We start from the raw sequence: 115,343 nt of genomic DNA, 5'->3' as shown, positions 1-115,343 counted from the left end.
GTGGTCGCGAAAAGATGCGGATGCGCACTTATGCTGAGCAACCGAATGATGATAGTCAAGTTTTCTTGGAAATCAAGAAGAAACGCGATGAAGTAGGCTTCAAATACCGTTTGGTTTCCAATCCTCTCTCTGTGACCAACTATATTGTGAATGGTGTGGCAGACTATACTATTTCTGATGACCGGGTCAAGGCAGAAGTAGAACAGTTACAGGAGCGCTATCTAGACTTGAAGCCAAAAATGGTGATTAGCTATGACCGCTACTCTATGAGAGGCTTGGAAGATATAAAGGTACGTGTGACAGTTGATTCCAACATCCGATACCGAGATTATGATGTAGATTTGGCTTCAGGTCGCTATGGACTGCCCTTGCTGGAAGACGACAAGGTGATTATGGAAATCAAGGTTCCTGGTCAGTATCCTCAGTGGCTGGCTGATATTCTCAATAAATATGGACTAGAAGACCAGTCCTTCTCAAAATACGGCAAAGCCTACCTGCAAACTAAAGAAAGGCTGACTCAAACAGTCAAGGCCTAAGGAGGTAGTCTATGCTCGATCAGTTATTTAACAGTATCTATTCCTCCACAGAGGTCAAGATTAATCCTTTGGCATTGATTTTTTCACTAGTTACTAGTGTGGTTTTAGGAATTATCTTGGCCAAGGTCTATAAGCGACAAACCATTTATACCAAGGAATTTGTCGTCACACTCTCCCTTTTGCCAGCCATTATTTCCATTATCATCTTCTTGGTTAATGGAAATTTGGGTACCAGTGTCGCCGTAGCAGGAACTTTCAGTTTGATTCGCTTCCGGTCGGCCGCAGGTGGCTCCAAGGAGCTCTTAGCTATCTTTATGGCGACGGCTATCGGGATTACAACAGGGATGGGATTTGTAGCCCTGGGAATTGTCTTTACTCTAGCTATTTCAGGCATCTGGATGCTCTTTGAAAAGATGAGCTTTACTTCAGTCAGTCCGACCAGACGTTATGTCCAGGTTCAGGTTCCAGCTGATTTTGACTACGAAGTACTCTTTGATGCTATCTTTGCAACGACTTGTAAATCAGCAGAACTGACCTCTCTCAAGTCGGCTGAAAAAAAGTCTATCAAGCTGGACTATGTTGTTGACTTGAATCCTGATATAAGCGACAGAGAGCTCATTCAGCAGTTCCTGTTCTACGATAAGGTTCAGGACATTTCCCTTTCCAAAGCCGCTAAGAAGCGTAAAACTCTCTAAGCAAAAGAAGACCAGCTGCAGCATAGCAGTTGGTTTTCTTATTTGTATAATAAAAAGGGGATACATCACACTTACAGAAAATACTTGACACTCTTTTCTATATGTGGTATGATTATATAGATTTTGGACTTGAAGGGAGTGAAAAAAATGTCAAAAACAGTAGTACGCAAGAATGAATCACTTGATGATGCACTTCGTCGTTTCAAACGTGCGGTTACTAAAGCTGGTACTCTTCAAGAAACACGCAAACGTGAATTCTATGAAAAACCTTCTGTAAAGCGCAAACGCAAATCAGAAGCAGCTCGTAAACGTAAAAAATTCTAATTGAACAAAGAAGCAGGCTCCGGTCTGTTTTTTGTTTTGGATCTTTGGAGAGAAGAGGGTGATTATGAGCAATAAGGCAAGAAAAAAACACTGATTTTCATCAGTGAATTCTCTTTATTTTTTCTCAGCCAGCAAAGCTTTGATTTCTTGCAGGACTTCCAACTCAGTTGGTCCAGCTGGCGCTTCTTCAGCTTCTTCCTTCTTCTTAGCAAGGCTTTGTGCTTTTTCAGCAGACTTAACGATGAAGAAGAGAACAGTACCGATTACCAAGAAGTTAATTACAGCGCTCAAGAAGTTACCATAAGCGATCCCGTTCCATTTCAGATCAGCAATTTGCTCCAATTTTGCAGCTTTCAAAATTGGGTTGAGGAAGAGGGGAGTGATTACGTCAGTAATCAATGAAGTGACGATTGCTCCAAAGGCGTTAGCGATGATCACACCGACTGCCAAATCAATCACGTTCCCACGCAGCAAGAATTCTTTAAGATCCTTTAACATTCTTTCATTCCTTTCAAGAATTTATTAATGAGATTATATTATAGCTTATTTATATGACATCTACAAGATATTTGCTTGTCAAATATTTTACATTTGCTTCATTTTAGTATAAAATATAGAATGATATTCTATGATAAATTGGAGGTATTGTCTCTTGGTTGATAAAGAAATCATTTCTGAAATTAAAAACAGCGTCAATATCGTCGATGTCATAGGAGAAACAGTGGCCTTGACTAAGGCTGGGCGGAATTTTCTGGGACTCTGTCCCTTTCATGGCGAAAAGACGCCCTCTTTTAACGTTGTAGAGGACAAGCAGTTTTATCACTGTTTTGGCTGCGGCAAGTCGGGCGATGTCTTCAAATTCATTGAAGATTATCGAGGCGTTTCCTTTATGGATGCTGTGCAGATTGTAGCAGAGCGGGCAGGGATTCCCTTGGCTGTGGAGACAGCGGGCAATGACCGACCGAGACAAAGCCATCCGCATCAGGCGCTCTACGATATCCATACTGAGGCAGCAAAATTTTATCATGCGGTCCTGATGACGACCAAGATGGGAGAGGAAGCGCGGGCTTATCTCTACCAGCGGGGGCTGACAGATGAAGTTCTTAAGCATTTTCAAATCGGGCTGGCTCCTAATGAGGGGAATTATCTTCATAAGAGTATGGCTGGCAAGTTTGATGAGAATACCATCATGAACTCGGGCCTCTTCAATCTGGCGGAGAATAATCTGGTCTATGATGCCTTTCAGAATCGGATTATGTTTCCCCTGACCAATGACAGTGGGCAGGTTGTGGCTTTTTCCGGACGGATTTGGCAAGCAGCGGCTTCAGACGGGCATCAGGCCAAGTATAAAAACAGTCGCAGCACCGCTATTTTCAACAAAAGCTACGAGCTCTATCATCTGGATAAGGCTAAGCCGGTTATCAAGAAGAGCCATGAGGTTTATCTAATGGAAGGCTTCATGGATGTGATTGCGGCTTATCGGGCTGGGATTGAAAATGCGGTTGCCTCTATGGGAACAGCTCTGACACCTGAGCATGTCCAGCATCTAAGTAAGTATTGCAAGAAAATTATCCTGTCTTACGATGGAGATAGGGCAGGTCAGGCAGCGACTGCTAAGGCTTTAGATGAGCTGAGAGATATGATGGTGGAAATTGTTCGGATTCCGGATAATTTAGATCCCGATGAATTTCTAGCTAAAAATTCTGAGGAAGACTTGCAGCATTTGCTGAGCAAAACGCGAATAAGTAATGTGGAGTTTCTGCTGCATCATCTGAAACCAGATAATATTGAAAATCTGCAGGCTCAGATTGAGTTTGTAGAGAAGATGGCACCGATTATTGCGAAGACCAAGTCCATCACAGCGCAGAACTCCTATATATACATGCTGGCTGAGTTGCTGCCGGACTTTGACTATCAGCAGGTGGAGCAGACGGTAAATAATAGACGGCTGGCTGAGCGCTCTAGTCGCAGTCAGGAGGCGCCCACTCAGCAGTCTCAACCAGTCGTCATGCAGTTTTCGCCCTCAAATCGGCTGAGTCGGCTCATGAGGGCGGAAAATCATATCTTCCACCGCATGATGCATCATCCTTTGATTTTGAACCAATACCGGCTAAGAGAAGACTTTGTCTTTGACTCGGAGGAATTGCAGACCTTATATGAGATTTTGCTGGCGAATGGCGAGGTGACACCACAGGATTTGTCCCAGCTGCCGGATCATGTCCAGCAGGCTTGGTACCGCGTCTTGGAAGAAGACTTGCCTGATGAGGTTTTGGAAGATGAGTTGAAAGAAGTGGAAGAAACCAGAGAGCGGGAGATTTTGCGCAAGCATAATCAGTATATTAGTAAGAAGATTCGAGAAGCCTCTCACAGCGGAGATACGGATACAGCCCTGTCCGAGCTGGAGCGCTTGATTGAGCAAAAAAGAAGAATGGAGTAGGAATGGCTACAAAACAAAAAGAAGTAACAACATTAGACGTTCAAATTGCAGAATTTATCCGCAAACACAAGCAGACAGGGGTTGCGACAGATGATGAAATCAATGACCAGCTGGTCATTCCTTTCACTTTGGATGCCGATGGGATTGAGGATTTGCTGCAGCGCATCCAGGATGCGGGCATCTCAATTACGGATAAAGAAGGAAATCCCAGCGCGCGTGTCTTAAATAACGAAGAGGAAGAAGCGGAGCTGACGGATGAAGAGCTCCTAGGCAGCAATTCAGCCAAGGTTAATGACCCAGTCCGCATGTATCTGAAAGAAATCGGGGTTGTGCCCCTTCTCAGCAATGAAGAAGAGCAGGAGCTGGCTATCTTGGTAGAACAGGGAGACTTGGAAGCCAAGCAGCGTCTGGCTGAGGCCAATCTTCGTCTGGTTGTTTCCATTGCTAAGCGCTATGTCGGCCGTGGTATGCAGTTCCTTGATTTGATTCAAGAAGGAAATATGGGGCTGATGAAGGCTGTTGATAAGTTTGACTACACCAAAGGATTTAAGTTTTCAACTTATGCGACTTGGTGGATTCGTCAGGCCATTACCCGTGCGATTGCTGACCAAGCTCGGACTATTCGGATTCCAGTCCACATGGTGGAAACCATTAACAAGCTGGTCCGCGAGCAACGCAATCTCTTGCAGGAATTGGGTCAAGACCCAACACCAGAGCAAATCGCTGAGCGCATGGATATGACGCCTGACAAAGTTCGTGAGATTCTCAAGATTGCTCAAGAGCCAGTTTCCTTGGAGACACCTATCGGTGAGGAAGATGACAGTCATCTGGGAGACTTTATCGAAGATGAAGTGATTGAAAATCCAGTCGACTACACAACACGTGTCGTTCTTCGTGAGCAGCTGGATGAGGTCTTGGATACGCTGACAGACCGCGAGGAAAACGTCTTGCGTCTGCGCTTTGGTCTAGACGATGGAAAAATGCGGACACTGGAAGATGTCGGCAAGGTCTTCAATGTCACCCGCGAGCGGATCCGCCAGATTGAAGCCAAGGCCCTGCGTAAACTCCGCCATCCAAGCCGCAGCAAACCACTCAGAGACTTTATCGAAGATTAAGGAATGAAGAGCAAGGAGGGGCAGAGCAGGAAAGCGTCAAGCCGGCAATCCTAACTGAAAGCAAAAGCCCCTCGAGCTAACTTGAAATTTCTGCTATATCTATAAGGAGGATATTGCATGTCAGAAAAAAAATACAGCCCTGAAGAAGTTGAAAAGATTAAAACACGTATTTTAGAGAGCTTGGAGCAAGTCATTGACCCAGAGCTGGGGATTGATATTGTCAATCTGGGTCTAATCTATGAAATCCGTTTTGACGAGACTAATGGGGAAACGGAAATCGATATGACACTAACAACCATGGGATGCCCTCTGGCGGATCTTCTGACTGACCAAATCTATGATGCTATGTCAGATGTTCCAGAGGTTACCAAGACGGATGTTAAGTTGGTTTGGTACCCAGCTTGGACGGTGGAAAAGATGAGCCGTTATGCTCGAATTGCTTTGGGGATTCGCTAAGAACTGATAGTAAGTACTAGCCTGCTGCGTGCAGGCTTTTGCTTTTTTTAGCAGATTCTGTTATAATGTTCCTATTGTCTTGGGGTCGTTACGGATTCGACAGGCATTATGAGGCACATTTTGCAACCCATCTAGCGGATGTAAAACGCCAGTTAAATATAACTGCAAAAAATAACAATTCTTACGCTTTAGCTGCCTAAAAACCAGCCAGCGTGACCCGATTCGGATTGCTTGTGTCTGATGACAGGTCTTATTATGAGCAAGCTACGGCAAAGTCTAGTCTAGGGATTTTGCAAGAGATTGATAGACTCGCTTGACTTGGGCTTGAGCTATGTGTCAAAGTGAAGTTAAACCAATACATAGCCTATGGTTGTAGACAAATGTGTTAGCAGGTGTTTGGACGTGGGTTCAACTCCCACCGGCTCCATTATTTTAAAGCTTTTCTAAAACGTTGAGAAATCAGCGTTTTTTGCTTTTGCTATGTTCAGGGAATCTTGATTTCTGTTTGAAAAAGTAATACAATGATGTTAGTGATGACAAAGGAAATATTGGTATTTCTAGTTGGTCAATTTCATAAGTATTAAGGGAAGTTTGATATGATTTTTTTTAAGAATCTGTTTGGTAAGAAGCAAGAACAAGAGGAAGAGAAATTAGAAAAGGTGGAAGAATCAACAGTGCTCGATGTGCCTTCTGAGGATCCTTTTCCGAGTGAATGGGGATCTTTCTCGACCTATATTGACGACAAGTTGGCTAGTATCCGTCTGAATCTAGCTCTTGCTGATGAGGCACCCTATCCTCTCTATACCCATGCTATGAGGCTTAAGATTTCGCTCCTCCAGTACGATGGAGAGACGGGTTTTCCATCAAGTGAAGAGTTTAAGGAGCTGAATGTGATTGAGGATCGGCTTTCTGAGGCTTTGGGGCAGGTCGGTGGCATTCATGTTGGTGTGATTACAACAGATGGAAATATTGAGTTTTACTACTATCTGCAAGATAAGAAAAGCCATCTGGAGCCGATTGCAAACGTGATGCGCGACTTTCCAGACCGCCGCTATGACTCGGCTACCTTGGAAGATGAGGAATGGGATCAGTACTTTGACTTTCTCTATCCTAATGAATACGAGTATCAGACCATTCTCAACCAGCGGGTCTGGTACCAGCTGGAGCAGGACGGCGATGACCATAGTCAGGAGCGCGAGATTGACCATTGGGCATATTTTGCTTCGGAGGAAGACCGAGATGGTTTCCTAAAGGAAGTTGAAGAGTTGGGCTATAGCCTCGTATCTGCTGAAAAGATAGAAGATGCGGACAAACCATATCAGCTGCAAGTGATTCGTATGGATACGACGGAAATCTTTGATTTGAACCAGAATGTTTGGACTTTGGTTGAATTTGTGAAAAAATTTAATGGAAACTATGGCGGTTGGGGCTGTAATGTGGTATAATGGTTAAAGTTTTGAGAAAGCTGGACTTTCTCTTTTGTGGAAGATTACTCAAGAGGCTTAAGAGGCTGTGTTGGAAACGCAGTAGGCGTGTAAAAGCGTGCGTGGGTTCGAATCCCATGTCTTCCGTCATAAGATGCAAGAAACGCTGTTTAGCGTTTTTTTATTTGTTAAAAAAGATGAAAGCTACCTAATTATTTTGAATATGAATATTTTTGGAAATGCTTGAAAACAATTTCAGCAAAAAAAATAAGTATTTTATTGTTCATTTTATATAATAGTGTGGTAAAATGGGATTAATGGATTTTTAAAAAGGATATAAATTAAAGGGAGAATTATGTTTTTTAAACGTCAAAAAGGTAAGTACCACGAAGTAGAGCGTGTGACTCGTTTTAAGCTGATTAAATCGGGCAAGCATTGGCTGCGTGCTGCGACATCACAGTTCGGCCTTTTTAGATCAATGAGAGGGGGAGGCCTTTCATCGATCGAGCTCAAGGTAACGGAAGAACAAGTTACCGATAAGAAGAGCGGCATAGACTTTTTGAGGGGCATTGTCGCCACGGGAGCCGTGCTGGGCGGAGCTGTTGTGACAAACACAATCGTCCATGCGGAAGAAGAGCAGGCTCTGGAAAAAGTCATTGACACGACAGACGTTTTAGCGACACGTGGTGAAACAGTTTTAGGAGAAGAAAGCAGTGCTGCTGAAGCAGCGACCGCAACAGCAAGCTCACATACTGAGTCAGAGTCTGTATCAGATACATCCTCAGCCAGTGCCAGTGCTTCTGTCAGTGCGTCTATCTCTGCCAGCATTTCAGCTTCAGAGTCAATGTCACAGTCTAGCTCTGCTTCTATCAGTGCCAGCACATCTCAATCAGTCTCAGATTCTTTAAGTGTATCTGAGTCTCTTTCAGTGTCTTCAAGTACATCTGATTCAGTCAGAGCTAGTACTAGTCAGCCAACCAGTTCTTCTCAGTCAGTTTCTGCCAGTCAGACCTCTGCATCGTCTGCATCAGAAACCGGCAACTCTACAAGCAGCCAGCAGTCTACAGAATCCTCTAGTCAGACTGGGCGTAGAAGAACGCGTCGTGACGTAGCAAATGCTGTTGATACAGAGAGACCTGTTGTTAATGTTCCAAGTGAAATTACAGTTTATAGAGGAGAGTCATTCGAATATTATGCGACTGTTACAGATAATTCGAATGCTTTTGATATATCCAGAACACGATATCGTTGGCTATATAATAATGGCGATGATAGAGCTACTAATTGGGTGCAACATTCAGTTCAACAAGAGGGTAATCAGCTAAGGATACGAATTTATGGAAATGTTCCTGTTGATACAGCTATTGGTGACTATACGCGTTATATTGTTGCTACCGATGCTGCAGGTAACGTGAATGTGACGCAACAAGAAATGAACGCTGCGGTTAGAAAAAGAGAAGTTAATGGTCAGTTTATGTTAATTATTCGATACAGACCAAATCTTCCTGAGAATACTGTATTAGTCAACAATCCTAATCAATTATCTGAAACTGAAAAAAATCAGGTCAGAGAAGCGATTAAGCAGAGTAATCCAAACTTAAGAGCGATAGATGTAGAAAATAAAAACTTAAATACAGCTATTTCGGTTTCTAATAATGGTAATACTACTATCACATTCAGAGATGGCAGAACGGCCACAGTTGATGGTGGCAAGTTAGTAGATACAAGAGAAGGAAGTACTTCTAAATCTGCAAGCACCTCCGCATCCGTCAGCGCCTCTACCTCAACAATCGCATCTATTGCAGAAAGTAAGTCAGCCTCTGCTAGTGCCTCAACTTCAGCAAGTAGTTCCGCATCTATAAGTACTTCTGTGTCAATTAAGACCTCTGCGTCCACTAGCGCATCGGTAAGTGCAAGTACGTCCGCGTCGACAAGTGCATCAGTTTCAGCAAGTACGTCTGCATCGACAAGTGCTTCAGTTTCAGCTAGCACGTCCGCTTCAACAAGTGCATCAGTAAGTGCAAGTACCTCAGCCTCAACAAGTGCTTCAGTTTCAGCTAGCACGTCCGCGTCAACAAGTGCGTCAGTGAGTGCAAGTACATCTGCATCGACGAGTGCGTCGGTAAGTGCAAGTACGTCTGCATCGACAAGTGCGTCAGTCTCAGCAAGTACGTCAGCTTCCACAAGTGCCTCTGTATCTGCAAGCACGTCAGCTTCAACGAGCGCGTCGGTAAGTGCAAGTACGTCAGCTTCAACGAGTGCGTCCGTAAGTGCAAGTACGTCAGCTTCCACAAGTGCCTCTGTCTCAGCAAGCACGTCAGCTTCAACGAGTGCCTCTGTAAGTGCAAGCACGTCCGCATCGACTAGTGCGTCCGTAAGTGCAAGTACGTCCGCGTCGACAAGTGCATCAGTTTCAGCAAGTACGTCTGCATCGACAAGTGCTTCAGTTTCAGCTAGCACGTCCGCTTCAACAAGTGCATCAGTAAGTGCAAGTACCTCAGCCTCAACAAGTGCTTCAGTTTCAGCTAGCACGTCCGCGTCAACAAGTGCGTCAGTGAGTGCAAGTACCTCGGCTTCCACGAGCGCGTCAGTGAGCGCAAGTATGTCTGCGTCCACTAGTGCATCCGTATCAGCAAGTACCTCAGCTTCCACTAGCGCGTCCGTTTCTGCAAGTACGTCCGCTTCAACGAGTGCATCAGTAAGTGCAAGTACGTCCGCTTCAACGAGTGCGTCAGTAAGTGCAAGTACTTCAGCATCGACGAGTGCGTCAGTAAGTGCAAGTACCTCAGCGTCGACCAGTGCGTCCGTTTCAGCAAGCACCTCCGCATCGACTAGTGCGTCTGTAAGCGCAAGTACGTCCGCCTCCACTAGCGCGTCTGTAAGTGCAAGTACGTCCGCTTCAACGAGTGCGTCAGTAAGTGCAAGTACGTCCGCATCGACAAGCGCATCGGTAAGTGCAAGTACCTCAGCTTCAACCAGCGCGTCTGTAAGTGCAAGTACGTCCGCATCCACAAGTGCGTCTACAAGTGCAAGTATGTCTGCCTCCACTAGCGCGTCTGTAAGTGCAAGTACGTCCGCTTCAACGAGCGCGTCAGTAAGTGCAAGTGAATCAGCGTCAACGAGTGCGTCTGTGTCAGCAAGCACGTCCGCCTCCACGAGCGCATCAGTATCTGCCAGCACATCGGCGTCCACAAGCGCGTCAGTGTCTGCCAGCACGTCTGCGTCGACAAGCGCTTCAGTATCAGCAAGCACGTCAGCGTCGACAAGCGCATCAGTATCAGCAAGTACGTCAGCGTCAACGAGTGCGTCAGTGTCTGCCAGCACGTCCGCGTCGACAAGCGCGTCCGTATCAGCAAGTACGTCAGCGTCGACAAGCGCGTCAGTGTCTGCCAGCACATCAGCGTCAACGAGTGCGTCAGTGAGCGCAAGTATGTCTGCGTCCACTAGTGCATCAGTATCAGCAAGTACGTCCGCATCGACAAGTGCGTCAGTTTCAGCAAGCACGTCCGCGTCCACTAGCGCATCTGTAAGTGCAAGTGAGTCCGCTTCAACGAGCGCATCCGTATCTGCGAGCACGTCCGCATCTACCAGCGCGTCCGTATCTGCAAGTGAATCCGCATCGACGAGTGCGTCCGTAAGTGCAAGTACGTCCGCTTCAACGAGTGCATCAGTAAGTGCAAGTGAGTCCGCTTCAATGAGCGCGTCCGTAAGTGCCAGCACGTCCGCTTCAACGAGCGCATCTGTAAGTGCAAGCACATCAGCATCGACGAGTGCATCCGTATCAGCAAGTACGTCCGCGTCCACTAGCGCCTCTGTATCCGCAAGCACATCAGCATCGACGAGTGCGTCAGTATCTGCAAGTACGTCCGCGTCCACTAGCGCATCTGTAAGTGCAAGTGAGTCCGCTTCAATGAGCGCGTCCGTATCTGCAAGTACGTCCGCTTCAACGAGTGCATCGGTAAGTGCGAGCGAATCAGCTTCAACGAGCGCGTCAGTAAGTGCAAGTACGTCAGCATCGACGAGTGCATCCGTATCAGCAAGTACATCTGCCTCAACGAGCGCTTCCGTAAGTGCAAGCACGTCAGCTTCAACGAGTGCATCCGTTTCAGCAAGTACGTCAGCTTCAACGAGCGCTTCCGTAAGTGCAAGCACGTCTGCGTCGACTAGCGCGTCAGTATCTGCAAGTACGTCCGCATCGACAAGTGCATCTGTTTCTGCAAGCACATCGGCATCAACGAGCGCGTCGGTAAGTGCAAGTACGTCCGCCTCAACGAGTGCGTCCGTATCTGCCAGCACGTCCGCCTCAACGAGTGCGTCCGTATCTGCAAGTACGTCCGCCTCAACGAGTGCTTCAGTGAGTGCAAGCACCTCAGCCTCAACAAGTGCATCAGTAAGTGCCAGCACGTCCGCGTCGACGAGTGCATCAACATCTGCAAGTACGTCCGCTTCAACGAGTGCATCAGTAAGTGCAAGTGAGTCCGCTTCAATGAGCGCGTCCGTAAGTGCCAGCACGTCCGCTTCAACGAGCGCATCTGTAAGTGCAAGCACATCAGCATCGACGAGTGCATCCGTATCAGCAAGTACGTCCGCGTCCACTAGCGCCTCTGTATCCGCAAGCACATCAGCATCGACGAGTGCGTCAGTATCTGCAAGTACGTCCGCGTCCACTAGCGCATCTGTAAGTGCAAGTGAGTCCGCTTCAATGAGCGCGTCCGTATCTGCAAGTACGTCCGCTTCAACGAGTGCATCGGTAAGTGCGAGCGAATCAGCTTCAACGAGCGCGTCAGTAAGTGCAAGTACGTCAGCATCGACGAGTGCATCCGTATCAGCAAGTACATCTGCCTCAACGAGCGCTTCCGTAAGTGCAAGCACGTCAGCTTCAACGAGTGCATCCGTTTCAGCAAGTACGTCAGCTTCAACGAGCGCTTCCGTAAGTGCAAGCACGTCTGCGTCGACTAGCGCGTCAGTATCTGCAAGTACGTCCGCATCGACAAGTGCATCTGTTTCTGCAAGCACATCGGCATCAACGAGCGCGTCGGTAAGTGCAAGTACGTCCGCCTCAACGAGTGCGTCCGTATCTGCCAGCACGTCCGCCTCAACGAGTGCGTCCGTATCTGCAAGTACGTCCGCCTCAACGAGTGCTTCAGTGAGTGCAAGCACCTCAGCCTCAACAAGTGCATCAGTAAGTGCCAGCACGTCCGCGTCGACGAGTGCATCAACATCTGCAAGTACGTCCGCTTCAACGAGTGCGTCAGTAAGCGCAAGTACGTCCGCCTCAACAAGTGCGTCAGTAAGTGCAAGTACGTCCGCCTCAACGAGTGCGTCAGTATCTGCAAGTATGTCTGCATCGACGAGTGCGTCAGTCAGCGCAAGCACCTCAGCCTCAACAAGTGCATCTGTATCTGCAAGCACCTCAGCATCGGCGAGTGCATCAGTAAGTGCAAGCACCTCAGCTTCAACGAGCGCATCCGTAAGTGCAAGCACGTCTGCGTCTACTAGTGCATCCGTAAGTGCAAGCACGTCCGCATCAACGAGCGCGTCAGTGAGCGCAAGTGCCTCAGCGTCGACAAGTGCGTCAGTATCAGCCAGTACCTCGGCGTCCACGAGCGCGTCAGTGAGTGCAAGTACTTCAGCGTCGACAAGTGCGTCCGTTTCAGCAAGTACCTCAGCATCTACAAGTGCGTCGGTAAGTGCAAGTACGTCTGCTTCAACCAGTGCGTCAGTAAGTGCAAGTACGTCTGCTTCAACCAGTGCGTCAGTAAGTGCAAGTACGTCCGCATCAACGAGTGCGTCCGTTTCAGCAAGTACGTCAGCCTCAACGAGCGCGTCGGTAAGTGCAAGCACGTCTGCTTCAACGAGTGCGTCAGTAAGCGCAAGCACATCGGCTTCAACAAGTGCCTCTGTTTCTGCAAGTACGTCAGCATCGACCAGCGCGTCAGTAAGTGCAAGTACGTCCGCTTCAACGAGCGCATCCGTAAGTGCAAGCACGTCTGCGTCTACTAGTGCATCCGTAAGTGCAAGCACGTCCGCATCAACGAGCGCGTCAGTGAGCGCAAGTGCCTCAGCGTCGACAAGTGCGTCAGTATCAGCCAGTACCTCGGCGTCCACGAGCGCGTCAGTGAGTGCAAGTACTTCAGCGTCGACAAGTGCGTCCGTTTCAGCAAGCACGTCCGCTTCCACTAGTGCATCCGTGAGCGCAAGCACCTCCGCGTCAACTAGCGCGTCAGTGAGCGCAAGTACGTCAGCATCCACAAGTGCGTCAGTCAGCGCTAGCACGTCTGCGTCAACCAGCGCCTCTGTATCAGCAAGTACCTCAGCGTCCACGAGTGCGTCAGTGAGCGCAAGTACCTCCGCATCGACCAGCGCGTCCGTAAGTGCAAGTACCTCGGCTTCAACGAGCGCGTCAGTAAGTGCAAGTACCTCAGCGTCGACGAGTGCCTCAGTGTCCGCAAGCACGTCCGCATCGACGAGCGCGTCAGTGAGCGCAAGTACCTCAGCATCGACAAGTGCGTCAGTAAGTGCAAGTACGTCCGCGTCCACAAGTGCATCAGTTTCAGCAAGTACGTCGGCTTCAACGAGTGCGTCAGTAAGTGCAAGCACATCTGCGTCCACAAGTGCGTCAGTTTCAGCAAGTACGTCCGCGTCGACGAGTGCATCCGTAAGCGCAAGTACCTCGGCATCGACGAGTGCCTCAGTAAGTGCCAGCACGTCCGCGTCGACGAGTGCATCAGTGAGTGCAAGTACTTCAGCGTCGACGAGTGCGTCAGTATCTGCAAGTACCTCAGCGTCAACGAGCGCATCTGTGTCAGCAAGCACGTCCGCTTCCACTAGTGCATCCGTGAGCGCAAGCACCTCCGCGTCAACTAGCGCGTCAGTGAGCGCAAGTACGTCAGCATCCACAAGTGCGTCAGTCAGCGCTAGCACGTCTGCGTCAACCAGCGCCTCTGTATCAGCAAGTACGTCAGCATCAACCAGTGCCTCAGTAAGTGCCAGCACGTCCGCGTCGACGAGTGCATCTGTATCTGCAAGCACGTCAGCGTCTACCAGCGCATCTGTATCTGCAAGTACATCTGCCTCAACGAGCGCGTCTACAAGTGCAAGCACGTCTGCGTCGACTAGCGCGTCAGTATCTGCAAGTGAATCTGCGTCAACCAGTGCGTCAGTATCTGCAAGTACGTCCGCATCAACGAGTGCATCTGTAAGCGCAAGTACATCTGCCTCAACGAGTGCATCAGTAAGTGCAAGTACGTCCGCATCGACGAGTGCTTCAGTATCAGCAAGTACGTCCACTTCAACGAGCGCGTCAGTTTCAGTAAGTACATCCGCTTCAACGAGCGCATCAGTAAGTGCAAGTACGTCCGCCTCAACCAGCGCGTCTGTATCTGCCAGCACGTCGGCATCAACAAGTGCGTCTGTATCTGCAAGTACCTCAGCGTCAACCAGTGCGTCCGTAAGTGCAAGCACCTCAGCATCAACCAGCGCATCAGTATCCGCAAGCACGTCCGCGTCAACCAGTGCAAGCACGTCTGCCTCAACGAGTGCATCTGTGTCCGCAAGTACATCCGCATCGACGAGTGCGTCAGTGAGTGCAAGTACGTCAGCATCAACAAGTGCGTCCGTAAGTGCAAGTACGTCCGCGTCAACCAGCGCTTCTGTATCCGCAAGTACATCCGCCTCCACGAGCGCGTCTGTATCTGCCAGCACGTCGGCATCAACAAGTGCGTCTGTATCTGCAAGCATGTCTGCGTCAACGAGCGCGTCCGTAAGCGCAAGCACGTCCGCGTCGACTAGTGCGTCAGTATCCGCAAGCACCTCAGCGTCAACGAGCGCGTCCGTAAGCGCAAGCGAATCAGCGTCGACTAGTGCATCTGTATCTGCGAGCGAATCAGCGTCGACGAGTGCGTCAACAAGTGCAAGTACGTCAGCGTCAACGAGCGCGTCCGTAAGCGCAAGTACGTCCGCGTCCACAAGTGCGTCAGTGAGTGCAAGTGAATCAGCATCGACGAGTGCATCAGTTTCAGCCAGCACGTCCGCTTCAACGAGTGCATCCGTATCAGCAAGTACCTCAGCGTCTACCAGTGCGTCTGTATCCGCAAGTACGTCCGCATCGACGAGTGCATCAGTTTCAGCCAGCACGTCCGCTTCAACGAGCGCGTCAGTGTCAGCAAGCATATCTGCGTCTATGAGTGCCTCAGTATCAGCAAGTACGTCAGCGTCGACAAGCGCGTCCGTAAGTGCAAGTACGTCAGCGTCGACAAGCGCATCTGTATCCGCAAGTGAATCTGCGTCGACAAGCGCCTCAGTAAGTGCAAGTACGTCCGCGTCAACTAGCGCGTCAGTATCCGCAAGTACCTCTGCGTCTACAAGTGCGTCCGTAAGTGCGAGCGAATCTGCATCAACCAGTGCTTCAGTAAGCGCAAGTGAGTCCGCTTCAACCAGTGCATCTGTCTCAGCAAGTATCTCAGCTTCAACGAGTGCGTCTGTAAGCGCCAGTACGTCCGCTTCGACGAGCGCATCCGTCTCAGCAAGTACGTCAGCGTCCACAAGTGCATCGGTAAATGCCAGCACGTCAGCTTCAACGAGCGCATCAGTAAGTGCAAGCACGTCTGCATCAACCAGTGCATCCGTAAGTGCAAGTGAGTCCGCTTCGACGAGTGCGTCTGTCTCCGCAAGTGAATCAGCGTCAACGAGTGCATCTGTATCCGCAAGTACGTCTGCCTCAACCAGCGCATCTGTCTCTGCAAGTGAGTCCGCTTCGACGAGTGCGTCTGTGTCAGCAAGTGAATCCGCCTCAATCAGCGAATCCACTTCAGTAAGTGCATCTGCCTTGGCGATGGCAAGTATATCTGCCTCAGTAAGTGCTTCAGAATCTGCAAGTACATCGGCTAGTCTATCTGGTTCAGAAAGTGCTTCGATTAGCGATTCTCAGTCAATCAGCGAGTCTACCTCACTGAGCACCAGCACCTCAGTCTTGCATAGTCAGCTGGATCTGGTTCATGAGAAGGAATTCTACTCATTAAGCCTTTCTACAAGTGAGTCACTGTCAGCAGCAGTCAGTCTCAGCGAGCTTGCCCGTGTCAGTCAGTCTGTATCAGAAAGCCTGTCTACGAGCCTGTCAGCTAGTCAGAGCACATCTGAAAGTCTGTCCGCTTCAGCAAGACAGTCTGAGCTGGATCTGATTTCTAGAGGTCGTCTGCCTCAGACAGGGGAGACGGAGAGCAAGGCTTCCATCCTAGCTCTGGGTATAGGAGCCTTGGGCTTGGCCTTCAAGAGACGTAAAAAGAAAAGTGACTCTGAGGAGTAGCAGTAAATAGTGCCGATCAGTTTATCTTTTAGTCCGTCGAAAGTTCACTCAGTTAGTGAGTTGAGGAAGTGATGGGCAGAGTAAGCCTTAAGGAAATAACTTGATAATTTCTGGTGCTTGCTTACTAAAATACTAGACCAGGAACTAGTAAAAAGAAACCGAGAGGCAATAGAAACAGGAAGTTTTGACAACTTCCTGTTTTTTTGACAATTTAGTAGAAAAAAGTATCCTTTATTGTGCAGGAAAATCCTTGAGAATATAGATTTTTTGGACAATATTTTATATAATATCAAGTATAGAAATGATGTTTAAGAGTTTATGAAATGAAAGAGTAAGGGTGAAAATGAAAACGATAGTTTTGGTTGGGGATCAGGCCTATCAGGAGCAAGTCTCTACAACGATTAAGTCGATTTTATATTATAACAAAAATGTAAAAATCTATGTTTTCAATCAGGGATTGAGTGACGAGTGGTTCCGTGATTTTAATGAGCTGGCTGAGCAGCTGGATAGTGAATTGGTCAATATCAGCTTGGACCAAGTGACTATCAGTCCAGAGTGGCTGACGCAGGACCATATCAGCTCAGCTACCTATGCTCGCTATTTCATTCCGCAGTTTGTTGTCGAGGAACGTGTCCTTTATCTGGATAGTGATCTAGTAGTTAATAGAGATTTGCAGCCTTTATTTGATATTTCTCTAGAGGGCAAGCTTGTGGCTGCGGTTGGAGATGCTGGAGGTTACGGCTTTAATGCTGGCGTTCTGCTAATTGATAATCAATCCTGGAAAGAAAAGCAGCTGCAGGAGACCTTTATCAAGGAAACGGACCGCATCATGGGCTTGGTCCAGTCTGGCCAGATGGAGGATTTCAACGGCGATCAGACGGTTTTAAATCATGTGTTAGCTCAGGATTGGCTTGCCTTGGATAAGATTTACAATCTGCAGGTCGGCCATGATTTGGTGGCCTTTTACAGCGGCTGGAATGGCCATTTTGAGCTGGACCAGGAACCTCTGATTATCCACTATACGACCTTCCGCAAGCCATGGAACTCGGAAGTTAGCTATCGGTACCGCCAGCTTTGGTGGGACTTTCAGGCTTTGAGTCTGGAGGATGTTTTAGCCCATCATCAGGAGGAGTTTGAGCTGCCGGATCATTGGGAGCAGTCCGCTCTCAACTGTATGCTCCTGACAGATGTGCAAGAGCTAGAGCAGATTGAGTTTTTAGCCCAGTCCCTGCCTAGCGTTCATTTTTATATAGCCTGTTACACAGATATGGGAGATTATCTGCGTTCTTTGGATCGCTATGAAAATATCCATCTTTATCCGCAGGTTATTCATGCAGTTCTGGATGAGCTCATTGATAAGTGCCAGATCTATTTGGATATTCACCATGGAAGCGAGCACTATCAGTTGAGCAGTCGTTTCAAGACGCTGGACAAGCCAGTTTTGGCTTTTGACAATACTAAGAAAAATGAAAACGAAGAGCTGGTCTATCCGCATGAAAATCCACAGGAGATGGTGGAAAAGCTGCGCAGTCTGATGAAAAAAGAGAAGCCGCAAGCCTTTCGCGCTGTGGTGCTGGCGGCTAATGCTGCCTATAGTGAGCAGGTCTTAACCACCATTAAGTCCATCGTCTGCCACAATCGCTTTATCAAGTTTTATGTCATCAACAGTGACTTTCCGACAGAGTGGTTTGTCAGCATGCAAAAGAGACTGGCCAAGCTGGACTGCCAGATTGTCAATGCTCGGGTGTCTGCTTCGCTGGTATCAAATTTTAAAACGGATATTAGTTATACTGTTTTCCTGCGCTATTTTGTAGCGGATTTTATTGAGGAAGACAAGGCTTTGTATTTGGATTGCGATATCGTTGTCACGCGGGATTTAAGCTCCTTATTTGAAACAGAACTTGGAGATGCACCCCTTGCTGCGGTCAAGGATCTGGGTGGGCAAGTGTATTTTCATCAGCACATCTTTAATGCTGGGTTCTTATTAATCAATAATGCCCTTTGGAAGCAGGAAAATATTCGCCAACGTTTGATTGAACTGACCAATGAATGGCATGACAAGGTACCGTCTGGTGATCAAAGCATTCTCAATATGCTCTTTGAGAATCGCTGGCTGGAGCTACCCTTTGCTTATAACTGCATTACGCTGCACACGACCTTTTCGGACTATGCGCCAGAAAAAGGTCTCTATCCGCCTGTCATCCACTATCTGACCGAGCGCAAGCCTTGGAAAGAGTATACTCAGTCCATCTATCGTGAGGTATGGTGGTTTTATCAGGGACTGGATTGGTCGGATATGGAGGAGCCAGTCGGAGCCCTGACTCAAAAAATGGTGGAAGAGGAAGATGGTTCAAGTCTGTCCTGCCTAGTCTACACCTACTCTTGTGACCTGCTGCATATCGACTATCTGATTCAAGCCCTGCCTGCTTGTCATTTCTACATCGCGGCACCGGTCGTGGTAGCAGAGCCAATCACGCGTCTGCTCCAGTATCCTAATGTCAGCGTCAGCTCAGATATTGCTGGAATTCCGGCACTTTTGGAGTCGCTGGAAGCCAAGTCTCAGCTGCTGCTGGATATCAATGCCGGTGATGAGGTCGGAGATATCATCTCTCGCTTTAAGTCTGCTGGCAAGTCAGTCTTTGCCTTTGACAGTACAGCTCATGGTCAGCAAGGGCAGGAAGTCTTTCCTGCTAGTAATCCTCAAGTCATGGTAGAGGCTATTGAAAAGTTGTGTATTGGCGATCTTGACGAGCGTCAGATTTCTGTCCTCTCTATCGACCAATCACTGGATTATCTCTTGGAAAAAGGGGCTTCAGTGATTCGCTTTGGAGATGGGGAGATGGATTTGATTGCTGGCCGCAGTATCCCTTATCAAGAGTACGACCCCGAACTGTCAGCGCGCTTGAGAGAGATCATGTCTATGGAGAGCGATGAGCGTTTGATGGTCTGTCTGTCTGATGTCTTTACAGGGCTGGAACGCTATTCCATTGATGCACAGAACTTTTGGAAAGATCATTTGCATCAACATTTGGTAGACTATCAAGAGATTTGTCGAGCGCCTTGGTATGGCTCAACCTTTATTTCCCGACCTTATATCGACTTGGAAGATAAGACGCCATCTGCGGGCTATTTTGCAAAGCTCAAGCAGCTATGGCAGGACAAGGACCTCTTGATCGTGGAAGGAGAGACTTCTCGCTCTGGTGTGGGCAATGACCTCTTTGACGGGGCTAGGTCTATCAAGCGGATTATCTGTCCTTCGCGCAACGCCTACAGTAAGCTAGAGGCTATCAAGCAGGCTGTTCGAGAACATGCGGACAATCGTCTGATTTTGACTATGCTAGGTCCGACGGCCAAGGTCTTGGTCTATGATCTGGTTCAGGAAGGTTATCGGGCGCTGGATATTGGGCATATTGACTCAGAGTATGAGTGGTTCCAGATGGGGGCTACGCACAAGGTCAAGCTGTCGCACAAGCATACGGCTGAGCACAACTTTGATCAGGATATTGAGTTTAGAGATGACCAAGCTTATGACAGTCAGATTGTTGCCAATCTGGCTCAGGAATGAAGATTAGAAAAAGAATATGAAAGTTAATATTACCAATCTATACGGTATGTCTGGCCAGAGTACGGCCTTGATCGCCCAGAATGATGTGACCAAGCTAGCCAAGCAGCTGGGTTTTAATGAACTGAGTTTTTATTTTTACGATATTTACAGCGACAGTCAGTCGGAGCTCAGTCGGCGTCTGGACGGTATCATGGCTAGTGTGGGCTATGGCGATGTGGTTATCTATCAGTCGCCGACTTGGAACGGTCGGGAGTTTGACCAGGCCTTTATCAGCAAGCTGAAGATTTTGCAGGTCAAGCTGATTACCTTTATCCATGATGTACCGCCACTGATGTTCCCGTCAAACTACTATCTGATGCCGGAGTATATCGACATGTACAATCAGTCAGATGCGGTCATCGTGCCTTCTGAGCAGATGCGAGACAAGCTTCTGGCAGAGGGGCTGACTGTGGAAAAGATTTTGGTCCAGCGCATGTGGGATCATCCCTATGATTTACCCCTGCACCAGCCTCAGTTTGCACCTAAGCTGTATTTCGCAGGAAGTGTGGAGCGTTTTCCACATCTGATCAATTGGTCTTATACAACGCCGCTGGAGATTTTTTCGCCTGAAGAAGAGTCAAATCCAGAGGCCAATGTCAGCTATCGCGGCTGGGTCAGTCGGCCAGAGTTGCTCTTGGAGCTGTCCAAGGGTGGTCTGGGTCTGGTCTGGGGTGTTGAGGAAAATCCAGCAGACGAGCCGGAATACTATGGTCTCAATATCTCTCATAAGTCTGCCACTTATCTGGCAGCTGGGATTCCGGTCATCGTCCCTTCCTACCTGTCCAATGCAGAGCTGATTCGCGAGCGCGGTCTGGGCTTTGTGGTAGACAGTCTGGAAGAGGCCAGTCGGATCGTTGAAAATCTGACTGCAGAGGAATATCAGGCTCTGGTCGAGCGGGTTAGAAAGTTCTCTTTCCTGCTCAAGGAAGGTTATTTTAGCAAGAAAGTCTTAGTAGATGCGGTCATGGAAGTTCTATCATAGAGGCTTTCTAAGCATCGTCATGAGGAGTCAGTGTGAAGTCATTTTTTAAACCGGTCATTATCAAGAAATTTTTGTGGACCCTGTTTTTCTTATTTATCTATGTCTTGGGAACCAAGCTGACCCTGCCCTTTATCGATATGAGTAAGGCAGCTGCCATGGACGGAACCTCTACGACCTTGAACTATGCGACAGCCCTGATGGGGGGAAATCTACGCAGTATGTCGCTCTTTTCTGTCGGCCTGTCTCCTTGGATGTCCTCTATGCTGATTTGGCAGATGTTTGCCGTGTCTAAGCGCCTGAATCTGAGCAAGCTGCCTATGGAAGTACAGGAAAGGCGGCGGATGCTGCTGACTTTGGTCATTGCCTTGATTCAGTCCGTGGCACTGGTCCTAAACCTGCCACTGCAAGAAGCAGGTGGGGTGGATATGACGACCATCATCATCCTGGACACGATTGTCTTGATGGCTGGGACCTATTTTCTCATCTGGCTGACGGATTTGAATGCTGCCATGGGATTAGGTGGCTCTATCATGATCGTCATGGCCAGTATGATTGCCTACATTCCGCAGGATATCTGGCATTCCATTCAGGAGTTGAAGATTTCTTCTCTGTGGCTGGCCTTGATGCTGGTTTTCAGCCTAGTCTTTCTCTATCTGGCTGTGACCGTCGAGCGCTCCAAGTACCGGATTCCGGTCAATAAGATTAATATCCATAACCGTTTCAAGAAATACTCTTATCTGGATATTCGTCTTAATCCTGCTGGTGGGATGCCGATTATGTACGCTATGACCTTGGTCAGCATTCCCCAGTACTTCCTTTTGATTATCCACTTTCTCCAGCCGGAAAACCAGCTGATTGAGCAGTGGATAGAGGCGCTGTCTATGGGAAGTCCAGCTTGGTTTATCCTTTATCTGTTGACTATTTTCATCCTGGCACTGGCCTTCGCCTTTATCAATATCAGCGGCGACCAGATTGCTGAACGGATGCAAAAGAGTGGAGAGTATATTGAAAATGTTTATCCGGGAGGAGCAACCCGCCGGTATATCAATGGTTTGGTGACCTATTTTGCACTAGTGGGGGCTTTCTATCTTATCCTGATTTCTGGTCTGCCTATGATGGTGGTGCTTCTGGACATTCGCTATCTGCGGCTCAGTATGATTCCGGGGATTTTTATGATTTTTATCGGGATGGTCTTTTCTATTAAGGACGAGGTGGATGCCTTGACGCTTAATGACCGTTATCGTTCATTGTTGTAGGAGAAACTATGTATTACTTTATTCCTTCATGGAGTGGCAGCGAGGAGCGAGTTTGGCACCGGGATATTGTCCCTTGGTACCGCTCTATGCAGCGACTGGAGTTTGATGACTCGATTCATCAGATTCGGATTTTTCAAAGTGAAAATCTGCCCGTCCAGCTGCTTTTGCCAGCCTATATGCCGCATGCCCGCTATCTCTTGCATCGGCAGGATATTTTTGAGACGGATTATTACTCAGTCTTTGACGAGATTCAGGGAATCCAGTCTAAAGAAATGCAGGTACTGCAAATCAAGGATCTGGACTGGGAGCCTGACTGCGAATTTGTCTATACGCCCTTTCTAATCATGGTTCGCAGGCAGGGACAGCTCTATGCCCATGTCGAGTTTGGAGTAGAAGGCTTTATCAGCTTCATCAAGTTTTTCAAATATGACCAGCTGGACAAGTTTTATATCTTTGATGATCGGGGCTTTGTCTCCAGTATCACCTACTATGAAGAGGGTCAGGCTCTGTATCAGGACTACCTGCAGCCAGATGGTGACTGGCGGATTCGTGAGCATCTGAAGCCTGACGACAGTCGGATAGAGGTCAATCCTGCTTACTTACTGGACTTTGATAAGCTGGAGTATGAACGGATGCCAGACTTAATCTTGGAGAAATTGGGCCACTATATCGAGCGCAATGCAGGAGCAGACAGCCGATTCGTGCTAGCAACGCATCCCTTATACACTCAAGCCATTTTGCGCTTATTGCCCAAGAATGTTCAAATCATTCTCAGCTTTTTCCATGAGCGCAATCATACAGTGGATTGGCCAGCTTTAGAAGCAGATTTGCAGCAGGCAGATTTAGTCTTGACTGATCGCATGGATTTCAAGAAGGCTATTCAGCGCTACCTGCCTGGACAGGCTCAGAAGGTGCACTACCTGTCGCCTTTTGATACTCGTCTGCAGCTGGGCAAGAGCCAGCGTCGTCGTGAATCCAAGATTTTTTATCAAATTAATCTGGAAGAAGGGATTAATGACTATGCCATCTTCAAGGTTCTCCACTATGTGGCCAAGCATCCGGATACAGAGCTGACTATCGGTGTTTACAATGCTTGGCAGGAAGGAATCCAAAAGGTGGAGACCAAGGTGCAGGAGGTTATTGATGAGTATCTGAATCGCTATGAATTTGTAAAGAACTACCGCCGCAGTGAGCAGGCTGAGAATGCCCTGCTGGAAAATCAGGAGCAGGACCTCCGTTTCGCCATTAAGAATATCACGGACGAGCTAAGCTTGATTCAGGAGCTGGACGATACGCGGTTAATCATTGACCTGAGTGAGCAGCCAAATCTCTATACGCAGATTGCTGGGATTTCTGCTGGGATTCCGCAGATTAATCTGGTGGATTCGGACTATGTGACCCATCTGCAAAATGGCTATATCTTGGACTCTATCTCTGATGTTCCGACTGCTGCAGACTATTACTTGGAAGGTTTGAAAAATTGGAATCAGGCCCTGATTTATTCCATTGAAAAAATCCATCATAATACTGGTCTGGAGCTGATTGGCCGGTGGGAGCAGTGGCTCAAGGAGGCTGAGAATGCAAAATAAGCTGAAAATCTTACAGATTGGCTCAAGCGACTGGAGCAAGGAGCTTGCCATTCCAGACAATATGAACTGGTATTATTTCTTTCCTAACTCCAATCTAGCTATCAAAAAGGTCATGGAGATGGATAAGATTAGCAAGTTTGATGCGATTCTGGTGGACGATTTGCGTCGGATCCCAGATTTGTTTATGATTGAGGCCAAGATTATCCCTTATACGGTTTTCTATGATCAGGAACAGGAAACCCAGGAAGCGGATATTGAGTACTTCCTCAAGCGTCACTGCGCTCAGCCAACGGATATGAGCGATCGAGCTGAACTGGTTCGCAAGCTGTCCATGGCTCTCTTTTCCGGACAATATGGGGATAAGATGACACCGCTTGATATGGTGGTTAGCCCCGGATTTCGCGGGAAGATTTGCTACAATGGCTATGAAAATCTAGAGCTGGAAGGTGACTTTGGTCAGGACTTTCAGCCAATCCTGTCATGGAAATACAATATTATTGCCAACAAGTTCAATCCAGTTGAACTCTGGCTTGAATATGAAAAGTCAGGCAGCTGTGAGCTGCGGCTGCGCCTCTATAATATCCAAGAAGGATCGACTGCGGACATTGCTCGCGAGACTATTTTCGCAGAAGAGGACATGCGTGAATCCATGGTTCTGGACAATGACTTTACTTCCTATCTGGGCGTCAGTCTGGAGGCTAGAGGCGAGGGACGGATTCAGGTAGGTGCTCTGCATCAGCGCCTGACCCGCTTTGAGTTTGGCAAGTATGTTCTGGGTGGGAAGATTTTTCGCGATAGCCACCGTCAGGAGATTAATTACTTCTTTTATCCGGGAGATTTGAAGCCGCCTTTGGCTGTTTATTTTTCTGGTTACCGTCGGGCGGAAGGCTTCGAGGGCTTCGGAATGATGCGGAGTCTGGGCTGTCCTTTTCTCTTGTTTTCAGATCCGCGCGTGGATGGCGGTATGTTTTATCTAGGCAGTCAGGAGCTAGAGAGCGGTATTCATAAGATTATCCAAGAGCATTTGGACTTTCTGGGCTTTACCGAGCGGGATCTAATCCTGTCGGGCATGTCGATGGGGACCTATGGTGCGGTTTATTACGGTTCGGAGTTTCGTCCGCGGGCTATCGTTTTGTCCAAGCCCTTGGGAAATCTAGGAACTATTGCCCAACGTGGCCGTTTACGCCTGCCCGAGGTCTTTCCGACGGCTCTAGATGTCCTTCACCGTCACACGGGTGGCAAAGATAAGGAGCATGTAGAGGAGCTGAATCAACGCTACTGGCGTAAGTTTGAGAAGGCTGATTTCAGCCGGACGACCTTTGGTATCGCCTATATGAAAGAAGAGGACTATGATCCGACGGCCTATGAGGACCTGGTGGCAGCTCTTCATCTGACTGAGGCCAAGCTGATTAGCAGAGGTGTCCCTGGACGCCATAATGACGACTTAGCTGTGTCTGTGTCTTGGTTCATGAATTACTATCGAATGATATTGGAAAAGGAATTTGGGAGAAAGAAATGAACATTCAAAAAAGAAAGGGCATTTACTGGGGAGAGCTGAGAGGGGTTTCGGCAGCTGGTAAAATGACTGACTTTACCTATCTCTATGGCACTACCCTTATTATTCATTCCCCTTCACATATATTTTTTGAAAATAAACTAATGGCCTCCGGCCAGACCATCCATGAATGGTCTTCCAAATGGAATTATCAGCGAGACCGGCAGGTGCCTGCTCTCCCCTTGCTCAAAAAGGGAGCTCGCTATTGCCTGTCTAGAGATATGACCACCTATCCTGAATCCAGCGTCTTTCTGAAAATCATCTTCTTTGACCGCTATGAGAAAGAAATCAGCAATCAAGTGGAGCGTTCGGAGAGTATGATTTTTACCTATCCAAACGAAGCCTATAGCTATAAGGTTCAGCTGCTGAGTGCAGGAGTTGAGTCCTTAGAGTTTCATTGCCTAAATATTGACCAAATCATAGAGGAGTCTGATGATTAAAAATCATTTTCAAATTCAGCGCTTAAAGAAAATCTTAGCCAAAGTCAAGAGCTTTGAGTCAGAAATGGCTGGCTTGCCAGACGCTGATTTGCGGAAGAAAACTCAGGAATTTAAGGAGAGACTGACCGCAGGTGAGACTTTAGACGACTTGCTGCCGGAGGCTTATGCTGTGGTGCGGGAAGCGGACAAGCGGGTGCTGGGCATGTTTCCCTACGATGTGCAGGTCATGGGGGCGATTGTTCTCCATGAGGGCAATGTCGCTGAGATGGCTACGGGAGAGGGCAAGACTCTGACGGCTACCATGCCGCTCTATCTTAATGCCCTGTCTGGTCAAGGAGCTATGCTGGTGACCACCAATACCTATCTGGCTCTGCGGGACGCTCAGGAAATGGGGCAGGTCTATCGTTTTCTGGGGTTGACTATTGAGGCAGCGGTGCTAGCTGATGAGACTGAAAATTTGACGCCTAAGCAGAAGCGGCTGATTTACCAGGCGGATATTGTCTATACGACCAATAGTGCCTTGGGCTTTGACTATTTGATTGAGAATCTCGCAGAGAATAAGGATAGCCAATATCTTAGTCCTTTCAACTATGTCATCATAGACGAGATTGACTCCATTCTCTTGGATAGCGCTCAGGTACCTTTGGTTATCTCTGGAGCGCCTCGAGTTCAGTCAAACTTCTATAGTATCATGGATACCTTCATTACGACTTTGAAAGAAGAAGAGGATTATCACTACGATGACGAGAAGAATGAAGTCTGGCTGACATCCAAAGGTATTCTGGCGGCGGAGTCTTTTCTTGACTTGGAGCATCTTTTCTCCAAGGAAAATCAAGAGTTGGTCCGCCACCTCAATCTAGCCTTGCGAGCCCACAAGCTCTACAAGAAGGACAAGGACTATGTTGTCCGCCAGGGTGACAAAGAGGCAGAAGTTGTGCTTCTGGATCGTTCAACCGGCCGTCTGCTGGAAATGACCCGGCTTCAGGGAGGTCAGCACCAGGCCATTGAGGCCAAGGAGCATGTCAAGCTGACGGAGGAAACGCGAGCCATGGCTTCCATTACCTATCAGAATCTCTTCCGGCTCTTCCGGAAAATCTCTGGTATGACCGGGACCGGCAAGGTGGTGGAGAGCGAGTTTATGGAAACTTACTCCATGTCTGTCATCAAGATCCCGACCAACCAGCCAGTGATTCGGCAGGATTTACCAGACCAGCTTTACCAGACCCTGCCAGAAAAAGTCTTTGCTTCATTGGATGAGGTCAAGCACTACCATGCTCAAGGCAATCCCCTCTTGATTTTTACCGGTTCAGTAGAGATGTCAGAGATTTACTCTTCCCTACTGCTGAGAGAAGGCATCGCCCACAATTTGCTCAATGCCAACAATGCGGCGCGTGAGGCACAAATCATCGCTGAGTCTGGGCAGAAAGGTGCGGTGACGGTGGCTACATCCATGGCCGGCCGCGGTACAGATATAAAGTTGGGATCGGGTGTCGCAGATTTGGGTGGTCTCGTGGTGATTGGTACTGAACGGATGGAGAACCAGCGGATTGACCTACAGATTCGTGGGCGTTCAGGTCGCCAAGGTGATCCGGGAATTAGTAAGTTCTTCATCTCGCTAGAGGATGATCTGCTCAGGAAGTGGGGGCCAGACTGGCTCAAGAAGTTCTACAAGGACTACTCTACTGAAGAAGTTCAGCAGCATCCAGTCCAGTTGGGACAGCGCCGCTTTAGACGCTTAGTGGCTAAGGCTCAGAGGGCTAGCGAAAGCAGTGCCAAGATGTCCCGTCGAATGACGCTGGAATATGCCCAGTGTATGAAGATTCAACGGGAGATTACCTATGCTGAGCGCAATCGCCTGATTCAAGCTGAAGAGCGGATTGATGAAGAAATCAGCCGTGTCCTCCGTCAGGTCATTCATCAGGCGGCCTATGAGCAGTCCTATGAGACGCGGGCTGACCTCTATCGCTTTATCTTAGACCATTTCAGCTATCATGCTGAGCGTATTCCTTATGATTTCGATATTTATTCGCCGGAGAAAATTGCAGAGCTCTTGCAGGATATTGCTGAGCAGGAATTACAGGCAAAGAAAGACTATCTCAAGTCTGACAAGCTCTTTACCCATTTTCAGCGGGTGTCCGTTCTCAAGGCTATTGATGAGAACTGGGTCGAGCAGGTGGACTATCTGCAGCAACTCAAGACAGCCTTGAGCGGTCAGCATTTCTCTATGAAAAATCCTCTGGTAGAATACTACCAAGAGGCTTACGATGGCTTTGAATATATGAAGGAGCGCATGAAGCAGCAGATTGTCAAGAATCTTTTGATGAGTGAATTGGCACTCAACCCTAAAGGAGAAGTCATCATGTACTTCCCGTAAGACGAGGAGAATATGACAGTATATAACATCAACTTAGGCATCGGCTGGGCCAGCAGCGGTGTAGAATATGCCCAAGCTTATCGGGCCCAGCTTCTGCGCAGGATTCAGCAGCCGGCTAAGTTTATCTTTATGGATATGATTTTAGCAGATAATATCCAGCATCTAACGGAAAATATCGGTTTTCTGGATGAGGAAGTTATCTGGCTTTATAATTACTTTACTGATATCAAGATTGCACCGACGACGGTGACGCTGGATCAGGTGCTGGCTCAAGTCGCAGGTCAGCCGGAGCGCTCGGAGAGAGAGGGCAAGATTGTCCGCTATTTCTATCCGCAGGATGATCAGTTTATCACTTGCTATCTGCGGCAGGAAGACCAGGACTTTGTGGAGCATGTGGAGTATGTCTCGCGGGGGAGATTGATTCGCAAGGATTATTTCTCCTATGTCCGCTATGCCAGTGAGTACTTCGCACCCCACAATGAAGCCGCAACTCTCTACCAGCGCCGTTTTTACCATGAAGACGGCAGTGTGGCTTATGACATGCTGATAGAGGATGGTCAGGAAGAGCTCTATCGCTTTCCAGATCGGATTTTCTATTCCAAGGCTGAGCTGGTTCGTTATTTCCTTCAGTGTCTAAAGCTACAGTCTGATGATGTTGTCATCTTGGATAGGGAGACAGGGATTGGTCAGGTTGTCTTTGAGGAGAGTCAGAAGGCTAAGCTGGGAGTAGTGGTCCATGCGGAGCATTTTAGTGAAAATGCCAGCAGCGACGACTACATTCTCTGGAACAATTTTTATGACTACCAGTTTACCAATGCTGACAAGGTGGACTTCTTCATCGTGGCAACAGAGGCTCAGAAAACGATTCTAGAGCAGCAGTTCCAGCATTACACAGACAAGCAGCCCAAGATTGTCACCATACCGGTAGGGAGTCTCGACCAACTGACTTATCCCAAAGAGCCTCGCAAGCCTTTTTCTATGATTACGGCTTCGCGTCTTGCTACAGAAAAGCATATTGATTGGCTAGTGGCAGCGACCGTCCAAGCCCATGCCCAGCTGCCTGAGCTGACTCTGGATATTTACGGTAAGGGGGGCGAAGAGGAGAAGCTGCGCCGTAGGATTGAGGAAGCAGGAGCTCAAGACTACATTCGGCTTAAAGGGCATGCAGATTTGAGTCAGATTTATGCAGTCTATGAGCTTTATCTGACAGCTTCAACCAGTGAAGGCTTTGGTTTGACTCTGATGGAATCGGTCGGATCGGGTCTGCCTCTCATCGGCTTTGATGTCCGCTATGGCAATCAGACTTTTATCGATGATGGTAAAAATGGCTATCTGCTGCCGGTCAGTTCCAATCAGGTGGAGGACCAGATTATTGCTGCTTTTGTGGAGAAAATAGTAGCTCTATTTAGCCAAGGACGCCAGCAAGAGATGAGCCAACACTCTTATCAAGTGGCCGAGAATTATTTGACCAGCCGGGTTGAAGCGGCTTGGTCCCAGCTTTTAAAGGAGGTCAGAGATGATTCAGCTCTTTGATTATTACAATCAGGAAACCCAGGATCTGCATGATTCCCTCCTTGCAGCTGGCTATGACTGTCCGACCATTGTCATTGAGGCCAATGGCTTTCTGCCGGACGACATGATATCTCCCTATACATATTTTCTAGGGGATGAAGAGGGAGTAGACCACCCGCTCTTTTTCAATCAAGTGCCAGTGCCGCCTTTCTGGGAAATTACAGGCGACCATCAGGCGGCGCGTGTCAGTGACATGGGGGAAGAAAGAGCACGGATTCACTATGCCAGTCAGGCCAAGGGTCGCTTGGTCAAGCAGGTGGACTGGCTGGATAAAAAAGGCCAGCTGCGACTGAGTGAGCGCTATAATAAGCAAGGCCGCTGCTTTGCAAAAACAGCTTATAAATCTGCTCAGGAAGCCTTCAACACGACCTACTACAGCACAGACGGTCAGGAACGTATCGTGGAAAATCATGCCACTGGTGACATCATCCTGACACTGGACCAAGAGCCCTTGAGGATTTTTAAAAGCCGAGTGGATTTTATCCGTTTCTTCTTGGAGCGGCTAGAATTTGACTTGGATCACATTCTCTTTAATTCGCTGGCTTATTCTTTCCTGGTTTCCCACAGCTTGACAGGCCTAAAAGGGCAGGACATTCTCTTCTGGCAGGAGCCTCTTTATGACGAGCTTCCGGGCAATATGCAGCTGATTCTGGAAAATAGTCAGCTGCGGGCGCAGACCATTGTCATTCCAGATTTGGCGACCTATGAAAAGGCTAAGAGTTTGGCTGCAGCTGACCAGCAGCAGAAGTTCCTGCATCTAGGCTATCATTATGATTTCAAGCGGGACAACTACCTACGAAAAGATGCTTTAATCCTGACCCATTCGGATCAGATTGAAGGCTTAGAGACCTTGATTCAGGCCTTGCCGCAGCTAGTCTTTCGCATTGCAGCTCTCACGGAAATGTCGCCCAAACTCTTGTCTATGCTGTCCTACAAGAATGTCGTTCTTTATCAAAATGCCAGTCTCAAGCAAATTGAGCAGCTCTACTTGGAATCAGACATCTATCTGGATATTAATCACGGCGGACAGGTTCTACAGGCAGTGCGCAAGGCTTTTGAGAACAATCTCTTGATCCTAGGCTTTGAGCAGACCCTGCATGATAGGCACTACATTGCCCAGCAGCATATTTTCGACAGCAGCCAGCCTGCTCAGTTGGCATCAACTTTGGAAGAAGCCTTATCTGGTGTTGAGCAGATGCGGTCAGCCTTGCAAGCACAAGGCCAACATGCTAACGATGTGCCCGTCAGTCTTTATCAGGAGACTCTCCAAAGCGTACTAGGAGGTCAGCATGGCTAAAAAAGATTTATTTCATAAGGATATTGAGGGGCGGTTAGATGAGCTCAAGCATGGCAAGCCCAAGAAAGAAAAGGCCAGCTTGGGTGAAAATCTCAACAAGGCTTTTGTCATCGCCTTGGGCTTGATGATCTTGATTGGCTTGATTTTTACATTGATTGGAGTCTTGAGGAAATAAAATGCAAACAATATTGATTACACTTACCATTGTAGCAGCCCTTGTCTTGATTTTGCTGGTTAGTCTTCTTCCCAGAGAGAGCCAGCAATTTTACAGAGACACCAATACATCGATTGGCAAGTCAGGCTACTGGGAAACCCACCTCGCAAAGAAAATCCTAGTTCTTTTGGCAAGCCTTGCCCTGATTGTGCTCATGATTTTCTTTATGATTCAATCCCTCTAGCATCTGTCTAGGTAGCGAAGCTGTTCAGACGACTGCTAAATAAGAAAGACCCTCTATTGCAGACAATAGAGGGAATTTTTATAAGCAAATTTTGGATGTAAAGGCTTTAATTTCTGAAAGCACCTTGATATTTTTCTGAAAAGGAGTAAACTGGATATACAAGTGATGGAGGTTTGGTATGAAATTATACGTTCAGTTGATGATTATTTTTATGATTTCCCTCGTTGGAGAAGGGATTTCAAGTGTTTTCCATCTGCCTGTTCCGGGCAGTATCATTGGTTTAGTCTTGCTGTTTTTGGCGCTGCAGTTCAAGCTTCTGCGCCTGCGTCATATCAGCATGGTTGGCAATTTTCTTTTGGCAAATATGACCATTCTTTTTCTGCCTCCAGCAGTTGGTATCATGGATAAATTTCAGGTCATCGCGCCTTATCTACTGCCGATTATTTTGATTGTTTTAGGAGCAATTGTGCTTAATGTCTGCGTGATTGCAGTTGTGGTGCAGCTGATTAAGACTCGTTTCGAAGGAGATTATGAGGAAGGAGACGCCAGCAATGTCTGATTTATGGAGCAACCCTCTCTTTGGCCTTGCCTTGTCAATCTTGGCCTATCTGTTCGGCCTATTGATTTTTAGGAGATTTCCTCATCCCTTGACAACTCCTTTGCTGATTGCAGCAGTTTTGGTTATTGCTTTTTTAAAATTAACCGGTATTTCCTACAAGGATTACTATGTCGGCGGCTCCTATTTAAACAACCTAATTGTGCCATCTACGGTTGCTTTGGGAATTCCGCTTTACAAGACTTTTCATTTGATGAAGCACCATGCGCGCAGTATTTTGATTGGGACCTTTGCGGCGGTTGTAGTCAATACTAGCTTTACTGCTCTGTTGGCTAAGTTTTTCGGCATGGATTTCTTTCTGGCTGTTTCTCTTTTTCCGAAGTCTGTCACAACGGCCATGGCTGTCGGTATCACAGACAAGCTGCAAGGTCTTGCTACAGTGACATTAGTGGTGGTGGTTGCGACGGGCATTCTGACCAGTGTCTTAGGACCAACGCTTCTTAAGCTCTTAAAAATCACAGACCCGGTAGCTATCGGTCTAGCTTTAGGGGGAACAGGCCATGCGGTAGGAACGGGGACCGCCTTTAAATACGGTCAGGTCGCAGGAGCTATGGCAGGACTTGCGATTGGCGTGACCGGCCTCATGTACGTTCTGGTCAGCCCCATCGTGGCAGCCATTATTCTGAAGTAAAAATAAACAAGGTTGAAACAAAATGTTTCAACCTTGTTTTGCTTATTGAAGATTTAGTTTGTTTTTTACAATGGTATGGATTGTAAAATAGAAACCGAAAATTTTGACCAGTTCAACGACGATTCGGATAAGAAGAAAGACATCTAGCATCATTTTAAAATCCGTATCGGAGTAACTATATTGGTATGGAGAAAATAGGCCATATGGATTGAAGAAACTAGGTAAGAAGATTGACATGACCGCCAGAACACTACAAATCAAAAATCCTAAAAGCACAGCCATCATAATCCGATTCTTCTTAAATAGCTGTCCGACTGAGATTGCTAGATAAAAGAAGAGGATACCAGAAAGGATTTGGAGGAGATTAAGGAAGCCGTATTTGACAATCCAAAGCCATAAATCTGGGATTTCGCCAATATATTTAAAAATCTCATTAAAAGAATAGCCGGTAATAGGGAGGGCAATGCCAAAAATGACAAGGCCGCTAATAAACATGGTCAGCATACACAAGAGGGTCCAAACAAATGCGGAAAGAAGCTTAGACAGAAGAATCTGATGCGGCGTAACCGGCAAGGTCCAAGTCAGGTAGCCTTCTCGCCCAAAAACATTTTTATAAAACCGACGGATAATAATGATGGTATTGGACAGAAAGACAGCGCAGGATGCAGAAAACAGCAAGAGGAAGAGTAGGTATAAAGTGACAATAACACCACTAGTAGCCATTGGGTAGTCACTATAGCGTTCCATGACCTCAGGTCTCAAGCTGCTGCCAGTTATAAATCCCATCAAGATAGATAGAGTGAGAAGAATGGCAAAGGTGATACAGTACCATTTGTAATTAGACTTAAAGTCGTATTTAAAGAGTTTTCCGAACATATAATGAAGACCTCCTAATAAAAGCGAAACTGGCTGCGGAAGAGATTATCAATGGATTGATTGTATTGTTGGCGCAACTGATTAGCATTTTCATGCAAAAGAATCTGACCTTGGTTAATCAGGATGACTTCATCCAAGATAGGCTCAATATCTGCAATCAAGTGGGTTGAAATGATGACAGAAGACTGAGGCGTGCGATTTTGGATAATGGTCTGCAGGATATAGTCACGAGCAGCTGGATCAACACCACCGATAGGCTCGTCTAGGATATACAGTTCCGCATGGCGGCTCATGACCAAAATGAGCTGCATTTTTTCCTTGTTTCCTTTTGATAGACTTCCGATGCGCGCTTGAGGATCAATATGAAGATCCTTTAGAAGCTGCATGGCTTTCGCGCTGTCAAAATTATCATAAAAATCTTGGAAATATTTTACAGCTTCGATTACTTTAGAGCTGTCGCTCAGATAAGTCGTATCTGGCAGATAGGAAACGCTTCTTTTGGTCTCAGGTGAAGGTTCCACGCCTTTAAGATAGATATGGCCAGAGGTGGGCTGCAAGAGACCATTGATAAGCTTGATAATAGTTGTCTTGCCGCTGCCATTAGGACCTAGAAGTCCGATGATTCTGCCAGGCTGAATGTTTAAGCTCACATCATAGAGGGCGGGTGCGTCGCCATAATTTTTATGGACATGGTCAAGATAGACCAGAGGATACTGATTCATACATGTCTCCTTTATTTTCTTCAATTTACAATTATTATACCTTTTCCTTAGGAAAATGGCAAAGAAAGCCGGAAAGGGTGAATGGAATCTTTATTTTCGGTCAAACTCCTATTTCCCTCATTCAGTGAATTGCGGTATAATAGTTATAAGAAGAAGCAAAGCATGTTCAAGGAGAAAAATGTGGTGATACAACTTGATACCAAGACTGTTTACAGTTTTATGGATAGCTTGATCCCGATAAAGAAATATGTGCAAAAAGCCAAGGACTTAGGATACAGTCATCTGGGCATGATGGATGTGGACAATCTCTATGGGGCTTATCATTTCTTAGAGGAAGCCGAATCTGCGGGACTGCAACCGCTTTTAGGCTTGGAGCTGAGTCTGATCAAGGCAGAGCAGGAGCTTCATTTCCGTCTGCTGGCCTTAGACAGTCAGGGCTATCGCAATCTGATGAAAGTCTCAACTCTCAAGATGATGGGACAAAAGAATTGGGAGGATTTCCAGCATCTCTTTAAGGGATTGGCTGTGATTGTTCCTGCTTTTGACGGAGTAGCAGACCTGAATTTGGGTTTGGATTTTTATGTTGGAGTTTTTCCAGCAACGCCCCAGCAGGAGTTTGGTCGGCCGACTCTGCCCCTGCATACCGTCCGATATTTTGACACAGGGGATTTGGAAACCTTGCAGATGCTCCGGGCGATTCGAGAAAATGCTAGCCTGCGGGAAATTGGCAGCCTGCCCAATCATGAGTTTTTGCTGGCACCAGATGCTCTGGCAGGAGCTTTTAAGGAAACTTTCCCAGAGAGTCTGGCTAACCTTGAGCAGCTAGTCCGTGATGTTCATTACGATATCAATAGGGAGCTGAAACTGCCCCGCTTTAATCGGGAGCGGCCAGCCGTGGAAGAGCTAAGGGAGCGCTCCGAAGCTGGCTTGCAAAAACGCGGTTTAACAGGTGAACTCTATCAGGAACGACTGGATCAGGAGCTGGATGTCATTCATCAGATGGGTTTTGATGATTACTTTCTCATCGTCTGGGATTTGCTGCGCTTTGGTCGCAGTCAGGGCTATTATATGGGCATGGGCCGAGGATCTGCTGTCGGCAGTCTGGTAGCCTATGCTTTGGAGATTACTGGGATAGACCCAGTCAAGAATAACCTGCTCTTTGAGCGCTTTCTAAATCTAGAGCGCTATACCATGCCCGATATTGATATCGATATTCCTGATGTTTACCGGCCGGAGTTTATCCGCTATGTCCGCGACCGCTATGGCAGTATGCACGCGGCTCAGATTGTGACCTACTCGACCTTTGGAGCCAAGCAGGCCATTCGCGATGTCTTCAAGCGCTTTGGTCTGCCAGAGTACGAACTGACCAATATCACCAAGAAAATCCGCTTCGGGGATAGTCTGACCTCTGCTTATGAGAAAAATATGGCCTTTCGTCAGATTATCAATAGTAAGCTGGAATATCAAAAGGCCTTTGATATTGCTAAAAAGATCGAAGGTCATCCCCGTCAGACTTCTATCCACGCAGCTGGCGTTGTGATGAGTGACAATGACCTGACAGACCAGATACCGCTCAAATATGGTGAGGACATGTATATCACCCAATATGATGCCCACGGTGTGGAGAGCAACGGTCTGCTCAAGATGGACTTTCTGGGCTTGCGCAATCTGACCTTTGTCCAGCGGATGAAGGAAGCAACCCTGAAAAAATATGAGGTAGATATTGAGATTGCCGAGATTGACTTGGAGGATGCAGACACTCTGAAACTCTTTGCGGCTGGCCAGACCAAGGGGATTTTCCAGTTTGAGCAGCCGGGTGCAATCAGCCTGCTTAAGCGGGTTCAGCCGGTTCGCTTTGAGGAAGTAGTGGCCACAACCTCTCTCAATCGTCCTGGAGCCAGTGATTTCATCGACAATTTTGTCAAGAGAAAGCATGGACTGGAGCAGGTGGAGTTGATTGATGATAGTTTGGCTGATATTCTAGTCCCGACTTACGGTATCATGCTCTACCAAGAGCAGGTCATGCAGGTAGCCCAGCGCTTTGGTGGCTTTAGTCTGGGGAAAGCTGACATTTTGCGGCGGGCCATGGGAAAGAAGAGTGCTGCTGAAATGCACCGCATGCAGGAAGACTTTGTTGCAGGTGCTCTCAAGCTAGGTCACTCGGAAACTAAAGCCAAGGAAGTCTTTGCTATTATGGAGAAGTTTGCTGGCTATGGCTTTAACCGCAGCCATGCCTATGCCTACTCAGCTCTGGCCTTTCAGTTGGCTTACTTCAAGGCTCACTATCCAGATGTTTTCTTTGATGTCATGCTCAATTATTCAAGTAGTGACTATATCACCGATGCCCTGAGTTTTGACTTTGAAACAGCCCCCCTCAGTATCAACAATATTCCCTACCATGATAAGTTTCAGGATAAGAAAATTTTTTTGGGCCTGAAAAATATCAAAGGCCTGCCTAGGGATTTGGCTTACTGGATTATCGAAGAGCGACAAAATGCTGCCTTTACTGGGGTGGAAGACTTTATTCTGCGCCTGCCTCAGAATTACCATAAGATTCCGCTGCTGACTCCTCTGATCCAGCTGGGGCTCTTTGACAGTTTTGAGAAAAATCGCCAAAAAATTCTAGCCAATCTGCCTAATCTATTTGTATTTGCAGATGAGCTGGGCAGTCTCTTTGCGGATACGACCTATTCTTGGACAGAGGCTCAGGATTTTAGCGATGCTGAAAAGTTTGAGCTGGAACAGAGCATTATCGGTGTGGGGCTTAGCGATCACCCCTTGGTTAAACTGGCCAAAGAAGCGGACCAGCCCTTTAGCTGGATTAGTGATTTGACAGAAAATAGCAGAGCTAGGATTTTAGCTGAAGTCCAGACTATCAAGACTATCCGGACTAAAAAGGGCGAGAATATGGCCTTCTTGCAGGTTTCAGATACCAAGAAAAAACTGGATGTTACCCTCTTTCCTGATACCTATCGCCAGCTAGGTGAACGCATTAAGGAGAAGGGTATTTACTACTTGACCGGCAAGGTGCAGGAACGGGATGGACGCTTACAGTTGGTCTTGGCAGACATGGAGGAGGCCACGACTGAACGCTTCTGGATAAAACTTGCGGGCCATGAACATGATCAGGAAATATCTCAGATTTTGCAGAAATACCCCGGCAATATTCCGGTTGTCCTGCGCTATGAAGATGAGAAGCGAACCATATCTGCACCGCATTTTCGAGTGGAGAAATCGGAGCAGCTGCAAGAGGAATTGAAGAATTATACTATGAAAACGATTTTTCGTTAAAAAATATGGAAAATAAGAGAATTTTCATGATGATTGTGGTATAATCTATAAGAATGTTAAAAAGAAAAAGGAGCAAAAAGCGAAATGAAACGTATTGCTGTTTTGACTAGTGGTGGTGATGCCCCTGGAATGAATGCTGCCATCCGTGCAGTTGTTCGTAAAGCAATTTCCGAAGGAATGGAAGTCTACGGGATTTATGATGGTTACGCTGGAATGGTAGCTGGCGAGATTTACCCACTTGATGCGACATCAGTTGGTGACATTATTTCTCGCGGTGGGACTTTCCTTCACTCTGCACGTTACCCTGAGTTTGCCCAAGTTGAAGGGCAACTGAAAGGGATTGAGCAGCTTAAAAAACATGGCATTGAAGGTGTCGTTGTTATCGGTGGAGATGGATCTTACCACGGTGCTATGCGCTTGACAGAGCACGGCTTCCCAGCTGTCGGTGTTCCAGGAACCATTGACAATGATATCGTCGGAACAGACTTCACTATCGGTTTTGATACAGCTGTTACTACAGCTATGGATGCGATTGACAAGATTCGAGATACCTCATCCAGTCACCGCCGTACTTTCGTTATTGAAGTAATGGGACGTAATGCTGGTGATATTGCTCTCTGGGCAGGTATCGCATCTGGTGCGGATGAAATCATCGTTCCTGAAGAAGGTTTCAAGATCGAAGAAGTTGTTGAAAGCATTAAGAGTGGCTATGCCAAGGGTAAGAAGCACAATATCATCGTCTTGGCTGAGGGTGTCATGTCAGCGGATGAATTTGCTGAAAAGCTGAAAGAAGCTGGAGATATGAGCGATTTGCGTGTCACAGAGCTCGGACATATCCAGCGTGGAGGCTCACCGACTGCGCGTGACCGTGTTCTTGCATCTCGTATGGGAGCACATGCTGTTAAACTGCTTAAAGAAGGTATCGGCGGAGTTGCTGTTGGAATCCGCAATGAGCAGATGGTTGAAAGCCCAATTTTGGGAACTGCTGAAGAAGGAGCACTCTTTAGCTTGACTGCTGAAGGCAAAATTGTCGTTAACAATCCGCACAAGGCTGATCTGGACTTGGCTGATTTGAACCGCAGCATCAATATTTAATTATTATTTGTTATTCAGGCCAAGAGGCCAAATAGAAGAAGGAGTTTCATACAATCATGAATAAACGTGTAAAAATCGTTGCAACATTAGGTCCTGCGGTAGAAATCCGCGGTGGTAAAAAATTCGGTGATGACGGATATTGGGGAGAAAAGCTGGATGTTGAAGCATCAGCTCAAAACATTGCTAAGTTGATTGAAGCTGGCGCAAACACATTCCGTTTCAACTTCTCACACGGTGACCATGCTGAGCAAGGAGAGCGCATGGCAACTGTTAAGCGTGCAGAAGAAATTGCCGGCCAAAAAGTTGGTTTCCTTCTTGATACAAAAGGACCAGAAATTCGTACAGAATTGTTCGAAGGCGATGCAAAAGAGTATTCATACAAGACTGGTGAAAAAATCCGTGTTGCTACTAAGCAAGGTATCAAATCTACTCGTGAAGTAATTGCTTTGAACGTTGCTGGTGGATTGGACATCTACGATGATGTTGAAGTTGGCCGTCAAGTATTGGTTGACGATGGTAAACTTGGTCTTCGTGTTGTCGAAAAAGACGATGATACTCGTGAATTTGAAGTAGAAGTTGAAAATGACGGCATCATTGCTAAGCAAAAAGGTGTGAACATTCCTAACACTAAGATTCCTTTCCCAGCACTTGCTGAGCGTGACAATGACGATATCCGCTTTGGTCTTGAGCAAGGAATCAACTTCATCGCGATTTCATTTGTACGTACTGCAAAAGACGTCAACGAAGTTCGTGCAATCTGTGAAGAAACGGGTAATGGCCATGTTCAATTGTTCGCGAAAATCGAAAACCAACAAGGTATCGATAACTTGGATGAAATCATTGAAGCTGCTGATGGTATCATGATCGCTCGTGGTGACATGGGTATCGAAGTACCATTCGAAATGGTTCCAGTTTACCAAAAAATGATCATCAATAAAGTCAATGCTGCAGGTAAAGTTGTTATCACTGCAACAAACATGCTTGAAACAATGACTGAAAAACCACGTGCAACTCGTTCAGAAGTATCAGACGTATTTAACGCTGTTATCGACGGAACTGATGCAACCATGCTTTCAGGAGAGTCTGCAAACGGTAAATACCCACTTGAGTCAGTTACAACAATGGCTACTATCGATAAGAATGCTCAAACCCTTCTTAACGAATATGGCCGTTTGACAACTGATAACTTTGAGCGTAACTCTAAGACTGAAGTTATGGCTTCAGCAGTTAAAGATGCTACAAACTCAATGGATATTAAGTTGGTAGTTACCCTTACTAAGACAGGTCATACAGCCCGCTTGATTTCTAAATACCGTCCAAATGCTGATATCTTGGCTATCACTTTTGACGAATTGACTCAACGCGGTCTTATGCTGAACTGGGGTGTAATTCCAGTGACTACAAACACTCCATCTAACACAGATGATATGTTTGACATCGCTGAAAAGATTGCGGTTGAGCAAGGCTTGGTTGAATCTGGTGATGATATCGTTATCGTTGCTGGTGTGCCGCTTGGTGAAGCAGTTCGTACCAACACAATGCGTATCCGTACAGTACGTTAATCTAAGACAATAAAAAGAACCGTTGATTGAAAAATCATCGGTTTTTTCTTGTCAAAGTGATGACCATTATCTTGCTTGAGAAGGAGGACACGTCAGCGTTTTGATTTTTGAAATAAGATTGTCTCTTTGTCTATTTTATCTAAAAATGATATAATGGTATAAAAGAGATGGGAGAGACGAATGTTAAAGAGAGATTTATTAAGAAATATCATTATTTTTTCAGTACTGGCAGCTATTATTATAGGGCTGAGAGTTTTTATTTATACGCCTTATCGGGTGACTGAGCAAGACAGCAATGCTTATTTGGCAAAGAATGACTTGGTCTTGGCGACGAGAAAGCAAGACATCAAGCGTGGAGACTTTGTCCTCTATGAAGTGGACGGCAAAGACTATGTCGGCCGGATCATTGCCCAGGAAAAAGATCAGGTAACCTATATGGATGATCTTCTTTACCTGAACGGCCAGGTCATGTCGGAAGAATACATTGAGAAAATGCGCGAGAAATATTTGGCTTCAGCAGGAAGTTCGGGTTACTACACTCATGATTTCTCTATTATGGATTTAAAAGACTCAAAGTCTGATAAAATTACTAAAGATTCTTATCTGATTCTTAATGACCGACGTGAAAATACCAAGGACAGCCGAGAATTTGGACTCATCAAAGCCAGTCAAATCAAGGGAGTGGTGGAGTTCCGACTCTCACCTCTTAATGAATTTGGTTTTATTAAAAATAAGTAAATTGAAGTCTATTTTCAACCAAGGCAGGGCAAGCCTTGGTTTTTTTCTTTGCAAATCAACTTTCAAGTTACAAGTAAACATAAAGATACTTGTCTTGATGTGGTATACTAATATCAAAAGACTGTTAAAGGAGACTGCTCTTGAAGTCAAGAAAGAAGAAATTATTATTTTTTGCTATACTGGCTCTAAGTTTTTTGACAGCATGTAGCAGTATAGTAAATAGAGATGGTGAAAAAATATGGATGTCAGATACAGAAATGACTGAGCTTCATAAGAAAGAGCAAAAGCTTGCACTTTATATCATTAATCATTATGAAGATGTTCAAAAAATTGAATTTGATGAATTTTCCAAGGGAAATTTATGGAAAGGGGATTCCGTTAGTCTCATAGTAAATGACACCAGTTATATCCCACATGTTTCTTTGGACTCAAAAGATGAAAACTATAATATAAATGATAGTTCTCACACTGATTCGACAGAATTGACTTTTCGTCTGAAAAAGAAAGAGAAGGTCACAAATTTTAAAGATACGGGTGAGACGGATGTTATTTACTCTGGAGAAAATGCTTGGCTGACGACAGAGGAAAAAGTAAAGGTACGCAATCAGGAAGAGGGGCTGGCTTTATTTTTACTGAATCACTATGAAAATGTTGAAAAAATTGAATTTACAAAGATTTCAAGAAAGCCTTTTGGACAGGCAAGATATGCTGCTTTACTTGTTAATGATAAGATAAAGATTTATACCGATCTAGATGATAGCTATGACAACTATTATTTGTCTGACAATCCTGAAAAAGACGGCCTAAAAGTTAAAGAGAATCCAACAAATTTGCAAAGTCTAGATAGCATTACTGTTATTTATTATACGGGGAAATGAAGGATGTGTTGCAAAGAAAAAGCCAGACTGATTTAATCATCAGACTGGTTTTTTCGTGTCTCTTGGTGAAAGATATTTTGCCATACTTCGTGGCGGCGCCAGAGGCTGGTATGGATAACACCGTCCATTTCATAGCGGATGAGCTTGGTTTTCTGGCTGACAGAGAGCAGTTCAAAGTTTTTGATAGGTGTTTTTGAGGCTCTTTCTGTCTGAAACTCAGCCTTGTTCAGCTGTCGGCCATCTTGGGAAATATAGAGAAATTCTGCTGACAGAAGTGTATCCAGTTGGCTGCCTTGCTCAACGAGCTGTTCACGCATGAGCAGGTTTGGATAAAGATTGGCCAACATCTCATCTTCGGGAATGGGAGCGGGCTCGATATGAATGTCAATGTCAAAGACTCCGAAGCGCTCCATCAACATATCCTCAACTTGGTCCGCAATCTCATGGCTTTCAAAAACAGATAAATCTGGGTTCATTTCCAAGATAATATCTAGATAGATATTACTGCCATAGGTCCGGCCGCGCTGTGACTTGACTTGAGTGATTTTAGGAATTTCCAAGATAGCTTGCTTATAGTCTTGGAGCAGGCTTTCATCAAATCCGTCGGACAGGCTGAAGGAAGATTCCATAAAGATATCATAGGCCGTCTTGAGAATGAAGAAGGTAATGATAATGGCTGCCAGCTTATCAACGATTGGAAAGTTAAAGGCGCTGGCAATGATAGCAACTGAAGTTCCGATAGAAGTGACAGCGTCTGACAAGTTGTCCTTGGCTGCAGCATCCAGAGCCTTGGAGTGAGCTTTTTTAGCCAGTGTTTTATTGTAAAAATAAACACTCAACATGATGATAGCTGAGATGATTCCCACCGCGGCACCAACTGGGTCAATCTTGGTCTCTTGGTTGGAGATGATCTTTTGAATAGTCTCTATCAAGACATCAAATCCAACGAAAAACATGATGAAAGATGTGATGAGACTGGCCAGATCTTCTATTTTCCAGTGGCCGAAGCGATGGTCACGGTCGGCTGGTTTTCTGGCCATACGCAGGCCGATTAAGACGGCGATATTAGCCACGATATCAGAGACGTTGTTAAAGCCGTCGGCCGTCAGACTGGAGGACTGGAGGGTCGAGCCTGCGATAATCTTGACCGCGGAGAGAATCAGATAGGTAGCGATGGAAAGGATGGCTCCTCTCTCCGCTAGCTTCAGATTGTTACTAGGATTTTTCATGACAGCCTTTCTTTCTAAGTGGGGCAGCAGAATGGAAAAGAGACTTGAGAAGAAATGTCATCTCTGGACAGATGTTCTAAGTCTCATATGGGCATATTATAGCAAAAATAGGGGTGATTTTCAATTTCCGTCGGGCGTAGGGTTGCTTAAATGACTTACTAAAAATCTAATCTAAAATCAGAAATTCCTCTTCTTTCTGGTTTAGCTTCATCAGGATTTTTGTTATAATAGTAGCATTGACTTTGAAAGAGGAAGAAAAATGCATCCTTTATTAAACGGTATGAATGACCGTCAGGCTGAGGCGGTTCAAACAACAGAAGGGCCTTTGCTCATAATGGCGGGAGCTGGTTCGGGTAAGACCCGTGTCCTGACCCACCGCATTGCCTATTTGATTGATGAGAAGATGGTTAATCCTTGGAATATACTTGCCATTACCTTTACCAATAAGGCGGCACGGGAGATGAGAGAACGGGCTGAAAAACTTAAAACGGAAGCTCAAGATTGCTTAATCGCTACCTTCCACTCTATGTGTGTGCGCATCCTGCGGCGAGAAGCAGATCATATTGGCTACAACCGTAACTTTACGATCGTTGATCCAGGTGAACAGCGGACTCTGATGAAGCGAATTCTCAAAAATCTCAATCTGGATCCTAAAAAGTGGAATGAGCGCGCCATTCTGGGTACTATTTCCAATGCTAAGAACGACCTGATTGACGAGGTGGCCTATGCAAATCTAGCTGGTGATATGTATACGGAGATTGTGGCCAAGTGTTACACAGCCTATCAAAAGGAATTACGCCAGTCCGAAGCTATGGACTTTGATGACTTGATTATGCTGACGCTGCGCCTTTTTGACCAGAATCCAGATGTCCTGACCTACTACCAGCAGCGTTATCAATATATCCATGTGGACGAGTATCAGGATACCAACCATGCCCAGTACCAGCTGGTCAAGCTCTTGGCTTCTCGCTTTAAGAATATCTGCGTGGTCGGAGACGCCGACCAGTCTATCTATGGCTGGCGGGGAGCCGATATGCAGAATATCCTGGACTTTGAAAAGGATTATCCTGAAGCTAAGGTAGTTCTATTAGAGGAAAACTATCGCTCGACTAAGACCATTCTTCAGGCGGCTAATGAGGTCATCCGAAACAACCGCAACCGTCGTCCTAAAAATCTCTGGACTCAAAACGAAGACGGTGAGGAAATTGTCTACTATCGGTCTAATGACGAGCAGGACGAGGCTCTCTTTGTCGCTCGAACCATTGACCAGCTGAGCCGAGAAGGATATAGTCATAAGGATTTTGCAGTTCTTTACCGGACCAATGCCCAGTCACGGACGGTGGAAGAAGCCCTGCTCAAGTCCAATATTCCCTATACCATGGTCGGTGGAACCAAGTTCTACAGCCGCAAGGAAATCCGCGATGTCATTTCTTATCTCAATCTCATCGCCAATCCTAGCGACAATATCAGTTATGAGCGCGTGGTCAATGAGCCCAAACGTGGTGTCGGTCCAGGAACGGTGGAGAAGATTCGAAATTTTGCGTCCAGCCAGGAAATCTCTCTACTGGATGCATCAGCCAATATCCTGCTGTCACCGGTCAAGGGCAAGGCGGCTCAGGCAGTCTATGATTTTGCCAATATGCTTCTCGATTTGAGGGAGCGTTTGGATGATTATACAGTGACGGAGCTGGTAGAAGCTGTATTGGAAAAGACAGGTTATGCTGCTTCCTTGGCAGCCCAGGCGACCTTGGAGAGCCAAGCACGGATTGAAAATATCGAAGAATTCCTGTCTGTAACCAAGAACTTTGATGAAAGTCCAGACAATCCTGCTGATGAGTCTGGTCTTGACAAGCTCAGCCGTTTTCTCAATGACTTAGCCTTGATAGCGGACACAGATGACGGAGATGAGGAGAGTTCTGAAGTGACTTTGATGACCCTTCACGCGGCTAAGGGATTGGAATTTCCAGTCGTCTTTCTGGTTGGTATGGAGGAAAATGTCTTCCCTCTAAGTCGGGCATCTGAAGATGAGGATGAGCTGGAAGAGGAGCGACGTTTGGCCTATGTCGGCATTACCCGAGCAGAGAAGATTCTCTATCTGACTAATGCCAATTCCCGTATGCTTTATGGTAAAACCAACTATAATCAGCCGACCCGCTTTTTGAGAGAAATCAGCTCAGACTTGCTAGACTATCAGGGACTGGCTCGACCAGCAAACAGCTCCTTTAAGGTCAGTTATACCAATAGCGATACTAGCAAATTCGGTCAGGGCATGAGTCTAGCACAGGCTCTACAGGAGCGGAAGCGTCAGGCGGCACCAAGTTCCATTTCTACAGGCAGTCTGCCTTTTGGCAAGAGCAGTCAGAGCCAGCCATCTAAGCCGGAAGTTGCTTGGGCTATCGGAGATATTGCCCACCATAAGAAATGGGGCGATGGGACAGTTCTGGCAGTCTCTGGCAGTGGCAACAGTCAAGAACTCAAGATTAATTTCCCAGAAGTCGGTCTGAAGAAAGTACTGGCCAGCATAGCACCGATTGAGAAAAAATCATGATGAGGCAGTCAATTGAAGCCTGGATCTATCATCCAGAGGATAGGGAAATCCTGCTCTTGAAAGTTGAGAATGAGAAAGTTTCCTTTTGGCAGCCCATTACTGGTGGGATTGAGAGTGGTGAGAGTCCAGAAGAAGCCTGCCTTCGTGAAATAAAAGAAGAGACCGGCTTGCTCTTAGCTTGTTCAAATCTGACTAGTCTTGGAGATTTTATGGTAAAGATTGATGAAAATTTAACCATTCACAAAAATCTTTTTCTAGTTATGACTGAACAGAAGGAAATCCAGCTTTCAGATGAGCATGTGGGAGCTCAGTGGATAGCTTTAGACAAAGTTTCGTCGCAGTTGTACTGGCCCAGCAATCAGGCGACTTTTGAGATTATATCTGAGAAGCTATAAGATATAGCTTCTCTTTATTTCTTTTGATAAGGAAATTCTATTAGTCAAGCGGGGCGTTTAGTGGTAGACTTATCACATAACTATAGTGAGGTGACCTTATGACACGTGAATTTAAATTTGAAACCCTGCAGCTTCATGCCGGACAGACAGTAGACCCGACAACCAAGTCGCGGGCTCTGCCTATTTACCAGACAACTTCCTATGTGTTTGACGATACTCAGGAGGGAGAAGATCTCTTTGCCCTACGCAAGCCGGGCAATATCTACACTCGGATTACCAATCCGACCTTGTCTGCTTTTGAAGAGCGGATTGCGGCTTTGGAGGGTGGAGTCGGAGCACTAGCGACAGCTTCTGGTATGGCGGCCCTTACCTATACAGTTCTAGCTTTGGCGCATGCTGGCGACCATGTAGTAGCAGCCTCTACCATCTACGGCGGTACCTTTAATCTGCTCAAGGAAACCCTGCCTCGCTATGGCATTACCACGACTTTTGTCGATATTGAAAATCTGGCTGAAGTAGAGGCAGCCATTCAGGACAATACCAAGCTGGTTCTGATTGAAAGCTTGGGCAATCCTCTGATTAATATCCCTGACTTTGATGCTTTGGCAGAGCTGGTTCATGCTCATAAGATTCCGTTGATTTCCGACAATACCTTTGCTACACCTTATCTGATCAATGTCTTTTCTCATGGAGTGGACATCGCGGTACATTCTGCGACCAAGTTTATCGGTGGTCACGGAACTAGCATCGGTGGCGTGATTGTGGACAGCGGTCGTTTCGACTGGGAAGCTTCTGGCAAGTTTCCGCAGTTTGTGGACCCAGATCCTAGCTACCACGATATCAGTTATACGCGCGATGTCGGAGCAGCAGCCTTTGTTACTGCTGTCCGGACCCAGCTCTTGCGCGATACGGGTGCAGCCATGTCTCCCTTCAATGCCTTTCTCTTCTTGCAGGGGTTAGAAACTCTCTCTTTGCGCGTAGAGCGCCATGTGTCTAATGCGGAGAAGATAGTAGATTTCCTAGCAGGGCATCCTAAGGTCGAGCAGGTCAATTATCCCAAGCTTGCTGACAGTCCTTATCATGCTTTGGCAGAAAAATATTTCCCTAAAGGCGTGGGCTCAATTTTCACTTTTAATGTCAAAGGTGGGGAGAAAGAAGCTCGTAAGGTTATTGACAGCCTGGAGATTTTCTCTGACTTGGCCAATGTAGCAGATGCTAAGTCCTTGGTTGTCCATCCAGCTACAACGACTCACGGTCAGATGTCACCAGAGGCCCAGCTGGCAGCAGGCATTACACCAAATCAAATTCGTCTCTCTATCGGCTTGGAAAATGTGGATGACTTGATAGAAGATCTCAAGCTAGCCTTGGAATCTATCTAATTTTCAAGGCCTCTAGACTGAGCAAATAAGAATAAAACTAGGTTTTCGCCTAGTTTTTTGTTATAATAGGATGAAATATATAAAATAGTAGGAGATTAAAATGACAATTTCAGTGATTGTTCCGTGCTTCAATGAAGAAGAGTCTATTCCTCTGTTTCATGAAGCCATGGAAGCGGTCAAATATCAAATCCGTGACCAGTTTGAATATATTTTTGTCAATGACGGATCGACGGATCGGACCTTGGCTGTTTTGCGTGAGCTCAGCAGTCGCTGTTCAGATGTGCACTATCTGTCTTTTTCTCGTAATTTCGGAAAAGAAGCCGCCCTCTATGCTGGTTTGCAAGAGGCGAGCGGGGAATTTGTGACAGTCATGGATGTGGACTTGCAGGATCCGCCCGAGCTCCTGATTGAGATGAAGGCCATGCTGGACTCGAATCCTGAGCTGGATTGTGTGGGTACCCGTCGCACTACTCGCGAGGGAGAGCCGCCTATTCGGAGTTTTTTTGCCAATTTGTTCTATAAGCTGATTAACAAGATTAGTCAGGTGGAGATGGTAGATGGTGCGCGTGACTTTCGACTGATGCGCCGCCAGATGGTAGAAGCAATTCTGGAAGTTTCAGAGTACAATCGCTTCTCCAAGGGAATTTTTGCCTGGGTTGGCTTCAATACCGAGTACTTGGAATACAAAAATGTCGAACGAGTGGCTGGCAAGACCTCTTGGAATTTCTGGTCTCTATTTAACTATTCTTTAGAAGGTATTGTCAATTTCTCTGATGCGCCGCTCAACATCGCCTTTTTAGGAGGTATCCTGTCTTGGATTTTAGCCTTCATCCTGATGGCAGTGATTATTATTCGCACCTTGGTTTTTGGTGACCCGACATCGGGTTGGCCGTCTCTTATGACTGTCATTCTCCTTATCGGCGGCTTCCAGCTGCTGACCATCGGCATACTGGGTAAATACATTGGCAAAATCTTTATGGAAACCAAGCATCGCCCAATCTATGTGATTAAAGAGAAGAGTAAGTGAGTCTTTGAGAGAGTTTTTGAGCTTAAGTGACTCTTATTTAGCTGAGGAGAGATTGTGAAAAATAAAAAAATTAATATTGTCTTATGCTTATCTTCGTTTATTTATACGATACAGTTTTACATCAATAATAAAATCACCCCAGTAGGAGACCAAACAGCATTTTTAGAATATGCTAAGGAATTTCATTACAATTATTTATTCTTTGGGATTGATCGTTATTTTACTTGGAGTAGTAGACTACTCATTGAGTCAGCCACCTTATTATTTTCTGTTCACGAAAAGCTGTTTATAGCAGCAGCCTTTCTGGCAACTTTGCTTTTGGTTTATGCTTTAAGGAAGCTGACTCCTTCCTTGCCTTGGCTGCCAGCTTTACTAATTTTTATATTCCTTCCAGCAACTGAATTTTTAAGCGCGGGTTCTATTCCGACCTATGTCAATTACATTTTCCCTGCTTCCTTGTTGCTTTTTGCACTTTTTTGCAGAGAATCTAAAAATATTTGGATTAATATGGCTAGCCTTTTGTGCTTTTTAGTTGCTATCATGCAAGAACAATTAGCTGTCTACGCTTTTTTATGGCTTCTGTTTGAAACTGTCCTTGCGAAAAAAGAGAAAAAACCTTTACTGGGTAATCTATGCTATTTGGCACTGAGCGCTTTAGGAATCATATCAGCCAAGCTGTCTCCGGGGAATGCTCTGCGTTTGGAAAAGAATATTGTCAGTTGGTTCCCCAACTTTCCTAACTTGAATATCTTGCAAAAGCTTGGGCTTGGCTTTCTGGAGACAGGCGATAATCTGCTTTCCACGTCCTTTGCCTTTGTGATGGTCTTCTTGCTTGTGCTCTTTGTCTATGCTCTTCATAAGAAAAGTGTAACAGCCTTAGCTCTGAGCGGTTTTGTCATATTCAATATTTTTTCACAAAAAATGGGCTGGAATACTATTTTTGGTACATTAACAGGTATCAGTAAAGCAGCCAGAGAATCAGGGACATTTTCTTTTAATATCACGTATATGAGCGCAGTCGCTTTTTATGGCTTGCTGCTATTAATGATTCTTTACGCTTTGTGGCTTGTAGTTTCTGACTTTAAAGAAAAATTATGGCTGACCTATTTATTTGTAATTGGCTTTATTGGCCGCATGGTCATTTCATTATCCCCCACTCTCTACGCTTCAAGCACTCGAACCTTTTTGCCTCTAATGATAAGTCTATTCATTATTACTTGCAGATTGTTGTATCACTTGTATACAGAATATCAAAAGCGGCAAGAGAATGTTCTCTAAATCATACTATATAAGTATATTTTCCGATAGGGATTCGACCAAGCAGATTTTTTCTGCTTTTTTTGTTATAATAAACTCATTAAATGTTTATGATGTGAAAGGAAAGACAAATGATTTTAATTACAGGTGCGAATGGACAGCTGGGTACAGAGCTTCGCTATCTTTTGGATGAGCGCAATGAGGAGTATGTGGCTGTTGATGTGGCAGAAATGGATATTACCAATGCCCAAATGGTGGACAAGGTCTTTGCGGAGGTCAAGCCAAGCTTGGTCTATCACTGTGCAGCCTATACCGCAGTTGATGCTGCTGAGGACGAAGGAAAAGAGCTGGACTATGCCATCAATGTGACTGGTACAGAAAATGTAGCAAAAGCTGCAGAAGCTCACGGAGCAACCTTGGTCTACATCTCAACAGACTATGTCTTTGACGGACAAAAGCCTGTCGGTGAGGAGTGGGAAGTAGATGATCGGCCGGATCCGCAGACTGAGTATGGCCGTACCAAGCGCATGGGTGAGGAGCTGGTTGAGAAATATTCCAGCCGTTTCTACATTATCCGTACTGCCTGGGTCTTTGGTAACTACGGTAAAAACTTTGTCTTTACCATGCAAAATCTTGCCAAGACGCACAAAACTCTGACCGTAGTCAATGACCAACATGGCCGTCCGACTTGGACTCGTACGTTGGCTGAATTTATGACTCATCTGGCGGAAAATCAAAAGGAATTTGGTTATTACCATCTGTCTAATGATGCGGCAGAGGACACGACATGGTATGACTTTGCAGTGGAAATTCTCAAAGATACAGATGTGGAAGTCCAACCGGTTGATTCCAGCAAGTTCCCGGCCAAGGCTAAGCGGCCTTTCAACTCAACTATGAGCCTGGCCAAGGCCAAGGCTACAGGCTTTGTCATTCCGACTTGGCAGGATGCCTTAAAAGAGTTTTACAAACAAGAGAAGAAACAGTGATTTTCTTTGAAGTTGATAAAAGCGACAGAACTTAGTCTCAGACTAGGTTCTGTTTTTTCTTCTAGCGGACTGAAGAGGTGATTTTGAGGTGCGTGCTCTGGTGGAGAAAGAGCTGTCTTGAAGATACGAGGGGAAAATGATAATGAGAAGAATTTTCCACAGATCTTATCCCCTTAAAATAAAGATGTTTCAATTTGATGAAATTCTGTGGATAACCTTTATTATTTCATTCAACTGTGTTACAATGTTACTATAAATAAAATAGAAGAGGTGTGTGAATATGTCACGTAAACCATTTATTGCTGGTAACTGGAAAATGAACAAAAATCCTGAAGAAGCAAAGGCTTTTGTAGAAGCGGTTGCTGCTAAGCTGCCTTCTTCAGATTTAGTAGAAGCTGGTATCGCTGCTCCAGCACTTGATTTGACAACTGTTTTGGCAGCAGCTAAAGGAAGCAATCTTAAAGTTGCGGCCCAAAACGCTTACTTTGAAGATGCAGGTGCCTTCACTGGTGAAAACAGCCCTAAAGTTCTTGCAGAAGTTGGAGTTGACTACATCGTTATCGGTCACTCAGAACGCCGCGATTATTTCCATGAAACAGACCAAGACATCAACAAAAAAGCGCATGCTATCTTCCGCAATGGTCTGGTGCCAATCATCTGCTGTGGTGAGTCGCTAGAAACTTACGAAGCTGGTAAAGCAGTAGATTTCGTTGGTGCTCAAGTATCAGCTGCTTTGAAAGACTTGACAGCTGAGCAAGTTGCATCATTGGTTATCGCGTATGAGCCAATCTGGGCTATCGGTACTGGTAAGTCAGCAACTCAAGACGACGCTCAAAAGATGTGTAAAGCAGTTCGTGACGTTGTAGCAGCTGACTTTGGTCAAGAAGTAGCGGGCAAGGTTCGTGTTCAGTACGGTGGTTCTGTAAAACCTGAAAATGTTGCGTCTTACATGGCTTGTCCAGATGTTGACGGTGCTCTTGTTGGTGGTGCATCACTTGAAGCTGAAAGCTTCTTGGCATTGCTTGATTTTGTAAAATAAAAAAATGTTGAAAAAAGACTTGTCCTCCCAAAGGTGACAAGTTTTTTAAAAGTTGGAGAGAAAAGTTGAAATCGAAAGAATTAGTTTATTTAGCGAGTACGGCTATTTTGCTGGCAGCGACTGCCAATGTTGCAAAAGCTGAGGAACATACGATCGCTGAGTCAGAAGTTTTAAAAACAGAAAGGTCTGTTAGTTCCCAGAATCAAGCAGTCAATGCGGCTTCATCACAAGTGTCTAATCAGCCGACTGTAGCAGTATCATCTGCAGAACAGTCAGTTCAAGCGGTTAAGCAAGAGGAGCAAGCAACGAATGCTGTAGGAATAGCTGTTGAGTCTGGAGGAGCAGCTCAATCAGCCACTGTGGAAACTCAGGTGGCCCCTGCTAAGCCAGAAGGGCAAAGTCAGTCGGATGCAAGTGCTTCTAATCAGAATGAAACTGTAGCTGATCAGTCAGCAAAAGCAAGCTCTTCTGTTGCAGATTCTGCTACTGCCTCAGAGCCAAAGACCAGTCCTGCAGTAGCATCAGCACCAAAAGCTAGTAATGCTGGAAAAACTGTATTTTATAATGCTGGGTCAAAGGCTCAGGCAGCCCGCGGGAATTCCCAAGCGGAGATTAAAGGTACTTCCTTTGTAGATGTCAGCAGCCACAATGGCCATATCAGCGTAGACGACTACCGTAAATTAGCCCAGCAAGGGGTTGGCGGGGTCGTTGTCAAACTGACAGAAGGAACCCATTACACTAATCCATTTGCTGAGTCTCAGGTGAGAAATGCGCAGGGAGCTGGTTTACAAGTATCGACCTATGCCTTCTCGCACTATACTAACGATGAAGAAGCGAGAGCAGAAGCTCGTTATTATGCTGCCTTTGCTAATAGACTAGGTTTGCCTAAAAACACAGTCATGGTCAACGATATGGAAGATCCTAAAATGCAAAATGGGATTAACCAGCATACCCAGGCTTGGGCGGATGAGATGCGCAGGCTGGGTTATTCTAACCTGATGTACTATACCAGTGCCAGCTGGCTGGATCAAAATAATCTTCGCAGCAAGGGACCGGTTAATACATCTCAGTTTGGCTATAGCAACTTCTGGGTGGCCCAGTATCCGTCCTCTAATTTAAATCTTGATGGAGCTAAATCTCTCAAATACAACAGTGGTGCGGGAGCATGGCAGTTTACAGCTCAGGCCCAGCTGTTAGCTGGTAAGCATGTATTTGACCATAGCGTTGATTACACTGGGAGATTTACCCAGCAGTCTGCTCTTGCTAAGCAGCCTTTAAAGGGTAACATTAGTATTCAGAATAAGAATAATGTCAACGGCAGCTTTGATGTTGTGATTTCAAACGTTTCTGCTCCTTATGGAGTGTCTGTTGTTAGTGTTCCAGTGTGGTCTGAAGCTAATGGTCAAGACGATATTATCTGGTACACAGCCACTCAGCAGGCCAATGGTACTTATAAAGTTTCTGTTGATTCTAGCAGACATAAGGATTCAGTTGGCAAGTACAATGTCCATCTCTACTATGTCCGCAACGACGGCCAATTAGTCGGTGTTGGCGGTACTACAACCAATGTATCTGTCATCAAGCCACAGGGAAAAATCAGCATCCAGAATCGTAACAGCGAAACTGGTGATTTCGATATTGTTGTTTCAGGTATTTCATCTCCAGGAGGTCTTAAGACTGTTTCTCTACCAACTTGGTCAGAGGCCAATGGTCAAGATGATATCAAGTGGTACAATGCAGAACGTCAGGCTGACGGCACTTATCGTAAGCGGGTACGCATAAGCGACCACAATCATGTGCAGGGCGAGTACAATGTACATCTCTACTATGTTCAAAATGACGGCCGCTTGGTTGGTGTAAGCGGTACTAAAACGACCGTTTCTCTTGGGAAACCTAAGGGCACCATCAGTATTCAAAATCGAAACAAAGAAACTGGTGATTTCGATATTGTAGTTTCAGGTATCTCATCTCCGGGCGGCCTCAAGACTGTTTCTCTACCAACTTGGTCAGAGGCCAACGGTCAAGATGATATCAAGTGGTACAACGCAGAACGTCAGGCTGACGGTACTTATCGGAAACGAGTTCGACTGAGCGATCATAACAATGTCCAAGGCGAATATAATGTGCATCTCTACTATGTGCAAAATGATGGCAGCTTGGTAGGTGTAAGTGGCACTAAAACGACTATTTCTATAGAAAAACCAAAAGTTCAAGGCAAAATCAGTATTCAGAATCGCAACAGCGAAACCGGTGATTTTGATATTGTGGTTTCAGGTATTGTCTCTCCAGGCGGTCTCAAAAGCGTATCATTGCCAACTTGGTCAGAGGCCAATGGCCAAGATGACATCAAATGGTATGACGCAGAACGTCAGGCTGATGGCACTTATCGTAAACGAGTTCGCCTGAGCGACCACAACAATGTCCAAGGCGAATATAATGTGCATCTCTACTATGTGCAAAATGATGGCAAACTAGTAGGAGCAGGCGGCATCAAGACCAACGTTTCTATCAGCAAGCCGCAGGGTAAAATCAGCATCCAGAATCGCAACAGCGAAACTGGCGATTTTGATATTGTAGTTTCAGGGATCTCATCCTCAGGTGGTTTGAAGAGTGTTTCTCTTCCAACCTGGTCTACAGCCAACGGCCAAGATGACATCAAGTGGTACGATGCTGAGCGTCAAGCTGATGGCACCTATCGTAAGCGTGTCCGTCTAAGTGATCACAATAATGTTGAGGGCGAATATAATGTGCACCTTTACTATGTGCAGAATGATGGCAGCTTGGTTGGTGTGAGCGGCACTAAAACGACTATTTCCATTGAGAAACCAAAAGCGCAAGGCAAAATCAGCATCCAGAATCGCAACAGCGAAACCGGCGATTTTGATATTGTAGTTTCAGATATCGTATCACCGGGCGGTCTTAAGACAGTTTACCTGCCAACTTGGTCAGAGGCTAATGGGCAAGATGATGTCCAATGGTACACAGCGGATCGCCAGGCTGATGGTACTTATCGTAAGCATGTATATGCGCGTGAACATAACAACGTTCAGGGCGAGTATAATGTACATCTCTACTATGTCCAAAATGATGGTAAGCTGGTAGGAGCAGGTGGCATCAAGACCAACGTTTCTATCAGTAAGCCGCAGGGTAAAATCAGTATTCAAAATAAGAATAATGACACTGGAGAGTTTGATATTGTAGTATCAGGTATTGTGGCACCAGAAGGTCTCAAGACAGTTTACCTGCCGACTTGGTCAGAAGCGAATGGCCAAGATGATGTCCAATGGTACACAGCTGATCGTCAGGCTGATGGTACTTATCGTAAGCATGTATATGCGCGTGATCATAAGAATAATGCAGGCGAGTACAATGTTCACTTGTATTACTTAAATAATCAAAATCAGCTGCAAGGAGCTGGTGGAGAAAAGACCTCTATCTCTGTGAACCGTCCTCAGGCAACTAATCAGCGCGACCGTGTTCTTGCGGCGGCAGCTGCTATGGTAGGTGTCAGGGGAGGCAGTGCTGAGCATCAGCGCTTGGTCAACGATTATAACAGTGTCAGACCGCTGCCAGTTGGTTATGCTGTGAAAAACACAGATGACTGGTGCGACATTTTTACTACAGTTATTTTCCAAAGAGAGGGCTTGAGTGATCTTATTGGCCGTGAGTGCGGTGTAGAGCGCCATATTCATATTTTCCAAAGACTAGGTATCTGGAATGAAGATGGCAATTCGACTCCTAGCGCAGGCGATATCATCACCTTTAACTGGGATAAAGATACCCAGCAAAATGATGGCTGGGCTGATCATATCGGTATTGTCGAAAAAGTCGAAAATGGCATCATTCACACGATTGAAGGCAACAGCAATAACGTAGTTAAACGCAATACTTACCGCATCGGTCATGGAAATATCCGTGGTTTTGCGACACCTCGTTATAGATAAACACACAAAAAACCAAGGGAGACCTTGGTTCTTTTAACGTCTTAGAATTTTCTTTATGAGCTGAAGCAGCTTAAATTTGAGAGGGTTAGGATAATAACGGAAAGTCCCCATTTTTCGGACGATGAAGCCGTTGAAGTTCTGTTTGAAGCGCAGAACACCGTCAGAACCATCGAAAATTCCCATAATACCGAGGAAATTATAAAATGGAATGCCTCTCTTGATGCTTTCGGTCATAACATATTCCTGCAGCAGGGCTGGAGCGTAGAATTTATTAAACTCAGGATAGGAGCCGCTGAAGAGATAGGTTGCTTCCTGAGGGGTGTAGATAAAGAGGCTGGCAGCCAGGATTTGGTCTTGGTCGCCGTACTTGTCAATCAGCTCTTTGGCCTCTGCTTTGCGGGTTTCAAAGCTATCAAACTGGCTGGAAAGCTCTCGTAGCTGATTTTGCTTCTTTTCAGATTGAGGATTGTTTTCCAAGTCCGCCTGCAGTTTCTGAATTTTCTGGCCCAGTTTCTCTTGGTCTTTTTGTAAGTTCTGAAGATAGTCCTTGAAGTTGAGACTGGCTGTCATAAATTCCGCCTGTTGACCAAAGCTATCATAAAAATCTTGATAGTAGTCTAATGGCTTATCATCATATTCCCGCCGGTCAGAAGTAGCAGCTGTGATGTCTTTGAAAACGCTGAGTTGGTCACGTTCCAGCCTTTTTAGCTTGATACCAAAGGTATTAGCCTTTTTGACAGTCGCCTTGCCATTTTTACTGAAGGATTTGAGCAGGTCTTTCTCCGTCAGACCAGCTAAGTCTTTGACATAATGCCAATCAGGCTCGCCGCCTGGATAGCCTGTCTGTAGTCCGTCAAAGTCAAAGCCTAAGTCAGTCAGCTGCTGGATAAGCTGGCCTTTTTCATCAGATGTGGGCTGGCCATTGCTGTCAAAGGTCTGATACGTCTCGTAAGGCTTGATGATGAGTTCCAAGGCGCCTTCTTTTTTAGCATAGGCCTGCAAAGCTTGATAGAAGGGGCTCAGGTATTGAGCATCAGTAGAGACAGGACCGCAGTTGATTTCCATATGGAGGCCGCCAGTCATAGGCATACTGTAGAGGACAGCAGACACCACTACCTGTCCCTGCGGGTCGGTGTAGCCGACATACTGGGTACTGAAGCCCCGCTTGCTCAGCAGCTCTGCCATTTCTACGGTCTGCATAAAAGAGCGTTGGGAGCTAGCTGAGGTATGCTGGATGAATTCTTCTTGGCTGAGAAGTTTAAAGGTCATAGGCTTCCTTTCTGTTAATGCTTGCTGCGCAGTTTCTTTCTAATAGTGTAGGCCAGATTAGAGAGGTGGTAGAGGGGATTAGTTGGCAGGTTGAACTCACCAGCAAATTCCTCAATGGTTGGATTGAACTTGGATTTAAAGCTGTAGAGACCGCCCTTGAGGTCGTTTTCGATTCCGCCCATATTTTGCCAATCTGCTCCGCGCTCAAAAGCGTGTTTGGCCGTTTCGTACCAAGTGATGATAGCAGGCTGGTAACGACGGTATTCCTCGTCCATTCCGGCATAGATATTTTCAGAGGTTTTGCCGTATTCCAAGACCAGTGTGCCAGACAGGGGAACGACTGCAGCACCTTGGCTGATTTTGGCCTTTAAAAAGTCAATTTCTTCTTGGAGGCGTTTCTGTTCTTGCTGGTTATTCTCAATCTTGCCAGGCTTGGTTTTCTCGGTAAATTTCTCTGTTTCCTTGAGTGTCTTGGTCAGCTGAGCCTGCAAGTCTTCCAATCGTGCCTTTAGATCAATGCTGGACAAGGTGATGTAGGAGTGCTCAGGATAAGTATCCAAGAGTTTTTGATAATAGTCTTTACCGCGTAGGTGGATGTTTTTTCTATTTTCCGTTTTCTTCATCAGGGCTGAAAAGTCATCCAGCAGTTCTGCTCCGCCAAATTGGATTTTAATCCCTTTGTTACGAGCTGTGCGAATAGCCTGTCGAGTGCTCTTAGAAAGCAGATCCTCGCTGAAATCTTCTTTATGAATATTGGCCTGCAAGCGAGGCTGGATGGTTTCATCTAGAGACTCAGTCCGTCCGACCCAGACAGCTCCTGCTTGCTGTAACTGTTGAATCAGCTCAAGCGTCTCTGCCTTATCTTGCAATTCACCACCCATCTTGCTTTCTGCCAGAAAGAGACTAGGGTCAAACTTGACAAAGAGCGCTTTTTTCTCCTTGGCAAATTTCTTGAGCGACGCCAAAACAAAGGTCAGCAGCTCCTTGTCACCATAGTCCATGATAGGGCCGCGTGGGATATAAAGCATGGTCATTCCCAAGGACAGTGACTTAATCAGGATACTGGCTGCAGCAACCAAGTGGTCGTCTTTATAGAAGCCCAAGCGCTCATTGGCCCAGTTATCCTTAATCTGAGCCCAGGCTGAGCTCTGCAGAAGATTGGCCTGCGGATGAGCCGTGACAAAATCGTCGTGTTCCTGAGTTGAAATTCCAATTTTGTAACTAAACATTATTTTAAAACCCACTCTCTAATAGCGTGTGCTACGCCGGATTCGTCGTTCGATTTGGTGATATATTTGGCGATTTTCTTGAGTTCTTCCTTACCATTTTCCATGACAACAGGAGAGCCGACAGCTTCCAGCATGGCGCGGTCGTTTTCTTCATCACCGATAGCCATGGTCTGCTCCTTACTCAAGCCCAGTTTTTCGGCCAGATGAAGGATAGCAGCCCCTTTATTGACAGTCTTTTTGACAATTTCCAGATAGAAAGGAGCTGACTTAACCAGTGTATATTTTTCGGCTAATTCTGGTGGCAGCTTAGCAATGGCCGCATCCAGAATTTCTGGCTCATCAATATACATGCACTTGACGATTTCTTTATTGGCCATTTCTTCAGGAGTACGGTAGAAGATAGGCATGCTGACCAGATTGGACTCGTAAACAGTGTACTTGCCGATGTTGCGATTGGCAGTATAAATGCCGTCCTTGGTGATGGCATGCATGTGAACGCCTAATTTTCGCCCGAGCAGTTCGATATCCAGATAGTCGTCATAGGTCAGTGTTTCTTTGATTAATTCTTGACCTGTAACAGTATCCTGCACCAGTCCGCCGTTGAAAGTAACGACATAGTTGTCTGGCTGATTAAGCTCTAGCTCCTCGAGAAGATTTTGAACACCCGCAATAGGACGGCCGGTTGCAATGACGATTTTAACGCCAGCAGCCTTGGCATCCTGAACAGCGCTGAAGACTTCAGGAGTGATTTCTTTTTGGTTATTTAAAAGGGTGCCGTCAATATCAACGGCAACTAATTTGATAGACATATTATTCTCCGTAGGTAAATTGGTCGTTTTTGATATAGTGCATAAAGGTCTGGTTTTTTTCGCTGAAAAGTCCGGTCTCTGCCAGCATTTCCTTGGGGAAGTAGAAGCGATTATCGCCCTGTCTGGTCCCCGCTAGCGAATGGACGATAGGAGACAGGCTGGACAATTCTGCTAAGCAGCCATCTTTTTGCAGGATCTCAATCTGGGTCCGGGGTTTTTCAACGTCAGGCCGGTAGAAATCATAAGGCAAATCAAAATTACGATGAATAGCAGTATAGTAATCAGGGTCAAAACCAACCTGCCCAACTAGGTCTCGCATGATATCCAAATGCGCTTCGTTTTCCTGAGAGAAGACGATGGACTTAAAGACCTTGCGGTTGATAAAACGCTGAGCCAAGTCAGATAAAATCTTGTCTGGACTAGTCATCCAGACTTGGAAATAGGTATTCATAACACCATCATCCAAGGCCAGATAATCCTGCAGGGTCACTCTGTTTTCAAAGAATGGAATGAGATTGGGCGATGACAGCGCAAAATAATCTTTCTGGGCCGGATAGAGGAACTTAGCTCGCTTGAGCAGATTTTGCAGCAGAACTTCCATCGCTCGGCTGGCCGGGTGGAAATAGACCTGCATGTACATCTGGTAGCGGCTGACTACGTAGTCTTCCACCGCATGCATGCCATTGCGCTTGAAGGCGATGCCGTTTTCTACTGGACAAATCACTCGTAAAATTCTGGTTAAGTCAAATTGCCCATAGGAAGCGCCAGTAAAGAAGGAATCGCGCAAGAGATAATCCATCCGGTCCACATCAATCTGGCTGGAAATCAGCTGGACCACCTGCTTATTGGGATAGGTATGGTTAATAACGCTAGCTACCTTTTCTGGAAAATCTGGTGAAACCTGCACCAGTACCTGATGAATCTCTGTTTCAGGACTGGTGATGATTTGCCGCGTAATGTCCTCGTGATTAGTATCAAAAAGGCGCTCGAAAGTGTGTGAATAAGCTCCGTGTCCCAAGTCATGCAGGAGAGCGGCTGTCATGGTCAGTAGGCTTTCATGGCTGTCCCAGTTGGCTTGGTATTTTTCGTTGAAAATCTTGGTGATGCGCCGAGCAATCTCATAAGCTCCCAGACAATGCGAAAAACGGCTGTGCTCCCCGCCGTGGAAAGTATAGCCGGAAGTACCCAGCTGTTTGATGCGGCGCAGCCGTTGAAATTCTTTAGTATTGATTAAATCATAGATAACCTGATGGTCCACATGAACATAATTATGAACTGGGTCCCGAAATACTTTTTCAATCATGTTATCATTATACCACAAATCATAGTAGGAAAAAAATCAAAGCTGCAACTGAAAGAAGAGCAATTTTGTCCTTTTTTTGATAAAATAGGGAAAGAAAAAGAGAAACGAGATAAAGATGCAAATCAGAATAAAAAATCACATCCAACTGGACGGGCATACCGAGCTAATCGATCAGGTCTACGATACGGACTGGACGCAAAAAGGAGACTTTCATTATCTGCTATACAAAAATGAAGAAGGAGAGAAAGTAGTTCTGAAGTTTCATGATAAAGAGTTGCTTATGACCCGCTTTTCTGAGCCTAAGTCCATCATGCGCTTCATCAGTCAAGGGCAGGCGCTGGTTGGCATCCATACACCTGTGGGCTTGCAGCAGTTTGTGACCGATACTTCTTTTTACAAGGTTGATTTTACCAAGCAAATTCTGCAACTTCATTATCAGCTGAAAACTGTTGATGGAGAGCAGATTTTTGCCAGCTATGAAATGGAGATTAGCTGGGGTTAATTGCTATTCTCCAAGAAAACTCTTGAAAATCATAATGTTTCCCCTTGCAAAAGCTTGAAAATTTGGTATAATAGTTTCTAACTCAAGGGAGTAGCTAACGGAATAACCGTTACAAGGTCGTCAATACGAAAGAAATTTCCGGCCTTGTATGAAATAGCGAGACTTGTTAATAAACAGGTCTCTTTTTTGTTTCTGACTTTTTGGATATGACTGATGCGGCTCGAGATGATAAGTCGTAGTGGTCAGAAAAGTTCAGAAATAAAAGAGGCCAAGAGGAGGAATACATTGTCAAAAGAACAAAAGCGCCAAGCTTTTTACACTCAGAGTCCTGAGGAAATTTTCAAAACTTTGGACGCTTCAGAGCAAGGTTTGTCCAGTCAAGAAGCAGCCAAGCGTTTAGCTGATTATGGCCGCAATGAACTGGATGAAGGGGAGAAAAAATCTCTCTTAATGAAGTTTTTGGAGCAGTTTAAGGATTTGATGATTATCATCTTGTTGGTAGCAGCTGTCTTGTCTGTTGTCACATCAGGTGGTGAAGATATTGCAGATGCTTTAATCATCTTAGCTGTCGTAATCATCAATGCCATCTTCGGTGTCTATCAGGAAGGCAAGGCTGAAGAAGCCATTGCAGCTCTCAAATCCATGTCCAGCCCGGCTGCGCGTGTCCTTCGTGATGGCCATGTCACAGAAGTAGATTCTAAGGACTTGGTACCTGGTGATATCGTTAGATTGGAAGCCGGTGATGTTGTCCCAGCTGATATGCGACTTTTAGAAGCTAATTCACTGAAAATCGAAGAAGCGGCTCTGACAGGTGAGTCTGTGCCGGTTGAGAAAGATTTGACTGTTGAGGTAGCTGCAGATGCTGGTATTGGCGACCGTGTGAATATGGCCTTCCAAAACTCAAATGTGACCTATGGTCGTGGGGTTGGGTTGGTTGTCAATACAGGGATGTATACAGAAGTCGGCCATATCGCAGGTATGTTGCAGGATGCGGATGAAACGGACACACCTCTTAAGCAAAATCTTAATAGTCTGTCTAAGGTTCTGACCTATGCTATCTTGGTGATCGCTGCGGTGACCTTTGTAGTCGGTGTCTTCATTCAAGGGAAAAATCCACTGGATGAGCTGATGACCTCTGTAGCCTTGGCAGTTGCCGCTATTCCAGAAGGTCTGCCTGCTATCGTTACCATCGTGCTGGCTTTGGGAACTCAGGTTCTGGCTAAGCGGAATTCGATTGTCCGTAAGCTTCCGGCTGTTGAGACTTTGGGTTCAACTGAGATTATCGCTTCTGATAAGACTGGTACCCTGACTATGAATAAGATGACGGTCGAAAAAGTCTTTTATGACGGGGTCCTGAATGAAGCTGGACAAGATATTGAACTTGGCTTGGAGTTGCCTCTTTTACGTTCGGTTGTCTTAGCCAATGATACCAAGATTGACCAAGAAGGGAAGCTGATTGGTGACCCAACGGAAACAGCCTTTATCCAGTATGCTTTAGACAAGGGATATGATGTGAAGGCCTTTTTAGAGAAATATCCTCGTGTAGCTGAGCTACCCTTTGATTCAGACCGTAAGCTCATGTCTACTGTCCATCCATTGCCAGATGGGAAATTCCTTGTGGCAGTAAAGGGAGCACCAGATCAACTCTTGAAACGCTGTGTTGCCCGTGATAAGGCTGGAGATGTTGCAGCGATTGATGATGCTACTTCACAGCTGATTAAGTCTAACAACTCAGAGATGGCTCACCAAGCTCTGCGCGTTTTGGCTGGTGCCTACAAGATTATTGATGCAGTTCCGACTGACTTGACATCTGAAAATCTAGAAAATAATTTAATCTTTACTGGTTTAATCGGTATGATTGACCCAGAACGTGCAGAAGCAGCAGAAGCTGTTCGCGTAGCCAAGGAAGCTGGTATTCGTCCCATTATGATTACCGGTGACCATCAGGATACAGCAGAAGCTATCGCCAAGCGCTTGGGTATTATTGAAGAAGGAGATACTGAAGACCATGTCCTGACTGGTGCAGAGCTCAATGAGCTTTCTGATGCAGAATTTGAAAAGGTTGTTGGCCAATACTCTGTCTATGCCCGAGTTTCACCTGAGCACAAGGTTCGGATTGTCAAAGCGTGGCAAAACCAAGGTAAGGTCGTAGCCATGACAGGAGATGGTGTCAATGACGCACCAGCTCTGAAGACAGCTGATATCGGTATCGGTATGGGAATTACAGGTACAGAAGTATCTAAGGGTGCCTCTGACATGATTTTGGCAGATGATAATTTTGCGACCATCATTGTAGCCGTGGAAGAAGGACGTAAGGTCTTCTCTAATATTCAAAAGACTATCCAGTATCTCCTTTCAGCTAATACAGCTGAGGTACTGACTATTTTCTTGGCAACCCTCTTTGGCTGGGATGTGCTGCAGCCAGTTCATTTGCTTTGGATTAACCTAGTAACGGATACCTTCCCAGCTATTGCTCTGGGGGTTGAGCCTGCTGAGCCAGGTGTCATGAGTCATAAGCCTCGTGGCCGTAAGTCTAGCTTCTTCTCAGGTGGAGTGATGAGCTCTATCATTTATCAGGGTGTCCTGCAAGGAGCTTTGGTTCTGGCGGTTTATGGTTATGCTATCTCTAATCCCGTCCATGTCGGTGATATCAAGGCTATCCATGCGGACGCTTTGACAATGGCCTTTGCAACGCTTGGTCTCATCCAGCTCTTACATGCTTATAATGTGAAATCTGTTTACCAATCTATCTTTACAGTTGGACCATTTAAGTCTAAGACCTTTAACTGGTCTATCCTGGTTTCTTTCATCCTATTGATTTCAACTATTGTAATTGATCCACTGGAAAAGATTTTCCATGTGACCAAACTGGACTTGTCACAATGGACAGTTGTTCTGATTGGTAGCTTTGCCATGATTGTCATTGTTGAAATTGTTAAGTTCATCCAACGTAAATTAGGTATGGACAAAAATGCTATTTAACAGCAAAAAGTCATCTGCGGATGGCTTTTTTTATAGCAAACAGAACTTCATAACTTTTTCCAATTTTCGTTCCTGTTTATTAGAAGTCTATGTGCAGTTGGACAGCAAAAAACAGCTCTCAGATGAGCTGAGAACTGCTATTCAACATTTCCATTACTGAACTTCAATCACTGTTAAAGCATCTCGCAGTTCAGCTGCCAGGTGTTTTTTCTTATAGTCTCGAAATTCGACTAAATCTTTAACAGCATTATAACGCTTGTGCAGGCGGTACATCTGGGGGATATTATACTGAGGAAAGTCATTAAAAAAGTTCCGAGTCAGTTCCCATTCACGGATGTAGCCCAGAGGACGCATATGGTAGCGGACACCTTCGATAACACGGCTTTGGTGGCGGTGATGAAGATGGCCGAAAACAACCTCTTTCACCTTGTATTTGACAAAGAGCCGATGAAAAGCTTGGCTTCCTAGGAAGGCGTTGAAGCGCTGGAAATAGGGATGGTCGTATAGAAAGTCTTGATGAGGGACAAAATGCAGAGCAACAATAATGGGACCATCTAAAGTCATCAGCAGTTTTTCTAACTCTCGCAGCGTCTGAGCTGTAATGCTAGGATCGTCGAGTTGACGCTCCAATCTGCGGTCAAACCAGAAATTAGTCTTGGTTCTCAGATGCTCTTCCTTGCTTTTTTCTGGAACAAAGCTGTAGTCGTACCAGCCAGAAAAGCTGACGAGCTTGGTCTGGCCGAACTGCTGAACCTGGAAATCATAGTTTGAAATTTCTTGCTCAGAAAGTCCCAGCATATCGTGATTTCCCAGATTAAAAGAAAGGGGAATCTCTTGCTTCAAAGTTTCAAGAAAGGGCAAACTAATCTTGGTCAGGTCGTTGGATAAATCTCCAGCGATGTGTAGGTGGTCAATCCCTTCCTCTTTTAAAAGCTGGCGAAGAGCTTGGCGCTCAAAATCTCCAAACTGGTTGGAGTCCAGATGGAGGTCGCTCATAAATCCGATTCTTGTCATAGTTTTAGTCTAGCATATTTTTCAAAACTTGAAAATGCTTAAGCACCTATGGAGAGTCTCCCTTTTTATCAGAACACCTCATAAATTTTTGTAATTTTGTATTTCGTTTATCCATGAATGAAGTCCAGGAAGGCTTGAAATAATTCTTCCAACCCCATGTCATTATATTACTTTTCTAACAATTGGGTGACAAGGAGTCGCTTGTCTTGCCTAGCTAAGGAAAATCCGATAAAATGTAAGCTGCTGAATGTGAGATTAGGCAAACTGTTTAATTTATGTTATAATTAAACGATATGTGAAAAGAGGTATTTATGGACATTTCAGAAATTCGTCAAAAGATTGACGCAAATCGTGAAAAATTAGCTTCTTTCAGGGGGTCTCTTTGACTTAGAAGGTCTGGAAGAAGAAATTGCCATCTTAGAAAATAAGATGACAGAACCCGATTTTTGGGATGACAACATTGTAGCCCAGAAGACATCTCAAGAGCTGAATGAACTCAAGCAAACCTATGAAAATTTCCATCAGATGACCGAGCTTTTTGATGAATCGGAAATCTTGCTTGATTTTCTGGCTGAAGATGAGTCGGTTCAGGGAGAGTTGGAAGAAAAGCTGGACGAACTCGAGAAAATGATGACCAGCTATGAAATGACCCTGCTCCTATCTGAGCCTTATGACAATAACAATGCCATCCTTGAAATTCACCCAGGCTCTGGTGGTACAGAGGCCCAGGATTGGGGAGATATGCTGCTGCGTATGTATACGCGCTTTGGCAATGCCAAGGGCTTCAAAGTTGAGGTCTTGGACTATCAAGCGGGAGATGAAGCGGGAATTAAGTCAGTGACTCTTTCATTTGAAGGGCCGCACGCTTATGGTCTGCTCAAGTCAGAAATGGGAGTCCACCGTTTGGTTCGGATTTCACCATTTGACTCAGCTAAACGTCGCCATACTTCTTTTACCTCAGTAGAGGTCATGCCAGAGCTGGATGACACCATTGAGGTGGAAATTCGCGATGACGATATTAAAATGGACACTTTCCGCTCGGGAGGAGCCGGCGGACAGAATGTCAATAAAGTTTCTACTGGTGTGCGACTGACCCATGTTCCTACAGGAATTGTGGTGCAGTCTACCGTTGACCGAACCCAGTATGGAAACCGTGATCGGGCGATGAAGATGCTGCAGGCCAAGCTTTATCAGCTAGAGCAAGAGAAACAAGCAGCCGAAGTCGATTCACTCAAGGGAGATAAGAAGGAAATTTCCTGGGGCAGCCAAATCCGCTCCTATGTCTTTACACCTTATACCATGGTCAAAGATCATCGGACCAGTTACGAAGTAGCACAGGTGGACAAGGTTATGGACGGAGATTTGGATGGTTTCATCGACGCTTATTTGAAATGGCGTTTGAACTAGGAAATGCAAGAGATTAGAATTAGATTGAAAGGAAATTTCAATAGATGTCAATAATTGAAATGAAAGATGTTGTCAAGAAGTATGGCAACGGGACCACTGCCTTACGTAGTGTGTCTATTAACGTAGAACCTGGGGAGTTTGCCTATATTGTTGGCCCTTCAGGAGCAGGAAAGTCAACCTTTATTCGTTTGCTTTACAGGGAGATAAAGCTGGATAAGGGAAGTCTGAAAGTAGCTGATTTTGACTTAGCTAGGATTAAAAAGCGCGATGTTCCAATGCTGCGCCGTCAGGTTGGAGTCGTATTCCAAGACTACAAACTTCTTCCTAAAAAGACAGTGTATGAGAATATTGCCTACGCCATGGAAGTTATCGGTGAGCGCCGCCGCAATATTAAAAAGCGGGTTATGGAAGTGCTGGACCTGGTTGGCCTTAAGCATAAGGTCCGCTCATTCCCTAATGAGCTTTCCGGTGGTGAGCAACAGCGGATTGCCATTGCGCGTGCTATTGCTAACAACCCTAAAGTCCTGATTGCGGATGAGCCGACAGGAAACTTGGACCCAGATAATTCTTGGGAGATTATGAACCTGCTGGAGCGGATTAACCTTCAGGGAACAACTGTCCTGATGGCAACCCACAACAGCCAGATTGTAAATACTCTGCGTCACCGCGTTATTGCTATTGAAAATGGCCGTGTGGTACGTGATGAAGCGGAAGGAGAATACGGATACGATGATTAGAAGATTTTTTCGTCATTTGATTGAGTCGCTTAAGAGTCTTACGCGGAATGGTTGGATGACTGTAGCGGCTGTCAGTTCGGTTATGATTACCTTGAGCTTAGTGGCTGTCTTTGCTTCAGTAATTTTAAATACAGCCAAGCTGGCAAATGATATTTCCAATAATGTCCGCGTCATGGTATACATGCGTAAGGATGTTGCCGATAATAGCGAAACGATTGTAAAAGAAGGCCAAACAGTTCAGAATGAGGACTACCACAAGGTCTATGATGCTCTAACTTCTATGAAAAATGTAGAGAAGGTTACTTTTTCCAGCAAGCAAGAGCAGTATAATAAGCTAACAGAGACCATGGGTAGTGAGTGGGATGTTTTTGATGAAGAAAATAATCCTCTTTACGATGCTTATATTGTTGAGACCAAGGCACCTAAGTATGTAGAATCTGTTACAAAAGATGCTCGTAAGATTGATGGTGTTTCAGAGGTTCAAAATGGTGGTACCAATACCAAAAATCTCTTTGCGTTTTCTAATTTCATCCAAACATGGGGATTGATTGGGACAGCGCTTCTGATTTTCATTGCTATCCTTCTCATTTCCAATACTATTCGGATTACCATTATTTCCCGAAGTCGCGAGATTCAAATCATGCGCTTGGTTGGTGCCAAGAATAGCTATATCCGCGGACCATTCCTGTTTGAAGGAGCATGGATTGGCTTGCTAGGAGCAACAGTTCCGTCAATTGTAGTGTATTTGACATATGGTATAGCCTTCCAGACTATGAATAAGAGCTTGGTAGGTCAAGGACTTTCTATGATTGATCCAAAACTCTTTAGTCCGATTATGATAGCAGCACTCTTTGTGTTGGGAATTCTTATCGGATCATTGGGATCTATCATCTCTATGAGACGCTTCTTGAAGATTTAACAAATCATAAAAAACAGAGTTTGAAGAATTTCAAACTCTGTTTTTGTTATAGGTAATTGCTTAAATGGTTACTGAGCTAAAAATGGGTTAAAGAATTTTTCATGTGAAATAGTGGTATCATGACCATGACCAGGATAAACAGCATAGTCTTTGGGCAATACCAGAAGTTTCTCACGAATTGCTGTCAGTAATTGCTCCATGTTTCCAGTCGGCAGATCCGTTCGTCCGATGCTTTCCCGAAAGAGGGCATCACCCGTCAAAACAAGACGGTCATCAGGAAAGACTAGAGAGACACCACCGATGGAGTGGCCAGGTGTTTGCAATACATAGAAGTGGAAGCCACCAAGGTCATAGTCTGTCTCGTAGGAGAAAAACTCCTCTGCTGGTCGGCAAATAATATCTTCCATGTCATCATGGCGAGCTAGGCCAGATAGATTGTCTGTCGGTGTGTAGAGCCAGCTACTTTCGCTATCGGCCACATAGACAGGCGGGGCAGCATAGTGCTCTCGAACCTTTTCTAAACTCATAATGTGATCATAATGGGTGTGGGTTAGGAGAATAGCAATCACAGGCTTGGCGAGTTCCTCTAGCTTGCGTTCAATCTTTTTCCAGTCACTGCCAGGATCGACGACTAGGAGACCCTGATTATTTTCTAAGATATAGGTGTTTTCAAAAGCAACAAGGTTGATAATTTTATGAATTTTCATCTGATTTCCTCGGAAAATGTATTCTGGTATTGAGTGTAACAAAAAAGCGGATTTTTTGCACAGAATTGCTTCATAGACTATGGCTGAAAATTTTCAGATGTCTCAGAAAGGCTTTTATGATATAATCATAGCAGTATGACAGAAAATAATTATAAGTATGCTGTTGTGGACTTGGAGGCTACAGGAACGGGCAGCAGTGCAAAGATTATCCAGATTGGCATTGTTCTGATTGAGAATGGAATCATTACCAAGACTTATGAAACAGATGTCAATCCTCATGAGGAACTGGATGAGCATATCAAAGAGCTGACAGGTTTGGATGATGAGCGGCTTGGACGAGCTCCGGAGTTTTCTCAGGTAGCAGCTGAGGTATATGAGCTGATTCAGGATGCAATTTTTGTCGCTCATAATGTCAAGTTTGATGCCAATCTACTAGCAGAGGCCCTTTTCTGGGAAGGGTTTGACTTGCTGACACCGCGTGTGGACACGGTAGAGTTGGCTCAGGTCTTCTATCCGACCTTTGATAAATATTCCTTGGGCAATCTCTGCGATTTGCTGGATATTTCTTTAGAAAACGCCCACACTGCTCTGGCAGATGCTCAAGCAACGGCTCAGCTATTTTTAAAAATACAAGAAAAAATCAAGAGCCTGCCCAAGGCCTTGGTTGAGAAGATGCTAACTTTGGCGGACAGCATTATCTATGAGTCGCGTTTGGCTATCGAGGAAGTTTATCAGACAATGCCGGATCAGCAAGAGAAGGAACTGCAATCCTGCCATGGTATTTTCTTGCGACGTCCCCAAAAGCTGACTTCGGAAAAGAAACTGTCGCAGGATTTCCTCACCAATCTATACCTGCTGGGCTTAGAAGATCGGCCTGAACAGCTCAAGTTTGCTCGTTTTATGGAGGAAGCTCTGAACCAGCAGGAGGCTAGTTTTTTAGAGGCGCAGACAGGCTTGGGCAAGACCTTTGGCTACTTGCTGCCTATTCTGTCTAGAGGTCAAGAAAAAGTACTAGTGACGGTTCCGACTAAGATCCTGCAGGATCAGCTGCTGCAAAAAGAAGGACGATTGTTGGAGGAAGTATTTGGTATTTCCTTTCACAGTCTTAAGAGTCCGGAGAATTATCTCAAGCTGGACCATTTCTATCAGACATTGGATAGGGAATATGATAACCGTCTGGTTAATCGCTGCAAGTTGCAACTCTTTGTCTGGCTGACAGAAACCAAAACAGGTGATTTGAATGAAATCGGGCAGGCTCATCGCTTCTCAAGCTACTTCAATGAAATCCGTCATGATGGCAAGCTAAGCAAACATTCTCTTTTTTATGAGGAAGATTTTTGGCGGTTGGGACAGGTCAAGTCAGCTACCAGTCGAGTCGTGATTACCAATCATGCTTACCTACTGACGCGTTTAGAGGATGACCAGTCTTTGCTGGACAATCGTATTCTGGTAGTTGATGAAGCTCAGAAGATGTTTTTCGCCTTGGAAAGCTTCTCTCAGGCCAGTATAAATCTAACTAAAACCCTGCAGCAGATAAATCATCTCCTTCAGGAAGAAGGGGAACTTCTGCAGCAACGGCTTTTGCAAAGCATTCAGTTTGAGCTGGCTGATGCCGCAGAGAAGCATCGCAAGAAAACATCTGAGCTAAGTCAGGAAAAGATTGCCCGGCTGCTTCAGGATGTGTCCGAGTTAAAGACAAGTGCACTTCCGGAGCTACAGCACTTGTTCAGTGGCAAATACCAGTATTATTGGTTGGTTGATGAAGCTTTGGCAGATCATCGCTTGATGACTCTGCATGCTGGCCGTTCAGAATTGCTGCATTTTACTGACTTCCTGCCTGGAAATGCTAAGGTTATCTTGGTTTCGTCTACTCTGGAAATCAGCTCTAAGGTCAATCTGACGCAGTTGCTAGGCTTTGAAAGTTATCACTTTTACAAGCTGAAAAGCAAGAAGAAGCCACTGCAGAAGCTCTTTTTAGATGAGAGTTTTCCAGCAGTAGTGGATTTGTCAACTGAGGATTTTGCCCAAGAGATTGTTGCTTGCCTGCAAGAAGTGGCAGAACTCGGTCTGCCTATCGTCGTCCTCTTTACCTCTAAAGACTTGCTTTTAACTGTTTCGGACTTGCTGGCTCTTCCGCATTTGGCTCAATATAAAAATGGTGATGCTGGAAATATCAAGCGGCGTTTTGATAGAGGTGAGGCAGGTATTCTTTTAGGATCTGGTAGCTTCTGGGAGGGGGCGGATTTTGCTGAGCAAGATCAGATTATTCAGCTGATCACTCGGATTCCATTTGATAATCCCAAGGATTTCTTCGTGCAGAAGATCAACAGCCGCCTGAAAGCGGAAGGTAAGAATGCCTTTTATGATTATCAACTGCCTCTTGCCATCTTACGGCTTAAGCAGGCTATTGGCCGGACTCGGCGCAATGAGCATCAGAAATCAGCTGTCATTCTTTTGGACAATCGCATTTCTAGTAAACGCTATGGCAAGCAGATTCAGCATCATCTGTCACAATTGGCTTCTTTGGATATTCTGCCAGAGGCAGCCATTATGCAGGAATTACAAGAATTTTTTGACTAAAACTATCAGAAATCAGCTGAGTTTTATTGGCTGATTTTTTAGGTTCATTCAGATTTTTGGGACAAAATTTGTTATAATGAGAGGCATAGGAAAGAAGGGGTGTTCGTGAAAAAATATTTACCAGGAATTCTGTTATCCTTTGGCATAGCAGCTGTTTCTATCTTTTTAGGCGGTTTGCTTCCCTTGATAGGCTCTAGTGTTTTGGCTATTGTCTTTGGGATTGTTTTGAACAACAGTATGAAGCTGCCAGCTGCTTTTCAGGAAGGACTCAGCTATTCGGGGAAGAAATTGCTGCAGTATTCCATTATCTTTTTAGGATTTTCCATGTCCATAGGTCAGGTTTCTGAGACGGGGATTTCTTCTCTTCGTATCAGTCTTATCACTATTCTGATAGCCTTTCTGGCGTCTTATCTGGCTGGCCGTTTCTTTAAAATGAACCGCGTCTTGACTATTTTAATCGGTTTTGGAACAGCCATCTGCGGCGGATCTGCCATTGCGGCTGCATCACCAATCTTGGACGCTGATGAAGAGGATATTGCCTTGTCCATCTCCACTATTTTCTTTTTCAATATTTTACCAGTATTCATTTTCCCTTTTTTAGGGCATTTGTTACAGATGTCGGATGCCTTTTTCGGGACTTGGGCTGGAACGGCCATCAATGATACTTCGTCAGTAGTGGCGGCAGGCTATACTTACAGCCCCTCAGCTGGTGATTTGGCGACCATTGTCAAGCTCAGCAGAGCTTTAATGATTGTACCAGCCTGCTTGATTTTCGTATCTTATCGCTATGTCAAATCCAAGCAATCCGCTCAAAAGACAAACTTGAAACAGATTTTTCCTTGGTTTATAGCTTGGTTTGTCCTAGCTTCACTTATCAGCAGTCTTGGGTTTCTGCCGGCTGCTGTCATCCCCTATACAAAATTCATTTCTCAGTGGCTGATGGCTATGGCCTTGGCAGCTATTGGCGCAAAGGTTTCCTTTAAGCAGTTTAAGCAAGCAGGAGCAGCGCCTTTGCTGACTGGTGCCTTTGCTTGGTTCTGCGTCGCTGTTTCTAGCTTGATTATCCAGTATTTTTTCTAAAAAGGAGGGACTATGCCCTATCAAAGACGGACGTTTGAGTCTCGGATTGATTATAGTTTAATTTTGCCCGTTTTGATGTTGCTCTCAATCGGTGTTGTGGCTATTTACATTGCTGTTAGTCATGATTATCCTGATAATGCCTGGCCCATGGTTGGTCAGCAGATTGCCTGGATTGCGGTGGGCTTCCTGCTCAGCTTTATCCTCATGTTTTTTAACACCAAGTTTCTCTGGAAAATTACGCCTTATCTCTATGTTTTTGGTCTTGGCCTCATGGTCTTGCCTCTGATTTTTTACAGCCAATCTCTGGTAGCCTCCACTGGTGCAAAAAACTGGATTGCTATTCGTGGTGTGACCCTTTTTCAGCCCTCGGAGTTCATGAAGATTTCATATATTCTCATGCTGTCGCGGCTGGTGGTTCATTTTCTCCAGCAGCACAAGCAGGATGAGCGAACCTTGGCTTTAGACTTTTTTCTGATTCTGAAGCTTGGGCTCTACACAGTGCCTGTTCTGGTTCTGTTAACCCTTCAGAGTGATTTGGGGACGGCTCTGGTTTTTGTTGCTATATACGGCGGCATCGTTCTACTGTCAGGTGTTTCTTGGAAGATTATCCTGCCAGTTTTTCTGACAGGAGTCTTGCTGTTGGGAGGATTTCTCTTTATCTTTATTTCCGATGGCGGTCGTGCTTTTCTGCATAATCTAGGCATGCCAACCTACCAAATCAATCGAATTTTGGCTTGGCTTCATCCTTTTGACTACGCTCAGACGACCACCTTTCAGCAAGCACAGGGACAAATCTCTGTCGGAAGCGGCGGTCTGACTGGTCAAGGCTTTAATGTTTCTAATCTCTTGGTTCCTGTTCGGGAAAGCGATATGATTTTTACCGTCATTGCAGAAGATTTTGGCTTTTTGGGCTCGACCATGGTTATCATGCTCTATTTACTGCTGATTTACCGCATGCTCAAGATTACGATTAAATCTAACAATCAGTTTTATACTTATATCTCAACTGGCTTTATCATGATGCTGCTCTTCCATATCTTTGAAAATATCGGAGCGGTGACAGGAATTCTGCCTCTGACAGGGATTCCGCTGCCCTTTATCTCACAGGGTGGCTCTTCTATCATCAGTAATCTTATCGGTGTTGGTCTCCTACTGTCCGTCTCCTATCAGAACAGCCTGACGGATGAAAAGAAGGAGCGAATTCCTGCTGTTCGAAAAAAAGTCGTACTGAAGAAATTAAAATAAACATAAAGTAAGTTTTTGACTCACAAATCAGATGCGATTTTGTGATTGGCTCATCTCAGAAAGGATATTTTCATGAAAAAAGCAGCTTTACTCTTAGCTCCCGGTTTTGAAGAAATAGAGGCCCTGACAGTTGTGGATGTCTTGCGCCGTGCAGGTCTTGTCTGCCATATGATTGGTTTTGATGAATCAGTGACTGGCTCTCACGCCATCACTGTTCAGGCGGATCAGGTCTGGAAGGGCAGACTGGATGACTACGATATGGTCATCTTGCCAGGGGGAATGCCAGGATCGGCCAATCTTTGTGATGATGACAGTCTGATGCAGCTTTTGCAGGATTTTCAGCAGGAGGATAAATTCATCGCTGCCATTTGTGCCGCTCCCATTGCTCTTGACCGCGCAGGTATCTTGACTAGTAAGTATTTCACTTGCTATGATGGTGCTCGAGACAATATTAAAAATGGAACTTACCGGAAAGAAACAGTTCTTGTTGATGGGAAGTTGATTACTAGTCGTGGTCCATCAACTGCCTTGGCTTTTGCCTATGAGCTGGTTCGTCAGCTGGGCGGAGACGCTGACCAGTTGGCTGATGCTATGCTTTATACAGATGTATTTGGAAATTAAAAATATGCTGGGATTCATAATGTTTCCCAGCTTTTTTGAAGTATAATTTACATTTGCGCTCCTCTATATGGAACGGGTTCAGAGATGTTGGAATGGACGAAATTAGCAGCCATTTTTAAATTTTAGATTCTTTGAGATATTTTGTTTAGAAAAAGGGTTGAAAAAGTCGGAAAAGTGCAGGATTCGGGCAAATATTAGCCCCTTTTTCATGAAAATTATGGTATAATGAAAGGTATGAATTATCAAGATTACATCTGGGATTTAGGTGGAACACTCTTGGATAATTATGAAACTTCGACGGCAGCTTTTGTTCAGACTTTGAAAGAATACGGTCTGCAAGCTGGTCACGACGAAGTTTATAAGGCCCTCAAGGTGTCTACAGACTATGCTGTCCAGCAGTTTGCTTCCCAAGAAAAAGACTTTTTAAAGTTTTATAAGGCCAATGAAGCAGAAGAATTGACTCATCCTGTCTTATTTGATGGCGCGGCAGACTTGCTTAGGCGGATTGTGGCCAAGGGCGGTCGGAACTTTCTGGTCTCCCACCGGGACAACCAAGTGCTGGAAATCTTGGAGAAAACTGCCATTGCATCAGCATTTACAGAAGTGGTGACATCGGCGAATGGCTTTCCAAGGAAACCTTCACCAGACTCCATGCTCTATCTAAAAGACAAGTATCAGATTTCCTCTGGCTTGGTTATTGGTGACCGTCCTCTGGATATTGAAGCAGGTCAGGCAGCTGGCTTTGATACCTATCTCTTTGATAATATGCAGCATCTTGAAGAATTTATAGATATTGATTAGAAAAGGAACACTATGACAGAAGAAAAGCAACAAGATATACAGGCCCAAGAATATGATGCCAGTCAGATTCAGGTCTTAGAAGGCCTAGAAGCCGTTCGTATGCGTCCGGGGATGTATATCGGTTCGACCTCCAAGGAAGGTCTTCACCATTTAGTATGGGAAATTGTTGACAACTCAATTGATGAGGCGTTGGCTGGTTTTGCCAGTCACATTCAGGTCTTTATCGAAAAAGACAATTCCATTACAGTAGTAGATAACGGTCGGGGAATTCCCGTTGATATTCAAGAGAAAACAGGCCGTCCGGCCGTGGAAACCGTCTTTACTGTGCTCCATGCCGGAGGAAAATTCGGCGGTGGCGGATACAAGGTATCGGGAGGTCTGCACGGTGTGGGTTCTTCCGTTGTAAATGCCCTATCCACTCAGCTGGATGTCCGTGTTTATAAGAACGGTCAGATTCATTACCAAGAATATCGTCGTGGTCATGTAGTCGCTGATTTAGAAATCATTGGCGAGACAGACCGTACAGGTACGACAGTTCATTTCACACCGGATCCAGAGATTTTCACTGAAACAGTAGAATTTGACTTTGAAAAGCTCAATAAGCGGGTACAAGAACTGGCCTTCCTCAATCGTGGTCTCAGAATTTCTATCACTGATAAGCGAGATGGAATGGAGCAGGTCAAGGATTACCACTATGAGGGTGGGATTGCCAGCTATGTCCAATACATCAATGAAAACAAGGATGTAATCTTTGAAACGCCGATTTATACTGACGGCGAAATGGACGACATTACGGTTGAAGTAGCTATGCAGTATACGACTGGCTACCATGAGACAGTCATGAGCTTTGCCAATAACATCCACACCCACGAGGGTGGAACGCATGAGCAAGGTTTCCGGACAGCTCTGACACGGGTTATCAATGACTATGCCAAGAAAAATAAACTTCTCAAAGAAAATGAAGATAATCTGACTGGGGAAGATGTACGTGAGGGACTGACAGCGGTCATCTCTGTCAAGCACCCTAACCCTCAGTTTGAAGGTCAGACCAAGACCAAGCTGGGCAATAGTGAAGTGGTCAAGATTACTAATCGACTTTTTAGCGAAGCTTTCTCTGATTTCCTTTTGGAAAATCCTGCGGTGGCTCGAAAAATCGTTGAAAAAGGAATTTTGGCTTCTAAGGCCCGAATTGCTGCCAAGCGAGCTCGGGAAGTAACTCGCAAGAAGTCTGGTTTGGAAATTTCTAATCTGCCAGGTAAATTGGCCGACTGCTCATCTAACGACCCACAGGAAACTGAACTCTTCATCGTTGAGGGGGATTCAGCGGGTGGTTCAGCTAAGTCCGGTCGTAACCGTGAATTTCAGGCTATTCTGCCAATTCGTGGTAAGATTCTCAACGTTGAAAAAGCCAGCATGGACAAGATATTGGCCAATGAAGAAATCCGCAGTCTCTTTACTGCTATGGGGACTGGCTTTGGAGCTGACTTTGATGTCAGCAAGGCTCGCTACCAAAAATTAGTCATCATGACCGATGCCGACGTAGATGGAGCCCACATTCGGACCCTGCTCTTGACTTTGATTTACCGCTATATGAAGCCAGTTCTGGAAGCTGGATTTGTCTACATCGCTCAGCCTCCAATTTATGGTGTTAAGGTCGGAAGTGAAGTCAAAGAATATATCCAGCCAGGTGCTAATCAGGAAGAAGAGCTTCAGGCTGCTTTGGCTCGCTACAGTGAAGGTCGCTCCAAGCCAACCATTCAACGCTATAAAGGTCTCGGAGAGATGGATGACCATCAGCTGTGGGAGACAACTATGAATCCTGAACATCGCTTGATGGCGCAGGTTTCAGTGGATGATGCAGCGGAAGCTGACAAGATTTTTGACATGCTGATGGGGGATCGAGTTGAACCTCGTCGTGAATTTATCGAAGAAAATGCTGTATACAGTACGCTCGACGTCTAAAAAAATCAGAAAAATCAACCATTATGGGCAAAAATATGATATAATCATTATGTTTGCTTTATAGTAACAATGTGAAGGAGTTCTATATGTCTATTGGACTAGTTATTCTCGTTGCTGTGGTAGCTCTGCTTTTGGTTGTCGGCTATGGTACTGCAGTTCTGATGAGAAAGAGAAATGAAGCTTTACTTCAAAATTTGGAGGAGAGAAAAGAAGCACTCTATAATCTCCCTGTAAATGATGAAGTTGAAGAAGTAAAAAATATGCATTTGATTGGGCAGAGTCAGGTAGCCTTCCGTGAGTGGAATCAAAAATGGGTAGACTTGTCCTTAAATTCATTTGCTGATATCGAAAATAATCTATTTGAAGCAGAAGGTTACAATAATTCTTTCCGTTTCATAAAAGCCAAGCATGCCATCGGCAATATTGAGAGTCAGATTGATTTGATTGACGAAGATATCAAGATGATTCGTGCTGCCTTGGAAGATCTTAAAGAGCAAGAGTCTAAAAACAGCGGTCGTGTGCTCCATGCCTTGGATTTGTTTGAAAAACTGCAAACCCAGGTGGCGGAGAATGCAGACTCGTATGGGCAAGCCCTAGCTGAGATTGAAAAACAGCTGGAAAATATTCAGTCAGAGTTTTCTCAGTTTGTGACCCTTAATTCTTCAGGTGACCCGGTTGAGGCGGCTGAAATCTTGGATAAGGCAGAGGATCATATTCTTGCTCTGACACATATCGTTGAGAAAGTTCCTGCCATTGTCGAAGAGTTGACTGTGAAATTGCCAGATCAGTTGGAAGACTTAGAATCTGGTCACCGTAAGCTCTTGGAATCTGGTTATCACTTTATCGAAACAGATATAGAGTCACGCTTCCAGCAGCTACATGCAAGCCTCAAACGCAACGAAACCAACATTTCAGCCTTAGAGCTGGATAATGCTGAGTATGAAAATGAGCAGGCGCAAGAAGAGATTAACGCTCTCTATGAAATTTTTACGCGGGAAATTGAAGCTCACAAAGTAGTGGAGAAGTTGATTAAAAACTTGCCTAGCTATCTGGCTCATACAAAGGAAAACAACCAGCAACTCCAAAAAGAGATAGAACGTTTGTCTCAAACTTTCCTTCTCTCTGATACAGAAACTTCTCATGTCAAGGAGTTGCAGGCTGAGCTTTCTGCTCAGGAAGATGTGGTTCTTAGCGCGGTAGAAGATTCTTCTGAAACCAAGCAAGCTTATTCAGTGGTTCAGGAAGAGTTGGAAGCTATCCAGGAGCGTTTGAAAGAAATCGAAGATGAGCAGATTTCTCTTGGTGAAGCACTGGCAGAGATTGAAAAAGATGATGCCAACGCTCGCCAGAAAGTCAATATCTATGCTAACAAATTGCATACCATTAAGAGATATATGGAAAAACGCAATTTGCCAGGTATTCCAGACTCTTTCTTAGAAATTTTCTTCTCAACCAGCAACAATATTGAAGAGTTGGTGAAGGAATTGGAAGCTACACGAGTCAATATCGAATCAGTTAACCGTTGGCTGGAAATTCTAGGAAATGATATGGAGCAATTGGAAGAAGAAACCTATCGTATCGTCCAAGATGCTACCTTGACTGAGCAGCTGCTGCAGTATTCAAACCGCTATCGTTCCTTTGACGATAATGTACAAGCAGCCTTCAACAAGTCCTTGTATGTCTTTGAACATGACTACGACTACGCTCAATCCTTGGAAATCATTTCAAAAGCTTTGGATCTTGTCGAGCCAGGTGTGACCGAGCGCTTTGTGACATCCTACGAAAAAACACGCGAGAATATTCGTTTTTAAAAAAAGTTCCTGAGGGAACTTTTTTCTTTTACAAAGAGAAAGCTAGAGAACAGTCAGTAACAAGGATTCTGGGACTTCAATTTTCCCCAGCTTGTTTTGAAATAGAATTTCCTGTATAATACAAAAAAATAGAAAGAATGAGGTCGGACAATGAAAACAGTCAAAGGCTTGTTAGTCATGGATGTAGACAGTACCTTAATCATGGAAGAAGGGATCGACCTGCTAGGTGAGGAAGCGGGTGTAGGAGCTCAGGTTGCGGCTATTACCGAGCGTGCCATGCGAGGAGAGTTGGACTTTGAAGCTGCCTTACGTGAGCGGGTTGCCCTTTTAACAGGCCTGCCGGAGGATATTTTTGCTCGAATTGCAGAAAGAATCCACTTCACGCCAGGAGCCAAGGAATTGGTCGATGAGCTGCATAAACGAGGTTATAAAGTAGGCTTGGTGTCAGGTGGTTTTCATGAGACGGTGGACAGACTGGCTGAGCAGCTTGGAATTGACTATGTCAAGGCAAATCGTTTGGAAATCCAGCAGGGCTTTTTAACAGGCCAAGTCTTAGGAGAGATTGTCACTAAGGACACAAAGCTTGCCATGCTAAAAGCATGGGCAGCTGAAAACAAGTTGGAATTAAATCAAACAATCGCTATGGGAGATGGCGCCAATGATCTGCCTATGATTCAAGCGGCAGGGATAGGAATTGCCTTTATGGCCAAGTCAATCGTGCGAGAGCAGGCTCCATATCAGATTGAGGAATGCAATCTCTATCGGGTCATTGATTTTTTAGACAATAGAAAATAGTAGGAGAGAAGCATGCATATTCTAATTGCACCGGATTCTTTCAAGGAAAGTTTGTCAGCTGCTCAGGTTGCTCAAGCTCTGCAGACGGGCTTTTCTCAGGCCTTGCCAGATGCTAGCTTTGACCTGCTGCCAGTCGGTGACGGGGGCGAGGGGACAATGGCTGCGCTGACAGTAGCCTTGGGCTGGGCTGAATTTCATCATACTGTGACCGGACCCTTTGGCCATCCGGTAAAAATGCCTTATGCTAGAAACGGTCAGCAAGCGCTTTTTGAAATGGCTGATTTGGTCGGACTTGCGTCTATTCCTCAGGAAAAACGAAATCCCTTGGCCATAGAGACCAAAGGATTGGGAGAATTGATTTTGCACCTGGCTGAAGACGGTGTCAGAAAGATTTTAGTTGGTGTTGGAGGTTCGGCCAGCAATGACGGTGGGATTGGATTAGCTGCCGGTCTGGGCTATGAATTTTTCGATGTGGACAATCATAGACTACGCCCAATTGGCTCGTCTTTGGGAAAGGTCGCTCGAATATCAGCAGAGCAGGTTCCTGCTTTCTTGAAAGAAGTTGAGATTGAGATTTTGACTGACGTTGACAATCCTCTTTGTGGAGCGCACGGTGCGACAACTGTTTTCGGAGGACAGAAAGGTCTGTCTCCTCTCCTATTTTCTCAAGTAGACCAAGCCATGGCAAGCTTCTATCAGTTGGTTGATCCTCAGGTGATTGATATGGATGGAGCTGGGGCTGGAGGCGGAATGGCAGCAGGACTGGTTGCTTTCGCCGGAGGAAAAATCGTTTCGGGTATTGAAACCTGTCTAGATTTACTGAATTTTGATGAAAGAGTTAAAAAAGCGGACTTGGTCGTAGTTGGTGAAGGGCGGATGGACCGTCAGTCTTTGGCGGGCAAGGCACCAGTAGGGGTGGCAAGGCGAACACCAGAAGGCATCCCTGTACTAGCGATTTGCGGTAGCCTGGCTGATGATTTACCGGATTTCCCAGTTGAGAATATCCAGGCAGCTTTTCCGATTATTGCGCGAGCAGATAGTTTGGATAGGATTCTAGAGCAAGCGGAGCAAAATTTGATTCGCACAGCAAGAAATATTGGGCATCTACTAAAAATGAAAAAAGGCGGTTAGTCCGCTTTTTTTAGTAGATATTCAATTTCTTTGACAATCATGCCCTTTTCAAAGAAGAAGATGTCACAAGACAGGTTACCAAAGTCATTTTCTAAAATGGTCACAATCCGATTCTGGTCGGGACTAAGCTGATAATAAGTGCAACGAAACTGGACGGGGTTCTTATGATAGACTTTTTGAATTTTAGTCAGGTAGTCCGCTTTACCTTTGATGATTTCGATTGTGTTATCCTGTAATTCCCAGCTAACATGATCAGAAAGAAAGGTCTGATAGGTTTGCCAATCACGCTGATTTTCTGCTTCAAAGAAGGCAAAAAGTTTTTCTAAATTTGTCATCCTATCCAAACCATTTTTTCCATAGGGAGCGCTTTTCTTTTACTGGTTTTTCTGCTGGCTGAAGGAGACTAGCAAACTGTTGGCTCATGTCCTTGTCATCTACTTGGACCAGATGGTCGCTATGGACAATCAGGCCAAAAGGAGAAGACTGGTAATCGTCTGAGACGATAGTAGCCTCGCAGCCTAGCTCCTTAGCAGTTTTTAGATAAAAGATTTGATTGCCAGACTCGACTTCTGGGGAAATTTTGACAATTACTGGTTGGCAGTTTTTCATGATGCTGCTGAGCATTTCTTTGAAATGATTTCGAATGAAAGAGTCGTTGGCTTGCTCAATGGAGCAAGAAGCCAGCACTCGCTCCTCAAAAGTCCCTAAAAACCTACGCTGTTCATCAGGGTTGAGCTTGACTCCGCCCTGAGCTTTTTCCATGATTACTTTATTAATATCAGTCATAATAAAATTGTACCATAAAAGGAGAAATTCTAAAAGGTCGAATCTTCTTTCTGATTTGCCGGAAAAACATTTATATAGTAAATTTGGAATCGTTTTCTTGTGCAAAATTTCTCAAATTTGCTTAGATTATCTATTTTTCCTTGAAAAAAAAGCGTTTTTGAGGTATCATAGACTAGTAAATAATTTTAAATAATAAGGAGAGTAAGAAATGTCAATTATTACTGATGTTTACGCTCGCGAAGTCCTAGACTCACGCGGTAACCCAACACTTGAAGTAGAAGTTTACACTGAATCAGGTGCTTTCGGACGTGGTATGGTTCCATCAGGAGCTTCTACTGGTGAACACGAAGCAGTTGAACTTCGCGACGGTGACAAATCTCGTTACGGTGGTCTTGGTACACAAAAAGCTGTTGACAACGTAAACAACATCATTGCTGAAGCTATCATCGGCTACGATGTACGTGACCAACAAGCTATCGACCGTGCTATGATCGCTCTTGACGGTACTCCTAACAAAGGTAAATTGGGTGCAAACGCAATCCTTGGTGTGTCTATCGCTGTAGCTCGTGCTGCTGCTGACTACCTTGAAATCCCACTTTACAGCTACCTTGGTGGATTCAACACTAAAGTTCTTCCAACTCCAATGATGAACATCATCAACGGTGGTTCTCACTCTGACGCTCCAATCGCTTTCCAAGAGTTCATGATCTTGCCAGTTGGTGCGCCAACATTTAAAGAAGCTCTTCGTTACGGTGCTGAAATCTTCCACGCTCTTAAGAAAATCCTTAAATCACGTGGTTTGGAAACTGCCGTAGGTGACGAAGGTGGATTCGCTCCTCGTTTCGAAGGAACTGAAGACGGTGTTGAAACTATCCTTGCTGCGATTGAAGCTGCTGGATATGTTCCTGGTAAAGACGTATTTATCGGATTTGACTGTGCTTCATCAGAATTCTACGATAAAGAACGTAAAGTTTACGACTACACTAAATTTGAAGGTGAAGGCGCTGCTGTTCGTACATCTGCAGAACAAATCGACTACCTTGAAGAATTGGTTAACAAATACCCAATCATCACTATCGAAGATGGTATGGATGAAAACGACTGGGATGGTTGGAAAGCTCTTACTGAACGTCTTGGTAAGAAAGTACAACTTGTTGGTGACGACTTCTTCGTAACAAACACTGACTACCTTGCACGTGGTATCCAAGAAGGTGCTGCTAACTCAATCCTTATCAAAGTTAACCAAATCGGTACTCTTACTGAAACTTTCGACGCTATCGAAATGGCTAAAGAAGCTGGTTACACTGCCGTTGTATCACACCGTTCAGGTGAAACTGAAGATTCAACAATCGCTGACATCGCAGTTGCAACTAACGCAGGTCAAATCAAGACTGGTTCACTTTCACGTACAGACCGTATTGCTAAATACAACCAATTGCTTCGTATCGAAGATCAACTTGGTGAAGTTGCTCAATACAAAGGTCTTCAAGCTTTCTATAACTTGAAAAAATAATCTAACAAGATATAAGAGGAGCTAGGACTTAGTCCTAGCTTTTTTGGGGTAGAAAGATGAAACAATGGATATTTTTTGATTTAGGGTCAACCCTAATTGATGAAAGGGAGACCTATCATCTTTTCCTAGAGCATTGCTTAGAAGTTCTGTGTGAGACTGGGCATACTTTATCTCTTGAGGAATTTGAGGCTAAAATGATAGCTTTTGCTAAGGAAAATAAAGATCCTGTTAAGAAGTCATGGACTTTCTTTGCACCGAGTGCTCTTTCACGTCACAAATGGGATCATACAACAGATATTCTCTTTCAAGATGTAGCAACTGTTTTGGGAGAATTGAGTAAATCTTATCGCCTTGGAATCATTGCCAATCAGCAAGAAAATCTAGCAGAGCGTTTAGAACGATTTGAACTAGGCTCTTATTTTGGAGTAGTTGTAGGTTCTGCTGATGTTGGATTCAGTAAACCTGATCTAGCTATTTTTGAATACGCTTTGGAAAAAGCAGGTATTTCTCCACAGGAAGCTATTTACGTTGGAGATCGTATTGACAATGATATGATTCCTGCTAAAAAGCTACGAATGACAACAATCTGGATTCGACAAGGTTTAGGAAAACATAATCAAGAGAACCCTGCGTTTCCTTGTGACTACATGGTTGAAAAAGTAAGTGATTTACTGAGGATTTTATAGCTTTCTTGTATAAAAATCAGTCTTTTATGGTATACTAGCAAAGTGGAAGGAGGAGCACAATGGAAGAATTATTAAATCAGGTCTTACTATCACAGGATAGGGAAGTTTTTAATCAGATATTTGACGATTACTATCCCATTGATATTGCTCTTTCTTTGGAAGCCTTGGAGGATGAGGAAGGGAATCTTCTTAAAACCTTTACGGAAATGGCTAGTGATGATCAATTGGTAGAGATTTTAAAAGAAGCCGAGCCGGAGTTACAACGACAGATTATCCAATCGATTTCTTTCAAACGTACCAGCACTCTTTTTTATCTTATGCCAGATGATGATGTGGTAGATATTTTGGGTTACTTGAGTGTGGACTTGCGTAAGCAATACTTAAGTATGATGAAAAATGCCAGTCAAGAGAATTTGAAAGCTATGTTGGCTTACGATCCTCAGACAGCTGGTGGTCTGATGACGAAAGAATTCATCACCTTAAAAGAAAATCTAACTGTCTCCGCGACTCTCAATAAATTGAGGGAAATTTCGCCCAATACGGAAGTTATTGATACCTTATTTATTAGAGATGCTCATCATTCGCTGGTTGGCTGGATTGATATCCGTGATTTGTTTATTCATGATGCGGAAATGAAACTCAGCGAATTTATGAACACTCAGTTAGTGACTGTGAAGCCAGAGGTTGACCAAGAGGAAGTGGCACAGCTTTCTGCCAAATATAATTTATCTGTCGTACCGGTCGTCAATCATCGGCAGGTATTGCTAGGAATCATCACAATTGACGATATCGTCGATGTTTTGCAGGAAGAGTATCAAGAAGATATCTTGCGGATGGGTGGTGTACAAGAAAGTGAAGAAATTGGTGGGCCTTTCGTCGAATCACTCAAGAAACGCTTGCCTTGGTTGATGATTAACCTAGTGACAGCCTTTCTAGCTTCTGCGACGGTTGCGCTCTTTGATGATACGATTTCAAAAGTTGTAGCATTAGCAGCGATTAGTCCTATTATCACGGGAATGGGCGGAAATTCTGCCTCTCAGACACTTGCTTTGGTTATCCAGGGGATTGCCTTGGGGAAACTAGATTTGAAAGAAGATCGGAATTTAGTACTCAAAGAAATCGTGCTAGCTTTGGTTAATGGTTTCTTTACAGGCTTGATTGCAGCGATTGTCATGTTTGTCTTCTATCAAAATTTCTATCTGTCTGTTATTGTGGTATTGGCTATGATGATCAATCTAGCATGTGGTGCTCTATTTGGTTACTTTGTACCACTGATTATCAAGACACTGCATCAGGATCCAGCTCTAGCCTCAACCATTTTCATTACCACGGCAACAGATGTGTTAGGTTATCTAGCTTTTCTAGGCTTAGCACAAATTTTCTTATCATTGATTATATAAAAAATGATACACAAAAAACGCTTGATTTTTCAAGCGTTTTTGTTTTCTTAGTTGTCGAACAAACCTTTAACTTTATCAATAGCACCGCTGGCCATTTCATTTCCAGCTACTAATTTTTTAGCTTGATCAAGGTATTCACCGAGTTTGTCTTTGTTTTCTTCGATAAACTTTTTAGCGCCATCAAAGTCTTTCTTTTCAATCATTTCTTTTACTTGGTTAAATAAATCTACTGGATTCATAGTTGTTGCTCTTTGGTATTTTTTTATACTATTTAATCAAATTTCTAATAGAAAGACAAGGATTCTGCTTATTTAAAGGTCACACAAACAGCTTCGGGAACGTAGAAATCATGGGAGATTTCTGTTAATTTTCCATTCTCTGCATCGCGTTTGAAAATAGTTGCATTATCAGAGTCTTGATGGACAGCGATGATATGGTTTTGATCCGGTGTGATGTTGAAATCTCGTGGATTTTGACCATTGGTAGGTACAATCTGGATTAACTCCAAGCTGCCGTCAGCTAAGATTTTGTAAACGGCAAGAGAGTCATGACCACGGTTGGAACCGTAGAGGAACTTGCCATCAGCAGACAGACGGATAGCAGCAGTTCCATTGGCTCCTTCAAAGTCCTCTGGCAAGGTGGAGACAGTTTGCAAGTGTTCAAAATGGCCGACTCCATCGTAAATTAGGACTTCAATAGTAGAATTAAGCTCACAGATCAAATATGCGATTTTATAATGATGGTGGAAAACGATATGGCGGGCACCAGCTCCAGTGGCACACTTGTAGGTATCCAGAGAAGTAATCTTTCCGTCTTCAGCAACATCATAAGTGGTTACTTCATCAGTTCCCAAGTCGCAGGTGATCAGGTATTGATCTGGTGTAAGGTCAGCATAGTGGACGTGGGCTGAAGCTTGGTTGGCATGCGGTCCTTGACCTTGATGGATAGCTGAGTCAGCCAGTTCCAGTCTGCTATCAGCCAGTCGTCTGTAGACCAAGACTTGCCCCTTATGATAATTGGCACCGTAAACCAAGTCACGCTCTTCGTCTACTGCGACATAGCAGAGCGGAGCCCCTTCTTCAACGACATGGTTGAGGAGCTGACCGGCCTGGTCAAAGGCTGCAATACCTCCCTGTCCGTCCTTTGCTCCGACAGAATAGAGATGTTCAGCCTTATCAAAGGCTAGGTAGGTTGGACTAGGCTCTTCAGCAAGCAAGGTCAAGTTTTCTAAAGTTCCTTTCTTAGAATTAAAATCTGCTTTGTAAATTCCCTTGGAATCTCTGCGAGTATAGGTTCCAAAGTAAACCGTTTGTGTCATGATATTACCTCGTATATATTTAGATTGCTTGCTACTATTATATCATAAAAGCAGAAGATAGGGCTTAGAGCGGAAGATTTGCCTGATTTTCAAAAGAATAGTATTGGTTTTGAAAAAATAGATAAAAAACAGATAGTGGGTAGGAAGGGGATAGATGGCTTTGTTAGAATAGAATTGTTCAAAAAAACAATTACTGTCAGGAAGAAACAAACTTCCTGCTTGATAAACAAAGGAGAAATCAAATGAACGTTAAAAAAATTGCTATGCTCGTTGCTCTTATCGGAATGTCAGGATTCTTTTTAGCCGCATGCGGAAATAAAGAAGCAGATAACTCAGAAATTAAGGACGGGAAACAAGTGGACTTCCAGAAGGATGCTGTTGATAAGAAGACCAAGACAGTCGATGGCAAAGAAGTGACAGAATACACAATGCCTGATGGAAATGTTATCCAAATCCCAGCAGATGGTGAAGAAATTCCAGAAGATGGATCAGGATCTAGCTCAGAAGCTGAATAAAGGTTAAAACATGTAGGTTGGAGGCAATATGTTTCGAAGAAAAAAAATGAATCGTAAGACCATTCTATTGGGCAGCACGGTCATTCTTGCTTGTGCTGGACTGGGAGGCTATCTGTATTTTAGACAGATCAATCAACAACAGGCCATGAAAATGGTAGATAAGACGATTGATTCGCTGACGGTCCAAGAAGCTGTCAATAACAGTAAAAAAACAAGCCTGGTTTTATCTGGGGAAGTAGTTGCCAACAATAGCAGTAAGGTCAAGATTGACCCTTCTAAGGGGGAAGTCAAGGAAGTATTTGTCAAAAATGGCGATACTGTTACACAAGGGCAGCCGCTCTTTTCCTATGCGACAGAGCAGCAATTGACAGCCCAGTCGGCTCAATATGATGCTCAGTCCAAGGCTAATGGCATTACAGCGGCTCAAAACAGCGCTGCGATTAAATGGGAAACTTATAATCGCAAGTTGGCCAGTCTCAATGCTCTCAAAGACAAATACAATTCCAGTCAGGATGAGTCATTGCTGGAGCAGATTAAGTCTGCTGAAGACGAGCTGGCTCAGGCGCTGAGCGATGCCAAGACTGCGGATAATGAAGTAACAACAGCTCAGATTGAGGCTGAAAAGGCTCAGGTGACAGCTCAGACAGAATCAGATCGAATGAAGTATGATACTGTGACTGCCGATACAGCAGGAACGATTACCGCTATGAATGAAGATTTGCCCAATCAGTCCAAGGCCAAAAAGGAAGAAGAAAACTTTATTGAGATTATGGACAAGTCTAAAACTCTGGTCAAAGGGACTGTCAGTGAATTTGACCGTGAGAAGCTGAGTGTTGGCCAGAAAGTGGAAGTGGTGGATCGCAAGGATCCTAAGAAACGCTGGAGTGGTACAGTAACTCAGGTCGGCAGCCTGACAGCAGAAAATACTTCCAATAATAATGGTGGGAATAAGCAACAGGAAAATCCCAACCAAGGTAAGTATCCTTATACTGTTGAGCTGGATCAAGGTGGTGAAATGCCACTGGTGGGCTCCCATTCCTATGTCAACATCGTGGAGAATGCTCCCGAGGCAGGAAAGGTAGTTGTCAATAAGGCCTATACTTTCAGTAAAAATGGCAAGACCTATGTCTGGAAGGTAGAGGGCAAGACTCTGAAAATGCAGGAAGTCAAGACCAAGAAAGTTTCTGACCGTTTGGTGGAGATTACAGAAGGTTTGACTATGCAAGATACCATTTCGACCCCAAGAGCAGGTATGGAAGAAGGGATGGAGGTAGGACAGCATGTTAAAGCTTAAGGATATCCACAAATCTTATCAACAGGGCAGTCAGGAATTTCCAATTTTGAAAGGAATTGATCTGCATGTGAAAGAGGGGGATTTTCTGGCTATCATGGGACCGTCTGGTTCTGGTAAGTCAACACTGATGAACATTATCGGCTGTCTTGATAAGGCAAGTTCGGGGACTTATCATATTGAAGGGACCGATGTGTCTGAGCTGTCTGACAATCAGCTGTCCGATTTGCGCAATCAGAAGATTGGCTTTGTTTTTCAAAATTTTAACCTTATGCCCAAGCTGACGGCCTGTCAAAATGTGGAACTGCCTCTGACTTACATGAAAATTCCTAAAAAAGAGAGACGGGAGCGGGCACTGGAAATGCTGCGATTGGTCGGGCTGGAAGAAAGAAGTGATTTCAAGCCTATGGAGCTGTCCGGTGGTCAGAAACAGCGGGTAGCCATTGCACGAGCCTTGGTAACCAACCCTAGCTTCATCCTTGGGGACGAACCAACGGGGGCCCTGGATACCAAGACCAGTGTGCAGATTATGGATCTTTTCAAGCAGTTTAATGATGAGGGTAAGACCATTGTCATCATTACCCATGAGCCGGAAGTAGCTCAACTCTGCAAGCAGACGGTTATCCTGCGGGACGGTAATATAGAGAGCAAAGCGATAGGATAGAAAGGAAGCTGTATGGAAGATATTTTTGTAGCTCTGAATTCAATCTTGTCGCATAAAATGCGCTCTATGCTGACCATGTTGGGGATTATCATCGGGATAGGCGCTATCATTGCTATTTTTTCTATCATTGAGGGAAATACGGAAAATACCAAGCGTCAGCTCATCGGCGGCAACAATAACACAATCAAGGTCGTCTATGACAAGAAAAGCTCCATCGATCCAACCATTCCAGAGAAATCTCAAGCTCAGAAACCTTCTTATATTCCCTTTATGGGAGAGGATGTGCTGAGTAAGATTAAGGAAATCTCTGGGGTAAAGAATGCTCTGCTGACCTATGGTACAGATGAGAAGATTTACTACCTGAGCCAAAAGTCGTCTGGGAAGATTCAGGCAGTTTCGCAGACAGCCGCTGACATCAAGCAGCAACGTCTGCTGGAAGGTGAAGGATTTGACTCAGAAGCCTTTAAAAATCAAGAGCAGGTGACCTATCTGGAAAAGTCGCTTTATGATAGTCTTTTTCCAAAGGGTGATGGTATCGGCAAATATGTTGAAGTCTTGGGCAATCCCTTTAAGGTCATTGGCGTGTTTGAGTCGACTGAGCAGAGTGGTTTAACAGCTGGTGCGGAAAAGGTGGCCTATATTCCCTTGCAGCAGTGGCATCGGATTTTTGATACCATTAATGTCAGTCCAGAAGTGACTGTCCAAACCCACAAGGCTGATGATTTGAAGAAGGTGGCCAAGAAGGTCAGTGATTATCTCAATCAGCAAATGCCACCGTCGGACTATATGTTTGGTGTGCTCAACCTGCAGGAATTTGAACGGCAACTGGACAATCTCAACAAGTCTAACTTCGTCTTGCTAGCAGGTATTGCCAGCATCTCTCTCCTAGTCGGTGGTATCGGTGTTATGAATATCATGCTGGTATCAGTGACAGAACGGACTCGTGAAATCGGGATTAAAAAGGCTCTGGGAGCTAGACGGAAGATCATTCTCAAGCAGTTCCTGATTGAGGCAGTTATCCTAACTCTGATGGGAGGAATTATTGGCGTGGTGGCTGGTATTGCCTCTGGCTTTGCCATCACTCAGTCTCTGGCTTATCCGTATATTCTATCCCTCTTTTCTGTCTTTGTAAGTTTGATCTTTTGTTGTATAATAGGAGTAGTATTTGGGCTCCTGCCAGCTGTGAAAGCATCCAAGCTGGATCCAATTGAGGCCCTGCGATTTGAATAGGTAAAGGAGAAAAATCTAAGTATGCACAAGATTCTAGTGGTGGAAGATGATACGACGATTAATCAAGTGATTTGCGAGTTTTTAAAGGAAAGTCAGTATGAGGTAAGGCCAGTATTTGATGGTGGCGATGCTTTGCAGGCTTTTGAAGAAGAACCCTTTGATCTGGTCATCTTAGATATGATGCTGCCGACCAAGAGCGGTCTGGAAGTACTGAAGGAAATCCGCAAGACTTCTCAGATTCCGGTCATGATCTTGACAGCACTTGATGACGAGTATACCCAGCTGGTCAGCTTTAACCATCTCATCAGTGATTATGTAACTAAGCCTTTTTCACCGCTAATCTTGGTCAAACGGATTGAGAATATTCTGCGCAGAAATACTGTTGCTTCAGAGATTGCTGTTGGAGATTTGACGGTTTCGATTGATGACTGCACGGTTTACTGGCAGGGCGAAAAGATGCCTCTGACCAAGAAAGAATATGAAATCTTGCAAGCTCTGGCTAAGAGGAAGGGCCACTTGGTGACCCGTGATCAGCTCATGAATACCATTTGGGGTTACAGTGAGCTGGATAGCCGGGTACTGGATAATCATATCAAGAACATCCGTAAAAAGATTCCGGGTGTGCCGCTGAAAACCATTACGGGTATGGGCTACCAGCTTGGAGGAGAAGACAAGTGAAAATTGTCAAAAAGAACTTTCTCTTGACCTCGTCCATCATTTTCGTGGTGGTGACTATCGTTCTAGCCAGTCTTTACTTTGCCATGCCGGTATATTATCAGCAGGTTAAGAGTGGAGAAGCTAAGAGAGAATTTGACCAAGTTTCCAAGCAAGTCAAGGGAAAGTCCAGTCAGGAAATCGGCGAGCTCTTGAGTGATTATAGTAAAAAGAGCAATCTGATTTGGTTTACCTTGCTGGCGAAAGACAATACGATTCTCTATCCCTCACTCGATGCTGGTGATGAAAGTTCTCTGCAGCTGACCATCGTTCCAACGATTGCCAACAGCGACTATGAGAGCAAGAGTTTATCAGAAAGTTTTCGAACTTCAGATGGTAAAGAAGTTGTCCTGAGAGGCGAATATTCCTTACAGCCTGTTTCTGATGCTAGTCGGATTTTGCTCAATCTCTATCCATTTGTCTTGCTTGTGTCTCTGAGTCTAGGTGGTCTGGCTGCCTATCTCTATAGCCGGACTTCCAGTCAGCGGATCAAAGCCATCTCTAAGAGCACCCGTCAAATGACGAGTCTGGCTCCAGATGTGACCTGTCAGGTCAAGGGGCGTGATGAGATTGCTGAACTGGCCCAAGACATCAATCATCTCTATGCTAATCTACTGACCAGTATAGAGGCTCTGCGCCTAGAAAATGAAAAGGTAGCAGAAAGCGAGCGGGAAAAGGCTGAGTTTTTGCGGATGACATCGCATGAGCTTAAGACCCCCATTACCAGCATGATGGGGATGGTCGATGGCATGATCTATGGAGTAGGAGAGTTCAAGGATCGAGACAAGTACTTGCAGAAGTGCCGAGAAATTCTAGAGGAGCAGTCGGAGTTAGTCCAGTCTATCTTAGCCATTTCTAAACTGGAGATGAAGACTGAAACTGAACAGGAAGTCTTTTCACTCAAGCAGGTCTTGGAGGAAAATCTGAGCACCTATCGAGTTTTATCAGATGTCAGACACTACCATTTTCAGGTTGAGCTGGCAGAAGCGAAGGTCAAGGGGAACCGCACCTATCTGCTCAAGGCTATCAAGAATCTTCTGGACAATGCTTTTCATTATACAGTAGAAGGTGGACAGATTCTACTCAGACTGGAAGAGCGTAAGCTAGTCATTGAAAATGAAGCAGAACGAGTCTTAAACAAAGACCAAATCCAGCAGATTTTTCAGCCTTTCTACCGGCCAGACTACAGTCGCAATCGCAAGGATGGCGGAACTGGTCTGGGACTCTTTATTGTTCAGCAGATTTTGGACAAGCATGGTCTGCGATATCAGTTTGAAGCCGTTGATGGGCGGAAGATGCGCTTTAGCATTTCTCTGCCGGCTGTTGAAAAATAGCCTTGTATTCTAGCTGGCCCTGCAGAAGCTGAAGAGAGAAGTCAGATGCTGTATTTTGCGAAAAATACAAGTCTTCTGGCTCCTCTCTTTTTTTGCTTTTCTCTATAGCTGAACAGAGAATTTTTCTCTGAAAAATGTTACAATGAAATGACGAGTTAAAGGAGGAGAATATGGAGCATAAAGAAAAAGATTTTAGCCTATCCTGGTTTTTTAAATGGTTTTTAGATAACAAGGCCATTACAGTATTTCTAGTAACCCTTTTGATGGGACTGAATATTTTTATACTTAGTAAAATCAGTTTTATTTTTAGCCCAGTCATTGAATTTTTGGGAGTAATCATGCTGCCGGTTATTTTAGCTGGCCTGCTTTATTATTTGTTAAATCCCATCGTCGACTGGATGGAAAAGCACAAGATTAATCGACTGGTTGCTATTACCATTGTCTTTGTTTTAATTGCTTTTTTGATTATCTGGGGCTTGGCTGTTGCTATTCCTAGTTTGCAGCATCAGGTCATGGCCTTTGTTAGAAATGTTCCGGCTTATCTGAAGCAGGCTGACAAGTTCATAGACGATGTCGTGACTAAGTATATTTCGGCAGATTTCAAGCCGCAGATTGAGGAATACACTAGCAATCTGTCTAGCCAGATTACCGATTGGGCCAGCAATTTTTCATCGCGGGCAGTCAATTGGGCGGGTAACTTAATCAGTACAACTTCGCAGATTGTCGTGGCTATTATCATCATGCCGTTTATCCTTTTTTACCTGCTGAGAGACGGGAAAAATCTGAAAGGCTATGTGACCCAGTTTCTGCCGACTAAATTCCGCGCTTCCTTTGGTCAAGTGATGACGGATATCAACAGCCAGCTGGCCAACTATGTGCGCGGTCAGGTGACGGTTGCTATCATTGTAGCTCTGATGTTTATTGTTTTCTTCAAGATTATTGGCCTTCGCTATGGTGTCACTCTTGGAGTAATTGCGGGCGTTCTCAATCTGGTACCTTATCTGGGCAGCTTTTTGGCCATGCTTCCGGCTCTGGTAATCGGTTTGATTGCTGGCGGTCCGGTGATGTTGGCTAAAGTCATTGTCGTTTTCATCGTTGAGCAGACTATTGAGGGGCGTTTTGTTTCTCCTCTGGTCTTGGGCAGTCAGCTCAGCATTCATCCGATTACGATTTTATTCGTATTATTGACTTCTGGCACCATGTTTGGGATTTGGGGCGTTTTCCTGGGAATTCCTGCCTATGCTTCAGCCAAGGTAGCTATTGCGGCTATCTTTAAGTGGTATCAGAAAGTAAGTGGCCTTTACGAAGCCGATTTTGAACAAGAAGGAGAAATCAGTGAGCAAGAGTGAGCAAATGTTGGCAGCTTTACAGGAGCAGGACCTAGCTCTGGCTGACCGCTATTTCGAGCAAGCCCTGACTACAGACAGCGAAGAAGAATTATTGGATTTGGCCGATTACTTAGAGAGTATCGGCTTTTTCCCTCAGGCCAAGCGTATTTTTGAAAAGTTGGCCCCTGACTATCCAGCTTCTTATATCAGTCTGGCAGCTATTGCCAGCGATGATGGGGACTTGGAGCAGGCCTTTACCTATCTGGAGGAGATTCAACAAGGCAGTGACTGGTATGTTGCTGCTCTCCTGGCTAAGGCTGACCTCTATCAGCTAGAGGGACTGCCTGATGTGGCTCGTGAAAAATTAGCTCAGGCAGCAGAGCTGACTGATGAGCCTTTGGTAACCTTTGGTCTGGCTGAGATAGATATGGAGCTGGGGGATTTTTCTCAGGCGATTAAGGAATACGCCCAGCTAGACAATCGTACAATCTTTGAGCAGACAGGTGTCTCAACCTATCAGCGGATTGGGGTCTGCTATGCCAGTCTTGGAAAATTTGCAGCGGCCATTGAGTTTTTGGAGAAAGCTGTTGAGCTGGAGTATGACGATGCGGCGGTTTATGAGCTGGCAACTATATTAGCGGATCAGGAAGAATACCAGAAGGCCAATCTTTACTTCAAGCAGCTGGATACTTTGTCGCCAGATTTTGAAGGCTACGAATATGGCTATGCCCTATCTCTTCATGGAGAGCACAGGACGGCTGAAGCCCTGACCCTTGCCCAGCAGGGCTTGGCTAAGAATCCTTTTGAGACTCGGCTCTTGCTTTTAGCCTCGCAACTTTCTTATGAACTTCATGATGAGGAAGCGGCCGAACATTATCTCTTGCAGGCTCAGGAAGATGCGGATGATTTGGAAGAGATTGCCTTGCGATTGACTACTCTTTACTTGGAACAGGAGCGCTATGAGGAGATTTTAGAATTTGCAGAGCAAGAAGTCGATAACGCCTTGACCCGCTGGAATCTGGCGCGTGCTTATCAGGCTTTGGAAAATCTGGAAAAAGCAGAGGAACTCTATGATCAACTGGCTCGTGAATTGCAAGATAATCCAGAGTTTCTAGAGCAGTATGTCTATCTTTTGCGAGAACTAGGCAGATTCGAAGAAGCTAAAAAGTCTGCTGCTTCTTACCTGAGATTGGTACCTGATGATGCTAGTATGCAGGAGCTTTATGAAAGCTTATAAGAGCTAAAGAAGCACTCACTCAGCCCTTTCCCATAATTTGTGGTATAATGATTGGCGGTAGAAATTCAGTAAGAACATGTAATTAGGATGAAAAAAGCTTAGCTGGATGGTCAATAATATTTTTAGGAAGAGAAAGATTAAGGAAAAAGAATGGCAGAACCAATCAAATTATTTCAATATAATACTTTGGGAGCTTTGATGGCTGGTCTTTACGACGGCAGTATGACCGTTGGGGAGCTGCTGCAGTATGGAGATTTGGGCTTGGGGACACTGGACTCTATTGATGGTGAGCTCATTGTTCTCAATGGTAAGGCTTATCAGGCAAAGGGCTCTGGAGAAGTGCCAGAAGTGGTTGAGGTGTCACCGGATATGACAGTACCTTATGCGGCAGTTGTTCCACATCAGGCGGAGGTCATTTTCCGTCAGCGCTTTGAGATGGATGACAAGGAGCTGGAGAAGAGAATTGAGTCTTACTATGATGGGGAAAATCTTTTCCGCTCTATCAAGATTCATGGCGATTTCGCCCGCATGCATGTTCGGATGATTCCCAAGTCTACGACAGAACGGAAGTTTGCGGAAGTAGCGGTTAACCAACCTGAGTATCGTAAGGAAAATGTCACAGGCACCATTGTTGGTATCTGGACGCCTGAGATTTTCCACGGAGTCAGTCTGGCAGGTTATCATCTGCATTTTGTATCGGATGATTTGACTTTTGGCGGTCACGTCATGGACTTTGTCATAAAGGAAGGTGTCGTCGAGTTGGGTGCTGTAGACCAGCTGGATCAGCGTTTCCCAGTACAAGATCGTAAGTATCTCTTTGCTAAGTTTAACATGGATGAGATGAAAGAAGATATGGAAAAGTCGGAATAAATAGCAGGGGCTAGCATTGTTTGCTGCCCTCTTTTTTGATATAATTGGAAAAAGAATAGAGGGGAAGAGAAGCTATGATTTATTTGGTAAACGCCAGCCCGAATAGGAACGGTAATAGTTTTAAGTTGGGGCACTTTTTTCTGCGAGATAGAGATTATGAAGCTCTTCAATTAGTGGACTATCATATTGAGCAATATGGCCAGTCAGCAGAAAACGATCAGTTCTTTCAAGTCTATGAGCAGCTGAGCCAAGCCGATGTTTTGGTGTTTACCAGTCCTATTTATTGGTGGTCTTTTTCGGGTTTGCTAAAAACTCTGTTGGACCGAGTAGCTGATGTGCATGAGCCGCAAGAAGCACTTAAGGGCAAAAAGGTGTTCTTGCTCTTGCAAGGTTCTCAGCCTAGCAAAGAAATTGAAATGCTGGACTACGTCATGAACCGCTTTTGCCGGAACTGCGGACTCAAATATGAGGGGCTGGCAGTGACCAATCATAAGCTAAAAGAAATCGAAGGTTGGGAATTAGCAGCCCTGCAGGAAAAATTAGATAAGGTTTTATCAGAAGGTTAAAAGTGAGAAGATTCGTTTGCGGATCTTCTTTTTTACTATAAAAATGGAGCCTTTTTTTTATGTGTCCATTTTTGGACACAATAGCCCTCAACTACAGTCATATCCATGGCTAACTAAATATAAATGTTGTATAATACCAGTTGCTATTAAATATTAATATAGGAGATTCTATGGGAAAAGAATTATTTAATCCCCATTTAAACAAGTTTTCAATTCGAAAATTAAATGTTGGAGTTTGCTCGGTATTATTATCTACCGTTTTCCTTTTAGGTACTGCGGCTACAGTCAATGCAGATGAAACTGCCAGCGGAACTGTGGATGATAGTATCTCACTGCCAGAAAAGCCGACGGAGTCTGCTGTCAGTCAGCCAGTAAGTCAGCCTGCTAATGAAAATACAGCAACATCTGCTGTTTCAGAAATAGCTAACTCAGAAGCAAGTGCGGATCAAAATCAGCTGGTAAGTCCAGCTGCAGCTCCAGAGCAAGCGACACCTGAAAAGGCACAAGAAGCTAATCAAACAGCTGAGACCTCTAATGAAGCAGGACCTGCTGAAACTAGTCGGACGCGCTCTTATTCAGTGCAATATACGCCAAAACCAAGTTCTACAGCTATGCCTAGGTCTGAACGTAATGGCCAGCCGATGGAGAGAGGAACATCATTTCGTACTACCAGTCCTGCTGGCCAAGCTAGTTCTGCCACACAAGATGCAACAGCTAATCCTACAGTTTCTAAACCAACACTGGAAGAATCTGTAAGAAAACGCTCTGATGAGTTGATGAAGCAGGTAAACTGGCTAGATTTTGGTGATACGAAATCACTGAGAAATCTAGATAGAGATGGCTCCTTTAAAGTTGGAACGGTTTATGAAAAAGAGATTTCTCCAGGCTATGTGGTCAAACTGACTGTTACTGAATTGAAACCTTTCTATGCGACAGAAATCTATCGTGATCGAGTAAAGGGAACTGAGTACGAAAGCAGTTATGATCCCAATGCAAAAAATACTTGGCTTCAATATAACAATAGTAATAATTATGCTTATCAGTATTGGTATGGTGATGATTACCGTCCTAAAATTACTGGTGCTGCTCAGAATCAATATTCAGCTATTAAGTCAGAGGGAATTGATACTAAAGGTCGTAAGACCCAACTGCAGGTTCCTAAAGATGAAGCCAACTATGGTGTGAAGTTCAAAGTTGAAGCTAGATATCGTGGGAAGCCAGTTAAAGCAACAGTTGTCATGGCTGATGGCGAAGAGGCAAACCCTGGTGAGTATGCTATCTTTACAACCAATGGTAAGGGTTGGGAACATTTGGCCGAGTGGAAGCGAACAGTTACAGACGCAAATGGTGTGACTACTGAGATTACAGAAACCTATAAGCCAATGAAGCCTACTACAGAAGGCCAATTTATTGGAAATGACGGTACTGGTGTTCATTGGCAGGCCTATGTCAGTCCTGACCAAAAGACTGGCGGACTGGGAAGTCAAGTATTTGGACCGAACGTTTCTAGAAACAATACAATTCCGCTTGTCATGACACGTGGTGCATCAGAGGTTGGTATTTACATAGCTTCTTCTGGTCAGCAGGCTGCGATGATTGGTTTTATGGCAATTGATGAAGGGGATGCACCGGATTCTTATGGAAAAGCTATCCATGCTATTTCAAGATACAATGCTGAAACTGGCGGTCAAAATCCACAGCCATTCTTGGGCCGTGTTGCGGCTGATATTGATACCACATCTGGAAACAACTGGAAGCATGACGATCAGAATGATTTAGCCGATGAAGGTATTAATCAGCTCTTGTCTGATGATTTAGTCGGGAAAACCAATGGTCTTTTTCCAGTAAATCGTCTGCATGACGGAGATTATTCTCTCCGCATCCATGCTTCGGCTAATAGATACGAAAAAGCCTATGTTCGCGCCTGGATTGACTTCAATAATAACGGTGTCTTTGACGAAGACGAAGCCAGTGAATTTACCGAAGTAACAACTGCGGGAGATTATACTGTCAACTTTAAGAAGAATCCAGCCATGACCAATCCTGAACTTAGCAAGCTTGGAATGCGGGTTCGGATTGCCTTGAACAAGGGAGATATTGAAAAGCCTACTGGAACTGCATTTAGTGGTGAGGTGGAAGACTTAGAAGTTGAACTGACCTATCCACCAAAAGGTGAGAAGAAGGAAAGTACTGGAATCCTTGACCAGAGACAGACAGCCACTCTTCATTTCACTCCACAGGGGATTGCTCAAAATACTGAAAACAAGAAAGTAGCAATTGATACTACTAAAGCTCCGATTGTATTGGATGCTAATGGTAATGTGCTGACTGCAAATGCAGAAGGTTGGTATAAGACTGCTGAAGGCCGTTATAAAGTAACAGCTAAGGGTGCTGATGTGGATGTTGTCTACGAGCCTGAGGCTGGCTTTGTTGGGACAGCTCAGGGGATTAACATCCGTCGCTTTGACACTAATGGTGCAAGCACAGACTGGGTTGCTAAGAATCAAGCTGAAGCAGTCATCAATGACCAGCTCAACACCATGGACGGACGCTATGTACCAACCGTGCTGAATGTTCCTAAGTATGAAACAACGGATGCTCAAGGACTAACGCAAGAAAAGACGCCTATCTTTCATGATGGTGATGCTAGCAAAAGTCCGGCAAGTCCAAGTACAGCAAATCCTGTAAAATTTGTGAAAGCAGATGGAACAACTACAGATGATACTAGAGTTCCAGCTTTATCAAATGGTCAGGAAGTTGGCCGTTTTGAAGTGGAGCCTGCAACAGGTAAGATTACTTTCAAACCAAACAAAAACTTTGTTGGTACTGTTGACCCTGTGTCTGTTCAAATGATTGATGGCAAAGGTATTCCGCATCAAGCTGTTTATCAGCCAAAGGTGACTCCTGTTAGACCATCTGCTCAAGGTGCCAGCAGCGAGGGCATTCAAGGCGCAGTTCAGACAGGACAGCTGACCTTCAATCCAGGCAATAATCGTGTACCTATTGATAGCAAGAAGTTGCCAACCTTTGATAATGGCAGCCAGACTAAAACAGTTGCTGGTCTTGGTACCTATCAGGTGGATAATCAAGGTCTAGTTACCTTTACTCCACTGCTGACTTATACTGGACGCCCAGCAGCAGAGACTATCAAGCGAGTAGATGTCAATGGAACAGAAGTAACAGCTACCTATCAGGCTGATGTAAAAGCAGCAGCACCAAGTGCGACGAATGCTGAAACCAGTGGCATACAAGGCCAAGTTCAGCGAGGAAAAGTCAGCTTCACAGAAGGTTCTGCGCAAGTCAACGGTCAAAAACAAACAGTGGTCTTTCCGGCTGGCTCAACTCCGCTCTTTGACAATGGTTCGACTGTTAAAGAAGTGCCTACTGTTGGTAAGTTTGAAGTGGACGTGAATGGAAATGTAACCTTTACTCCAGAGAAACAATTTAAAGGCCTTACGCCAGACATCAGGATTACTCGTACAGATACGAATGGCAGCACAGCTACAGCTATCTACAAGGCAACAGTCACTGCTGTAACTCCAACAGGGACAAACATCACCAGCACTGGTAAACAAGGCCGTCCACAGACAGGTAAGCCAATCTTTGTCAGTGGCAACCCAGGTGTACCACTGGATGATGATACTCCAGCGACTTTCGACGATGGAAGCAAGCGTAAGGTGGTTCCAAATGTCGGTATCTTTGAAGTGGCACCAGATGGATCTGTTACTTTCACACCTGACAAGCAATATGTTGGGACACCAGACCCAGTAACAGTTAAGCGTGTAGATAAGAATGGCACTCCTGTGACGGCTAAGTACACACCTACTGTTGAGAAAGTGACCCCAAGAGCAACAGGTGCTCAGACAAAAGGCGCTCAAGGTCAAGTTCAAAAAGGCAAGGTTACTTTTGAACCAGGAAGTCCGCAAGTTGGTTTCCCAGAGAACAGCACGCCAGTCTTTGATACTGGCACGAATGTGAAAGAAATTGCCAAAATCGGTAAGTTCGAAGTGGATGGAGAAGGGAATGTCACCTTTACTCCAGTCAAAACGTTTGTAGGCAAAACTCCAGAAGTTGAACTCAGCCGAGCAGATGTCAACGGCACAGTAGCTAAGGCCAAATATCGGGCGACTGTGACCGCTGTGACTCCGACGGGAACTGGAGATCAGACAGAAGGTCCGCAAGGCCAAGTTCAAAAAGGCCGTGTAACTTTTAAAGCTGGCGATCCTAAAGTAGGATTCCCAGCCAACAGCACCCCAGTCTTTGACACGGGTACAAATGTCAAAGAAATTGCCAAAGTCGGTAAGTTCGAAGTAGATGCGGAGGGCAATGTCACCTTTACGCCAGACAAGCGCTTTGTAGGTGAAACGCCAGAAATTAGCATTTCTCGCAAAGACGCAAATGGTATTGCAGCAAAAGTCACTTATATCGCGACAGTTACACCAGTAACTCCAACAGGAACTAACGTGACTAGCACAGGTCCTCAAGGTATCCCACAAACAGGTACCCCAACTTTCCAAGGTGGTGATCCACTGGTTCCGATTGATGAAGCAGTCGAGCCAACTTTCGAAGATGGTAGCAAGGAAAAGGCTATTCCAGGTCAAGGAACTTATATCATTGCACCAGATGGCACAGTGACCTTCACACCAGAGAAGCAGTTTGTAGGCACACCAGAGCCGGTGACGGTGAAACGTGTTGATAAGAATGGTACGCCGGTGACGGCAACTTACAGCCCAGAGTTCACCAAGGTGACGCCAACAGGTACTGGTGATAAGACTGAAGGATTACAAGGTCAGGTTCAAGAAGGCCATGTTACCTTCACACCAGGTCATGATTCTGTGCCGTTTCCAGCTGAAACAACTCCACTCTTCGATAACGGTTTGACTGTTAAAGAATTGCCAAATGTCGGTAAATTTGAAGTCGATGCGAATGGTAAGGTTACTTTCACGCCAGACAAGCAATTTAAGGGGACCACCCCTGAGCTGACATTGATTCGAGCAGATGTGAATGGCACTCCAGTTACAGTCAAATATCAAGCAGTAGTGAAAGAAGTGGTTCCAACGGGAACAAATATTACCAGCACTGGTGAGCAAGGCCGGCCACAAACAGGCAAGCCAAACTTCGTAAGCGGCGCTCCTGGAGTACCACTGGATAATGACACTCCTGCTACTTTCGACGACGGAAGCAAGCGCAAGGTTGTTCCAAATGTCGGTATCTTTGAAGTGGCACCAGATGGTTCTGTCACCTTTACCCCAGATAAGCAATATGTTGGTACACCAGATCCAGTTGTTGTTAAGCGAGTGGACAAAAATGGCACTCCTGTGACAGCCAAGTATACGCCTACAGTTGAAAAGGTGACTCCAAGAGCGACAGGTGCTCAGACAGAGGGATTTCAAGGCCAAGTTCAAAAAGGTAAGGTTACTTTTGAAGCCGGAAGTCCGCAAGTCGGCTTCCCAGAAAACAGCACGCCAATTTTTGACACTGGCACTAATGTCAAAGAAATTGCCAAAGTTGGTAAGTTCGAGGTTGATGCGGATGGTAATGTTACCTTCACACCAGTCAAATCGTTTGTCGGTAAGACACCAGGAGTTGAACTCAGCCGTGCCGATGTTAATGGTACAGTAGCCAAGGCCAATTACCAAGCAACTGTGACAGCTGTTACTCCGACAGGTACTGGTGACAGGACAGAGGGCTTGCAAGGTCAGGTTCAAAAAGGTCATGTCACCTTCACGCCAGGCCATGAATTAGTTCCGTTCCCATCAGGTTCAACTCCGCTATTTGGTAACGGAAAAAATATTAAAGAAGTACCAAATATCGGTAAGTTCGAAGTGGATGCTGATGGCACTGTAACTTTTACTCCAGACAAACAGTTCAAGGGTGAAACACCAGAATTAGGAATTATTCGTGTGGATGCCAACGGAACACCAGTAACAGTTAAGTACCAAGCGGTAGTGAAAGAAGTAACTCCAACAGCTACCACCGTTACGAGCACCGGTCCACAAGGTATCCCGCAAACAGGAACTCCAATCTTCAAAGCTGCGGACCCACTAGTTCCAATTGATGAAACAGTTGAGCCAACCTTTGCAGATGGAAGTAAGGAGAAGAAGATTCCAGGTCAGGGAACTTACACCATCACTCCAGATGGCGTAGTGACTTTCACGCCAGAGAAGCAGTTTGTAGGCACACCGGACCCAATCACAGTGAAGCGAGTGGACAAGAACGGCACACCAGTGACTGCGACCTACAGTCCAGAGTTCACTAAAGTAACTCCAACAGGCACCGACGCGACTAGCACCGGTCCACAAGGCCGTCCACAAACTGGTACCCCAACCTTTGAGGGTGGAGATCCACTGGTTCCAATCGATGAAACAGTTGAGCCAACCTTTGCAGATGGAAGTAAGGAGAAGAAGATTCCAGGTCAGGGAACTTACACCATTACTCCAGATGGATCAGTGACCTTCACGCCAGGGAAGCAGTTTGTAGGCAGACCAGATCCAATCACTGTGAAACGAGTGGATAAGAATGGTACTCCAGTAACTGCGACTTACAGTCCAGAGTTTACCAAGGTGACTCCAACAGGTACCGGCACTAAAACAGAAGGTCTTCAAGGCCAAGTCCAAGAAGGCAAAGTGACCTTCACGCCTGGTCATGATTCAGTTCCATTCCCGGCTGGTTCGACTCCGCTTTTTGATAACAATTCAACAGTGAAGAAAGTACCGAATGTTGGTAAGTTCGAAGTGGATGCGGATGGCAAGGTGACTTTCACTCCAGACAAACAATTCAAGGGGGAAACACCGGAACTTGAATTGACTCGGACTGATGTCAATGGTACCCCTGTTACAGTTAAGTACCAAGCGGTAGTGAGAGAAGTCACTCCGACAGGTACTACCTCAACTAGCACTGGTCCACAAGGCCGACCACAAACGGGTAAACCAAACTTTGTTGGTGGCGACCCGAATGTACCACTGGATAATGATACACCAGCGACTTTCGATGATGGAAGCAAACGCAAGGAAGTACCAAATGTCGGTACCTTTGAAGTAGCACCAGATGGATCTGTCACTTTCACACCGGACAAGCAATATGTTGGTACACCAGATCCGGTAACTGTTAAGCGAGTGGACAAGAATGGCACTCCTGTGACAGCAAAGTACACGCCTACTGTTGAAAAAGTCACACCAAGAGCGACAGGTGCTCAGACAGAGGGGCTTCAAGGCCAAGTTCAAAAAGGAAAGGTTACTTTTGAAGCCGGAAGTCCGCAAGTCGGCTTCCCAACCGACAGCACACCAGTCTTTGATACTGGCACGAATGTCAAAGAAATTGCCAAAGTCGGTAAGTTCGAGGTTGATATGGAGGGTAATGTTACCTTTACTCCAGTCAAAACCTTTGTCGGTAAGACACCAGAAATCGAACTCAGCCGTGCCGATGCCAATGGTACAGTAGCTAAGGCTAACTATCAAGCGACTGTGACTGCTGTAACTCCGACAGGAACCGGTACTAAGACAGAAGGCTTGCAAGGTCAGGTCCAAGAAGGTAAAGTGACCTTCATACCTGGCCATGATTCAGTTCCATTTCCTGCTGGTTCGACTCCGTTATTTGACAATGGTTCTTCTGTCAAAGAAGTACCGAATGTCGGTAAGTTCGAAGTGGATGCAGATGGCAAGGTCACCTTCACTCCAGACAAACAATTCAAGGGTGAAACACCTGAATTCGAATTGACTCGGACTGATGCTAATGGAACACCAGCAACTGTCAAGTACCAAGCAGTAGTGAAAGAAGTCACTCCGACAGGTACTACCTCAACCAGCACTGGTAAACAAGGACGTCCACAGACAGGTAAGCCAAACTTTGTCAGTGGCAATCCAGATGTACCAATGGATAATGATGCTCCAGCGACTTTTGATGATGGAAGCAAACGCAAGGAAGTTCCAAATGTCGGTACTTTTGAAGTGGCACCAGATGGTTCTGTTACTTTCACACCAGACAAGCAATTTGTTGGCACACCAGACCCAGTTGTTGTTAAGCGAGTGGACAAAAATGGTACGCCAGTGACCGCTAAGTACACACCTACAGTTGAGAAAGTGACCCCGATAGGAACTACCGCAACCAGCACTGGTCCTCAGGGTGTTCCTCAAACGGGTACTCCAACCTTCACAGGTGGTGACCCACTAGTTCCGATTGATGAAACAATTGAGCCAAGCTTCGACGATGGCAGCAAGGAAAAGACTATTCCAGGTCAGGGAACTTACACCATTACTCCAGATGGCTCAGTGACCTTTACTCCAGAGAAGCAATTCGTAGGCAAAACTGATCCAATCACTGTGAAACGTGTGGATAAGAATGGTACTCCAGTAACTGCGACTTACATTCCAGAGTTTACCAAGGTGACTCCAACAGGTACCGGCACTAAAACAGAAGGCTTGCAAGGCCAAGTTCAAGAAGGCAAAGTCACCTTCACTCCGGGCCATGATTCTGTTCCATTCCCAACGGATTCGACTCCACTGTTTGATAATGGTTCTTCTGTCAAAGAAGTGCCGAATGTTGGTAAGTTCGAAGTGGATGCAGACGGCAAGGTTACTTTCACTCCAGACAAACAATTCAAGGGTGAAACACCAGAACTTGAATTGACTCGCACTGATGTCAATGGTACCCCTGTTACAGTTAAGTACCAAGCAGTAGTGAAAGAGGTAACTCCAACAAGTACCACCGTGACGAGCACTGGCCCACAAGGTCTTCCGCAAACAGGCACTCCAACTTTCAAAGGTGCGGACCCACTAGTTCCGATTGATGAGACTGTTGAGCCAACCTTTGAAGATGGAAGCAAGAAGAAGACCATTCCAGGTCAAGGAACGTATACCATCACTCCGGATGGCGCAGTGACCTTCACGCCAAACAAGCAATTTGTAGGCAAACCAGATCCAATCACTGTGAAACGAGTGGATAAGAACGGCACACCAGTGACAGCGACCTACAGTCCAGAGTTTACCAAGGTAACTCCAACAGGCACCGGTACTAAGACAGAAGGTTTGCAAGGTCAGGTTCAAAAAGGTCAAGTGACTTTCACGCCAGGACATAAATTAGTTCCATTCCCCGCTGGTTCGACTCCACTTTTTGGTAACGGAAAGAATATTAAAGAAGTACCAAATGTTGGTAAGTTCGAAGTGGATGCCGATAACAAGGTGACTTTCACTCCAATAAAACAATTCAAGGGTGAAACATCAGAATTGGGATTGATTCGTTTAGACGCTAACGGAACTCCTGTTATTGTCAAATATCAAGCGATAGTGAAAGCAGTAGTCCCAACTGGTAAAGATACCACATCTACAAATATCAAAGGTCATGTTCAAACCGGCAAACCTATCTTCGAAGCAGGTGATCCATTGGTTCCAATTGATGAGACGATTGCACCAAGTTTCGAAGACGGAAGCAAGGAAAAAACTATTCCGGGTCAGGGAACTTATACTATCGCACCAGATGGCACAGTCACCTTTACTCCAGATGCTGATTTCCTTGGTCAGGGAAGCGGTGTGACCCTTGTCCGTCGCGATAAGAATGGCACCACAGTTACAGCTCGTTATGTTCCTACCGTAGTTGCACCATCAACTAGCAAGGACAGTGTATCTAGCGGCCGCAAGGGCCAAGCTCAAACGGGCACGCCAACCTTTGAAGGGGCGATTGACCAGGCAGTAGCACCTACCTTTGCGGATGGCAGCACCGAAAAGGTTGTCACAGGTGAGGGAACTTACAGGTTCAATATGCTGGGAGCAGTGACCTTTGTGCCGGAAGCAGACTTTGTCGGAACTACTCGCGGAGTCGTCGTGAAGCGTTCAGATATTTATGGCAATGCCGTGACGGCTACCTATACCCCAACTGTTTTGGGAAGTACTGCCACAGAAGATACCGGCAGCACGGGTCTCAAAGGCCAGCCGCAGACTGGTAAACCAATCTTTGAAGGAGACGTGGATCCAACTGTTCCTCCAACTTTCGAGGATGGCAGTACTGAAAAGGTTGTTCCAGGCCAAGGTACTTACACGATTGCGCCAGATGGCACTGTGACTTTTGTACCGGAAACGGGCTTTGTCGGTCAAGCTGACGGTGTGACAGTGATTCGCAAAGATCGTAATGGTCAGACGATTTCAGCGGTTTACGTTCCAACTGTGACAGAAAATCCTGTTCAGCCAGAGCGGACGATTACGCCTGCACCACCGTCTCTTTCTAAGAGTGAGGGTGCAAAATCCCTTCCTAAGACAGGTACAGAAGAAACCTCATACTTAGCTGCAAGCTTGCTTGCGGGAGTATCAGGTTTGGGACTTCTTGGCTTAGAGAAGAGAAAGAAGAAGTCTGAAGACTAAGAGGTGAGAACTTAGGTTCTAACACCTAAATTAAAAGAGGGAAGATTCATTAGTGAATCTTTTTTCTTTATATCCAAGGGAATAAATCTTAAAAAACTTCATAATAACAGTATTTCTAAAATGTTAAACACTAAAGTAAAATCTGAAATATTCCTAGATTTATTTAATTTATAAGGATTTTTCCACTGCCTATTTTTTCTTTTGTTTTTAAAAATAGACTATAAAACACTTTATGTCCATTTTTTTAAAAAATTTATATAATTATAATTATATATATAGCTAACTAAAATGGAATGTTGTATAATAAAACTATTGTAACTAGATGATTATTTAGGAGATTATTATGGGAAAAGATTTATTTAATCCTCACCTGCGTAAGTTTTCGATTCGAAAACTAAACGTCGGTGTTTGTTCTGTGCTCTTGTCAACCCTGCTTCTTTTGGGAGCAGCGGCACAAGTTAGTGCTGACGAAGCTAGTGATTCTGGTGCCCCAAACGAAGTTTCGCAAACAGGAATAGCCGAATCATCAGTGAATTCTGCTGAAACTGTGGCTTCTGAACATTTACAAGCAAAAGAAAGTTCAGAACTTGCTTTTGCTAGTGAGACCCCTCGATCAGATGATAATCCTAGTCCAAGAAGCTCAGAGCCTGAGAAAGTTGAAGAATCTACTGAATCTACAGCAACTAAATCAGTTGAGAATACTCAACCAATCACTGTTCACTCAGAAACATCTAACGCAGCTGTCGTGGCTGAAAAGTCAGAAGCAACCGCAGATCTAGCTCAGCCTAATCGCTCTCGTCGTGTGAGACGGGATGCTACACCTACTGGACAACAGAACAGCGTAACAACAGGAGTTACGATAGGTACTGGACCGGCTGGGGCAGACGATGCTACTTCTACGCCACGAGTACCTAAACCAAGCTTGGAGGAGTCGGTCAAGAAAGATAGTACCCAATTAGCCAAACAGATTACTTGGCTTGATTTTTCGGATACAGCAAGTTGGAAAGGATTGGATTCACGAGGCGGACTCCAAGTAGGAACGACCTTCAAGAAGGAAATTTCACCTGGCTATGAAGTAACCCTGACGGTCACTGAGCTTAAACCTTTTAACTCGACTGAAACTTATAGAAAACGGGTTGAAGGAACACCGACAGCAAATACTTATGACCCAAATGCACAAAATGATTTCTTGAAGTCGAGTTCAAAATATGGGAGAGCACCCCTTTCAGTTATAGGGGCAAGTCAGGATCAATGGACAACTATTCGTAATCAAGGTTTTAATACCCAGAATCATAAGACGCAACTTGTTTACCCTGAGGATTCAGCTAACTGGGGAGTGCAATTCAATATTGAGGCTACCTATCTAGGTAAGCGCGTGGCCCCTACGGTGGTTATGGCTGATGGTGAAGACGCCAACCCAGGTGAATTTGCTATCTTCACTACTAACGGAGAAGGATGGGAATATCTCGGTGAATGGAAGAATAAGAGTACTGCCAAAGAAGCCTACACGGTTATTACCAAGCAAATGGTGGATGAAGCGGATAAAAAAACGCGCGGCGGCCTCTTAATCTTAAGAGATACAAGCGTAGACTGGTATAAGTACCTCAGTCCGGATACAGTGACAGGTGGCCTGGGGACTCAGGTCTTTGGACCAAACCGTTCGAACGAACGGACGGTTCCTGTGGTGATGACACGCGGAGCTTCTGAAGTAGGATTTTATGTAGCATCATCTGGGCAACAAGCTATGATGATGGGATTTTTAGTGGTGGATGGAAGTGATGCGCCAGCGACTTATGGCGAAGCCTTCCATACCATTTCAGGTCGTGATTCTCTGACTGGTAAGCTAATTAATCAGCCTTATTTAGGGACAACGCCAGCTGATATTGATGTTGAGTCATCCAATGACTGGGTTCTGGATGATAAAAAGGAGCATAAGGACGAGGGAGCCAGCCAATTACTAGCGGACGATCAATTAAGTGCTTCTAATGATTTGCTTGATTTAGACAAAGCAAAAAATGGAACTTACACAATTAAAATCAAAGCTAACCCAAATGGCAATGCTAAATCTTATGTCAAGGCCTGGATAGACTTCAACAATGATGGAGTCTTCAATGAAAGCGAAGGTAGCAACCTACAAGAGATTACAGCTGCTGGTGACTATATCTTGACCTTCAATGCCAACCCCAATATTAGTGGCGGTCAAGTGGACAAATTGGGTATGCGTTTCCGAATTGCGACTAATAAAGGCGATATTGAGCAACCAACTGGTATTGCCTTTAGTGGTGAAGTAGAAGATATGCTCTTGCACCGCATTTATCCTCCTAAGGGGGAGAAGCAGACTACGGATGGCTTTACAGGCGAGACTCAAACTGCTGTACTTCACTTCACACCTAAAGGAACGGATCGCTCAGACGACAGTGTCAATGCAGTTATGAGCACCCAAGCGCCTCAGGTTTTGGATAAGCAAGGCCAAGTTCTGACAGCCGTTGATGGCAACTATATTCGTCCAGAAGGGACCTATCGCTTGACCGTCAATGGCAATGATATTCAAGTTGCTTTCACTCCAAATGCGGACTTTTCTGGAACTGCTGATGGAATTAATATTCGTTGGACTGACAGCAATGGTACCTCGACTGGTTGGGCTTCGACGGATGCTGCTGACCCTAATAAAAATGATCAATTGACTAGTATGGACGGCCGTTATGTGCCGACAGTTCGTAAGATTCCAAACTACGAATCAAGTGGTCTTCAGGGACTGGAACAAAACAAAACGTTAGTTTTTAACGATGATGATGCGAATACGACCCCTGTCATGCCAGAAGCTACTCGTCCGGCTAGCTTTGTGGATGCGAATGGACGACTGGTAACAGAAAATACGGTGCCTGCCATGGCCAATGGCCAGCAAGTGGGAACCTATGAATTGGATCCAAATACCGGCCAAGTGACCTTCAAACCTATCAAGACTTTTTATGGCACGCCAGACCCAGTGGTAGTTCAAGTCAGTGATACCGACGGTAAAGCACACCGAGCACGTTATCAACCTAAGGTAACCCAAGTAACGCCAAGAAGCACCAATGCTGAATCAACTGGTCTTCAAGGTCAAGCACAAAGTGGTAAGCCAACTTTCACTGCAGGTGACCAACAAATCCCAATTGACATGAGCAAAGCCATGACTTTTGAAAATGGGACGGACACCTTGGAAGTGGCGAATGAAGGAACTTATACTATCAATTCAGATGATACCATTACCTTCAAGCCGCTTAAGCAATTCACTGGCAAGGCGACACCAGTTACGGTTAAACGCGTAGATGCCAACGGCACAGAAGTGACTGCTACCTATACACCTAACGTGACCAAGGTCACACCAACCAGCACACCTGCTACTTCATCAGGTCCTCAAGGGGTGCCACAAACAGGAACGCCGGTCTTCAAGGAAGGCGACCCAGCGGTCCCAATTGACTATAACAAGCAAATGACCTTTGACAATGATCAACCTAAGAAGATTGTTGCGGGCGTGGGAGAATACACCATCAATTCAGATGGATCTATTACCTTTACTCCAGATAAGAAATATGTGGGTACCCCAGCCGCGGTGACGGTCAAACGAGTTGACGAAAATGGCACCGAAGTAAGAGCAACCTATACCCCAACTGTTACAAAGGTAACTCCGACTGGTACTGGTGATAAGACTGAAGGATTACAAGGTCAGGTTCAAGAAGGCCATGTTACCTTCACACCAGGTCATGATTCTGTGCCGTTTCCAGCTGAAACAACTCCACTCTTCGATAACGGTTTGACTGTTAAAGAATTGCCAAATGTCGGTAAATTTGAAGTCGATGCGAATGGTAAGGTTACTTTCACGTCAGACAAGCAGTTTAAGGGAACCACTCCTGAGCTGACATTGATTCGAGCAGATGTGAATGGCACACCAGTTACAGTCAAATACCAAGCAGTGGTGAAAGAAGTGGTTCCTACAGGTACCAATGCGACTAGCACTGGTCTTCAAGGTCTACCACAATCAGGTACACCTACTTTCACCCCAGGTGACAAGTCTGTGCCTATTGATATGGCCCAACCCATGACCTTTGAAAATAATCAAACAACTAAGAAGGTAGACAAGGTCGGTACTTATGTCATTGAGTCAGATGGCTCGATTACTTTCACTCCAGAAAAGCAATATGTTGGCACACCAACACCAGTGACTGTTAAACGCGTTGATACGAATGGAACGGAAGTAACCGCCACTTACACGCCAACGGTAACACGGGTCACACCAACTAGCACCAATGCTGAGTCAACAGGCCTGCAAGGACAACCACAAAGCGGCAAGCCGATCTTTACCCCAGGTGACCAAGCAGTCCCAATCAATATGACCAAGCCCATGACTTTTGAAAATGGGACTGACACGTTAGTAGTAGCTGATCAAGGAACTTATACTATTAATTCAGATGGTTCCATTACCTTTAAGCCGGAGAAGAAATTTACTGGTAAGGCAACACCAGTCACGGTCAAACGTTTAGATGTGAATGGCACCGAAGTGACAGCTAAATATATTCCTACTGTTGAAGAAGTTATTCCAAACGCAACTGGTGATCAGACTGAAGGTCCACAAGGATTGGTTCAGAATGGTAAGATTACTTTTGAAGCCGGAAGACCAGAAGTTGGTTTTTCAGCAGATAATCCGCCAATTTTTGACACTGGTACCAATGTGAAAGAAATTGAAAATGTTGGTAAGTTTGAAGTGGATATTGATGGTAATATTACCTTTACTCCGGTCAAGACATTTGTAGGTAAAACACCTGAAATTGGAGTCAGTCGTGCAGATGTCAACGGTACCCTTGCGAAGGCAAAATATCAAGCAACAGTAACGGCTGTAAAGCCAACTGGTTTTGGAAACAAGACAGAAGGCCTGCAAGGTCAAGTTCAAGAAGGTAAAGTGACCTTCACCCCAGGGCACGACTCTGTTCCGTTCCCTGCGAATTCAACACCATTGTTTGATAATAATTCAACAGTGAAAGAAGTACAGAATGTCGGTAAGTTTGAAGTAGATGCAAATGGTAAAGTGACCTTCACGCCAGACAAGCAGTTTAAGGGTGAGACACCGGAACTTGAATTGACTCGGACTGATGCGAATGGAACTCCAGTAACTGTCAAGTACCAAGCAGTAGTGAAAGAAGTGATTCCAAGAGGAACTGACGCGACTAGCACAGGTCCTCAGGGTGTTCCGCAAACAGGTAGCCCAAGCTTCCAAGGTGGTGATCCACTTGTTCCGATTGATATGGATTCTCCAATGACATTTGAAGATGGTCAACCTAAGAAGACGGTTCAAGGAGTAGGGGAATATACCATCAACTCAGATGGGACTATCACCTTTACCCCAGACAAACAGTATGTGGGGACCCCAGCTTCAGTTACTGTTAAGCGTGTAGATAAAAACGGAACAGAAGTGACTGCTACCTATACGCCAACGGTAACACGGGTAATGCCTACTAGCACCAATGCTGAATCAACCGGCCTTCAAGGTCAACCGCAAAGTGGCAATCCAACTTTTAGTCCAGGCGACCAAGCAGTTCCAATCGATATGACCAAACCAATGACCTTTGAAAATGGAACTGATACTTTGGTAGTGGCTAATCAAGGAACTTATACCATTAATTCAGACGGTTCCATTACCTTCACTCCAGATAAGCAATTCACTGGCAAGGCGACACCTGTTAGGGTTAAACGAGTCGATGCTAACGGCACAGAAATAACGGCTACTTATACCCCAGAAGTTACCAAGGTAACTCCAACTGGCACCAATGCTGAATCAACTGGCATTCAAGGTCAGCCGCAATCAGGCACACCTAGTTTCACTCCTGGCAACTCAGCTGTTCCGATTGACATGGATAGTCCAATGACCTTCGAAGACGGTCAGTCTAAGAAGACCGTTCCAGGAGTAGGGGTATACACAATTAACTCAGATGGTTCTGTCACCTTTACTCCAGAGAAACAGTATATTGGTACACCAACACCAGTCACTGTGAAACGTGTGGATAAGAATGGTACTGAAGTTACTGCTACTTATACACCGACCGTTACCAAGGTAACTCCAATCAGCACCAATGCGACTAGCACAGGTCCTCAAGGTGTCCCTCAAACTGGCATTCCAACCTTTGCGGGTGGTGATCCACTAGTTCCAATTGATGAAACAGTTGAGCCAACTTTCGCAGATGGCAGTAAGAAGAAGGTTATCCCAGGTCAGGGAACTTACACCATCACTCCAGATGGCGCAGTGACTTTCACCCCAGAGAAGCAGTTTGTAGGCACACCAGAGCCAGTGACAGTGAAACGTGTTGATAAGAACGGGACACCAGTGACTGCGACTTACAGTCCAGAGTTTACCAAGGTGACTCCAACAGGAACTGGTGAGAAGACAGAAGGCCTGCAGGGTCAGGTTCAAGAAGGAAAAGTCACCTTCACCCCAGGCCATGACTCTGTTCCATTCCCGGCTGGTTCGACTCCGTTCTTTGACAATGGTTCTTCTGTCAAAGAAGTACCGAATGTTGGTAAGTTCGAAGTGGATGCAAATGGTAAGGTTACCTTTACGCCAGATAAGCAGTTCAAGGGTGAAACACCAGAGCTTGAATTGACTCGTGTGGATGCCAATGGCACTCCAGTAACCGTCAAGTACCAAGCGGTAGTGAAAGAAGTGGTTCCAACCGGCACTGATGCGACTAGCACTGGTCCTCAGGGTGTTCCACAAACAGGTAGCCCAAGCTTCCAAGGTGGCAATCCCCTGGTTCCAATTGATGAGTCAGTTGAGCCAACTTTCGCAGATGGCAGTAAGAAGAAGACCATCCCAGGTCAAGGAACATACACCATTACTCCAGATGGAGAAGTGACTTTCACACCAGACAAGCAATTCGTAGGCAAACCCGATCCAATCACTGTGAAACGTGTCGATAAAAACGGAACGGAAGTGACTGCTACTTATAGTCCAGAGTTTGCCAAGGTAACTCCAACGGGTACTAATGCGACCAGCACAGGTCCTCAGGGGGTTCCGCAAACAGGTAGCCCAAGCTTCCAAGGTGGTGATCCATTGGTTCCAATCGATGACACAGTAGAGCCAACTTTCGCAGATGGCAGTAAGGAGAAGAAGATTCCAGGCCAGGGCACTTACACCATCACTCCAGATGGCGCAGTGACATTCACGACGGACAAGCAGTTTGTAGGTAAGCCAGATTCAGTAATTGTGAAACGTGTTGACAAGAACGGCACACCAGTGACAGCGACCTACAGTCCAGAGTTTACGAAAGTGATTCCTACAGGAACTGGTGAGAAGACAGAAGGCCTGCAGGGTCAGGTTCAAGAAGGAAAAGTCACCTTCACCCCAGGCCATGACTCTGTTCCATTCCCGGCTGGTTCGACTCCATTATTTGACAATGGTTCTTCTGTTAAAGAAGTACCGAATGTCGGTAAGTTCGAAGTGGATGCAAATGGCAAGGTAACCTTTACCCCAGATAAACAGTTCAAGGGTGAAACACCAGAACTCGAATTGACTCGTACGGATGCCAATGGCACCGCTGTTACCGTCAAGTACCAAGCGGTAGTGAAAGAAGTGATTCCTACAGCTACCAATGCGACCAGCACTGGTCCTCAGGGTGTTCCACAAACAGGTACTCCAACTTTCCAAGGTGGTGATCCACTGGTTCCAATTGATGACTCAGTAGAGCCTACCTTCGCAGATGGAAGTAAAGAAAAGACCATTCCAGGTCAGGGAACTTACACCATTGCTCCTGATGAGGCAGTGACCTTCACACCAGACAAGCAATTTGTAGGAAAACCCGATCCAATCACTGTGAAACGTGTTGATAAAAACGGAACTCCAGTCACGGCTACCTATAGTCCAGAGTTTGCCAAGGTAACTCCAACTGGTAAAGATGCTTCCTCTACAAATATTAAGGGTCATGTTCAGACTGGCACACCTGTCTTCGAAGCAGGTGATCCACTAGTTCCGATTGATGAGACGATTGCACCAAGCTTCGAAGATGGCAGTAAGGAAAAGACCATCCCAGGTGAGGGAACTTATACTATCGCACCAGATGGAACAGTCACTTTCACTCCAGAAGCTGATTTCCTTGGTCAGGGTACTGGTGTGACTCTTGTCCGTCGTGATAAGAATGGCACCTCAGTGACGGCTCGCTATATTCCGACCGTAGTTGCACCATCAACTAGCAAGGACAGTGTATCTAGCGGTCGCAAGGGCCGAGCTCAAACAGGCACGCCAACCTTTGAAGGGGCGATTGACCAAGTGGTAGCACCGACCTTTGCGGATGGCAGCACCGAAATGGTTGTCCCAGGAGAAGGAACATATCGGTTCAATATGCTGGGAGCAGTGACCTTTGTACCGGAAGCCGACTTTGTCGGAACCGCCAGTGGAGTCGTCGTGAAACGTTCAGATATTTATGGCAATGCCGTGACGGCTACTTATACCCCAACTGTTTTGGGAAGCACTGATACAGAAGATACCAGCAGCACAGGTCTCAAAGGCCAGCCTCAAACCGGCAAGCCTATCTTTGAAGGAGACGTGGATCCAACTGTTCCGCCAACTTTCGAGGATGGCAGCACCGAAAAGGCTGTTCCAGGCCAAGGTACTTACACGATTGCGCCAGATGGTACTGTGACCTTTGTACCGGAAACGGGCTTTGTCGGTCAAGCTGACGGCGTAACAGTGATTCGCAAAGACCGCAATGGTCAGACGATTTCAGCGGTTTACGTTCCGACTGTGACAGAAAATCCTGTTCAGCCGGAGCGGACGATTACACCTGCACCACCGTCTCTTTCTAAGAGTGAGGGTGCAAAATCCCTTCCTAAGACTGGTACAGAAGAAACCTCATACTTAGCTGCAAGCTTACTTGCGGGAGTATCAGGTTTAGGACTGTTTGGATTAGAGAAGAGAAAGAAAAAGTCTGAGGACTAAAATAGCCTTGAAGAAATTCCGTTACTGAACTAGAAGAATTTCGGGAGAGCGCAAAAGAACCTGAGACAAAATAGTTCTCAGCTACAAAAAAGCTAGAGATTCCCA

The 115,343-nt window shown here is 45.3% G+C and carries 77 protein-coding genes, 1 tRNA gene, 1 other RNA gene and 2 pseudogenes (1 of these 81 running past the window's edge); 67 read left to right on the top strand and 14 right to left on the bottom strand.

All coding sequences use genetic code 11. From position 1 onward, the window contains the following. The 3 genes from RYK49_RS04340 to rpsU form a co-directional block, all read left to right on the top strand. Positions 1-536: the 3' portion of a polyphosphate polymerase domain-containing protein gene (locus RYK49_RS04340; RefSeq protein WP_314864998.1), read on the top strand. Its footprint begins 196 nt before the window's first position; the window shows 536 of its 732 coding nt (coding positions 197-732); its start codon lies beyond the left edge, outside the window; its stop codon occupies positions 534-536. A gap of 11 nt (positions 537-547) precedes the next feature. After that, positions 548-1,231, top strand: coding sequence for a DUF4956 domain-containing protein (locus RYK49_RS04335; RefSeq protein ID WP_314864996.1), 684 nt, complete (start codon positions 548-550; stop codon positions 1,229-1,231). A gap of 147 nt (positions 1,232-1,378) precedes the next feature. Then, positions 1,379-1,555, top strand: coding sequence for a 30S ribosomal protein S21 (gene rpsU / locus RYK49_RS04330; RefSeq protein ID WP_000048054.1), 177 nt, complete (start codon positions 1,379-1,381; stop codon positions 1,553-1,555). 114 nt (positions 1,556-1,669) lie between these two features. On the opposite strand, the gene mscL is transcribed toward rpsU, so the two are convergent. Continuing rightward, the gene (gene mscL / locus RYK49_RS04325; protein ID WP_314864994.1) at positions 1,670-2,053 is read right to left on the bottom strand and encodes a large conductance mechanosensitive channel protein MscL; all 384 of its coding nucleotides are present in this window, start codon (positions 2,051-2,053) and stop codon (positions 1,670-1,672) included. 154 nt (positions 2,054-2,207) lie between these two features. Here mscL and dnaG point away from each other — a divergent pair, with 154 nt between their 5' ends. The 21 genes and pseudogenes from dnaG (at position 2,208) to RYK49_RS04225 (ending at position 32,605) form a co-directional block, all read left to right on the top strand. Next, positions 2,208-3,992, top strand: a complete 1,785-nt coding sequence (dnaG, locus tag RYK49_RS04320) for a DNA primase (RefSeq protein ID WP_314864992.1) — start codon at positions 2,208-2,210, stop codon at positions 3,990-3,992. Positions 3,993-3,994: 2 nt separating this feature from the next. Next, entirely contained in the window at positions 3,995-5,107 is a 1,113-nt protein-coding gene (rpoD, locus tag RYK49_RS04315) for an RNA polymerase sigma factor RpoD (RefSeq protein WP_314864990.1), read from the top strand. A 117-nt stretch (positions 5,108-5,224) separates the two neighbouring features. Further along, complete coding sequence (locus tag RYK49_RS04310) at positions 5,225-5,563, top strand: metal-sulfur cluster assembly factor (RefSeq protein ID WP_002895943.1); 339 nt, start codon at positions 5,225-5,227, stop codon at positions 5,561-5,563. A gap of 81 nt (positions 5,564-5,644) precedes the next feature. After that, positions 5,645-5,993: a transfer-messenger RNA gene (ssrA, locus tag RYK49_RS04305) on the top strand. Between the two features lie 166 nt (positions 5,994-6,159). Beyond that, entirely contained in the window at positions 6,160-7,008 is an 849-nt protein-coding gene (locus tag RYK49_RS04300) for a DUF695 domain-containing protein (protein ID WP_314864988.1), read from the top strand. Positions 7,009-7,046: 38 nt separating this feature from the next. Then, positions 7,047-7,134 (top strand) — tRNA-Ser (locus tag RYK49_RS04295). Positions 7,135-7,342: 208 nt separating this feature from the next. After that, a pseudogene (locus RYK49_RS11355) lies at positions 7,343-12,262 on the top strand (accessory Sec-dependent serine-rich glycoprotein adhesin); the annotation flags it as partial. Between the two features lie 2,052 nt (positions 12,263-14,314). Next, positions 14,315-16,291 (top strand): annotated as a pseudogene (locus RYK49_RS11350) (LPXTG cell wall anchor domain-containing protein); the annotation flags it as partial. A gap of 343 nt (positions 16,292-16,634) precedes the next feature. Next, a complete protein-coding gene (locus RYK49_RS04285; protein WP_314864986.1) occupies positions 16,635-19,856 on the top strand; it encodes an SP_1767 family glycosyltransferase in 3,222 nt (1,073 codons plus the stop codon). Positions 19,857-19,872: 16 nt separating this feature from the next. Beyond that, positions 19,873-20,877 (top strand): sugar transferase, encoded by a 1,005-nt coding sequence (locus RYK49_RS04280; protein ID WP_314830881.1) that lies wholly within the window; start codon positions 19,873-19,875, stop codon positions 20,875-20,877. A 32-nt stretch (positions 20,878-20,909) separates the two neighbouring features. After that, positions 20,910-22,133: an accessory Sec system protein translocase subunit SecY2 gene (gene secY2 / locus RYK49_RS04275; RefSeq protein WP_314830882.1), complete on the top strand. Its 1,224-nt coding sequence runs from the start codon at positions 20,910-20,912 to the stop codon at positions 22,131-22,133. Positions 22,134-22,141: 8 nt separating this feature from the next. After that, a complete protein-coding gene (gene asp1, locus RYK49_RS04270; RefSeq protein WP_314864983.1) occupies positions 22,142-23,722 on the top strand; it encodes an accessory Sec system protein Asp1 in 1,581 nt (526 codons plus the stop codon). Next, a complete protein-coding gene (asp2, locus tag RYK49_RS04265; protein ID WP_314864981.1) occupies positions 23,712-25,241 on the top strand; it encodes an accessory Sec system protein Asp2 in 1,530 nt (509 codons plus the stop codon). The genes asp1 and asp2 overlap by 11 nt, the downstream gene beginning before the upstream one ends. After that, entirely contained in the window at positions 25,238-25,717 is a 480-nt protein-coding gene (asp3, locus tag RYK49_RS04260; protein ID WP_002895934.1) for an accessory Sec system protein Asp3, read from the top strand. Before asp2 ends, asp3 begins: the two co-directional genes overlap by 4 nt. Then, positions 25,710-28,091 (top strand): accessory Sec system translocase SecA2, encoded by a 2,382-nt coding sequence (gene secA2, locus RYK49_RS04255; protein WP_314864979.1) that lies wholly within the window; start codon positions 25,710-25,712, stop codon positions 28,089-28,091. Before asp3 ends, secA2 begins: the two co-directional genes overlap by 8 nt. Positions 28,092-28,103: 12 nt before the next feature. Beyond that, positions 28,104-29,624, top strand: coding sequence for an accessory Sec system glycosyltransferase GtfA (gene gtfA / locus RYK49_RS04250; protein ID WP_314830887.1), 1,521 nt, complete (start codon positions 28,104-28,106; stop codon positions 29,622-29,624). Continuing rightward, entirely contained in the window at positions 29,608-30,960 is a 1,353-nt protein-coding gene (gtfB, locus tag RYK49_RS04245; protein WP_314830888.1) for an accessory Sec system glycosylation chaperone GtfB, read from the top strand. Before gtfA ends, gtfB begins: the two co-directional genes overlap by 17 nt. Further along, positions 30,953-31,135: an accessory secretory system protein Asp4 gene (asp4, locus tag RYK49_RS04240; RefSeq protein WP_002910118.1), complete on the top strand. Its 183-nt coding sequence runs from the start codon at positions 30,953-30,955 to the stop codon at positions 31,133-31,135. Before gtfB ends, asp4 begins: the two co-directional genes overlap by 8 nt. Position 31,136: 1 nt before the next feature. Further along, positions 31,137-31,358: an accessory secretory protein Asp5 gene (locus tag RYK49_RS04235; protein WP_125348513.1), complete on the top strand. Its 222-nt coding sequence runs from the start codon at positions 31,137-31,139 to the stop codon at positions 31,356-31,358. Between the two features lie 178 nt (positions 31,359-31,536). After that, entirely contained in the window at positions 31,537-31,917 is a 381-nt protein-coding gene (locus RYK49_RS04230) for a CidA/LrgA family protein (RefSeq protein ID WP_002900667.1), read from the top strand. Next, positions 31,910-32,605 carry an LrgB family protein gene (locus RYK49_RS04225; RefSeq protein ID WP_002897855.1) on the top strand — a complete coding sequence of 232 codons (696 nt, stop codon included), beginning with the start codon at positions 31,910-31,912 and terminating at the stop codon, positions 32,603-32,605. The genes RYK49_RS04230 and RYK49_RS04225 overlap by 8 nt, the downstream gene beginning before the upstream one ends. A 42-nt stretch (positions 32,606-32,647) precedes the next feature. Here RYK49_RS04225 and RYK49_RS04220 read toward each other — a convergent pair whose 3' ends face one another. Together RYK49_RS04220 and RYK49_RS04215 are read right to left on the bottom strand one after the other, a co-directional pair. After that, on the bottom strand, positions 32,648-33,481 hold the full coding sequence (locus tag RYK49_RS04220) for a lantibiotic ABC transporter permease (protein ID WP_314830889.1): 834 nt from the start codon (positions 33,479-33,481) through the stop codon (positions 32,648-32,650). 14 nt (positions 33,482-33,495) lie between these two features. Next, entirely contained in the window at positions 33,496-34,203 is a 708-nt protein-coding gene (locus RYK49_RS04215; protein WP_314830890.1) for an ABC transporter ATP-binding protein, read from the bottom strand. Positions 34,204-34,383: 180 nt separating this feature from the next. On the opposite strand from RYK49_RS04215, the gene RYK49_RS04210 reads away from it, so the two are divergent. From RYK49_RS04210 to RYK49_RS04190, 5 genes are all read left to right on the top strand, one after another. Beyond that, positions 34,384-37,494: a DNA polymerase III subunit alpha gene (locus RYK49_RS04210; RefSeq protein ID WP_314864977.1), complete on the top strand. Its 3,111-nt coding sequence runs from the start codon at positions 34,384-34,386 to the stop codon at positions 37,492-37,494. A gap of 84 nt (positions 37,495-37,578) precedes the next feature. Further along, entirely contained in the window at positions 37,579-38,589 is a 1,011-nt protein-coding gene (pfkA, locus tag RYK49_RS04205; protein ID WP_002906871.1) for a 6-phosphofructokinase, read from the top strand. 56 nt (positions 38,590-38,645) lie between these two features. Continuing rightward, a complete protein-coding gene (gene pyk, locus RYK49_RS04200; protein WP_314864975.1) occupies positions 38,646-40,151 on the top strand; it encodes a pyruvate kinase in 1,506 nt (501 codons plus the stop codon). Between the two features lie 180 nt (positions 40,152-40,331). Continuing rightward, positions 40,332-40,889, top strand: a complete 558-nt coding sequence (gene lepB, locus RYK49_RS04195; protein ID WP_314830893.1) for a signal peptidase I — start codon at positions 40,332-40,334, stop codon at positions 40,887-40,889. Between the two features lie 140 nt (positions 40,890-41,029). Continuing rightward, positions 41,030-41,767 (top strand): hydrolase, encoded by a 738-nt coding sequence (locus RYK49_RS04190; RefSeq protein ID WP_314830894.1) that lies wholly within the window; start codon positions 41,030-41,032, stop codon positions 41,765-41,767. A gap of 32 nt (positions 41,768-41,799) precedes the next feature. Here the strand turns inward: RYK49_RS04190 and RYK49_RS04185 are convergent, their stop codons facing one another. Next, positions 41,800-42,996 (bottom strand): cation diffusion facilitator family transporter, encoded by a 1,197-nt coding sequence (locus tag RYK49_RS04185; RefSeq protein WP_314830895.1) that lies wholly within the window; start codon positions 42,994-42,996, stop codon positions 41,800-41,802. Positions 42,997-43,255: 259 nt separating this feature from the next. Here RYK49_RS04185 and pcrA point away from each other — a divergent pair, with 259 nt between their 5' ends. The 8 genes from pcrA (at position 43,256) to RYK49_RS04145 (ending at position 55,571) form a co-directional block, all read left to right on the top strand. Next, positions 43,256-45,544: a DNA helicase PcrA gene (gene pcrA, locus RYK49_RS04180; RefSeq protein ID WP_314864973.1), complete on the top strand. Its 2,289-nt coding sequence runs from the start codon at positions 43,256-43,258 to the stop codon at positions 45,542-45,544. Further along, positions 45,541-45,939, top strand: a complete 399-nt coding sequence (locus tag RYK49_RS04175) for an NUDIX domain-containing protein (protein ID WP_314864971.1) — start codon at positions 45,541-45,543, stop codon at positions 45,937-45,939. The genes pcrA and RYK49_RS04175 overlap by 4 nt, the downstream gene beginning before the upstream one ends. 98 nt (positions 45,940-46,037) lie before the next feature. Beyond that, entirely contained in the window at positions 46,038-47,318 is a 1,281-nt protein-coding gene (locus RYK49_RS04170; protein WP_311154292.1) for an O-acetylhomoserine aminocarboxypropyltransferase/cysteine synthase family protein, read from the top strand. A 100-nt stretch (positions 47,319-47,418) separates the two neighbouring features. Continuing rightward, positions 47,419-48,345, top strand: coding sequence for a glycosyltransferase family 2 protein (locus tag RYK49_RS04165; RefSeq protein ID WP_314830899.1), 927 nt, complete (start codon positions 47,419-47,421; stop codon positions 48,343-48,345). Positions 48,346-48,399: 54 nt separating this feature from the next. Beyond that, positions 48,400-49,623 (top strand): beta-carotene 15,15'-monooxygenase, encoded by a 1,224-nt coding sequence (locus RYK49_RS04160; protein ID WP_314864968.1) that lies wholly within the window; start codon positions 48,400-48,402, stop codon positions 49,621-49,623. Between the two features lie 110 nt (positions 49,624-49,733). Continuing rightward, positions 49,734-50,588 carry a dTDP-4-dehydrorhamnose reductase gene (gene rfbD / locus RYK49_RS04155; RefSeq protein ID WP_009660566.1) on the top strand — a complete coding sequence of 285 codons (855 nt, stop codon included), beginning with the start codon at positions 49,734-49,736 and terminating at the stop codon, positions 50,586-50,588. Positions 50,589-50,868: 280 nt separating this feature from the next. Continuing rightward, positions 50,869-51,627, top strand: a complete 759-nt coding sequence (tpiA, locus tag RYK49_RS04150; RefSeq protein ID WP_314864965.1) for a triose-phosphate isomerase — start codon at positions 50,869-50,871, stop codon at positions 51,625-51,627. Positions 51,628-51,692: 65 nt separating this feature from the next. Beyond that, positions 51,693-55,571 (top strand): GBS Bsp-like repeat-containing protein, encoded by a 3,879-nt coding sequence (locus RYK49_RS04145; protein ID WP_314864963.1) that lies wholly within the window; start codon positions 51,693-51,695, stop codon positions 55,569-55,571. Positions 55,572-55,604: 33 nt separating this feature from the next. Here RYK49_RS04145 and RYK49_RS04140 read toward each other — a convergent pair whose 3' ends face one another. Genes RYK49_RS04140 through RYK49_RS04125 form a run of 4 tightly spaced genes read right to left on the bottom strand, consistent with a single transcriptional unit; the run spans position 55,605 to position 60,181 of the window. After that, positions 55,605-56,840 carry an aminoacyltransferase gene (locus RYK49_RS04140; protein ID WP_314864961.1) on the bottom strand — a complete coding sequence of 412 codons (1,236 nt, stop codon included), beginning with the start codon at positions 56,838-56,840 and terminating at the stop codon, positions 55,605-55,607. A 14-nt stretch (positions 56,841-56,854) separates the two neighbouring features. Further along, positions 56,855-58,069, bottom strand: coding sequence for an aminoacyltransferase (locus RYK49_RS04135; protein WP_314864960.1), 1,215 nt, complete (start codon positions 58,067-58,069; stop codon positions 56,855-56,857). Beyond that, positions 58,069-58,878: a sugar-phosphatase gene (yidA, locus tag RYK49_RS04130; RefSeq protein WP_314864958.1), complete on the bottom strand. Its 810-nt coding sequence runs from the start codon at positions 58,876-58,878 to the stop codon at positions 58,069-58,071. Before yidA ends, RYK49_RS04135 begins: the two co-directional genes overlap by 1 nt. Before the next feature lies 1 nt (position 58,879). After that, positions 58,880-60,181, bottom strand: coding sequence for an HD domain-containing protein (locus RYK49_RS04125; RefSeq protein ID WP_314864956.1), 1,302 nt, complete (start codon positions 60,179-60,181; stop codon positions 58,880-58,882). 115 nt (positions 60,182-60,296) lie between these two features. Between RYK49_RS04125 and RYK49_RS04120 the strand changes: the two genes are divergently transcribed. Together RYK49_RS04120 and RYK49_RS04115 are read left to right on the top strand one after the other, a co-directional pair. After that, positions 60,297-60,683, top strand: a complete 387-nt coding sequence (locus tag RYK49_RS04120) for a DUF1934 domain-containing protein (protein WP_002897831.1) — start codon at positions 60,297-60,299, stop codon at positions 60,681-60,683. A gap of 285 nt (positions 60,684-60,968) precedes the next feature. Then, positions 60,969-63,665 carry a cation-translocating P-type ATPase gene (locus RYK49_RS04115; protein ID WP_314864954.1) on the top strand — a complete coding sequence of 899 codons (2,697 nt, stop codon included), beginning with the start codon at positions 60,969-60,971 and terminating at the stop codon, positions 63,663-63,665. A 153-nt stretch (positions 63,666-63,818) separates the two neighbouring features. Here the strand turns inward: RYK49_RS04115 and RYK49_RS04110 are convergent, their stop codons facing one another. Beyond that, a complete protein-coding gene (locus tag RYK49_RS04110) occupies positions 63,819-64,679 on the bottom strand; it encodes a metallophosphoesterase (protein WP_314864952.1) in 861 nt (286 codons plus the stop codon). Positions 64,680-64,990: 311 nt separating this feature from the next. On the opposite strand from RYK49_RS04110, the gene prfB reads away from it, so the two are divergent. The 3 genes from prfB (at position 64,991) to ftsX (ending at position 67,742) form a co-directional block, all read left to right on the top strand. Beyond that, positions 64,991-66,086, top strand: a protein-coding gene (gene prfB / locus RYK49_RS04105) for a peptide chain release factor 2 (RefSeq protein ID WP_314864950.1) whose coding sequence is annotated in 2 segments (ribosomal slippage) — positions 64,991-65,062 and positions 65,064-66,086 — 1,095 coding nt in all. Because the reading frame shifts where the segments join, the coding sequence is not laid out codon by codon here. Positions 66,087-66,130: 44 nt separating this feature from the next. Next, a complete protein-coding gene (ftsE, locus tag RYK49_RS04100; RefSeq protein WP_009660571.1) occupies positions 66,131-66,823 on the top strand; it encodes a cell division ATP-binding protein FtsE in 693 nt (230 codons plus the stop codon). Further along, positions 66,816-67,742: a permease-like cell division protein FtsX gene (ftsX, locus tag RYK49_RS04095; protein ID WP_314830907.1), complete on the top strand. Its 927-nt coding sequence runs from the start codon at positions 66,816-66,818 to the stop codon at positions 67,740-67,742. Before ftsE ends, ftsX begins: the two co-directional genes overlap by 8 nt. 68 nt (positions 67,743-67,810) lie before the next feature. On the opposite strand, the gene RYK49_RS04090 is transcribed toward ftsX, so the two are convergent. Further along, entirely contained in the window at positions 67,811-68,449 is a 639-nt protein-coding gene (locus RYK49_RS04090; RefSeq protein ID WP_314830908.1) for an MBL fold metallo-hydrolase, read from the bottom strand. 135 nt (positions 68,450-68,584) lie between these two features. On the opposite strand from RYK49_RS04090, the gene RYK49_RS04085 reads away from it, so the two are divergent. From RYK49_RS04085 to RYK49_RS04045, 9 genes are all read left to right on the top strand, one after another. Continuing rightward, positions 68,585-71,029 (top strand): bifunctional DnaQ family exonuclease/ATP-dependent helicase, encoded by a 2,445-nt coding sequence (locus tag RYK49_RS04085; RefSeq protein ID WP_314864948.1) that lies wholly within the window; start codon positions 68,585-68,587, stop codon positions 71,027-71,029. Positions 71,030-71,128: 99 nt separating this feature from the next. Then, the gene (locus RYK49_RS04080; RefSeq protein ID WP_314864946.1) at positions 71,129-72,109 is read left to right on the top strand and encodes a YeiH family protein; all 981 of its coding nucleotides are present in this window, start codon (positions 71,129-71,131) and stop codon (positions 72,107-72,109) included. Positions 72,110-72,121: 12 nt separating this feature from the next. Further along, positions 72,122-73,354 (top strand): FtsW/RodA/SpoVE family cell cycle protein, encoded by a 1,233-nt coding sequence (locus RYK49_RS04075; RefSeq protein WP_314864944.1) that lies wholly within the window; start codon positions 72,122-72,124, stop codon positions 73,352-73,354. Positions 73,355-73,426: 72 nt separating this feature from the next. Further along, positions 73,427-73,975 (top strand): DJ-1 family glyoxalase III, encoded by a 549-nt coding sequence (locus RYK49_RS04070; RefSeq protein WP_314864942.1) that lies wholly within the window; start codon positions 73,427-73,429, stop codon positions 73,973-73,975. A 234-nt stretch (positions 73,976-74,209) separates the two neighbouring features. Continuing rightward, positions 74,210-74,776, top strand: coding sequence for an HAD-IA family hydrolase (locus tag RYK49_RS04065; RefSeq protein WP_314864940.1), 567 nt, complete (start codon positions 74,210-74,212; stop codon positions 74,774-74,776). A 12-nt stretch (positions 74,777-74,788) separates the two neighbouring features. After that, positions 74,789-76,738 (top strand): DNA topoisomerase (ATP-hydrolyzing) subunit B, encoded by a 1,950-nt coding sequence (gene gyrB / locus RYK49_RS04060; protein WP_314864938.1) that lies wholly within the window; start codon positions 74,789-74,791, stop codon positions 76,736-76,738. 86 nt (positions 76,739-76,824) lie between these two features. Then, positions 76,825-78,549: a septation ring formation regulator EzrA gene (ezrA, locus tag RYK49_RS04055; protein WP_314864936.1), complete on the top strand. Its 1,725-nt coding sequence runs from the start codon at positions 76,825-76,827 to the stop codon at positions 78,547-78,549. 150 nt (positions 78,550-78,699) lie between these two features. Beyond that, complete coding sequence (serB, locus tag RYK49_RS04050) at positions 78,700-79,344, top strand: phosphoserine phosphatase SerB (RefSeq protein ID WP_314830913.1); 645 nt, start codon at positions 78,700-78,702, stop codon at positions 79,342-79,344. Positions 79,345-79,356: 12 nt separating this feature from the next. Continuing rightward, on the top strand, positions 79,357-80,475 hold the full coding sequence (locus tag RYK49_RS04045; RefSeq protein WP_314830914.1) for a glycerate kinase: 1,119 nt from the start codon (positions 79,357-79,359) through the stop codon (positions 80,473-80,475). Here the strand turns inward: RYK49_RS04045 and RYK49_RS04040 are convergent. Together RYK49_RS04040 and RYK49_RS04035 are read right to left on the bottom strand one after the other, a co-directional pair. After that, entirely contained in the window at positions 80,472-80,810 is a 339-nt protein-coding gene (locus RYK49_RS04040; protein ID WP_314830915.1) for a nuclear transport factor 2 family protein, read from the bottom strand. The two genes, RYK49_RS04045 and RYK49_RS04040, sit on opposite strands and share 4 nt — an antisense overlap. Before the next feature lies 1 nt (position 80,811). Continuing rightward, positions 80,812-81,261 carry a YueI family protein gene (locus tag RYK49_RS04035; protein WP_314830916.1) on the bottom strand — a complete coding sequence of 150 codons (450 nt, stop codon included), beginning with the start codon at positions 81,259-81,261 and terminating at the stop codon, positions 80,812-80,814. A gap of 208 nt (positions 81,262-81,469) precedes the next feature. Between RYK49_RS04035 and eno the strand changes: the two genes are divergently transcribed. The 3 genes from eno to mgtE are packed head-to-tail and all read left to right on the top strand — an operon-like array spanning position 81,470 to position 84,860. Next, positions 81,470-82,774 (top strand): surface-displayed alpha-enolase, encoded by a 1,305-nt coding sequence (gene eno / locus RYK49_RS04030; RefSeq protein WP_314864934.1) that lies wholly within the window; start codon positions 81,470-81,472, stop codon positions 82,772-82,774. 56 nt (positions 82,775-82,830) lie between these two features. Continuing rightward, positions 82,831-83,460, top strand: coding sequence for an HAD-IA family hydrolase (locus RYK49_RS04025; RefSeq protein WP_314830993.1), 630 nt, complete (start codon positions 82,831-82,833; stop codon positions 83,458-83,460). Positions 83,461-83,519: 59 nt separating this feature from the next. Beyond that, positions 83,520-84,860 (top strand): magnesium transporter, encoded by a 1,341-nt coding sequence (mgtE, locus tag RYK49_RS04020; protein ID WP_314830994.1) that lies wholly within the window; start codon positions 83,520-83,522, stop codon positions 84,858-84,860. A gap of 47 nt (positions 84,861-84,907) precedes the next feature. Here mgtE and RYK49_RS04015 read toward each other — a convergent pair whose 3' ends face one another. Both RYK49_RS04015 and RYK49_RS04010 read right to left on the bottom strand, forming a co-directional pair. Further along, positions 84,908-85,099, bottom strand: a complete 192-nt coding sequence (locus RYK49_RS04015) for a hypothetical protein (protein WP_002910045.1) — start codon at positions 85,097-85,099, stop codon at positions 84,908-84,910. Positions 85,100-85,167: 68 nt separating this feature from the next. Then, positions 85,168-86,178, bottom strand: coding sequence for a lactonase family protein (locus RYK49_RS04010; protein ID WP_314830995.1), 1,011 nt, complete (start codon positions 86,176-86,178; stop codon positions 85,168-85,170). Positions 86,179-86,256: 78 nt separating this feature from the next. On the opposite strand from RYK49_RS04010, the gene RYK49_RS04005 reads away from it, so the two are divergent. The 13 genes from RYK49_RS04005 (at position 86,257) to RYK49_RS03945 (ending at position 115,238) form a co-directional block, all read left to right on the top strand. After that, positions 86,257-86,424 carry a preprotein translocase gene (locus tag RYK49_RS04005; RefSeq protein ID WP_314830996.1) on the top strand — a complete coding sequence of 56 codons (168 nt, stop codon included), beginning with the start codon at positions 86,257-86,259 and terminating at the stop codon, positions 86,422-86,424. Beyond that, positions 86,421-86,693 (top strand): hypothetical protein, encoded by a 273-nt coding sequence (locus tag RYK49_RS04000; protein WP_002895853.1) that lies wholly within the window; start codon positions 86,421-86,423, stop codon positions 86,691-86,693. The genes RYK49_RS04005 and RYK49_RS04000 overlap by 4 nt, the downstream gene beginning before the upstream one ends. 28 nt (positions 86,694-86,721) lie before the next feature. After that, positions 86,722-87,987 (top strand): efflux RND transporter periplasmic adaptor subunit, encoded by a 1,266-nt coding sequence (locus RYK49_RS03995; protein WP_314830997.1) that lies wholly within the window; start codon positions 86,722-86,724, stop codon positions 87,985-87,987. Beyond that, on the top strand, positions 87,974-88,648 hold the full coding sequence (locus RYK49_RS03990; RefSeq protein WP_002895848.1) for an ABC transporter ATP-binding protein: 675 nt from the start codon (positions 87,974-87,976) through the stop codon (positions 88,646-88,648). Before RYK49_RS03995 ends, RYK49_RS03990 begins: the two co-directional genes overlap by 14 nt. A 12-nt stretch (positions 88,649-88,660) precedes the next feature. Then, the gene (locus RYK49_RS03985; protein WP_314864932.1) at positions 88,661-89,878 is read left to right on the top strand and encodes an ABC transporter permease; all 1,218 of its coding nucleotides are present in this window, start codon (positions 88,661-88,663) and stop codon (positions 89,876-89,878) included. 21 nt (positions 89,879-89,899) lie between these two features. Beyond that, positions 89,900-90,556 (top strand): response regulator transcription factor, encoded by a 657-nt coding sequence (locus tag RYK49_RS03980; RefSeq protein WP_268686529.1) that lies wholly within the window; start codon positions 89,900-89,902, stop codon positions 90,554-90,556. Beyond that, entirely contained in the window at positions 90,553-91,926 is a 1,374-nt protein-coding gene (locus RYK49_RS03975) for a HAMP domain-containing sensor histidine kinase (protein WP_314830999.1), read from the top strand. Before RYK49_RS03980 ends, RYK49_RS03975 begins: the two co-directional genes overlap by 4 nt. A 170-nt stretch (positions 91,927-92,096) precedes the next feature. Further along, positions 92,097-93,275, top strand: coding sequence for an AI-2E family transporter (locus tag RYK49_RS03970; protein ID WP_314864930.1), 1,179 nt, complete (start codon positions 92,097-92,099; stop codon positions 93,273-93,275). Next, positions 93,262-94,491, top strand: a complete 1,230-nt coding sequence (locus RYK49_RS03965; protein ID WP_314831000.1) for a tetratricopeptide repeat protein — start codon at positions 93,262-93,264, stop codon at positions 94,489-94,491. Before RYK49_RS03970 ends, RYK49_RS03965 begins: the two co-directional genes overlap by 14 nt. Positions 94,492-94,641: 150 nt before the next feature. Next, the gene (budA, locus tag RYK49_RS03960) at positions 94,642-95,361 is read left to right on the top strand and encodes an acetolactate decarboxylase (RefSeq protein WP_002921628.1); all 720 of its coding nucleotides are present in this window, start codon (positions 94,642-94,644) and stop codon (positions 95,359-95,361) included. A 74-nt stretch (positions 95,362-95,435) separates the two neighbouring features. After that, positions 95,436-95,927, top strand: coding sequence for a flavodoxin family protein (locus RYK49_RS03955; protein WP_002919258.1), 492 nt, complete (start codon positions 95,436-95,438; stop codon positions 95,925-95,927). Positions 95,928-96,097: 170 nt separating this feature from the next. Then, positions 96,098-106,276 carry a CshA/CshB family fibrillar adhesin-related protein gene (locus RYK49_RS03950; protein ID WP_314864928.1) on the top strand — a complete coding sequence of 3,393 codons (10,179 nt, stop codon included), beginning with the start codon at positions 96,098-96,100 and terminating at the stop codon, positions 106,274-106,276. Positions 106,277-106,619: 343 nt separating this feature from the next. Beyond that, a complete protein-coding gene (locus tag RYK49_RS03945; RefSeq protein WP_314864926.1) occupies positions 106,620-115,238 on the top strand; it encodes a CshA/CshB family fibrillar adhesin-related protein in 8,619 nt (2,872 codons plus the stop codon). Positions 115,239-115,343 lie beyond the last annotated feature (105 nt).

It is taken from the genome of uncultured Streptococcus sp. (assembly GCF_963525625.1).
GTDB lineage: Bacteria > Bacillota > Bacilli > Lactobacillales > Streptococcaceae > Streptococcus.
The sequence above is the reverse complement of the archived record's forward strand: the minus strand, read 5'-3'. Positions and strand labels throughout refer to the sequence as shown.

Coding starts and splice junctions, on each gene's coding strand:
- ftsX (WP_314830907.1), top strand. CDS start 66,816: ATGATTAGAAGATTTTTTCGTCATTTGATTGAGTCGCTTAAGAGTCTT.
- RYK49_RS04040 (WP_314830915.1), bottom strand. CDS start 80,810: ATGACAAATTTAGAAAAACTTTTTGCCTTCTTTGAAGCAGAAAATCAG.
- RYK49_RS03955 (WP_002919258.1), top strand. CDS start 95,436: ATGATTTATTTGGTAAACGCCAGCCCGAATAGGAACGGTAATAGTTTT.
- RYK49_RS04135 (WP_314864960.1), bottom strand. CDS start 58,069: ATGTTTAGTTACAAAATTGGAATTTCAACTCAGGAACACGACGATTTT.
- RYK49_RS04285 (WP_314864986.1), top strand. CDS start 16,635: ATGAAAACGATAGTTTTGGTTGGGGATCAGGCCTATCAGGAGCAAGTC.
- serB (WP_314830913.1), top strand. CDS start 78,700: ATGAAAACAGTCAAAGGCTTGTTAGTCATGGATGTAGACAGTACCTTA.
- RYK49_RS04215 (WP_314830890.1), bottom strand. CDS start 34,203: ATGAATCAGTATCCTCTGGTCTATCTTGACCATGTCCATAAAAATTAT.
- RYK49_RS03945 (WP_314864926.1), top strand. CDS start 106,620: ATGGGAAAAGATTTATTTAATCCTCACCTGCGTAAGTTTTCGATTCGA.
- RYK49_RS04185 (WP_314830895.1), bottom strand. CDS start 42,996: ATGAAAAATCCTAGTAACAATCTGAAGCTAGCGGAGAGAGGAGCCATC.
- RYK49_RS03970 (WP_314864930.1), top strand. CDS start 92,097: ATGGAGCATAAAGAAAAAGATTTTAGCCTATCCTGGTTTTTTAAATGG.
- RYK49_RS04175 (WP_314864971.1), top strand. CDS start 45,541: ATGATGAGGCAGTCAATTGAAGCCTGGATCTATCATCCAGAGGATAGG.
- RYK49_RS04235 (WP_125348513.1), top strand. CDS start 31,137: ATGCAAACAATATTGATTACACTTACCATTGTAGCAGCCCTTGTCTTG.
- RYK49_RS04230 (WP_002900667.1), top strand. CDS start 31,537: ATGAAATTATACGTTCAGTTGATGATTATTTTTATGATTTCCCTCGTT.
- RYK49_RS04165 (WP_314830899.1), top strand. CDS start 47,419: ATGACAATTTCAGTGATTGTTCCGTGCTTCAATGAAGAAGAGTCTATT.
- mscL (WP_314864994.1), bottom strand. CDS start 2,053: ATGTTAAAGGATCTTAAAGAATTCTTGCTGCGTGGGAACGTGATTGAT.
- RYK49_RS04125 (WP_314864956.1), bottom strand. CDS start 60,181: ATGATTGAAAAAGTATTTCGGGACCCAGTTCATAATTATGTTCATGTG.
- RYK49_RS04225 (WP_002897855.1), top strand. CDS start 31,910: ATGTCTGATTTATGGAGCAACCCTCTCTTTGGCCTTGCCTTGTCAATC.
- asp4 (WP_002910118.1), top strand. CDS start 30,953: ATGGCTAAAAAAGATTTATTTCATAAGGATATTGAGGGGCGGTTAGAT.
- RYK49_RS03985 (WP_314864932.1), top strand. CDS start 88,661: ATGGAAGATATTTTTGTAGCTCTGAATTCAATCTTGTCGCATAAAATG.
- RYK49_RS04070 (WP_314864942.1), top strand. CDS start 73,427: ATGAAAAAAGCAGCTTTACTCTTAGCTCCCGGTTTTGAAGAAATAGAG.
- asp2 (WP_314864981.1), top strand. CDS start 23,712: ATGCAAAATAAGCTGAAAATCTTACAGATTGGCTCAAGCGACTGGAGC.
- RYK49_RS04000 (WP_002895853.1), top strand. CDS start 86,421: ATGAACGTTAAAAAAATTGCTATGCTCGTTGCTCTTATCGGAATGTCA.
- RYK49_RS04090 (WP_314830908.1), bottom strand. CDS start 68,449: ATGAAAATTCATAAAATTATCAACCTTGTTGCTTTTGAAAACACCTAT.
- asp1 (WP_314864983.1), top strand. CDS start 22,142: ATGTATTACTTTATTCCTTCATGGAGTGGCAGCGAGGAGCGAGTTTGG.
- lepB (WP_314830893.1), top strand. CDS start 40,332: ATGTTAAAGAGAGATTTATTAAGAAATATCATTATTTTTTCAGTACTG.
- pyk (WP_314864975.1), top strand. CDS start 38,646: ATGAATAAACGTGTAAAAATCGTTGCAACATTAGGTCCTGCGGTAGAA.
- RYK49_RS04015 (WP_002910045.1), bottom strand. CDS start 85,099: ATGAATCCAGTAGATTTATTTAACCAAGTAAAAGAAATGATTGAAAAG.
- RYK49_RS04065 (WP_314864940.1), top strand. CDS start 74,210: ATGAATTATCAAGATTACATCTGGGATTTAGGTGGAACACTCTTGGAT.
- RYK49_RS04120 (WP_002897831.1), top strand. CDS start 60,297: ATGCAAATCAGAATAAAAAATCACATCCAACTGGACGGGCATACCGAG.
- budA (WP_002921628.1), top strand. CDS start 94,642: ATGGCAGAACCAATCAAATTATTTCAATATAATACTTTGGGAGCTTTG.
- yidA (WP_314864958.1), bottom strand. CDS start 58,878: ATGTCTATCAAATTAGTTGCCGTTGATATTGACGGCACCCTTTTAAAT.
- RYK49_RS04335 (WP_314864996.1), top strand. CDS start 548: ATGCTCGATCAGTTATTTAACAGTATCTATTCCTCCACAGAGGTCAAG.
- rpoD (WP_314864990.1), top strand. CDS start 3,995: ATGGCTACAAAACAAAAAGAAGTAACAACATTAGACGTTCAAATTGCA.
- ezrA (WP_314864936.1), top strand. CDS start 76,825: ATGTCTATTGGACTAGTTATTCTCGTTGCTGTGGTAGCTCTGCTTTTG.
- ftsE (WP_009660571.1), top strand. CDS start 66,131: ATGTCAATAATTGAAATGAAAGATGTTGTCAAGAAGTATGGCAACGGG.
- RYK49_RS04025 (WP_314830993.1), top strand. CDS start 82,831: ATGAAACAATGGATATTTTTTGATTTAGGGTCAACCCTAATTGATGAA.
- tpiA (WP_314864965.1), top strand. CDS start 50,869: ATGTCACGTAAACCATTTATTGCTGGTAACTGGAAAATGAACAAAAAT.
- RYK49_RS04300 (WP_314864988.1), top strand. CDS start 6,160: ATGATTTTTTTTAAGAATCTGTTTGGTAAGAAGCAAGAACAAGAGGAA.
- pfkA (WP_002906871.1), top strand. CDS start 37,579: ATGAAACGTATTGCTGTTTTGACTAGTGGTGGTGATGCCCCTGGAATG.
- rfbD (WP_009660566.1), top strand. CDS start 49,734: ATGATTTTAATTACAGGTGCGAATGGACAGCTGGGTACAGAGCTTCGC.
- RYK49_RS04140 (WP_314864961.1), bottom strand. CDS start 56,840: ATGACCTTTAAACTTCTCAGCCAAGAAGAATTCATCCAGCATACCTCA.
- RYK49_RS04010 (WP_314830995.1), bottom strand. CDS start 86,178: ATGACACAAACGGTTTACTTTGGAACCTATACTCGCAGAGATTCCAAG.
- pcrA (WP_314864973.1), top strand. CDS start 43,256: ATGCATCCTTTATTAAACGGTATGAATGACCGTCAGGCTGAGGCGGTT.
- RYK49_RS03950 (WP_314864928.1), top strand. CDS start 96,098: ATGGGAAAAGAATTATTTAATCCCCATTTAAACAAGTTTTCAATTCGA.
- secA2 (WP_314864979.1), top strand. CDS start 25,710: ATGATTAAAAATCATTTTCAAATTCAGCGCTTAAAGAAAATCTTAGCC.
- RYK49_RS03995 (WP_314830997.1), top strand. CDS start 86,722: ATGTTTCGAAGAAAAAAAATGAATCGTAAGACCATTCTATTGGGCAGC.
- RYK49_RS04220 (WP_314830889.1), bottom strand. CDS start 33,481: ATGTTCGGAAAACTCTTTAAATACGACTTTAAGTCTAATTACAAATGG.
- asp3 (WP_002895934.1), top strand. CDS start 25,238: ATGAACATTCAAAAAAGAAAGGGCATTTACTGGGGAGAGCTGAGAGGG.
- gtfB (WP_314830888.1), top strand. CDS start 29,608: ATGATTCAGCTCTTTGATTATTACAATCAGGAAACCCAGGATCTGCAT.
- RYK49_RS04035 (WP_314830916.1), bottom strand. CDS start 81,261: ATGACTGATATTAATAAAGTAATCATGGAAAAAGCTCAGGGCGGAGTC.
- eno (WP_314864934.1), top strand. CDS start 81,470: ATGTCAATTATTACTGATGTTTACGCTCGCGAAGTCCTAGACTCACGC.
- RYK49_RS03980 (WP_268686529.1), top strand. CDS start 89,900: ATGCACAAGATTCTAGTGGTGGAAGATGATACGACGATTAATCAAGTG.
- RYK49_RS04045 (WP_314830914.1), top strand. CDS start 79,357: ATGCATATTCTAATTGCACCGGATTCTTTCAAGGAAAGTTTGTCAGCT.
- RYK49_RS03990 (WP_002895848.1), top strand. CDS start 87,974: ATGTTAAAGCTTAAGGATATCCACAAATCTTATCAACAGGGCAGTCAG.
- gyrB (WP_314864938.1), top strand. CDS start 74,789: ATGACAGAAGAAAAGCAACAAGATATACAGGCCCAAGAATATGATGCC.
- RYK49_RS04310 (WP_002895943.1), top strand. CDS start 5,225: ATGTCAGAAAAAAAATACAGCCCTGAAGAAGTTGAAAAGATTAAAACA.
- RYK49_RS04280 (WP_314830881.1), top strand. CDS start 19,873: ATGAAAGTTAATATTACCAATCTATACGGTATGTCTGGCCAGAGTACG.
- rpsU (WP_000048054.1), top strand. CDS start 1,379: ATGTCAAAAACAGTAGTACGCAAGAATGAATCACTTGATGATGCACTT.
- mgtE (WP_314830994.1), top strand. CDS start 83,520: ATGGAAGAATTATTAAATCAGGTCTTACTATCACAGGATAGGGAAGTT.
- RYK49_RS04110 (WP_314864952.1), bottom strand. CDS start 64,679: ATGACAAGAATCGGATTTATGAGCGACCTCCATCTGGACTCCAACCAG.
- RYK49_RS04170 (WP_311154292.1), top strand. CDS start 46,038: ATGACACGTGAATTTAAATTTGAAACCCTGCAGCTTCATGCCGGACAG.
- RYK49_RS04075 (WP_314864944.1), top strand. CDS start 72,122: ATGCCCTATCAAAGACGGACGTTTGAGTCTCGGATTGATTATAGTTTA.
- gtfA (WP_314830887.1), top strand. CDS start 28,104: ATGACAGTATATAACATCAACTTAGGCATCGGCTGGGCCAGCAGCGGT.
- RYK49_RS04085 (WP_314864948.1), top strand. CDS start 68,585: ATGACAGAAAATAATTATAAGTATGCTGTTGTGGACTTGGAGGCTACA.